This window comes from Caldicellulosiruptor kronotskyensis 2002 (assembly GCF_000166775.1).
Taxonomy (GTDB): Bacteria; Bacillota; Thermoanaerobacteria; order Caldicellulosiruptorales; family Caldicellulosiruptoraceae; genus Caldicellulosiruptor; species Caldicellulosiruptor kronotskyensis.
The window spans coordinates 1691545-1806887 of record NC_014720.1 but is presented as its reverse complement, the minus strand read 5'-3'; the positions used below and the strand labels follow the sequence as shown (position 1 = coordinate 1806887).

117 protein-coding genes, 3 pseudogenes and 2 riboswitches (1 of these 122 running past the window's edge) are annotated in these 115343 nt (G+C 35.0%); of the genes and pseudogenes, 104 read left to right on the top strand and 16 right to left on the bottom strand.

What is annotated here, in order from left to right; genetic code table 11:
- The 3 genes from CALKRO_RS08280 to CALKRO_RS08270 all read left to right on the top strand — a co-directional run.
- Positions 1 to 501: the 3' portion of a bifunctional riboflavin kinase/FAD synthetase gene (locus tag CALKRO_RS08280; RefSeq protein ID WP_013430585.1), read on the top strand. Its footprint begins 417 nt before the window's first position; only the last 501 of its 918 coding nucleotides appear in the window; its start codon lies beyond the left edge, outside the window; the stop codon is at positions 499 to 501.
- A 118-nt stretch (positions 502 to 619) separates the two neighbouring features.
- Positions 620 to 886: a 30S ribosomal protein S15 gene (rpsO, locus tag CALKRO_RS08275; protein WP_013430584.1), complete on the top strand. Its 267-nt coding sequence runs from the start codon at positions 620 to 622 to the stop codon at positions 884 to 886.
- 61 nt (positions 887 to 947) lie between these two features.
- On the top strand, positions 948 to 3053 hold the full coding sequence (locus CALKRO_RS08270) for a polyribonucleotide nucleotidyltransferase (protein ID WP_013430583.1): 2106 nt from the start codon (positions 948 to 950) through the stop codon (positions 3051 to 3053).
- 62 nt (positions 3054 to 3115) lie between these two features.
- Here the strand turns inward: CALKRO_RS08270 and CALKRO_RS08265 are convergent, their stop codons facing one another.
- Positions 3116 to 3559 (bottom strand): threonine/serine exporter family protein, encoded by a 444-nt coding sequence (locus CALKRO_RS08265; RefSeq protein WP_013430582.1) that lies wholly within the window; start codon positions 3557 to 3559, stop codon positions 3116 to 3118.
- 21 nt (positions 3560 to 3580) lie between these two features.
- Entirely contained in the window at positions 3581 to 4333 is a 753-nt protein-coding gene (locus tag CALKRO_RS08260; protein ID WP_013430581.1) for a threonine/serine exporter family protein, read from the bottom strand.
- Positions 4334 to 4554: 221 nt separating this feature from the next.
- On the opposite strand from CALKRO_RS08260, the gene CALKRO_RS08255 reads away from it, so the two are divergent.
- The 18 genes from CALKRO_RS08255 (at position 4555) to CALKRO_RS08170 (ending at position 21879) form a co-directional block, all read left to right on the top strand.
- On the top strand, positions 4555 to 5802 hold the full coding sequence (locus CALKRO_RS08255; RefSeq protein ID WP_013430580.1) for a serine hydroxymethyltransferase: 1248 nt from the start codon (positions 4555 to 4557) through the stop codon (positions 5800 to 5802).
- Between the two features lie 17 nt (positions 5803 to 5819).
- Positions 5820 to 7145, top strand: a complete 1326-nt coding sequence (locus CALKRO_RS08250; RefSeq protein ID WP_013430579.1) for a replication-associated recombination protein A — start codon at positions 5820 to 5822, stop codon at positions 7143 to 7145.
- Between the two features lie 51 nt (positions 7146 to 7196).
- On the top strand, positions 7197 to 8420 hold the full coding sequence (locus tag CALKRO_RS08245) for an NAD(P)-dependent malic enzyme (protein WP_013430578.1): 1224 nt from the start codon (positions 7197 to 7199) through the stop codon (positions 8418 to 8420).
- A gap of 248 nt (positions 8421 to 8668) precedes the next feature.
- The gene (gene rho / locus CALKRO_RS08240; RefSeq protein WP_013430577.1) at positions 8669 to 10342 is read left to right on the top strand and encodes a transcription termination factor Rho; all 1674 of its coding nucleotides are present in this window, start codon (positions 8669 to 8671) and stop codon (positions 10340 to 10342) included.
- Positions 10343 to 10535: 193 nt separating this feature from the next.
- Positions 10536 to 11108, top strand: a complete 573-nt coding sequence (locus tag CALKRO_RS08235; protein WP_013430576.1) for an N-acetylmuramoyl-L-alanine amidase family protein — start codon at positions 10536 to 10538, stop codon at positions 11106 to 11108.
- Between the two features lie 93 nt (positions 11109 to 11201).
- Positions 11202 to 12056 carry a DNA-3-methyladenine glycosylase family protein gene (locus tag CALKRO_RS08230; RefSeq protein ID WP_013430575.1) on the top strand — a complete coding sequence of 285 codons (855 nt, stop codon included), beginning with the start codon at positions 11202 to 11204 and terminating at the stop codon, positions 12054 to 12056.
- A 30-nt stretch (positions 12057 to 12086) separates the two neighbouring features.
- Positions 12087 to 12791 carry a PrsW family intramembrane metalloprotease gene (locus CALKRO_RS08225; protein ID WP_013430574.1) on the top strand — a complete coding sequence of 235 codons (705 nt, stop codon included), beginning with the start codon at positions 12087 to 12089 and terminating at the stop codon, positions 12789 to 12791.
- A 37-nt stretch (positions 12792 to 12828) separates the two neighbouring features.
- Positions 12829 to 14100 (top strand): MFS transporter, encoded by a 1272-nt coding sequence (locus CALKRO_RS08220; protein WP_013430573.1) that lies wholly within the window; start codon positions 12829 to 12831, stop codon positions 14098 to 14100.
- 142 nt (positions 14101 to 14242) lie between these two features.
- Positions 14243 to 14452 (top strand): 50S ribosomal protein L31, encoded by a 210-nt coding sequence (gene rpmE, locus CALKRO_RS08215; protein ID WP_013430572.1) that lies wholly within the window; start codon positions 14243 to 14245, stop codon positions 14450 to 14452.
- Positions 14453 to 14531: 79 nt separating this feature from the next.
- Positions 14532 to 15473 (top strand): DUF1385 domain-containing protein, encoded by a 942-nt coding sequence (locus CALKRO_RS08210; RefSeq protein ID WP_013430571.1) that lies wholly within the window; start codon positions 14532 to 14534, stop codon positions 15471 to 15473.
- Positions 15463 to 16329 (top strand): peptide chain release factor N(5)-glutamine methyltransferase, encoded by an 867-nt coding sequence (prmC, locus tag CALKRO_RS08205; protein WP_013430570.1) that lies wholly within the window; start codon positions 15463 to 15465, stop codon positions 16327 to 16329. The genes CALKRO_RS08210 and prmC overlap by 11 nt, the downstream gene beginning before the upstream one ends.
- 24 nt (positions 16330 to 16353) lie before the next feature.
- On the top strand, positions 16354 to 17421 hold the full coding sequence (gene prfA, locus CALKRO_RS08200) for a peptide chain release factor 1 (protein ID WP_013430569.1): 1068 nt from the start codon (positions 16354 to 16356) through the stop codon (positions 17419 to 17421).
- A gap of 64 nt (positions 17422 to 17485) precedes the next feature.
- Positions 17486 to 18283 (top strand): flagellar motor protein, encoded by a 798-nt coding sequence (locus tag CALKRO_RS08195; RefSeq protein ID WP_013430568.1) that lies wholly within the window; start codon positions 17486 to 17488, stop codon positions 18281 to 18283.
- Positions 18284 to 18290: 7 nt separating this feature from the next.
- Positions 18291 to 19064, top strand: a complete 774-nt coding sequence (locus CALKRO_RS08190; RefSeq protein ID WP_013430567.1) for an OmpA family protein — start codon at positions 18291 to 18293, stop codon at positions 19062 to 19064.
- Positions 19065 to 19140: 76 nt separating this feature from the next.
- On the top strand, positions 19141 to 19908 hold the full coding sequence (locus tag CALKRO_RS08185; RefSeq protein ID WP_013430566.1) for a ZIP family metal transporter: 768 nt from the start codon (positions 19141 to 19143) through the stop codon (positions 19906 to 19908).
- On the top strand, positions 19905 to 20951 hold the full coding sequence (locus CALKRO_RS08180; RefSeq protein WP_013430565.1) for an L-threonylcarbamoyladenylate synthase: 1047 nt from the start codon (positions 19905 to 19907) through the stop codon (positions 20949 to 20951). The genes CALKRO_RS08185 and CALKRO_RS08180 overlap by 4 nt, the downstream gene beginning before the upstream one ends.
- 2 nt (positions 20952 to 20953) lie before the next feature.
- The gene (locus CALKRO_RS08175; protein WP_013430564.1) at positions 20954 to 21418 is read left to right on the top strand and encodes a low molecular weight protein arginine phosphatase; all 465 of its coding nucleotides are present in this window, start codon (positions 20954 to 20956) and stop codon (positions 21416 to 21418) included.
- Positions 21415 to 21879, top strand: a complete 465-nt coding sequence (locus CALKRO_RS08170; RefSeq protein ID WP_013430563.1) for a 23S rRNA (pseudouridine(1915)-N(3))-methyltransferase RlmH — start codon at positions 21415 to 21417, stop codon at positions 21877 to 21879. The genes CALKRO_RS08175 and CALKRO_RS08170 overlap by 4 nt, the downstream gene beginning before the upstream one ends.
- Before the next feature lie 60 nt (positions 21880 to 21939).
- Here the strand turns inward: CALKRO_RS08170 and argB are convergent, their stop codons facing one another.
- Together argB and argC are read right to left on the bottom strand one after the other, a co-directional pair.
- Positions 21940 to 22821 carry an acetylglutamate kinase gene (gene argB / locus CALKRO_RS08165; RefSeq protein WP_013430562.1) on the bottom strand — a complete coding sequence of 294 codons (882 nt, stop codon included), beginning with the start codon at positions 22819 to 22821 and terminating at the stop codon, positions 21940 to 21942.
- A 28-nt stretch (positions 22822 to 22849) separates the two neighbouring features.
- Positions 22850 to 23881 (bottom strand): N-acetyl-gamma-glutamyl-phosphate reductase, encoded by a 1032-nt coding sequence (gene argC / locus CALKRO_RS08160; protein ID WP_013430561.1) that lies wholly within the window; start codon positions 23879 to 23881, stop codon positions 22850 to 22852.
- A 170-nt stretch (positions 23882 to 24051) separates the two neighbouring features.
- Here argC and CALKRO_RS08155 point away from each other — a divergent pair, with 170 nt between their 5' ends.
- Entirely contained in the window at positions 24052 to 26163 is a 2112-nt protein-coding gene (locus CALKRO_RS08155) for an N-acetylmuramoyl-L-alanine amidase (protein ID WP_013430560.1), read from the top strand.
- Positions 26164 to 26206: 43 nt separating this feature from the next.
- Here the strand turns inward: CALKRO_RS08155 and CALKRO_RS08150 are convergent, their stop codons facing one another.
- Positions 26207 to 27061 (bottom strand): Cof-type HAD-IIB family hydrolase, encoded by an 855-nt coding sequence (locus CALKRO_RS08150; RefSeq protein WP_013430559.1) that lies wholly within the window; start codon positions 27059 to 27061, stop codon positions 26207 to 26209.
- A 175-nt stretch (positions 27062 to 27236) separates the two neighbouring features.
- Between CALKRO_RS08150 and CALKRO_RS08145 the strand changes: the two genes are divergently transcribed.
- The 20 genes from CALKRO_RS08145 (at position 27237) to CALKRO_RS08050 (ending at position 43866) form a co-directional block, all read left to right on the top strand.
- Complete coding sequence (locus CALKRO_RS08145; RefSeq protein ID WP_013430558.1) at positions 27237 to 29147, top strand: NADH-quinone oxidoreductase subunit 5 family protein; 1911 nt, start codon at positions 27237 to 27239, stop codon at positions 29145 to 29147.
- Complete coding sequence (locus CALKRO_RS08140) at positions 29144 to 30004, top strand: respiratory chain complex I subunit 1 family protein (RefSeq protein ID WP_013430557.1); 861 nt, start codon at positions 29144 to 29146, stop codon at positions 30002 to 30004. The genes CALKRO_RS08145 and CALKRO_RS08140 overlap by 4 nt, the downstream gene beginning before the upstream one ends.
- 22 nt (positions 30005 to 30026) lie before the next feature.
- Entirely contained in the window at positions 30027 to 30491 is a 465-nt protein-coding gene (locus CALKRO_RS08135) for an NADH-quinone oxidoreductase subunit B family protein (protein ID WP_013411860.1), read from the top strand.
- Complete coding sequence (locus tag CALKRO_RS08130) at positions 30475 to 30846, top strand: NADH-quinone oxidoreductase subunit C (protein ID WP_013430556.1); 372 nt, start codon at positions 30475 to 30477, stop codon at positions 30844 to 30846. Before CALKRO_RS08135 ends, CALKRO_RS08130 begins: the two co-directional genes overlap by 17 nt.
- 7 nt (positions 30847 to 30853) lie before the next feature.
- Positions 30854 to 31933 carry a hydrogenase large subunit gene (locus tag CALKRO_RS08125; RefSeq protein ID WP_013430555.1) on the top strand — a complete coding sequence of 360 codons (1080 nt, stop codon included), beginning with the start codon at positions 30854 to 30856 and terminating at the stop codon, positions 31931 to 31933.
- Between the two features lie 27 nt (positions 31934 to 31960).
- On the top strand, positions 31961 to 32341 hold the full coding sequence (locus tag CALKRO_RS08120; RefSeq protein ID WP_013430554.1) for a 4Fe-4S binding protein: 381 nt from the start codon (positions 31961 to 31963) through the stop codon (positions 32339 to 32341).
- A 51-nt stretch (positions 32342 to 32392) separates the two neighbouring features.
- A complete protein-coding gene (gene hypA / locus CALKRO_RS08115; protein WP_013430553.1) occupies positions 32393 to 32734 on the top strand; it encodes a hydrogenase maturation nickel metallochaperone HypA in 342 nt (113 codons plus the stop codon).
- Position 32735: 1 nt separating this feature from the next.
- Positions 32736 to 33401: a hydrogenase nickel incorporation protein HypB gene (hypB, locus tag CALKRO_RS08110; RefSeq protein WP_013430552.1), complete on the top strand. Its 666-nt coding sequence runs from the start codon at positions 32736 to 32738 to the stop codon at positions 33399 to 33401.
- A 12-nt stretch (positions 33402 to 33413) separates the two neighbouring features.
- Positions 33414 to 35681, top strand: coding sequence for a carbamoyltransferase HypF (gene hypF, locus CALKRO_RS08105; protein ID WP_041741654.1), 2268 nt, complete (start codon positions 33414 to 33416; stop codon positions 35679 to 35681).
- Positions 35682 to 35696: 15 nt separating this feature from the next.
- Positions 35697 to 35924, top strand: a complete 228-nt coding sequence (locus tag CALKRO_RS08100) for a HypC/HybG/HupF family hydrogenase formation chaperone (RefSeq protein ID WP_013430550.1) — start codon at positions 35697 to 35699, stop codon at positions 35922 to 35924.
- On the top strand, positions 35911 to 36966 hold the full coding sequence (gene hypD, locus CALKRO_RS08095) for a hydrogenase formation protein HypD (RefSeq protein WP_013430549.1): 1056 nt from the start codon (positions 35911 to 35913) through the stop codon (positions 36964 to 36966). The genes CALKRO_RS08100 and hypD overlap by 14 nt, the downstream gene beginning before the upstream one ends.
- A complete protein-coding gene (hypE, locus tag CALKRO_RS08090; RefSeq protein ID WP_013430548.1) occupies positions 36963 to 37964 on the top strand; it encodes a hydrogenase expression/formation protein HypE in 1002 nt (333 codons plus the stop codon). The genes hypD and hypE overlap by 4 nt, the downstream gene beginning before the upstream one ends.
- Positions 37965 to 38003: 39 nt before the next feature.
- Complete coding sequence (locus CALKRO_RS08085; protein ID WP_237699050.1) at positions 38004 to 38687, top strand: hypothetical protein; 684 nt, start codon at positions 38004 to 38006, stop codon at positions 38685 to 38687.
- A gap of 24 nt (positions 38688 to 38711) precedes the next feature.
- Positions 38712 to 38915, top strand: coding sequence for a 4Fe-4S dicluster domain-containing protein (locus tag CALKRO_RS08080; protein WP_013430546.1), 204 nt, complete (start codon positions 38712 to 38714; stop codon positions 38913 to 38915).
- Positions 38916 to 38918: 3 nt separating this feature from the next.
- Entirely contained in the window at positions 38919 to 39971 is a 1053-nt protein-coding gene (locus CALKRO_RS08075) for a 3-methyl-2-oxobutanoate dehydrogenase subunit VorB (protein ID WP_013430545.1), read from the top strand.
- A gap of 39 nt (positions 39972 to 40010) precedes the next feature.
- Positions 40011 to 40751, top strand: coding sequence for a thiamine pyrophosphate-dependent enzyme (locus tag CALKRO_RS08070; RefSeq protein WP_013430544.1), 741 nt, complete (start codon positions 40011 to 40013; stop codon positions 40749 to 40751).
- A 2-nt stretch (positions 40752 to 40753) separates the two neighbouring features.
- On the top strand, positions 40754 to 41293 hold the full coding sequence (locus tag CALKRO_RS08065; protein ID WP_013430543.1) for a 2-oxoacid:acceptor oxidoreductase family protein: 540 nt from the start codon (positions 40754 to 40756) through the stop codon (positions 41291 to 41293).
- A gap of 8 nt (positions 41294 to 41301) precedes the next feature.
- Positions 41302 to 42678: a VanW family protein gene (locus tag CALKRO_RS08060; RefSeq protein WP_013430542.1), complete on the top strand. Its 1377-nt coding sequence runs from the start codon at positions 41302 to 41304 to the stop codon at positions 42676 to 42678.
- A 19-nt stretch (positions 42679 to 42697) separates the two neighbouring features.
- Positions 42698 to 43363, top strand: coding sequence for a DUF2225 domain-containing protein (locus CALKRO_RS08055; protein ID WP_013430541.1), 666 nt, complete (start codon positions 42698 to 42700; stop codon positions 43361 to 43363).
- Between the two features lie 71 nt (positions 43364 to 43434).
- Positions 43435 to 43866: a hypothetical protein gene (locus CALKRO_RS08050; RefSeq protein WP_013430540.1), complete on the top strand. Its 432-nt coding sequence runs from the start codon at positions 43435 to 43437 to the stop codon at positions 43864 to 43866.
- 62 nt (positions 43867 to 43928) lie between these two features.
- Here the strand turns inward: CALKRO_RS08050 and CALKRO_RS08045 are convergent, their stop codons facing one another.
- Entirely contained in the window at positions 43929 to 44843 is a 915-nt protein-coding gene (locus CALKRO_RS08045) for an ArsR/SmtB family transcription factor (protein WP_013430539.1), read from the bottom strand.
- Positions 44844 to 45115: 272 nt separating this feature from the next.
- Between CALKRO_RS08045 and arfA the strand changes: the two genes are divergently transcribed.
- Positions 45116 to 46633, top strand: coding sequence for an arabinosylfuranosidase ArfA (gene arfA / locus CALKRO_RS08040; protein ID WP_013430538.1), 1518 nt, complete (start codon positions 45116 to 45118; stop codon positions 46631 to 46633).
- Between the two features lie 164 nt (positions 46634 to 46797).
- Positions 46798 to 48114, top strand: coding sequence for an alpha-glucosidase/alpha-galactosidase (gene melA / locus CALKRO_RS08035; protein WP_013430537.1), 1317 nt, complete (start codon positions 46798 to 46800; stop codon positions 48112 to 48114).
- A gap of 91 nt (positions 48115 to 48205) precedes the next feature.
- Here the strand turns inward: melA and CALKRO_RS08030 are convergent, their stop codons facing one another.
- The gene (locus tag CALKRO_RS08030; protein ID WP_013430536.1) at positions 48206 to 48688 is read right to left on the bottom strand and encodes a GNAT family N-acetyltransferase; all 483 of its coding nucleotides are present in this window, start codon (positions 48686 to 48688) and stop codon (positions 48206 to 48208) included.
- Between the two features lie 158 nt (positions 48689 to 48846).
- Here CALKRO_RS08030 and ruvC point away from each other — a divergent pair, with 158 nt between their 5' ends.
- From ruvC to purB, 21 genes are all read left to right on the top strand, one after another.
- Entirely contained in the window at positions 48847 to 49347 is a 501-nt protein-coding gene (gene ruvC, locus CALKRO_RS08025; RefSeq protein ID WP_011917091.1) for a crossover junction endodeoxyribonuclease RuvC, read from the top strand.
- Positions 49344 to 49937, top strand: coding sequence for a Holliday junction branch migration protein RuvA (ruvA, locus tag CALKRO_RS08020; protein WP_013430535.1), 594 nt, complete (start codon positions 49344 to 49346; stop codon positions 49935 to 49937). Before ruvC ends, ruvA begins: the two co-directional genes overlap by 4 nt.
- Positions 49938 to 49970: 33 nt before the next feature.
- Entirely contained in the window at positions 49971 to 50987 is a 1017-nt protein-coding gene (ruvB, locus tag CALKRO_RS08015) for a Holliday junction branch migration DNA helicase RuvB (RefSeq protein WP_013430534.1), read from the top strand.
- Entirely contained in the window at positions 50984 to 51520 is a 537-nt protein-coding gene (locus CALKRO_RS08010; protein ID WP_013430533.1) for an epoxyqueuosine reductase QueH, read from the top strand. Before ruvB ends, CALKRO_RS08010 begins: the two co-directional genes overlap by 4 nt.
- Before the next feature lie 167 nt (positions 51521 to 51687).
- Positions 51688 to 51999 carry a 50S ribosomal protein L21 gene (gene rplU / locus CALKRO_RS08005; protein WP_013430532.1) on the top strand — a complete coding sequence of 104 codons (312 nt, stop codon included), beginning with the start codon at positions 51688 to 51690 and terminating at the stop codon, positions 51997 to 51999.
- 19 nt (positions 52000 to 52018) lie between these two features.
- Complete coding sequence (locus tag CALKRO_RS08000; RefSeq protein ID WP_013430531.1) at positions 52019 to 52360, top strand: ribosomal-processing cysteine protease Prp; 342 nt, start codon at positions 52019 to 52021, stop codon at positions 52358 to 52360.
- Positions 52344 to 52643 (top strand): 50S ribosomal protein L27, encoded by a 300-nt coding sequence (rpmA, locus tag CALKRO_RS07995; RefSeq protein WP_013411892.1) that lies wholly within the window; start codon positions 52344 to 52346, stop codon positions 52641 to 52643. The genes CALKRO_RS08000 and rpmA overlap by 17 nt, the downstream gene beginning before the upstream one ends.
- Positions 52644 to 52747: 104 nt before the next feature.
- Positions 52748 to 54031: a GTPase ObgE gene (gene obgE / locus CALKRO_RS07990; protein WP_041741962.1), complete on the top strand. Its 1284-nt coding sequence runs from the start codon at positions 52748 to 52750 to the stop codon at positions 54029 to 54031.
- 108 nt (positions 54032 to 54139) lie between these two features.
- Positions 54140 to 54325, top strand: coding sequence for a hypothetical protein (locus tag CALKRO_RS07985; RefSeq protein ID WP_011917100.1), 186 nt, complete (start codon positions 54140 to 54142; stop codon positions 54323 to 54325).
- Between the two features lie 1056 nt (positions 54326 to 55381).
- Positions 55382 to 55597, top strand: a complete 216-nt coding sequence (locus CALKRO_RS07980) for a hypothetical protein (RefSeq protein ID WP_013430529.1) — start codon at positions 55382 to 55384, stop codon at positions 55595 to 55597.
- A gap of 75 nt (positions 55598 to 55672) precedes the next feature.
- Positions 55673 to 56971 carry a hypothetical protein gene (locus CALKRO_RS07975; RefSeq protein ID WP_013430528.1) on the top strand — a complete coding sequence of 433 codons (1299 nt, stop codon included), beginning with the start codon at positions 55673 to 55675 and terminating at the stop codon, positions 56969 to 56971.
- Between the two features lie 458 nt (positions 56972 to 57429).
- Positions 57430 to 57630: a hypothetical protein gene (locus CALKRO_RS13115; protein WP_148222761.1), complete on the top strand. Its 201-nt coding sequence runs from the start codon at positions 57430 to 57432 to the stop codon at positions 57628 to 57630.
- A gap of 259 nt (positions 57631 to 57889) precedes the next feature.
- A complete protein-coding gene (locus CALKRO_RS13110; protein ID WP_013430527.1) occupies positions 57890 to 60412 on the top strand; it encodes a WG repeat-containing protein in 2523 nt (840 codons plus the stop codon).
- A gap of 380 nt (positions 60413 to 60792) precedes the next feature.
- Positions 60793 to 61158 carry a hypothetical protein gene (locus CALKRO_RS07960; RefSeq protein WP_013430526.1) on the top strand — a complete coding sequence of 122 codons (366 nt, stop codon included), beginning with the start codon at positions 60793 to 60795 and terminating at the stop codon, positions 61156 to 61158.
- A 558-nt stretch (positions 61159 to 61716) separates the two neighbouring features.
- Positions 61717 to 62004, top strand: a complete 288-nt coding sequence (locus CALKRO_RS07955; RefSeq protein WP_013430525.1) for a YhbY family RNA-binding protein — start codon at positions 61717 to 61719, stop codon at positions 62002 to 62004.
- Between the two features lie 72 nt (positions 62005 to 62076).
- Positions 62077 to 62197, top strand: a riboswitch (SAM riboswitch).
- A gap of 111 nt (positions 62198 to 62308) precedes the next feature.
- On the top strand, positions 62309 to 63586 hold the full coding sequence (locus tag CALKRO_RS07950) for an O-acetylhomoserine aminocarboxypropyltransferase/cysteine synthase family protein (protein WP_013430524.1): 1278 nt from the start codon (positions 62309 to 62311) through the stop codon (positions 63584 to 63586).
- Between the two features lie 122 nt (positions 63587 to 63708).
- Positions 63709 to 64854, top strand: coding sequence for a homoserine O-acetyltransferase MetX (metX, locus tag CALKRO_RS07945; protein ID WP_015907626.1), 1146 nt, complete (start codon positions 63709 to 63711; stop codon positions 64852 to 64854).
- Positions 64851 to 65573 carry an MBL fold metallo-hydrolase gene (locus CALKRO_RS07940; RefSeq protein ID WP_013430522.1) on the top strand — a complete coding sequence of 241 codons (723 nt, stop codon included), beginning with the start codon at positions 64851 to 64853 and terminating at the stop codon, positions 65571 to 65573. The genes metX and CALKRO_RS07940 overlap by 4 nt, the downstream gene beginning before the upstream one ends.
- A gap of 33 nt (positions 65574 to 65606) precedes the next feature.
- The gene (locus CALKRO_RS07935) at positions 65607 to 66500 is read left to right on the top strand and encodes a dipeptidase (protein ID WP_013430521.1); all 894 of its coding nucleotides are present in this window, start codon (positions 65607 to 65609) and stop codon (positions 66498 to 66500) included.
- A gap of 129 nt (positions 66501 to 66629) precedes the next feature.
- Positions 66630 to 67823 carry a pyridoxal phosphate-dependent aminotransferase gene (locus tag CALKRO_RS07930; protein ID WP_013430520.1) on the top strand — a complete coding sequence of 398 codons (1194 nt, stop codon included), beginning with the start codon at positions 66630 to 66632 and terminating at the stop codon, positions 67821 to 67823.
- 60 nt (positions 67824 to 67883) lie between these two features.
- On the top strand, positions 67884 to 69314 hold the full coding sequence (purB, locus tag CALKRO_RS07925; RefSeq protein ID WP_013430519.1) for an adenylosuccinate lyase: 1431 nt from the start codon (positions 67884 to 67886) through the stop codon (positions 69312 to 69314).
- Positions 69315 to 69360: 46 nt separating this feature from the next.
- On the opposite strand, the gene CALKRO_RS07920 is transcribed toward purB, so the two are convergent.
- The 6 genes from CALKRO_RS07920 to CALKRO_RS07895 form a co-directional block, all read right to left on the bottom strand.
- A complete protein-coding gene (locus tag CALKRO_RS07920; protein WP_013430518.1) occupies positions 69361 to 71076 on the bottom strand; it encodes a methyl-accepting chemotaxis protein in 1716 nt (571 codons plus the stop codon).
- 93 nt (positions 71077 to 71169) lie between these two features.
- A complete protein-coding gene (rgy, locus tag CALKRO_RS07915) occupies positions 71170 to 74538 on the bottom strand; it encodes a reverse gyrase (protein ID WP_013430517.1) in 3369 nt (1122 codons plus the stop codon).
- 136 nt (positions 74539 to 74674) lie between these two features.
- Entirely contained in the window at positions 74675 to 75142 is a 468-nt protein-coding gene (locus tag CALKRO_RS07910; protein ID WP_013430516.1) for an ACT domain-containing protein, read from the bottom strand.
- A gap of 12 nt (positions 75143 to 75154) precedes the next feature.
- On the bottom strand, positions 75155 to 75913 hold the full coding sequence (gene dapB, locus CALKRO_RS07905) for a 4-hydroxy-tetrahydrodipicolinate reductase (protein ID WP_013430515.1): 759 nt from the start codon (positions 75911 to 75913) through the stop codon (positions 75155 to 75157).
- A gap of 37 nt (positions 75914 to 75950) precedes the next feature.
- On the bottom strand, positions 75951 to 76838 hold the full coding sequence (gene dapA, locus CALKRO_RS07900) for a 4-hydroxy-tetrahydrodipicolinate synthase (protein ID WP_013430514.1): 888 nt from the start codon (positions 76836 to 76838) through the stop codon (positions 75951 to 75953).
- Positions 76839 to 76891: 53 nt separating this feature from the next.
- Positions 76892 to 77875 (bottom strand): aspartate-semialdehyde dehydrogenase, encoded by a 984-nt coding sequence (locus tag CALKRO_RS07895; RefSeq protein ID WP_041741958.1) that lies wholly within the window; start codon positions 77873 to 77875, stop codon positions 76892 to 76894.
- Positions 77876 to 78014: 139 nt separating this feature from the next.
- A riboswitch (Lysine riboswitch) is annotated at positions 78015 to 78198 on the bottom strand.
- A gap of 211 nt (positions 78199 to 78409) precedes the next feature.
- Here CALKRO_RS07895 and CALKRO_RS07890 point away from each other — a divergent pair.
- The 13 genes from CALKRO_RS07890 (at position 78410) to CALKRO_RS14065 (ending at position 88400) form a co-directional block, all read left to right on the top strand.
- Positions 78410 to 78619 (top strand): HI0074 family nucleotidyltransferase substrate-binding subunit, encoded by a 210-nt coding sequence (locus CALKRO_RS07890; RefSeq protein ID WP_272940834.1) that lies wholly within the window; start codon positions 78410 to 78412, stop codon positions 78617 to 78619.
- The gene (locus tag CALKRO_RS13875; protein ID WP_237699048.1) at positions 78616 to 78756 is read left to right on the top strand and encodes a nucleotidyltransferase domain-containing protein; all 141 of its coding nucleotides are present in this window, start codon (positions 78616 to 78618) and stop codon (positions 78754 to 78756) included. The genes CALKRO_RS07890 and CALKRO_RS13875 overlap by 4 nt, the downstream gene beginning before the upstream one ends.
- Positions 78756 to 78914: a hypothetical protein gene (locus CALKRO_RS13870; RefSeq protein WP_237699047.1), complete on the top strand. Its 159-nt coding sequence runs from the start codon at positions 78756 to 78758 to the stop codon at positions 78912 to 78914. Before CALKRO_RS13875 ends, CALKRO_RS13870 begins: the two co-directional genes overlap by 1 nt.
- A gap of 5 nt (positions 78915 to 78919) precedes the next feature.
- Positions 78920 to 79393, top strand: a complete 474-nt coding sequence (ispF, locus tag CALKRO_RS07880; protein ID WP_013430512.1) for a 2-C-methyl-D-erythritol 2,4-cyclodiphosphate synthase — start codon at positions 78920 to 78922, stop codon at positions 79391 to 79393.
- 64 nt (positions 79394 to 79457) lie between these two features.
- Positions 79458 to 80630, top strand: a complete 1173-nt coding sequence (locus CALKRO_RS07875; protein ID WP_013430511.1) for a DNA double-strand break repair nuclease NurA — start codon at positions 79458 to 79460, stop codon at positions 80628 to 80630.
- Between the two features lie 18 nt (positions 80631 to 80648).
- Positions 80649 to 81242 (top strand): hypothetical protein, encoded by a 594-nt coding sequence (locus CALKRO_RS07870; RefSeq protein ID WP_013430510.1) that lies wholly within the window; start codon positions 80649 to 80651, stop codon positions 81240 to 81242.
- A 7-nt stretch (positions 81243 to 81249) separates the two neighbouring features.
- Positions 81250 to 82914 (top strand): ATP-binding protein, encoded by a 1665-nt coding sequence (locus CALKRO_RS07865; RefSeq protein ID WP_013430509.1) that lies wholly within the window; start codon positions 81250 to 81252, stop codon positions 82912 to 82914.
- Between the two features lie 29 nt (positions 82915 to 82943).
- Entirely contained in the window at positions 82944 to 84206 is a 1263-nt protein-coding gene (locus CALKRO_RS07860) for a metallophosphoesterase family protein (RefSeq protein WP_013430508.1), read from the top strand.
- A 27-nt stretch (positions 84207 to 84233) separates the two neighbouring features.
- Positions 84234 to 86807 (top strand): AAA family ATPase, encoded by a 2574-nt coding sequence (locus tag CALKRO_RS07855; protein ID WP_013430507.1) that lies wholly within the window; start codon positions 84234 to 84236, stop codon positions 86805 to 86807.
- Between the two features lie 53 nt (positions 86808 to 86860).
- Positions 86861 to 87202, top strand: a complete 342-nt coding sequence (locus CALKRO_RS07850) for a YbaB/EbfC family nucleoid-associated protein (RefSeq protein ID WP_013430506.1) — start codon at positions 86861 to 86863, stop codon at positions 87200 to 87202.
- Positions 87203 to 87220: 18 nt separating this feature from the next.
- Positions 87221 to 87820, top strand: a complete 600-nt coding sequence (gene recR, locus CALKRO_RS07845) for a recombination mediator RecR (RefSeq protein ID WP_041741650.1) — start codon at positions 87221 to 87223, stop codon at positions 87818 to 87820.
- Between the two features lie 74 nt (positions 87821 to 87894).
- Positions 87895 to 88143: a hypothetical protein gene (locus CALKRO_RS07840; protein ID WP_013430504.1), complete on the top strand. Its 249-nt coding sequence runs from the start codon at positions 87895 to 87897 to the stop codon at positions 88141 to 88143.
- A gap of 74 nt (positions 88144 to 88217) precedes the next feature.
- Positions 88218 to 88400: a pro-sigmaK processing inhibitor BofA family protein gene (locus tag CALKRO_RS14065; protein ID WP_013430503.1), complete on the top strand. Its 183-nt coding sequence runs from the start codon at positions 88218 to 88220 to the stop codon at positions 88398 to 88400.
- Here the strand turns inward: CALKRO_RS14065 and CALKRO_RS07835 are convergent.
- Positions 88344 to 88934, bottom strand: coding sequence for a hypothetical protein (locus CALKRO_RS07835; RefSeq protein ID WP_013430502.1), 591 nt, complete (start codon positions 88932 to 88934; stop codon positions 88344 to 88346). The genes CALKRO_RS14065 and CALKRO_RS07835 overlap by 57 nt on opposite strands.
- Positions 88935 to 89060: 126 nt before the next feature.
- On the opposite strand from CALKRO_RS07835, the gene CALKRO_RS07830 reads away from it, so the two are divergent.
- The 18 genes and pseudogenes from CALKRO_RS07830 to CALKRO_RS07745 all read left to right on the top strand — a co-directional run.
- The gene (locus tag CALKRO_RS07830; RefSeq protein ID WP_013430501.1) at positions 89061 to 89978 is read left to right on the top strand and encodes an SDR family oxidoreductase; all 918 of its coding nucleotides are present in this window, start codon (positions 89061 to 89063) and stop codon (positions 89976 to 89978) included.
- A 78-nt stretch (positions 89979 to 90056) separates the two neighbouring features.
- On the top strand, positions 90057 to 90374 hold the full coding sequence (locus CALKRO_RS07825) for a hypothetical protein (protein WP_013430500.1): 318 nt from the start codon (positions 90057 to 90059) through the stop codon (positions 90372 to 90374).
- Between the two features lie 84 nt (positions 90375 to 90458).
- Positions 90459 to 90758 (top strand): DUF1292 domain-containing protein, encoded by a 300-nt coding sequence (locus tag CALKRO_RS07820; RefSeq protein WP_013430499.1) that lies wholly within the window; start codon positions 90459 to 90461, stop codon positions 90756 to 90758.
- A 110-nt stretch (positions 90759 to 90868) separates the two neighbouring features.
- Positions 90869 to 91777: a UTP--glucose-1-phosphate uridylyltransferase GalU gene (gene galU, locus CALKRO_RS07815; protein WP_013430498.1), complete on the top strand. Its 909-nt coding sequence runs from the start codon at positions 90869 to 90871 to the stop codon at positions 91775 to 91777.
- 130 nt (positions 91778 to 91907) lie between these two features.
- Entirely contained in the window at positions 91908 to 92486 is a 579-nt protein-coding gene (gene fapR / locus CALKRO_RS07810; protein WP_167316273.1) for a transcription factor FapR, read from the top strand.
- A gap of 21 nt (positions 92487 to 92507) precedes the next feature.
- A complete protein-coding gene (plsX, locus tag CALKRO_RS07805) occupies positions 92508 to 93512 on the top strand; it encodes a phosphate acyltransferase PlsX (RefSeq protein WP_013430496.1) in 1005 nt (334 codons plus the stop codon).
- Positions 93513 to 93515: 3 nt separating this feature from the next.
- On the top strand, positions 93516 to 94502 hold the full coding sequence (locus CALKRO_RS07800) for a beta-ketoacyl-ACP synthase III (RefSeq protein WP_013430495.1): 987 nt from the start codon (positions 93516 to 93518) through the stop codon (positions 94500 to 94502).
- Positions 94503 to 94519: 17 nt separating this feature from the next.
- Positions 94520 to 95431: an ACP S-malonyltransferase gene (fabD, locus tag CALKRO_RS07795; protein ID WP_013430494.1), complete on the top strand. Its 912-nt coding sequence runs from the start codon at positions 94520 to 94522 to the stop codon at positions 95429 to 95431.
- Positions 95432 to 95472: 41 nt separating this feature from the next.
- On the top strand, positions 95473 to 96219 hold the full coding sequence (gene fabG, locus CALKRO_RS07790) for a 3-oxoacyl-[acyl-carrier-protein] reductase (protein WP_013430493.1): 747 nt from the start codon (positions 95473 to 95475) through the stop codon (positions 96217 to 96219).
- Between the two features lie 56 nt (positions 96220 to 96275).
- Complete coding sequence (locus CALKRO_RS07785; protein WP_013290663.1) at positions 96276 to 96512, top strand: acyl carrier protein; 237 nt, start codon at positions 96276 to 96278, stop codon at positions 96510 to 96512.
- 81 nt (positions 96513 to 96593) lie between these two features.
- On the top strand, positions 96594 to 97832 hold the full coding sequence (gene fabF, locus CALKRO_RS07780; RefSeq protein WP_013430492.1) for a beta-ketoacyl-ACP synthase II: 1239 nt from the start codon (positions 96594 to 96596) through the stop codon (positions 97830 to 97832).
- A gap of 94 nt (positions 97833 to 97926) precedes the next feature.
- Complete coding sequence (gene rnc / locus CALKRO_RS07775; RefSeq protein ID WP_013430491.1) at positions 97927 to 98595, top strand: ribonuclease III; 669 nt, start codon at positions 97927 to 97929, stop codon at positions 98593 to 98595.
- The gene (locus CALKRO_RS07770) at positions 98592 to 99617 is read left to right on the top strand and encodes an elongator complex protein 3 (RefSeq protein ID WP_013430490.1); all 1026 of its coding nucleotides are present in this window, start codon (positions 98592 to 98594) and stop codon (positions 99615 to 99617) included. The genes rnc and CALKRO_RS07770 overlap by 4 nt, the downstream gene beginning before the upstream one ends.
- A gap of 125 nt (positions 99618 to 99742) precedes the next feature.
- The gene (locus tag CALKRO_RS07765; protein ID WP_013430489.1) at positions 99743 to 100561 is read left to right on the top strand and encodes a phosphate ABC transporter substrate-binding protein; all 819 of its coding nucleotides are present in this window, start codon (positions 99743 to 99745) and stop codon (positions 100559 to 100561) included.
- 31 nt (positions 100562 to 100592) lie between these two features.
- Positions 100593 to 101447, top strand: coding sequence for a phosphate ABC transporter permease subunit PstC (gene pstC / locus CALKRO_RS07760; protein ID WP_013430488.1), 855 nt, complete (start codon positions 100593 to 100595; stop codon positions 101445 to 101447).
- Positions 101444 to 102286 carry a phosphate ABC transporter permease PstA gene (gene pstA, locus CALKRO_RS07755; RefSeq protein WP_013430487.1) on the top strand — a complete coding sequence of 281 codons (843 nt, stop codon included), beginning with the start codon at positions 101444 to 101446 and terminating at the stop codon, positions 102284 to 102286. The genes pstC and pstA overlap by 4 nt, the downstream gene beginning before the upstream one ends.
- 105 nt (positions 102287 to 102391) lie before the next feature.
- Positions 102392 to 102652, top strand: a complete 261-nt coding sequence (locus CALKRO_RS07750; protein WP_013430486.1) for a stage V sporulation protein S — start codon at positions 102392 to 102394, stop codon at positions 102650 to 102652.
- Positions 102653 to 102805: 153 nt separating this feature from the next.
- Positions 102806 to 103369 (top strand): annotated as a pseudogene (locus CALKRO_RS07745) (PLP-dependent cysteine synthase family protein); the annotation flags it as partial.
- A 7-nt stretch (positions 103370 to 103376) separates the two neighbouring features.
- Here the strand turns inward: CALKRO_RS07745 and CALKRO_RS07740 are convergent.
- Positions 103377 to 104609: pseudogene (locus CALKRO_RS07740) on the bottom strand (IS256 family transposase).
- 140 nt (positions 104610 to 104749) lie between these two features.
- Here CALKRO_RS07740 and CALKRO_RS14215 point away from each other — a divergent pair.
- The 5 genes and pseudogenes from CALKRO_RS14215 to ftsY all read left to right on the top strand — a co-directional run.
- Positions 104750 to 104887, top strand: a pseudogene (locus CALKRO_RS14215) (ISNCY family transposase); the annotation flags it as partial.
- Positions 104888 to 105437: 550 nt separating this feature from the next.
- Entirely contained in the window at positions 105438 to 106040 is a 603-nt protein-coding gene (locus tag CALKRO_RS07735; protein WP_013430484.1) for an amidase domain-containing protein, read from the top strand.
- A 19-nt stretch (positions 106041 to 106059) separates the two neighbouring features.
- Positions 106060 to 106761 (top strand): hypothetical protein, encoded by a 702-nt coding sequence (locus tag CALKRO_RS07730; RefSeq protein ID WP_013430483.1) that lies wholly within the window; start codon positions 106060 to 106062, stop codon positions 106759 to 106761.
- A gap of 176 nt (positions 106762 to 106937) precedes the next feature.
- A complete protein-coding gene (gene smc / locus CALKRO_RS07725; RefSeq protein ID WP_013430482.1) occupies positions 106938 to 110471 on the top strand; it encodes a chromosome segregation protein SMC in 3534 nt (1177 codons plus the stop codon).
- Between the two features lie 6 nt (positions 110472 to 110477).
- Complete coding sequence (gene ftsY, locus CALKRO_RS07720; protein ID WP_013430481.1) at positions 110478 to 111383, top strand: signal recognition particle-docking protein FtsY; 906 nt, start codon at positions 110478 to 110480, stop codon at positions 111381 to 111383.
- Between the two features lie 39 nt (positions 111384 to 111422).
- Here ftsY and CALKRO_RS07715 read toward each other — a convergent pair whose 3' ends face one another.
- Positions 111423 to 112103 carry a Crp/Fnr family transcriptional regulator gene (locus tag CALKRO_RS07715; protein ID WP_013430480.1) on the bottom strand — a complete coding sequence of 227 codons (681 nt, stop codon included), beginning with the start codon at positions 112101 to 112103 and terminating at the stop codon, positions 111423 to 111425.
- A 110-nt stretch (positions 112104 to 112213) separates the two neighbouring features.
- Between CALKRO_RS07715 and CALKRO_RS07710 the strand changes: the two genes are divergently transcribed.
- The 3 genes from CALKRO_RS07710 (at position 112214) to CALKRO_RS07700 (ending at position 115251) form a co-directional block, all read left to right on the top strand.
- Positions 112214 to 112942 carry an ATP-binding protein gene (locus CALKRO_RS07710; RefSeq protein WP_013430479.1) on the top strand — a complete coding sequence of 243 codons (729 nt, stop codon included), beginning with the start codon at positions 112214 to 112216 and terminating at the stop codon, positions 112940 to 112942.
- A 49-nt stretch (positions 112943 to 112991) separates the two neighbouring features.
- Positions 112992 to 114641, top strand: coding sequence for a hydroxylamine reductase (gene hcp, locus CALKRO_RS07705; RefSeq protein WP_013430478.1), 1650 nt, complete (start codon positions 112992 to 112994; stop codon positions 114639 to 114641).
- Positions 114642 to 114888: 247 nt separating this feature from the next.
- On the top strand, positions 114889 to 115251 hold the full coding sequence (locus CALKRO_RS07700) for a DUF2294 domain-containing protein (protein WP_013430477.1): 363 nt from the start codon (positions 114889 to 114891) through the stop codon (positions 115249 to 115251).
- Positions 115252 to 115343: the final 92 nt, after the last annotated feature.

Genomic DNA, 115343 nt, shown 5'->3' with positions numbered 1-115343 from the left:
GGTCGAGAGTGTATAGTGATTGACCCGGTGATGTACCAAGAGCACATTGTGAGCAGCACGCTTATCCGAAGGTTAATACTTGAGGGGAATATAAAACTTGCGAATTGCATGCTTGGCTTTCACTTTTTCATTAGTGGTACTGTAAAAAGAGGTAACAGGTTAGGGAAAAAGATGGGTTTTCCAACCATTAACATAAAATTTGATAAAGAAAAGATAGTACCAAAGAAAGGTGTATATGTCACAAATACAATTATTGATGATAAGAGGTATTTGTCCATAACCAATGTAGGGACAAACCCCACTGTTTCAACCTCAGATAATATAAAGATAGAGACGCACGTATTGGGTGTTGATAAGGACATGTATGGGAAGCGAGTTAAAATAGAATTTATTGACTTTGTGCGTGAAGAGAAAAAATTTTCAAATATAGATGAACTTAAAAACCAAATAACGCAAGATGTTGAGTATGTAAAAGCTTTATTTTGCAAAGCAAGTATATAGACATAAGCGAAGATTTTTGCTACAATATGCTATGTGCTAACCTGAGTCATTGTCAGAGGATGCTCCCAGCCTTTGACAAAGATTCAGGCATTTTTAGAGGAAAGGGAGGTGTAAAGATATGCTCACAAAACAACAGAAGGAAGAAATTATTAAAAAGTATCAGCTCCATGAATCTGACACTGGTTCTCCAGAGGTACAAATTGCGCTTTTGACAGAAAGAATTAACAGGCTCAACGAACACCTTCAGGTTCACAAAAAGGATTTCCATTCAAGAAGAGGACTTTTGAAGATGGTAGGGCAGAGAAGAAAACTTCTCAATTACCTTAAAAATTATGACATCAACAGGTATCGTGAGCTTATAGAGAAATTAGGACTGAGAAAATAATTGGCAGAATAAGTGGAGCGGTATTATTCCGCTCCATTATTTTAGAAAGAGGTGGTAGGGATTGGAGAGTAAAATTTATAAAATGGAGCTTGCTGGAAGAGAGCTAAGCTTTGAGATTGGAAAATACGCTCTTTTAGCAAACGGGGCTGTGCTTGCAAGATATGGTGATACGGCTGTGCTTGTCACTGCATGTGCTTCTGAAAAGCCCAGAGAAGGTATAAACTTTTTCCCTCTTACAGTTGACTATGAAGAGAGGCTGTACTCTGTTGGTAAAATTCCAGGTGGATTTATAAAAAGAGAAGGTAAACCGTCCGAAAAAGCGATTCTTTCTGCAAGATTAATTGACAGACCTATAAGACCGCTTTTCCCAAAGGATTTTTATCATGATGTCTCTGTTATAGCCACAGTACTGTCAGTTGACCCTGACAATCCACCGGATGTCCTTGCAATGCTTGGCTCATCTGTTGCACTGTCAATCTCTGATATACCATTTGAAGGTCCGACTGGTTCAGTGCTTGTTGGGTATGTGGACGATAAAATTGTCATAAATCCGACCGCAAAAGAAAGAGAAGTGAGCAAACTTCATCTTGTTGTATCAGGAACAAAAGATAGGGTAATGATGATAGAAGCTGGTGCGAAAGAAGTTTCAGAAGATATAATGCTTGAGGCTATAATGAGGGCACAAGAAGAGATAAAGAAGATTGTTGAATTCATTGAGGGAATAGTAAGAGAAGTTGGCAAGCCGAAAATGGAATATCAAAAGAGGATTGTGCCAGAAGATATAAAACAAAAGGTACGTGAGATTGCATACGACAAGGTTTACCAGTATGTGCAGATACCTGACAAGATTGAGAGGGATAAAAAGCTTGATGAGCTCAAAGAGGAAGTATTCAAGGCTTTTGAAGGTGAGACAGAAGAAACTCTTTTACTTGTAGATGATGCTCTTTATAGCCTTGAAAAAGAGATTGTCAGAAAGATGATTGCAGAGGAAGGGAAACGCCCTGATGGCAGAAAATTTGACGAGATAAGACCTCTTTATGCTGAGGTTGGTATTCTGCCAAGAACACATGGTTCTGCGCTGTTCAAAAGAGGTTACACTCAGGTTTTGACAGTGGCAACTCTTGGTACAAAAGGTGAGATGCAATTTTTAGATGGTCTTGAAGAAGAAGAGGCAAAAAGGTATATGCATCATTATAACTTTCCGCCATTTTCTACAGGTGAATCAAAACCTGTAAGAGGTCCTGGAAGAAGAGAGATAGGACATGGCGCATTAGCTGAAAGGGCTCTTGAACCTGTTATTCCTTCAGAAGATGAATTTCCTTACACCATTCGACTTGTATCTGAGGTTTTGACATCTAACGGTTCAACGTCACAGGCAAGTGTATGTGGCAGTACTCTTGCACTTATGGATGCTGGTGTGCCAATTAAAGCTCCGGTTGCAGGAATTTCTATCGGCCTTATTACAAAAGACGACGGCAGTTTTATTTTACTTACTGACATTCAAGGTATAGAAGACTTCTTTGGAGATATGGACTTTAAAGTGGCAGGGACCCGAGAAGGTATTACTGCCATTCAGCTTGACATAAAAATCCATGGACTTACAAAAGAAATTATCGAAAAAGCACTCTACCAGGCAAGAGAAGCAAGGCTTAAAATTTTGGATTTTATGCAAACTGTAATTGACAAACCAAGAAGCGAGCTTTCACCTTATGCTCCAAAGATATTCAAAACTACAGTTGACCCTGAGAAAATTAGAGATATAATTGGACCAGGTGGAAAGATGATAAATAAAATCATCGCAGAGACAAATGTAAAGATTGATATAGAACCTGATGGAAGAATATTTGTTGCGGCACCTGATGATATCTCTGGTAACAGGGCAATTAGCATGATTGAAGGAATCGGTCGCGAGATTGAGGTTGGGCAATTTTTCCTTGGCAAGGTGACAAGAACTGCATCTTATGGAGCATTTGTTGAAATATATCCTGGCAAGGAAGGACTTGTGCATATATCTCAGTTAGACGAGAGAAGATTAAAATCTGTAGACGAAGTTGTAAAAGTTGGGGATTTGGTGCTTGTAAAGGTAATAGGGATTGACAAACTTGGCAGACTTTCGCTTTCACGAAAAGAAGCATTGAACGTAACATATTCAAGAAAAGCAAAATAAAAGAAAGCATAAACCATTTGCAAGTGGCTTATGCTTTCTTTTATTTTTATTTATAATTAAATTTATGATTTTCTCTGAAAGGCCTTGAACACCCAGTTAAAAGACGTTACAATCATTATCGCAACTGCAATTGAACCTGCAATCAAAAGGGTTTGCATACCTGTTTGAATGGCAATGTCAAACTGGCTTTTGAGAAGTGCTATCATTGTATTGTACATGCCAGCTCCTGGCACAAGTGGTATCAATCCCGGGATAAGAAAAATTGGTACAGGATTTTTGAGAAATCTTGCAAATATTTCTGACAGCACATTTATAAAGAGTGCTGCAAAAAAAACAGAAAGAATTTGAGAAAACCCGAATTGCAACAGAAGTAAATTGACAAGCCAGCCAAACATTCCATTTATTCCGCAGTACAACAGGCTTTTGCGTGGTGAGTTTGTAAGGATGGCAAAAGAAGAACTTACAATAAACGCTGAGATTAGCTGAAATACCAAACTTCTTTCCAACTCTTTTCCTCCTTTTGAGATTTATCTAAAAAGACTGAGTGCTATACCAGCTCCTGTTGCGATGAACACAGCTATTAAAAAAGCTTCAACTCCTCTTGCAACCCCAGATAAAAGATCACCTGCAATAGTATCTCTTATTGCATTAGTAATTGCAACACCTGGTGTCATTATCATTACAGAACCAATAATTATTTTATCTAAGTGAATACCTATATTGAGACTTATTGTGATAATAGCTATCAAAGCAGTGATAGCCCCTCCAATGATGTATGAAATAAAATAAGAAAAGTTTTTAGAGTTAGTATAGTTTAAAATGGTTTGAGTGATAAAACCTACAAAAAAAGCTGAAATTGCATCTCTCAGTTTCCCTCCAAACAAAATTGTGGAAAAACAACACACAAGTGCTGCTGCAAATGGTAGCAAATAGGAAGCATATCCTTTTTTATTTTTAATCTTATTCAAGATTTCAATTGCTTGATCATAAGTGAAGTCTTTGATTTGAAAATCGCGGGAAAACTGATTTACAAGTGAGATTTTATTAAGATCAATTGTTCTACTTTTAATTCTTTTTGAGACAGTAACCAGATTATTATTTTCATCTGCAATTGTTGCGACAATCACTGTAGGTATTACAAAACTTTCGGCAAGCTTTAATTTTCCTTTTGAGCATATTCTAACCATTGTATCTTCTACTCTGTACGTTTCAGCACCGTTTGTAAGCATTATCTCACCTGCTAAGAGCGCAATCTCTATAAGTTGTTTCGGGCTCATCATTTTTTTAAGAATAGCCTCCATCTTCTTGATTTTTCACAGTAAGATTATATAGTATTTGTGCCAATATGTGAACATTAAACTTTGTGCACAAATATGTTCAAATGGTTGACTTTTAAAATTGGACTAAAATATAATATACACAAAGAAGAAATTGATGTATAATCATAAGGTATGAACGTTCGAATACCTTTACAATAAAATATTCGGAAAGGGAGATGAAAATGTATTTTTACAATTTAGTAAAAAATACAGATCCAGAAATAGCTGAGGCAATAAAGAGCGAGCTTAAAAGACAGCAGAATAAAATTGAGCTTATTGCATCTGAGAACTTTGTTTCAATTGCAGTAATGGCAGCAATGGGTTCACCTTTGACAAATAAATATGCAGAAGGATATCCAGGAAAGAGATATTATGGTGGATGCGAATATATCGATGTTGTTGAATCTATAGCAATTGAGAGAGCTAAAAAACTGTTTGGAGCTGAACATGCTAATGTCCAGCCGCACTCAGGTGCACAGGCTAACATGGCTGTGTATTTTGCAGTATTAAATCCGGGCGATACCATCCTTGGAATGAATCTTTCGCATGGTGGACATCTGACTCATGGCAGCCCTGTGAACTTTTCAGGAAAGCTTTACAATATTGTTTCATATGGGGTTGACCCTGAAACAGAGACAATAAATTATGATGAAGTTTTAAAACTTGCAAAGGAGCACAGACCAAAACTTATCTTGGCAGGCGCATCGGCGTATCCGAGAGTCATCGATTTCAAAAAGTTCAGGGAAATAGCTGACGAGGTTGGAGCATATTTGATGGTAGATATGGCTCACATTGCTGGGCTTGTTGCTGCAGGGCTTCATCCATCACCTGTTGAATATGCTGATTTTGTTACAACCACAACACACAAAACGCTCAGAGGTCCACGCGGTGGTCTTATTCTTTGCAAAGAAAAGTATGCAAAATTAATTGACAAGACCATTTTCCCTGGAATACAAGGTGGCCCGCTTGAACATGTAATAGCTGCAAAAGCTGTTGCTCTCAAAGAAGCTATGACAGAAGAGTTCAAAAACTACCAGGTTCAAATATTGAAAAATGCAAAAGCTCTGAGTACAAGACTTATTGAAAGAGGATTCAGACTTGTGAGTGGTGGAACTGATAATCATTTAATGTTGGTAGATTTGAGAAACAAAGGTATTACAGGAAAAGATGCTGAAAAGATATTGGATGAGCACAATATAACATGTAACAAAAATGCGATTCCTTTTGATACTCAAAGTCCAATGATAACAAGCGGGATAAGACTTGGGACGCCGGCTGTCACAACCAGAGGGTTTAAAGAAGAGGATATGCTTGAGGTTGCAGATATTATCCATGATGCTTTAACAAATTCTGATACTAAAGAGAATATTTTGATCAGAGTGAAAGCTCTTTGCGAAAAACATCCTTTGTATAAAGAATTTGATGAATAAGCTTAAGGTGAATTAAAATGGACTTTTTCCAATATCTTAGCGGAAAGAGGTTAAAAAAGGAATCACCTCTTGCTTACAAGCTCAGACCCAAACGCCTTGAGGAAATTGTGGGACAGGAACACATATTAAGCCCGGGCAAACCTCTTTATAACTTAATTAAAAACGATAGACTTACTTCAATAATTCTCTATGGGCCACCTGGGACTGGGAAAACTACAATTGCACATGTGATTGCTAACGCTACAGGCAAGACTTTCAAAACCATAAATGCTACAATTGCAGGTGTAAACGATATTAAGAAGATTATAGAAGAAGCAAAGTTTGAGTTTACTCAAACAGGTAAAAAGACAATTCTCTTTATTGATGAGATACACAGGTTTAACAAACTTCAGCAGGATGCCCTTTTGCCTTCTGTAGAAGAAGGAGTAATAATCTTGATTGGGGCAACAACTGAAAATCCTTTTTATGAAGTCAATAAAGCACTTGTGTCAAGGTCCTTGGTATTTGAGCTTTTTCCACTTAAAGAGGAAGATATATTAAAGATTATTGAAAGAGCAATTTCGGATAAAGAAAATGGACTTGGTGAGCTGAATATCCAAATAGAAGAGGATGCTAAAAAGCTCATAGCAAGGCTCTCAGGTGGAGATGCAAGAGTTGCTTTGAACATCTTAGAAGCTGTGGTGTATTCTTCGCAAGCTCGCGATGACGGCAAGATTTATATTTCCCAGGAATTTGTCATTAATCTTTCAAATAGGAAAACAGCATTGTACGATGCTACAGGAGATATGCACTATGACACCATTTCTGCCTTTATAAAAAGTGTGAGAGGTTCTGACCCGGATGCAGCGCTGTTTTACTTGGCAAAGATGCTTGACAGTGGAGAGGATATAAAGTTTATAGCAAGAAGACTAATAATATTGGCAGCAGAAGATATTGGTTTGGCAGATCCGATGGCGCTCACAATTGCAGTTTCTGCAGCAATGGCATGTGAATTTGTGGGAATGCCAGAAGCAAGAATTATTTTGTCTGAGGCGACAATCTATCTTGCATGTGCTCCAAAAAGCAACTCTGCATATTTGGCAATTGAAAAAGCCTTGGAAGATGCTAAAAATGTGAGTATAAAAAGTATTCCCATGCATCTTAGAATGGCAACACATGGAGAGGAAAAACTTGGACATGGTATTGGGTACTTGTATCCTCATGATTTTGATAATAACTGGGTTTCTCAGCAATATCTACCTGATGAGCTTGTTGGTAGAAGATACTATTTTCCAACTGAAATGGGAAAAGAAAAGTTTATAGCTGAATATATTAAAAAGTTGAGAGAACAGCTTGACAGCTAAAAAGTCAAAAATTTGCATGCATAAAAAGAGCGTGAGAGGAGAAAATAAAAAATGGATGTAAAAACGCTTGCACTGCAACTTCATAGGCAACACAGAGGGAAGATTGCCCTCAAAAGCAAAGTTAGCGTAGATAATCAGCACGACCTTAGTATATACTATACACCCGGTGTTGCAGAACCTTGCAGAGAGATTGCAAAGAATAAGTCTCTTGTGTATGAGTATACATCTAAATCCAACTGGGTTGCAGTGGTAACAAATGGTACAGCTGTTTTGGGTTTGGGAGACATTGGTGTGCATGCCTCTTTGCCTGTTATGGAAGGCAAGGCAATTTTGTTTAAACAGTTTGGTGGTGTTGATGCATTCCCCATTTGTATAGACTCAAAAGATGTTGAAGAGATTGTAAAGACAGTAAAGCTTATTGAAACATCTTTTGGTGGAATAAATTTAGAAGATATAGCTGCACCAGCATGTTTTGAGATTGAACAAAAGCTAATTGAAAGTCTTGATATTCCTGTGTTTCATGACGACCAGCATGGAACTGCTGTAGTAGCCTTAGCTGCTTTGATAAATTCTCTTAAAATTGTAGGAAAAAGAATATCAGAGGTCAAAATAGTCATAAACGGTGCTGGTGCTGCTGGAATTGCCACTGCAAAGCTTTTGTTAAAGTATGGAGCAAAAAATATTGTTGTTTGCGATAAGCACGGTGCCATATACGAAGGAAGAGAAGAAGATATGAACAAGTATAAAGAAGAAATAGCAAAGATTACTAATAGAGAAGGAATAAATGGTTCTCTTAAAAAAGCAATTGAAGGTGCTGATGTGTTTATTGGTCTTTCTGTTGCAAATGTCCTGAGTGAAGATGATGTTAAGAAAATGTCAAGCAATGCAATTGTGATGGCAATGGCAAATCCGATACCAGAGATTATGCCAGATATTGCAAAAAAGGCAGGAGCAAGGATTGTTTGCACAGGAAGGTCTGATTTTAATAACCAAGTCAATAACGTGTTGGCATTTCCAGGTATTTTTAGAGGAGCACTTGATGTTATGGCAACAAGGATAACAGATGAGATGAAGATAGCAGCTGCTGAGGCTATAGCTAAGGTTGCAGAGGAGGAACTTTCAGAAGATTATGTAATTCCAAAGCCTTTTGACAAGAAAGTAGCCTTTGAGGTGGCTTTAGCAGTTGCAAAAAAGGCAGTGGAACAAAAGGTAGCGCGGCTGGATCTGAATGATGAAGAGCTCAGAACAAAGATTTTGTCTATGTTAAATATATAAAAGAGTCAAGAGCAGAGTTAGGTGAAGTTTTGATGCCTAACTCTGATTTTTTATTATCTCTAATCTTATCATTATAAATAGAAACATTATCTTTAACTCAACAATGTCACTATTGACAAAGTAATATTAGACTTTTAAAATAAAAGATGTCAGATTAAACGTCATCTCTTGCAATTAACTTCCCCAGACAGAAGTTAATAGAATATAAGTGCAAGAAATGAGAAGTAAGTAGACAAGGAGGGAAAAGAGTGCCTGGGTCACTTGATGAGTTTTTAAAAGGAAAGTCTATTATTGAACTTAGAGAAATAGCAAAAAGTCTGGGTATTCAAAAATATTCTCTGCTCAAAAAAGGTGAATTGATGGAAGCTATTAGAAATTTTCTGGGAAGTTCAGAAGAAGATGCCACAGTTCTTGAGGGCATAGGCAAAAAAGAAAAAGGAAGAAGAGGAAGAAAAAAGAAATCAGAAATTGCAGAAGTTCAGCAGACTTTTGAATTAAAGAGCGAGGAGCTACAATCAAAGGTTGGAGAGACCAATGAGAAGGAAGAGGAAAGACCAAGTGAAATGGAAAATAAAGAAGGAGAAGATAACATAAAAGAACAGACTTTGTCTGAGCACATACAAAAAGAAGAAGAAAAAACTGAAATGCCAACAGATGTTAGTTTGAATGAGGAGAAAAAAGAGGAGAGTAAAGTCATAGAGTTAAAACCTAAAAAAGAAGAAAAAAGAGAGGATAAAATGCAGATAGAAATTCCGCCAGAATTAAAAGAACTTGAAGGTAAAGTGGAGATAGGCGGCATAGGCGAAGGAGTTTTGGAGATAATTTATGAGCCTGGTGGCGGTGGCGGTTACGGATTTTTGCGCGATGATTCGTTCGTTCCTGGCCCAAACGACATATATGTTTCGCCATCTCAAATCAGAAAATTCAATCTCAAAACCGGAGATAAAATTAGAGGTCCCATTAGGCTTCCAAAAGAAAATGAGAAGTTTGCAGGGCTTTTGTATGTTCAGAGCGTCAACGATATGAAACCAGAAGAAGTTGCAAAACGCACTCCTTTTGAAGACCTTACCCCTATTTTCCCAAACAAAAGAATAATTTTGGAAAATAAAAATGAGCCTAAGGATTTAGCGGTGAGACTCATAGACCTTATTGCGCCAATTGGAAGAGGTCAGAGAGGATTAATTGTAGCACCACCAAAAGCAGGTAAAACTACACTATTAAAGAAGATAGCAAATAGTATTCTGACAAACTATGATGATTTGCATTTGATTGTACTGCTCATTGATGAAAGACCTGAAGAGGTCACTGATATGCAAGATTCAATAAAAGCAGAGATACATTACTCTACATTTGATGAAACTCCTGAACACCACATAAAAGTTGCTGAAATGGTTTTAGAGAGGGCTATGAGACTTGTTGAGTGTAAAAAAGATGTTGTCATTTTGTTAGATAGCTTGACAAGGCTTGCACGTGCTTATAACTTAGTTGAACCACCTTCTGGCAGAACACTTTCTGGCGGTCTTGACCCGAATGCTCTTCATAAACCTAAAAAGTTTTTTGGGGCTGCAAGAAACCTTAAAGAAGGTGGTAGTCTTACTATCCTTGCAACAGCATTGATTGAAACAGGATCGCGAATGGATGATGTTATATTTGAAGAGTTCAAGGGCACTGGCAACATGGAGTTGCACCTTGACAGAAAACTTTCTGAAAAACGAATATTCCCGGCTATTGATATAAACAAGTCAGGGACGCGAAGAGAGGAACTTTTGCTGTCTGAAGAGGAAAAAGCAGCTGTTGATGCTATCAGAAGAGCACTTTCTAACTTTGGAACAGCAGAAACCACAGAGAGAATTATTAGCATGCTTTCTCAAACAAAGTCAAATGAAGAATTTATAAGAAAAATATTACAAAATTTGAGATAAAAATTTAAAGTGGTTTTTAAAAAAATTGAGATTTGAACAAATCCAATTGATTTGAACAAATCCAATTGATATTTTTAAGAAAGTAGCTGCTATTTTGAGCAAAATAGCAGCTACTTTTTTATTTCTGAGCATTTTTTTGAATTTCACAAATATGAGGAATTTGGAATACACTGATTTTAAGGAGGTGAAAAGGATGAAAGTGTGTATAGACCCGGGGCATGGCGGAAAAGACCCTGGAGCAATAGGAAAAAACAACACCAGAGAAAAAGATATAACACTTGCAATTGCTAAAAAATTAAAATTCATATTGGAAGATGGGACAAACGCCAAAGTGATTTTGACAAGAGAATCTGATATTTTGCCGTGGGGAGAAAAAAGTGTAAAAGAAGACTTAAAAGCAAGGTGTGATATAGCAAACAAGAATTTGGTAGACATTTTTGTCAGCATTCATTGCAACAGCAGTAAAAATGAGTTTGCAAGGGGTGTAGAGACTTTTTATTACAAAACAAGCCAGAAAGGATTTTTGCTGGCCGTTGAGGTACAAAAAAGCATAGTTGAGTCAATAAAGACCATAAATCGCGGAGTTAAATTTGCAGACTTTTTTGTGTTGAGAGCTACCAAAATGCCTGCAATCTTAATAGAGTGCGGTTTTTTGAGCAATCCTGAAGAAGAAAAGATGCTAAATAATCAAAATTACCAGACTCAAATTGGTTTGGCAATTGCAAAGGGAATTGTGAATTATCAAAAAAATATTGATAAAGCATAAAAAATGCTGTATTCTTATATTTAAAAATAGAGCCAAGAATAAGTTGGCTCTTTTTGTTTTACAACATAAGTAGTTGGAAAGGAATGAATTTTTTTGAACATAAAAGAGTATACTGATTTTCTTCGCATAAGTGGAGTAGAGATTAATTTTGACGCAACATTTTTTAGCGGGCAGTGTTTTAGATGGAAAAAGGTAGAATATGGATACATAGGGGTTGTAAACAGAAAAATAGTTTTAGTATATCCGCAGGATAACAATACATTTGATATATACAACTGTTCACCTGACGAGTTTAAAAAATTTTTTTACTGGTATTTTGACTTGGACAAAGACTATGATTTGATTTTGAAAGAGCTTTCTGAGCATGATGAGATTTTGAAAAAAGCAGTTGAGAAGTACAGAGGGATGAGGCTTTTAAATCAAGAGCCTTTTGAATGTATGATTTCTTTTATTATATCTCAGAATAACAACATAAAAAGAATTCAAATTCTGGTGGAAAGACTTTGCCAGGCTTATGGGGAAAAAATAGAATACAGGGGATTTTCATCTTGGACATTTCCAGAAATCGAGGACTTAAAAAAGGTCTCAATAGAAGATTTAAAACGCTTAGGGTTAGGTTATAGATCAGAGTATATCAAAGATGCAGTTGCCAAATTAGATGAAGGTAAAATAGACTTTGAAAGTCTTGGGTCTTTGAATTCTGATGAAGCGAGGAAGATTTTAAAAACGGTGAAAGGAATAGGAGACAAGGTTGCTAATTGTATATTGCTTTACTCACTGCAAAAGTATGATGTATTTCCTGTGGATGTGTGGGTAAAGCGTGCCTTGAGAGAATATTATGGAATTGAAAATACAAAACAGCTGAGGCAGTTTATAAAGTCGTTTGGAGAACTTGCCGGGTATGCGCAACTTTTTTTATTTCACTACATTAGAAACAACAATAAATAAACTCAAGTGAACAAATGGAGGTAAATTGCTGTGACGCTTTACAAACTGATTATTTTGAGCATAGCTCCATCTTTGTTCATAGCTCTTTATATCTATTTTAGGGACAAATTCGAAAAAGAACCTCTTCATCTTCTTTTAAAGACCTTTATATGGGGGATACTTATTAGCTCTATTGTGGTGCCAATTGAATATTTTTTAATGGCATATGGAAGTATTTCTGCCTCAAGCAGACTCTCATTTATTGCATTTGAAGCATTTATTGTTGCAGGTCTTACAGAAGAGTATTTCAAAAGGCTTGTTGTGCTAAGAGTGGCTTTTGACACTCCTCATTTTAATCAACCATTTGATGGAATAGTTTACTGTGTATTCTCTGCAGTTGGATTTGCTGCAATTGAGAATGTAGGATATGTTTATCAAGCTTTTCAAGCCTCGTATGACGCTGCAATTTCAGTTCTTGTTCTAAGAGGTGTGATGGCAGTACCTGCACATGCTATGTTTGGAATTGTAATGGGATATTATTTGGGCTTTGCAAAATTTGCGCCCGAGAGTAGAAGTTATTGGTATTTCAAAGCTTCTTTAATTATCCCTATGCTTTTGCATGGGTTTTATGATTTTGTGCTCATGTTGAATGTCTATGGAGCGCTTGCCATTGTTGGCATTTATGAGATTATATTGTTTGCTTATTGCCTAAGATTAATTAAAAGAAGTCAAGAAATTTCAAGGTTATACTTTTAAACTTGTAGGAATTTTATTTAAGGAGATGAGATAAAAAGTGACATCTGAAGACCAAGAACGGGAATTTAAAAGACTTGAGGTTTTTGCCTATAAAAATTTAAAGAAAAATTCTATCATTTCGATTGCAGATGGAGCAATATTTGCAATAGGAAGCGGTATGCTTCCAGTTTCTACTGTGATAGTTTATTTTATTTCACATTATGTTCACTCAAATACACTGATTGGACTTTTAACCACCTTGAATGTACTTTTATCTAACTCTCCGCAGATTCTTGTTGCTAAAAAATTAGAGATGCTTGATAGCTACAAAGAGTATTTTATTAAAGTTGCCTTACTTATGAGACTTATGTGGTTTTTACTGGCAATTGATGTGTTTGTGTTTGCAACCACAAATGAGCTTTTATTTGTAATTCTCTTTTATCTCATTTTTAGCCTTCAAGGGTTTTTTGCTTCATTTGCCAATATAACGTGGTTCAATCTTATACTAAAGCTTGTTCCTGAAAGACAAAGGAGCAAGTTTTTTGGTATAAGGTCTTCGATAGGGGGACTGTGTGAGACATTTGGAGCCTTTTTGATGGGAAGAATATTGAGGCTTTTACACTTTCCTTATAACTATGGTCTTTTATTTTTAATTTCATTTTTGATAATGATGATCTCATTGTACATAGCTTCTATGATGATAGAGATGTCTATCAAAAAACCCAAAAAGGAAGTTGACAACAAACATTATTTTAGGAACATGTTTTTGATATTAAAGGAGGATAGGAATTTTACATATTATCTTCTCTCAGTTCTATTTATTGGCGCACTAGGTAAAATGCCATTTGGTTTTCAAACCATATTTGCAAAAAATAGCCTGAGTATTTCAACACAACATGTTGCAATTGCAACCACAATATTGCTTTTTTCTCAGACAATAGGATATATGCTATGGGGAATAATCGGTTCTAAGTATGGGTTTAAAAGTACTCTTTTGATTTCTGCTTTGATGTTTTTACCTGCAATATATTTTACATACCTTATGAGTTCTATAAGCGTTTATTATCTTTCTGTTGCTCTGTTTGGGATTGCTCAAAGTGCAAGGAACGTAAACGAAAGCAATATGGCTGCAAAACTTTGTAAGGACCCTTTAAAGCAGCCATCTTATATTGGTCTTAGAAATTTTTTGATGGGACCATTTTTTGCTTTTAATTCTATAATAGCTGGAGGTATAATTGATACTCTTGGTAAAAACATTCTCTTTTTAATTTCATTTAGCTGCATGGTGCTCGGATTTTTTATTCTGTGTTTTTTAGTCAGAGAGGACTAATCTTTCAATGCCGGTTTTTAAAAAACTCTTGTAAAAGGGAAATAACTGTTGTAAAATATTTTTGCACCTTTATGGGTATTAACAAGTTATTAATTTTAGGAAACAACAAAAATTTGTATAAATCTTGTAGGAGGTGAAAGCAATGAAAGAAGGAATCCATCCAACATATTACCATGATGCAGTTGTCAGATGTGCATGCGGTGAGACATTTATAACTGGTTCAACCAAAAAAGAAATTCATGTAGAAATTTGCTCAAAATGCCATCCATTCTTTACAGGTAAGCAAAAATTTGTTGATACAACAGGTAGAGTAGAAAGGTTCATGAAAAAATATGGACTTGACCAAAAATAATAAAGAGTGCACGCCAAAAGGGGATTAGCTTGTGCTAATCCTTTTTATTTTATAAATTAACAAAGATAGGAAGATGAGTATGAAAAAAACTACTATAGGCGGAATGGCACTTATAGAAGGCATAATGATGAAAGGTCCAAAAAAAATCTCCATTGTTATAAGAAAACCTAATGGAGAACTTTACAAAGAGGTAAAGGGTTTAGCCATAGACGACACTAACAAGCTGAAAAAGATTCCTTTTATAAGGGGAATATTTATTTTATTTGAGCAGATGGTTCTTGGGACAAAAGCTTTGATGAAATCTGCTGACATTGCATTAGAAGAGTTGCCAGATGAAGAAAAAGAAAAACAAAAGGATTTTGTTGATAAAATTTTTGAAAAAAAGTTTTTTCAAAAGCTTGGTATCACTGATATAGCAATTTATTTTTCTGTAATTGTATCCATACTTCTTGGGATACTTCTATTTATTTACATTCCTACCTGGTCTGTTGAGGCACTGAAAGGGTTTACTCTCAGTAGCTTTTGGAAAAACATGATAGAAGGAATGGTGAGAGTAGTAATTTTTATTCTTTATCTTTTATTTGCATCCCAAATGAAAGAGATAAAAAGAGTTTTTGAATATCACGGTGCAGAGCACAAAACAATTTTTGCTTATGAAAATGGAGAGGAATTAAGTGTTCAAAAAATAAAAAAATATTCTACACACCATCCACGGTGTGGCACAAGCTTTTTATTTATTGTTATAATTATCAGTATTATCATTTTTACATTATCTGGTTGGCAATCTGTTGTTATGAGAACTCTAATACGACTTTTACTTCTTCCTGTAATTGTTGGTATATCATATGAGATAATAAGATGGGCTGGGAAAAGTGAAAGCATTTTAGCGAGAGTAATCTCATATCCTGGTCTTTGGCTTCAGAATATTACCACAAAAGAGCCTGACGAAAAGCAGTTAGAGGTTGCAATTGAAGCTCTAAAAGAAGTAATTCCGGAGGATACTAAGCTTGATGAGTGGTAGAATAAAGACCATTGGTGAGGTTTTGAATGAAGCTGCTTTGATGTTAAGAGATTATTGTGAAAATAAGGAAGAAGACTATAAGAAGATTGCACTTATGATGCTTTCGCAGATACTTAATATGGAAAAAACAGAGGTTATTCTAAATAAAGGTTTACCTGTGGAACAAGACAAGTATGAAAAGATTGTAAATGCTATTTCCAAATATTTGCAAGACTATCCTCTTCAATATTGTACAAATAAAGCTTTCTTTATGGGGCTTGAGCTTTATGTTGATGAAAATGTTTTGATTCCGCGATTTGATACAGAGGTTTTGGTAGAGGTTGCTATAGAAATCTTTAAAGGTAGGAAGAATCTATACTTTTTAGATATTGGCACGGGTAGTGGATGTATTGCAGTAGCTCTTTGCAAATTTTTAGATTGCAAGGTTTTTGCTGTTGATATTTCAGAAAGAGCGCTTGAGGTTGCAAGGAAGAATGCAAAATTGAATGGTGTAGAAAATAGGATTTCATTTGTAAGGAGTAACTTATTTGAAGATATTCCTAAAAATCTTAGATTTGATGCCATAATTAGCAATCCACCTTATATCTCTGATGAGGAAATTTTTGAACTTGACCCACGGGTTTTAAAAGAACCACATATAGCTTTGTTTTCAAAAGAGGATGGGCTTTGGTTTTTCAGAGAGATTGCAAACAAAGCAAAGCTATATCTCAAAGATGGTGGTTATATTATTTTTGAAGTAGGATTTTCTCAAGCTGAAAAAGTCAAAGAGATTTTGAAGAAAAATGGATACAAAAATATAAGTTCAAGGAGAGATTTAAATAATGTTGAAAGATGCATCTTTGCAATAAATGGGTAAAAATATATTGAATGGGGTGATTAAATGATAGAAAAGCTTCAAGTAATTGAAGAAAAATATTTAGAGCTTGAGAAAAAGATTTCAGACCCTGAGATAATAAGCCAACCACAAGAGTGGCAAAAACTCATGAAAGAACATAGCAATCTTCAGCCAATTGTGGAAAAGTTCAGAGAATACAAAAGGATTTTAGACACTATCAAAGAGGCTGAAGAGCTTTTAGATACAGACCTTGACGAGGATTTTGAAAAACTTGTGAAAGAAGAGCTAAATCGGGCAAAAGAACAGAAAGAGATTGTTGAAACACAGCTCAAGATTTTACTTTTGCCCAAGGACCCCAACGACGAAAAGAATGTTATAATGGAGATAAGAGCGGGTGCAGGTGGCGAGGAAGCAGCACTTTTTGCAGCAGAGCTTTTCAGGATGTATTCACGATATGCAGAGAGGAAAAACTGGAAGGTTGAAGTAATGTCAACAAGTGAAAGTGATTTGGATGGGTTTAAAGAGGTAATTTTTATGATAAGCGGAAAAGGTGCGTATAGTAGGCTAAAATATGAAAGTGGTGTTCACAGAGTTCAGAGAGTACCTGTGACAGAGTCCGGCGGAAGAATTCATACATCGACAGCAACTGTTGCGGTTTTGCCAGAAGTTGAGGATGTTGAGGTGGAGATAAGAGAAGAGGACCTTGAGATAGATACGTTCAGGGCAGGTGGTGCAGGAGGTCAACATGTGAACAAGACAGAGTCGGCTGTCAGGATTGTTCACAAGCCCACGGGAATTGTTGTGACCTGCCAGGACGAAAGGTCGCAGCATGCAAACAGGGATAGGGCAATGAAGATACTCAGGGCAAGGCTTTATGATTACTATCAGAGCATTCAGCAAAAAGAGATAGAAAGTCAGAGAAGAAGCCAGGTTGGAACAGGTGATAGAAGCGAAAGGATAAGAACATATAACTTCCCTCAAGGGCGTGTGACAGACCATAGGATTGGTCTTACTTTGTACAAGCTTGAGCAAATTTTAGATGGTGAGCTTGACGAGATTATCGATGCACTGATTACTCATTTTCAGACAGAAAGATTAAAAGAAATAGGTTAAAATGCCGATAAAAATTATGGTTGAGTGCGCAAAATTATCACCAGAAAAGGGATGATGATAAAAGATGGATATTCTTTCAATTGGCGGGTTGATATTGGGGTTTGGTTCTCTTTTGACTGCGTTTATAATTGAGAAGGGTAATCCTGCAAAGCTTTTACAGATTTCAGCTGCCATGATTGTTTTTGGTGGGACAATTGCAGCAGTGCTTGTATCGTTTCCAATGTCACAGATAAAAACTGCTGTAAAACATTTTAAAATGGTCTTTATGGATAAGAAAATTGATTTTGCAAGTGTGGTTGAACAGCTTGTCCAGCTTTCTGACAGGGCGCGAAAAGAAGGTCTCTTGGCTTTAGAGCAAGAGATTCCTAACATTCAAAATCCGCTTTTGAAAAAGGGTTTGGGACTTGTTGTTGATGGTATTGAAGGAGAAGTTATAAGAGATATTTTAGACAGAGAAGTTTATCTTGCTGAAGATGAGCTTAAAGAGGCAGCTGAGGTATTTGAAGCAGCAGGTGGATATTCTCCTACAATGGGTATTATTGGTACTGTTATGGGACTTATTTCTGTGCTTTCAAACTTGACAAATCCAGATGAACTTGGCCCAGCTATAGCTGTTGCGTTTGTTGCAACTTTGTATGGTGTTTCATCTGCCAACCTTATTTGGCTCAACTTTGGTAAAAAGATAAAGACAAAAGCAAAACAAGAAAGAATGTTAAATGAGATAATTGTGGAAGGACTTTTGTCAATCCAAGCTGGGGAAAACCCAAGGATACTAAGAGAAAAAATTGGTGGAATGGTAAAAGAAACTGGTCAGAAACAAAGCCAAGCTCAAGAGCCAGCAGGCGCAACTGTTGGGGGGTAAAAAATAGATGGCAAGAAAGCGTATGGAAGAACCAGCCCATGAGAACCATGAACGATGGCTTATTACCTATGCAGATTTAATTACTCTCTTGCTCATATATTTTATTGTAATGTATTCCATGAGCAAGCTTGACATGGACAAATTTAAGAACTTCACAGAATCCCTAACGTCTGTTTTGAAAGGCACAGCCTATATTTTTGAAAATTCTGGTCCCTCTATATTGGAAGGATTATCTGGAAAAAATGTCAAAGGAACAAACACTGATGTTGGTGGGGCGACAAAAAATAAGCAGATGACTGAGGAAGAGCTTATTAACGATATACAAAAACAGGTTTTAGGGCTTATAAAGGAACATGGTATTGAAGGAAAGGTGCTCGTGATACAGGAAGAGAGAGGATTATCAATTTTACTTAAAGATGTATTATTTGATACAGGTTCAGCAAAACTTACACCACAGGCGAAAGAAGTTGTGCATGAGATTGCAAAGATTTTGGAAAAAGTCCCGAATAATAACATAAGAATTGAGGGACACACAGACAATGTCCCTATTCACAATAAATACTTTTATTCTAACTGGGAGCTTTCAACAGCAAGAGCAACATCTGTTTTGCAGGAAATTTTAAGAGTTTCAAAGGTAAGGCCAGAAAGATTTTCTGTTGTTGGCTATGGCGAGTACAGACCAATTGCTTCTAATAAGACACCAGAAGGAAGAGCGCTCAACAGAAGAGTTACAATTGTGATATTGAGAACGGTATACAGCAAAGCTGAACCTGTAAGATAATAGAATTCTAAAACATCTGTTTGAAGTGTTTGTAAAGAAGTGTTTATAAAAGAGATAAAATTCTCATAATATTTAAATGAAATTTGTTAAATTTGAAGCTACTTTGTTAAACATAGATTTTTTATTTTTCAATCTCTTTGCTTTTTTTTGTGGGATAGCTGGAGCATTTGTCGGTGCTCTACTGGGTTTGGTCTTGCATTTAAATGATGAGAAGTTCAAAGACTCCTTAATTGGTTTTACGTCGGGACTAATGCTTGGTTTAATTTGCTTTGGGCTTATCCCTGAAGCTGTGTGTATTTCAAACTTGCTTACGTGTATTTTAATATTAATTGCTTCGTATTTTTTGATTGGGATATTGGAAAGAGCATTAACAATGAAATTTTCAATTTCACAGGACAGATATCTAAAAAGTGGAATACTTATTTTAGTTGCTCTTTCACTTCACAACTTTCCTGAAGGGTTGGCAATAGGAAGCAGCTTTTCCGTAGAAAAAAGTTTTGGAATTTTAGTAGGGATTATGATAATAGTTCATGATATTCCAGAAGGATTTGCACTTTCGTTACCTTTGAAGATGGCTAAGCAGAGTAAAATAAAAATATTAAGATATGCAATATTGTCTGGAGTTCCAACAGGTATTGGGTGTTTGGTTGGAAGTGTGATAAGCTATATTAACAAGTATGTGGTAGCAGGCTGTCTTGCATGTGCAGCTGGTGCAATGCTTTATGTTGTAATGAATGAGCTTATTCCAGAGTATAGCCGAAAAGAAAATCTTAAAGTGGCTACAATGTCAAGTGTGATAGGTATCATAGTAGCATTACTACTTTTGGAGTGGTTGGAATTATGACAATTATTATTGACGCAAAAGAAGGAATAGATTATAAGAAGCTTGAAAAAGCGGCTTTGATATTGAGAGAAGGTGGGCTTGTTGCCTTTCCAACAGAAACTGTTTATGGTCTTGGAGCGAACGCACTTTTGAAAGATGCGGTGGATAAGATTTTTTTAGCTAAAGGGAGACCTCAGGACAATCCATTGATTGTTCATATATCTTCAAAAGATATGCTTGAGATGTGTGCTGAAATTACAGATGATAGGGTTTATATGTTAATAGAAATGTTTTGGCCAGGACCGCTTACGATTGTTCTACCTAAGAAAAATGTTATTGCTGAAAACGTCACAGCAGGTCTTTCAACGGTTGGTGTTAGGATGCCTGCAAACAAAATCGCACTTGAACTTATACGACTTTCAGGTGTTCCTGTGGCAGCACCATCAGCAAACGTCTCTGGAAAACCAAGTCCGACAGAAGCCAAGCATGTGATAGAAGACCTGATGGGTAAAATAGATATTATAATTGACGGTGGCAAATGTTCTTTTGGACTTGAATCAACTGTGGTAGACTTGAGTGGCGAAAGACCTCTAATTTTAAGACCTGGTGCTATTTCGTATTTTGCTTTGAAAGAAGTGCTTGGTGATATAGAGTATAGCAAAGCAGTGGTGGAAGGGCTAACTGGAACTGTTCCAAGGTCACCTGGCATGAAGTACAAGCACTATGCTCCTGATGCCAAGCTCATAATAGTAAAAGGAAGAATTGATAAAAGAATTGATAAAATAAATGAGATAAAAAAGAGGTTAGAGTTTAAAGGGCACAAGGTTGGGATTTTGTGCTTTTATGAGACAGCCCATAATTTTGAGTCTCAATACAAACTCATTTTAGGAAGCATGTTTGATGCAAAAGAGTGTGGGAGAAATCTATTTTCGATACTCAGAAAATTCAACCAACTTGGTGTTGATTATATCCTTTGTGAGTGGGGAAATTTTGACTTAGAATTTCTTGCTTTGGAAAACAGACTTTACAAAGCAGCGGCAAACAATATTGTTGAGGTGTTGTAGTATTGAAGAAAAAGATACTTTTTGTGTGCACAGGTAATACCTGCAGAAGTCCAATGGCAGAACATCTTTTAAAGGAAAAGCTAAGAAAGATGAATATTGATAACGTTGAAGTTGAATCAGCGGGACTTTCTGCATTTTTCCCGCAAAAGGCTTCCAAAAATGCTATATTGGTAATGAATGAAGTTGGTATAGATATCTCATCGCACGTTTCAAAACTTATAAATGAAGATATGATAAAAGAAAGCACTCTTATCTTGACAATGGAAAGGTATCATAAAGAGGTAATTACAAAGATGTATCCTGGTACTGCAGACAAGGTGTTTACTTTAAAGGAGTATGTTATGAATACCAAAGAAGATTTGGATGTTGTTGACCCATATGGTGGAGATATTGAAGAGTACAGAAGGTGCAGAGATGAACTGAGTTATCTTCTTGACAAACTTTTGTCGAAAGTGGATGATATATGATAAAAATAATCAGTGTTGGAACAATAAAAGAGAAGTATTTTTTGCAGGCATGTGAAGAGTACAAAAAAAGACTTTCGCGGTGGGTAAAAGTCGAAGAAATAGAGATAAAAGAAGAAGATGAAAATAAATATTTCAATATCGAAACGCTTTTAGAAAAAGAAGCTGATAAGATTTTAAAACATGTCAAGGAAGGCGAATTTATAATAGTGTGTGATATTAATGGAATAGAGCTCTCATCAGAAGAGTTTTCTGAAATTTTAAGAAAAAATATAAATAGCAGCAAGAATATTACTTTTATCATTGGCAGTTCTAATGGTCTTTCAAATAAGATAAAAAAAATAGCTAATTTGCTTCTTTCATTTTCAAAACTCACTTTTCCTCATCAGCTTTTTAGAGTATTACTTTATGAACAAATTTATAGGGGATTATCAATTATTTATGGCGCAAAGTATCATAAATAAACGGGGCTATGGTCAAAGGAGGATAAAGCCCCGTTTATTTATACTGACATATAAAAGATTTTACAGATGAATCATTGTTCCAATGCCTTTATCTGTGAATATCTCAAGTAAAATACAGTGAGGAATTCTTCCATCAAGTATGTGTGTACGATTGACACCGTGTTTTAGTGCGTCAATGCATCCTAAAACCTTTGGAATCATCCCGCCATCTATCTTTCCTTCCTCAATCATCTTCAAAACTTCGTTAGCGCTTATTGCTGAGATTATTTCTTTGCTATTTTTATCATATTTTAATCCTTCAACATCTGTCATAAACATTAGCTTTTCAGCCTTTATTGCCTTTGCAATCTCAGCCGCCACAGTATCTGCATTAATGTTGTAACTTGTGCCATCTTCCCCAACACCAATTGGTGCAACAACAGGTATATATTCGTCTTTGGCAAGCATTTCTAAAACCTTTGCATTTATTGACACAACCTCTCCAACATACCCCAAATCAACTTTCTGACCATTTACATATTCATAATGTTTTCGTGCTTGAATTAAATTTCCATCAATTCCGCAAATGCCTATTGCCTTTCCACCTTTTTGATTTAGCATTGATACAAGTTCTTTATTTGTCTTTCCTACCAGAACCATTTGGGCAACTTCCATGGTTTGCATATCTGTTACTCTGAGCCCGTTGATAAACTGGCTTTCAACATTGAGCTTCTTGAGGACTGAATTTATATCAGGTCCACCGCCATGAACAACTATTGGATTTACGCCAATGTATTTGAGCAAAGTTATATCTTCCATAACCCAGTTTTTAAGCTTTTCATTTATCATGGCATTCCCGCCATACTTTATTACAACAGTCTTTCCATAGAGTTTTTGTATGTAGGGAAGGGCTTCTATTAATATGCTTGCTTTTTCAATCAGAGAATCCATTTCTTCGTACATATAGACCGTCATCCCTTCATTTTATTTTTTAAAAATATTCTCCCACCATTATAAGTCCCATTTTTTCATTAAGAGAAAATCTTATATTCATATTCTGAATTGCCTGACCGGCAGCACCTTTTATGAGATTGTCAATGCATGAGATTATAATAACTCTATTTGTTTTCTTATCAATTTCAAAGCCAATGTCCACAAAGTTTGTTCCTCTTACATACTTTAGCTCAGGCAGATCATCTTCAAAAATTCGAACAAAGTATTCATCTTTATAAAATTCATTATAGATTTCGACAAGGTCTCCTTTGTTAATGTTCTTAACAAAAGTAGCATAAATAGTTGACAGTATTCCTCTTTTTACAGGCAAAAGATGGGGTGTAAATGACAAATTCAAATTTTCACCAAATAACAAACTGCATTTCTCTTCAATTTCACTTGTGTGTCTGTGTTTTGCAACCGAATATGCTTTGAAATTTTCATCAAGTTCGCAAAAACTATATGCAAAATCAGATTTTTTACCAGCTCCAGAAACGCCTGACTTTGAATCTATTATAATACTATTTTTGTCTATGAGTTTGTTTTTCAAAAGTGGAGCTATGCCAAGTATTGCACTTGTTGGATAACATCCAGGATTTCCAATAATCTGAGCATTTTTAATCTCTTCTCTGTTTATTTCACAAAGTCCATAAGCACTTTTGCTCAAAAGCTCAGGGTATTTGTGCTGACTATAATCTTTTGCATATCTTTGCAAATCTTTATATCTAAAATCAGCACTTAAATCAATTACAACCTTGCCAATGTCATATCCTATTTTGACATATTCCTGTGAAATACCGTGAGGCAGTGCACAAAACACTACATCTGCCTCTTGAATAGCTTCTATTTTAAATTCCTCAAATACAAGGTTTGAAACTTTTTTAAACTGTGGGTTTGTTTTATCAATAGAAAGCTGGTTGCTACTTGAAGATATAATGGATACAATTTCAACTTCAGGATGTCTTAACAAAAGCCGAATAAGCTCTACTCCCACATATCCTGATGCTCCTATAATACTTGCTTTTATCAATTTGGTCATCTCCTCTTTGTATTAATGAAATTTTGTTTTCAACTATGCAAATAATTATACAACACAGTGTATAAAAATACAATACATTGGCAAATATTTAAATTGATTTATTCGACAAAATGGGGTATTATATACCTATAAATTACATTTTTTGCGGGGTAGGTTCTGGGATGAAACGAATTAAAGTTCTGGTAGCTACGATAACAATATTTATGTTGATTTTTGTATCTGCTTTTGCTGCCGCCTCGTACAAGCTCTATGTCGAAGGAAAGCTTATCTCTTCAGTTAAAACCTTAGAAAGCAAAGGTAATGTTTACCTTGCACTTGCTGACTTTTTCAAGCTAAAAGGGTTTAGCATTTCTTATAATTCAAAATCTAAATCTATCTTAGCCAAAAAGTCTAAGGATACATATCAGTTCTATATTGATAAGGCATATTACTACTATAACAAAAACAAAAAAAGTCTTTCAGCTAAGATTTTCGTAAGTGGTGGAAAGTCGTACATTTTAGCAAAAGATATAGCTTCTATTTTTGGCTATACCTGTTATGTTGATAAAACAAAAAAACTTGTAAATTTGAACATTAACAAGCCAAAAACTGCTGTATTGCCTTTACAGCAGAGTCAACAGAAAAATTCTCTTGCTTCGAGAAATAGTTTTCAAAGGGTAGAGAAAGATTCAATTTATATCAATGATATAAGATATAATATAGAAAATGATAAGTTTACACTATATATTTTGGCAACAAAAAGTATTTCTTTCAAGGACTATAGGCTTTCCAATCCTGATAGGATAGTTTTGGATATTTTGGATAGTATTGATAATATACAAAACAACAAAATAGAAATAAATAAAAGTGGCATTTTCAGAATTAGACATGCTCAAAACAAGGATACAAATGGTGGTTTATTTACACGCATTGTAATAGATTATGATTCGACTTTAATAAAAGATTATAGGATAACTAACCTTAGCAATCAACTAAAGATTGAGATAGACCTGCCAAGAAACTTACCAGCTTACACAAATATTGACAGCAGTGAAGATTTTCAAAATCAAGATGTACAAAATTCAACTGAAACCCCTTCTCCAGTGTATGTAATTCAGAAGATAAATATTATACCTTCAGATGGTTTTACACTTGCAGAACTTGATATTCTTCCAACAGTTGTAAGTGATATTTATCGTGCAGACCAATCGTTTATAGTTTTGAATTTAAAAGGTGCTCAAATATCCACTCAGTTAAGTAATTTTTATCAGGTAAACGATGGAAGGGTGGATTATTATATAGCATCAAACGTTGACCAAAACAGTGTTCAGATTATATTTTCTTCTAAGGCAAAGATTTTTGTTTTAAACAAATTGGATGGGAAATTAGAAGTGGTGTTTGCTGACCAATATTCAAGCTTAAGAGTAAATCCGCCCTCAAGTCTTGTTTTGAGTTCGCCTTTTGTTTCTCAGATAAACTATTTTTACGACCAGGGCAGCAACACCATAAGACTTGAAAGCCAGTATCCTATAACAATTGCAGATGATGTGTATTCTTTGCAAGCTTCGGTTGTGACTACTGTATATTCTATTTATCAGCAGGATAAGTGCATTGTTTACATCCAAATTAATCCTAACTACATAGCAAACATAAGCAAAAGTGGAACTGATATTACAATAAGTTTTTCACAAAAATTACAAAAACCTCAGAAGAAATTGAAGATATTCATTGACCCTGGTCATGGGGGTTCTGATCCAGGTGCTATATACACCAAAGTGGTAAATGGCAAAAAGGTAACATATAATGAAAAAGATTTTAATTTGGATATTTCTTTAAGGCTTAGCGAAAAGCTCAAAAGCCTTGGTTATGAAGTTTATATGTCACGCGATAAAGATTTATATGTGGACCTTTATGATAGAACAAGGATGGCAAATAGTTTAAATGCGGACTTGTTTATTTCTATTCATAACAATGCACATGATAATTCATCTGCGCGCGGAACCATGGTTTTGTATAAAGAAAAACAACAAAATGGGCTTATTTCTGATAAGCAGTTTGCCCAGATAGTACTTGACAGCATAGTCAAACAGGTTGGTACACAGAACAAGGGTATTATGGAAAGACCCAACTTGGCTGTGCTGAGAACTTCATCAATGCCAGCTGTGTTGGTTGAGGTTGCATTTGGAACAAACCCTCAGGATTTGGACCTTCTTTTGAGCGATAGTTTTAAAGATGCAGTTGCAAAGGCTATAGCTGATGCTGTTGAGTATATAAATACAAATTACAACAAATGAAGGATTGTCCAATAATAAAAAGAGGGATGGGGAAGCAAAACTTTTACCCATCCCTTTTTATTATAAACATTTCAATAGCTTCAGCAACTGCACCTTCATTATTTGTTCTGGAGGTTACAAACTTTGCAGCTTTTTTTACTTCTTCGGGTGCATTTGCAACTGCCACGCTTATTCCAGAGATTTTGAACATTCCGACATCGTTGAAATTATCACCAATTGATATCAATTCTTCAGATGAGATATTTTTAAAATTCATAAATTGCAGAAGAGCTTTTTCTTTTGATGCATTATTGCTCAAGACTTCTAAAAAACCATATTCTTTGTTGTCTGATGCATAGTAGAGAATAGTATTACAATCCAACTCAAGTGTTTTAAGGATTTCTTTAATCTCTTTAAGTTTTTCATATTTGCCTACAATTCCAGTGTGACTGATAGGGTATTCTAAAAACTTTAAAAGCTTTTCTGCAGGGTATGTAGGTTTAAATTGTTTGCGACCATTTACAAAGCTTAGAAAATAGCTATCATAATTGGTTCTCTCTTTATAAATCATGTGAAAATCTTGTTCATATCCCAGTACGATATAGTAGTCTATTTCAAAATGATTGTTATCAAGAAACTCAATTAATACTTTCTTCTGACGTTCTGTAAGATAATTTTTTATAATAGGTGGAAAATCAGGATTTTCGAAGACATAAACACCATTTGCCGAGATTAATGAACATGGTAGCTGTAAATCTTTTGCAATTTTAAAGGCTGAAGCGCCTCTTCCTGTGCAAAGTATTATCACAATTTTGTACTTTTCAACAGCAATTTTTAAAAACTCTCTGTTTATTTGAGGGATGTAACCTCTATCGTCCAAAAGTGTTCCATCAATATCCAGTGCAATTAATTTTATCAAGACTTCTCACCTTCTTTTAAAATGTTGAACAAAAAATAGTAAGAATTTCACCTGTATGCTGGGGTTTGTTAACAAATTAACTTTTGCATACTGTATACAAGACAAAGATTATATGTTATAATCTTTAATAGCAATAGTTTATCATCATAAATAGAAAGGGGCAAGAAAGAAACAGATGGCGAGCATCTATCTACTCCTAATTTTTCTACCCATGATAGCAGCATTTTTCATTCTTCTTATTAACAATAGCAGTTTTAGAAAAGCTATTGTTTTTTTAATGTCTGCAATATTAATTGGTGTAGCTTTGTATTCTATTTCACAAGGTGATAAAGTGATAGTGCTTTCTCATTCATTAAATTCAGCACTTGAGTATCTAATAACCTTTGCTGATTATTTTCTATTAGCAATAATCTTTTTGATTGGTACAAAACTTAAAAACAAGCTCATTAGCCTTCTTGCTATTTTGCAGTTTGTTTTAATGTTTGTGTTTGAGTTTAAAGTAGGGAAACTAGATGTTGAAAATGTATTTTTCGTTGACCATTTGAGCTTTATTATGCTTCTTTTGATAAACATTATAGGTCCGCTTATTGCAATATTTGCACTTTCTTATATGGAAGAGCATGAGAAACACCTTCATCTTGAAAAAAGCAGACAAAACATATTTTTTACAGTAATTATGCTATTTTTGGGTGCAATGAACGGTCTTGTGATTTCGAACAATATACTGTGGGTATACTTTTTCTGGGAGATTACTACACTCTGTTCTTTCCTGCTAATTTCTCATGACCAGAATGAAGAGAGTATTAAAAATGCAACAAGAGCTCTTCTTTTAAATTCGATAGGTGGACTTAGCTTTGTTATAGGTATAATATTTATGTATTACAAATCTGGAACAGTTGCTTTGAATGAGATTATATCTTCACAAGACAGCAGTATTTTGATGATACCAATTGCCTTTTTAACTTTGGCAGCATTTACAAAGTCTGCTCAGATGCCATTCCAGAGCTGGCTACTTGGTGCTATGGTGGCACCAACACCTGTGTCTGCCTTGCTTCACTCAAGCACAATGGTAAAAGCAGGTGTTTATCTGGTTTTGAGATTATCACCGGTATTTATTGATACATGGCTGTCAAAAATAGTTGCGGTGGCAGGTGCTTTTACTTTTGTTTCAGCAGCGCTTTTAGCAATATTTCAGTCAAATGCAAAAAGAGTGTTGGCATACTCAACAATTTCTAATTTGGGTCTTATAATTGCATTGTCATCCATAGCACATAGATATGCTATATATGCAGCTGCACTTTTGATAGTTTTGCATGGTGTGTCTAAAGCGCTTTTGTTCTTGTGTATTGGTTCAATAGAACAGGGTATAGGTTCCCGAAACATAGAAGATATGGATGGAATCAAGTATAAAATGCCAATTGTTGCTTTCTTAACTCTTTTGGGAAGTGTGTCAATGCTACTTCCTCCATTTGGCGTTTTAATTACAAAATGGATTGCTATTGAAGTGTCAACTCAAAACATTGCGGCAATGCTTGAAATAATCTTGGGAAGTGCTTTTACAGTTGTTTTCTGGACAAAGTTTATAGGCAAGATTCTTTCTGATGGAAAGGATAGAAATAAGATAGAGAAATTTGAATTTATAAAGCATATTCCGTTGATGGCTATTTCAATATTAGTAGTTTTGGTAAGCATCTTTTTGATCCAGTTTACAAATATGTTTGTTGTGCCTTTTTTCAAGTCTTCTTTTGCAAGGTATTCAGGAGTTAGCAGCACCAATATAAAAGAATTGTATGTGAAAGATTTCTTTGGATTTAATCCGGTTGTATTTTTTGGTGTGCTGGTAGCAGCAGTCGTTCTGGGAGCTCTAATATATAGGTGGTTTAAGCCGAAAAGATATGTACCTGTGTATATGTCATGTGAAAATTCGGACAATTTTGGTTTCAGAGGCGAAAAAGATAAAGTTGTGTCGTTTGAATTCAAAAATTATTATTTTGAAACACTGGCAAATGAGAAAACAGTAACTCTTGTTGTAAATGTTCTTTCAATTGCATTAATCGCAATAATGTTTGGGGTGATTTTAAAGTGAAACAGGCTTTAATTGTACTTGCATCAGTAGTGCTTTCGCCCCTAATTGGCGGACTTTTGACCGGAATTGACCGCAAAATAACAGCAAGAATGCAAAACAGGTTTGGTCCACCTATTCTACAGCCTTTTTATGATATTTTTAAACTATTTTCAAAAGAAACTATCGTTGTTTCGAATACTCAGATATTATATGCGTTTTTATTCTTGGTATTTAACATTGTTGCAGTTGTGATGTTTTTGCTTAAGATGGACCTTCTTTTGATTTTATTTATTCTTGCATTTGCCACAACAGCGCTCATTCTTGGAGCAATGGCAACAAATTCGCCATATTCAAGGATAGGTGCTCACAGGGAATTGATATCTGTACTTGCATATGAGCCCGTTTTAATTGCTATGATAGTAGCAATTTACTTTGTAACTGGGAGTTTCAATATACAAGACATTTTAAAACACAATAGCTTTCTAATATTAGATTTACCGTTTATCTTCATAGCATTCAGTTATGTTTTAACAATTAAGCTTCGAAAATCTCCATTTGATTTATCTACTTCACACCATGGTCATCAAGAACTTGTAAAAGGTATTACAACAGAGTTTGCAGGACCAGTTCTTGGCTTGATTGAACTTGGTCACTGGTACGAACTTGTACTTTTGCTTCTTTTTGTATGGCTATTTTTTGCAAAAAATATCTTTGTGGCAATAGCAGCAATTTTGATTTGCTACTTTTTAGAGATTGTTATTGACAATATCTCAGCAAGGCTTACATGGAAGATAATGTTACAGCTTACTTGGTCAGTGGCATTTGGTTTTGCGCTTGTTAATCTCATTTGGGTATATATAAAGTATAGGTTATTATAAAAAACAGGGGTGAAAATAAAAAGTGTTATTTAGAAAGGCATTGAAAAAGTCTCCATGGATTGTTCACTATGATTGTAACAGCTGCAACGGCTGTGATATAGAAATACTGGCAACGTTAACACCTGTATATGACGTTGAGAGATTTGGAATTATAAATGTAGGTAATCCAAAACATGCTGATATATTGGTTGTGTCAGGTTCTGTTAACCACAGAAATGCAAGAGTTTTAAAGACAATATATGAACAGATGCCACATCCAAAAGCTGTTGTAGCAATTGGAGCATGTGCGTGCTCCGGTGGGATATTCAAAGAATGTTACAATACTCTTGGCGGGGCTGATACAGTTGTTCCTGTTGATGTATATGTTCCTGGCTGCGCGCCACGACCTGAGGCTATCATGGAAGGAATATTAAAAGCTGCACAGCTCTTAGAAGAGAAGAAAAAGAATATGAAAAAGGGTGAGATTTTGAATGTTGCAAAATCTTAAAGAGCTTCAAAAAGAGGATTTGAGGAAAGAAGTTTTAGCCTTAAAAGCAGATGGTTATAGATTTGTCACTGCAACGTGTGTTGATTTGGGTGATGGTAGGTTTGATATAATCTATCACTTTGATAAGGATTACCGACTGACAAATATAAGAATTACTACTCAAGCTGAGGAAAAAGTTCCTTCCATTTCAGATATATATTTTGCAGCTGTGTTTGTTGAAAATGAGATAAAAGATTTGTTTGGAATAGAATTTGAAAATCTTTTGATTGATTACGAAGGAAAGTTCATGATAACTGAAGAGTTAGAATCTCCTATGCGCAAAAAGCCAGTGGTAAAAGTAAAGAAAGGAGAGTAAGAAGGCTTTGGGGAAAAGAACGATAGTTCCGTTTGGTCCACAGCATCCTGTTTTGCCGGAACCTCTGCAGCTTAGGCTTGTTTTAGAGGACGAAAAAGTTGTTGAAGCGATACCTGCAATAGGTTATGTTCACAGAGGACTTGAAAAGCTTGCTGAGGAAAAGGATATAAACCAGAACATATATGTAGTCGAAAGAGTTTGTGGTATATGCAGTTTTCAACAGGCTTTGGCTTACTGTCAGGGAATTGAAGAGCTAATGGGCATTGAAGTGCCTGACAGAGCAAGGTATTTACGAGTTATTTGGGCAGAACTTCACAGACTTCACAGCCACCATTTGTGGCTTGGGTTATTGGCTGACGCTTTTGGTTTTGAAAGTCTTTTTATGCAATGCTGGAGAAATAGAGAGCTTGTGATGGACCTTATGGAAGCAACAGCAGGTTCAAGAGTCATAATTTCCACAAATATAATTGGTGGGGTTAGAAGAGATATAGATGCTGATAAACAAAAGTTCATTTTAGATAATCTTGCAAAACTGGAAGAGGAGCTAAAGAAGATAGAAGGTTCGTTTTTGAACGATTATACAGTCAAGAAAAGACTTGTAGGTGTAGGTGTTCTGAGCAAACAAGAAGCTTACGAGCTTGGATGCGTGGGACCTATGGCAAGGGCAAGTGGAATTAGTATGGATTTGCGAACCCTTGGATATGCAGCATATGGCGAACTTGACTTTGAACCTGTCGTGGAAAATGACGGGGACTGCTATGCAAGACTTAAAGTAAGACTTCGCGAGTGCTATCAGTCAATTGACCTTATTCGTCAAGCTATATCTAAAATGCCAGAAGGTGAGATTTCAACACCAGTCAAAGGATTTCCAAACGGTGAGGTTATTTCAAGGGTTGAACAACCACGAGGAGAAGATGTATATTATATAAAGGCAAACGGGACAAAGAATTTAGAAAGGCTTAGAATTAGAACACCAACATTTGCAAATATTCCTGCGCTTGTGAAGATGCTTCAGGGTGTGGATTTTGCAGATGTTCCAATGCTTGTTTTGACAATTGATCCATGTATCTCATGTACTGAAAGGTAAAAAGTTTTTGTAAAGAGGGATGGTAAAATGTTTGGAATGCTCAAAAATGTTCTTGACAACCTGTTTTCAAAGCCTGCAACAAGGCTTTATCCGAAGGAAAAGAGGCCGTTTTTTAAAGATACAAGAGGAAGTCTTGAGATAGAGATAGAAAAGTGTATCTTCTGTGGTATCTGCCAGAGAAAATGTCCTTCAAATGCGATAATAGTAGACAGAAACTCAAGGACATGGCAGCTAAATCAGTACAAGTGCGTGCTCTGCAATGTATGTGTTGAGTCCTGTCCTAAAAAGTGTTTAATTTCAAAAGAGCAATTTAACGTTCCAACCACTTATAAAGAGTTTTACATCAAAAAGCAGGAAGTAAAAGATGAGGTGCAGCCAAAGGCACAGGCTGCTGCAACTAATGGTTAAATATGAGACTTTAGCTAAAGCTTAAAGCAGAAGTGGAAGGAAAATGGTAAAATGCACGAGTATTTTGTTACACAGCAGCTTGTAAAGATTGCAGAAGATGAATTGAAAGATGTCAGCTTTAAAAGGGTTACAAGAATTAAAGTTGTAGTTGGGGAGCTTAGTGGAATTATTGACGAGTCACTAAAATTTTATTTTGACATCCTAACAAAAGGAACAATTTTAGAAGGTGCTCAGCTCAAAATAATTCCCAAAAAGGCTCTTTTGTACTGTCAAAAATGCAGTGAATATTTTGAGAGGACAAAAGATTTTACCTGTCCAAAATGTTCGTCCTTAGGCAAACTTACTGAACATGGTAAGGAATTTTATATTGAGTCTATAGAGGTAGATGATTGAGATGGAGATAAAGGTAATAAAAAATATTTTAGAGCGGAATCAAAACGCAGCCAACAATATAAGAAGGTTAGCAGATGAAAATAAATGGTATATTATGAATGTGATGGGGTCACCTGGTGCAGGTAAGACATCTTTCATTAAGTGCATGATAGAAAATCTTAAAGACACATTTAACATTGCAGTGATTGAAGGTGATGTTGCATCAACAATTGATGCCCAAGCTATTGCAAGTTATGGAGTTAAAGTTTTGCAGATAAACACAGGTGGTGCTTGCCATTTAGTTGCAGATAGTGTTGCAGAAGCAATAGATACTCTTAAGCCTATTCCCAAAACAGTAATCTTTGTTGAAAACATTGGCAATCTCATCTGTCCATCTTCGTTCGATTTGGGAGAAAACCTGAGAGTTGTTGTATCTTCTGCTGCAGAGGGTGATGACAAGCCATATAAGTATCCTATAATGTTTGAAAAAGCTGACGTTGTTGTTCTATCAAAGATTGATGTAATTGATGCCATTGGTTTTGATATGCAAAGATACAAAAAGGGTTTAGAAGCTATAAAAGAAAAAGATTTAAAACTGTTTGAGGTATCATTCAAGACAAAAGAAGGTATGGAAAGACTTACTAATTACTTTTATACTCTTTTAGATTCATATTTCAACAAAAAGTAGGGGAAAATGCTTATGAAAAGGTACAGATTTATATTTAAAGGGCTTGTGCAAGGGGTCGGTTTCCGACCCTTTATTTATAGTTTCGCAAAAAAATATGAACTTACAGGGTTTGTAAAAAATACTGGTGAAGGCGTTTTGGCAGAGTTTCAGGGAGATATAACTTCAGAGCAAATAACACATTATATTATAACTAACCTTCCCAAAAACGCTATTTTAGAGAAAATAGAGTTTTATGAGATTGAACTGGTTGTAGATGAAAAAGAATTTTGTATTGTTGAAAGTCAAAAAAATAGGATTTCAACAGTCCTGCCATATGACTTAGGGATGTGTGAAAATTGCAAAAGAGAATTTTATGACAAATCTCACAGACACTATCACAACGTATTTATTAGCTGCACAGACTGCGGACCAAGATACACAATTATTGAAGCATTGCCATATGATAGAGAAAATACATCTATGAAGCAATTTAAATTTTGCAGTGATTGCGAAAGGGAGTACTTTACTCCGGACAACAGAAGATTCAATGCGCAGTCAACAACCTGCCCAGTGTGTGGACCAAGACTTTTTCTTTTTTCGTTTGCTGAAAAAAAACATATCCATGGAGAGGCAATTGAACTTTTAGATTTTGTGTCTCAAAAAATTTTAGAGGGATATATAGTCGCAATAAAAGGAATAGGCGGCTTTCACTTAGTTTGCGACCCATACAATGAAACTGTAGTCAAAAGATTATTTGAAAGCAAAAGACGAGAAGGCAAGCCTTTAGCACTTGTTGCCCAGGACATTGAAGTAGTAAAAAAATACTGCTATGTAAATAAGATGGAAGAAGATATTTTTTCTTCTCAACGATGTCCTATAATTCTTTTCGAAAAAAAGACTGAGCATTTTTCACATGTAAATAGCAATCTTCACACCCTCGGTATAATGAGGGCGTACACCCCTATTTTGGACTATATCCTGAGCAAAACTGGCAGGGACTTTTTAATTGCAACCTCTGCCAACCTCTCAGGAATTCCAATGATTATTGATGAAAGCGATGCTATTCAAAAACTTGAGGGTATCTGTGACTATGTGCTCTATCACAACAGAAAAATAGTTCGAAGGTGTGATGATAGTGTTGGATTTGTTGTAAAAGGTAAGTTTGTACTGACAAGACCGGGAAGAGGTTTTGCTCCTCTGAGACTAAAACTATCTTTATCACAATTTGTAGAGAAAAATATCTTAGCGTTAGGAGGTCATGAAAAAGCTACAGTTGCTTTAAAAAAAGAGGATGAGGTTATTATAAGTCAATACTTAGGTGACCTTGACACAAAAGAGTATATAGACTTTTACAAGTCTGCACTAAGTGACCTTATTTTTCTATACAACTTAGAATATGATTATATTGCCTGTGATTTTCACAAAAACTATTTTACAACCTCCATTGCCGAGGATATTGCCATAAAAGATAACAAAAGAATTGTATATGTTCAGCATCATATAGCTCACGTGTTTTCATGTATGCTTGAAAATAATTTAGAGAGATGTATAGGCTTTGCATTTGACGGAACAGGCTTGGGGTTGGATGGGAACATATGGGGAAGTGAAGGATTTATAATTGATAAAAGCGATGTAAAAAGAGTATTTCATCTAAAGTACTATCCTTTAGTGGGCGGAGAAAAATCCATAAAAGAACCTGTGAGATTGGCATACTATTTTGCATATGAAATTGATAAAAGCTTTGCAGAAGAGTATTTTGCAAATTCTAATTTTCTTTCAAAAATTGTAAAGGCAGCAAGGTTACTGAATTATCCTCTTTGCTCAAGTTTTGGAAGGATATTTGATGTTGTGGGTGTACTTTTAAGATGTGGAGAGAAAAATAGTTTTGAAGCACAGATTCCAATGGTTTTAGAAAGTATTGCAGACAAGACCGAAGATGGGTTTTATGATTTTGTTATGAATTTTGAACATGAAATTGAAATAGATATTGTGTATATACTACAACAAATCATTAATGATATTAAAAGAAAGACTGACAGAAGCTTGATTTCTGCGAAATTTCACAACACCGTTGCAAAAATAGTTGTTGAAGTGGCAAAGAGGTTGAGAGAAAATTATAATAAAGACGTTGTAGCACTATCTGGCGGAGTATTCCAAAACAAGCTTTTGCTTGAAAAGACAGTGTCTATGCTTGAGAAAGAGCACTTTAAAGTGTATTTTAATTCTTTTTTCCCTATAAACGATGGGGGAATTTCAGCTGGACAAATATATTATACAATCCAATTATTAAAAAATTGTTAAAGGAGTTTTAAAAATATGTGTTTAGGGTATCCTGCAAAAGTGATTGAAATTTTAGAAGATGGTAAGAAAGCTATTGTTGACTATTTAGGTTTAAAGAAAACTGTAAATGTGTCTCTCATAAAAGAGCTTGCTGTTGGTGATTATTTGCTTATTCACTCAGGAGTTGCAATTGAAAAAATAGATGAAAAAGAAGCCGAGAAAATAGAAAAACTTTTTGGTGAGGTAAGAAATGCAAACTCTTGAAAAGGCAAATACTATTATTAACACAATAAAAAACAACATTGAAAAGATGGGCAGGCAGCTAAGAATAATTGAGGTGTGTGGCACCCATACTGTTTCAATTTACAGAAACGGTTTTCATACTCTTTTTAAAGGATATATAGATTTTATTTCAGGTCCTGGCTGCCCAGTTTGCGTAACTCATGAAGGGTATATAGATAATCTCATTGAGCTTGCAAAAATGAACTATACTATCTACACTTTTGGAGACCTTATGAAAGTTCCAGGCAAGAGTATGTCTTTAGCTGAGGCAAAATCAAATGGTGCCAAAATTAAAATTATGTACTCACCGGTTGATGCTGTTGAGAATATAGCCGAGGATGAAGAAGCAATAATTGCTGCAGTAGGGTTTGAGACCACAGTTCCAGCCTTTGCTCTGAGCCTGGAAAAGGTATTGGAAAAGGATTTGAAAAATGTCAAGTTTGCATGTGAGCTTAAAACCATTGACCAGCCGCTGAAAGTCCTCTTAAAAGATCACATAAAAGTGGATGGACTTATCCTGCCAGGACATGTTGCAACAATCTTGGGTGTTGATGGATTTAAGTTTGTTGAGGAGTTTGAGATTCCTTCTGTTATATCTGGATTTGAAAAGTATGATATTCTGCTTTCTTTGCTGAGTTTAACACAAAGTATCTTAGATAATGATTTTACTGTAAAAAATGAGTACAAAAGAGTTGTAAAAAAAGAGGGTAACACAGTTGCAAAAAGGTATATAGAGAGATTTTTTGAAAGAACTGATGCGTATTTTAGAGGACTTGGCTTGATTGAGGGTGGTGGGTTGAGACTTAAAAGTGAGTATTCTTCCTTTTCAGTCCAGCTTAAATATGACTATGAAAGTTTTTCTAATTCTGCATGCAGATGTGCAGATGTGCTCACAGGCAAATTAAAGCCTTTTGAATGTCCTCTTTTTGAAAAGGTATGCACACCTCAGACACCAAAAGGGGCGTGTATGGTATCACAAGAAGGTTCTTGCAATGCATATTTCAGATTTGGGAAGTGGAAATGATGAGGACTATTCGTAAGGAACATGGCAATGGCGGAAAACAGACATATGAGCTGATTGACAACCTTTTCAAGCCAATATTCGGTTCTGAAATATTGAAAAGCGGAGATGATTCAACAGTATTTTCTTTAAACGGTATGAAAGTGGGAATATCAACAGATTCATTTGTAGTAAAGCCATATTTTTTTAAAGGAGGAGATATTGGAAAGCTTTCAGTATGTGGTACGGTAAATGACTTAGCTGTTGCAGGACTTGAACCAAAGTATATTACCGTTTCTTTTATAATTGAAGAAGGATTTTCAATAGATGATTTAGAGAAGATCACAAGATCAATAAAGAGATATGCAGATTTAGCAAAGGTTGAAGTTGTTGCAGGGGATACAAAGGTTGTAGAAAAAGGTGCGGCAGATGGGATATTTATAAATACGACTGGATTGGGTGTTGCAAGAGATACCCAAAAAATGCCTTCGATTTCAAGAATAAAAGGTAATCAAGTTGTAATTGTCAGTGGGGATATAGGAAGACACGGAGCATGCATATATTCTCACAATGAAGACCTTGGGTTTGAAGACAGGATAGAATCCGATTGTGGGCTTTTGTTAGATGTAATTTCAGAGCTGATGCAAGAGGTAGATGTTGCGTATATGAAAGACCTTACAAGAGGTGGGCTTGCAACAGCTTTAAATGAGATTGTCCAAAAGTCTGGCTTTGATATAAAAGTTGAGGAAGAAAAAATACCTGTGGCAGATGAGGTAAAAGCTCTGTGCGATATTCTGGGGCTGGATAGTTATTATCTTGCTTGTGAAGGTAGGTTTGTTGCCATAGTAAATGGTGATGAAAAAGAGAAAGCTATTGAGATTTTGAAAAAGTACAACAGGTTTGCATGTGAGATTGGGAAAGTAGAAGAAAGTAGGGAAAAGAGAGTATATCTGTCAACCACCTTTGGCGGTACGAGAATTTTGGACATGCTTTATTATGAAATGTTACCAAGGATTTGCTAAGAAAAATTTGTGACTGAGATGAGGGTGAAAAGAATGTGCATGACGGTACCTTTGAGTTTTGTCAACAGGAAAACAAACATCTTTGTTGGGACGGCGGGAAGCGGCAAAAGTGAGATAGCTCTGAATGTTTCTTTAGAGCTTGGGGAGTTTTTCAAAGTGAATTTAATCGATGCAGATGTAATAAATTTTTATTATAACCTGAGAAGTATTAAGCATATTATTGAGAATAAAAATATAAATTTTATTTCAATACACTTTGAAGACAAAAGCATAGATCTTCCGGTTCTTTCTGGCAGGGTTTTTGAAGCGCTGAGCAGTTTAAACGGAGTCAACATAATAGATGTAGGTGGAGATGAGCTTGGCAGTAGAGTTGTTGGTCAGTTCAAAGAGTTGCTTGACAAAAAAGGGTACAGTGTTTTTTATGTTGCCAACATATACAGGCCGTTTAATTCAAATGAGGAAGAAATCTTGCAGAACATGCATGAAATTGAGAGCATTCTGGGGATGAACATTACAGCTATTATAAATAATTCTCATCTTCTTTCAGAAACAAAACCAGAAGATATTATAAGAAGCCTAAAAATTATCCAAAACGTAGCTGAAAAAAAAGATATTCCCTATATTCTTACTGTAGTTGAAGAGAATCTATTTGAAGAAGAGCTTTTAGAAGAAATAAAAAAATATTCTCTTGTATATGCCATTAAAAGGTATATAATAAGATAAGAAGCCATTATGGAGGTTGAAAAGTTGAAACTCAAAATCGAATATGATAAATGCAAAAGTTGTGGACTTTGTGTGGGAATCTGTCCCAAGAAAATCTTGTATATAGACAGGAGCAGAATAAACAAAAAAGGGTATAACCCTGTTGAAGTAAAAGACCAAACCTCATGTATTGGCTGTGGAAGCTGTTATAAGGTTTGTCCTGATATAGTGTTTGAGGTAGGTGAGTAAACTTTGAAAATTCTTATGAAAGGTAACGAAGCCATTGCTGAGGCAGCACTGAGGGCTGGCTGTGAATGTTTCTTTGGGTATCCAATCACACCTCAGACAGAACTTTTGCAGTATATGGCTAAAAAGCTTTTAAAAAGTGGCGGTGTTTTTATCCAGGCAGAGAGCGAAGTTGGAGCAATTAACATGGCTTACGGCGCATCAAGCTGTGGCAAGCGAGTTATGACATCGTCGTCTGGTCCAGGGATAAGCTTAAAACAAGAGGGTATATCATATTTAGCAGGTGCTCAGCTTCCTTGCGTGATTGTAAACATTATGAGAGGTGGACCTGGGCTTGGTAATATAAATGCTGCCCAATCTGATTATCTTCAGGCTACAAAAGGTGGCGGGCATGGAGATTATAAGGTGATTGTACTTGCTCCCTCTTCTGTACAAGAAGCTGTAGAGCTTACAATGAAGGCATTTGACCTTGCAGACAAGTACCGAAACCCTGTTATGATTTTAGGTGATGGAATGCTTGGACAGATGATGGAGGTTGTTGAGTTCGACGAAAACTATCAACCACAAAAGGTAGAAAAACCATGGGCGGTGACGGGTGACAGGAATAGAGAAAAAAGGGTAACAAATTCGCTTTATATTGTTCCAGAGGAACTTGAAAAGCATAATTTTATGTTAATGGAAAAATACAAAAAGATAAAAGAAAATGAAGTAATGGTTGAAGAGTATTTGACAGACGATGCAAGGGTTATTTTTGTCTCATTTGGAATGTGTGCAAGGATTGTAAAAAGTGCTGTAAACAGGTTAAGACAAGCAGGCGAGAAGGTTGGGCTTGTAAGACCAATTACGCTTTGGCCATTTCCAGAAAATGAGCTAAAAAGATATGCATCAAAAGAGGAAGTAGAATTTTTTATTGACATTGAGATGAATCTGGGACAAATGCTTGAAGATGTAAAACTATCGGTAGAAGGGAAAAAAGAAATACACTTTTATGGAAGAACAGGTGGCATAGTTCCTACAATTCAAGAAGTAGTTGATTTTTATTATTCTCTTAAAAAGTAGCAAGTCAGGTACACTAAATTTGAGAGGAAGATGATTAAGATGGTGTTCAAAAGACCAGAGTGTTTGACAAAAGAGAGTATGCATTATTGTCCAGGGTGCGGTCACGGAATCATTCACAGATTGATTGCTGAGGTTATTGACGAGGATTACAAAGAGAGTAAAATAATAGGTGTTGCGCCTGTTGGCTGTGCGGTTTTTATATATGACTATTTTAATTTTGACTTTGTGGCAGCAGCTCATGGGAGAGCCACCGCCGCTGCAACTGGTGTAAAAAGGTGTATTCCAGACGCTCTTGTATTTTCATATCAAGGCGACGGGGACATTGCAGCCATTGGAACATCTGAGGTTATACATGCAGCAACCAGAGGTGAAAACTTTACAGCTATATTTGTAAACAACGGAGTTTATGCTATGACAGGTGGTCAGATGGCACCGACAACAATTCCTGGACAGGTAACAGTTTCATCTCCATATGGACGTGACCCAAAAGTACAAGGTTATCATATAAAACTTTGTGAAATGCTTGTGCCACTTGATGGTGTTGCCTTTGTTGCAAGAACTTCAATACATAACTTAAAAAATATTGAGTTTACCAAAAAAGCGATAAAAAGAGCTTTTGAAGTTCAGATGAACAATGAAGGTTTTTCTATTATAGAAGTGCTCTCAAACTGCCCTACAAACTGGGGACTTCCACCTTGTGAGAGTATGAAGAGAATAGAAAATGAGGTACTAAAATACTACAGTATAGGAATTTTCAAAGATAAAGGCAGGGGAATTTGAAGATGACAGAGGAGATATTAATTGCAGGATTTGGTGGGCAGGGTATTCTTTTTTTAGGACAGGTATTTGCCCATCTTGGAATGAAAAGGGGGTTTAATGTGTCATGGCTTCCGTCGTACGGACCTGAAATGAGGGGTGGGACAGCGAACTGCAGTGTTATAATCTCAAGTGATATGATTGGTTCTCCTGTTGTGTTCAATCCCGATACATTATTTGTTTTAAATAAACCATCGCTTGAAAAATTTGAACCTGCGATAAAAAAAAGTGGGCTTTTACTTGTGAACAGTTCTCTTGTGGATATCTGTGCAAATAGAGATGATATAAATGTTCATTATATTCCGGCAACTGAGATTGCTTCAAGTGTAGGGAATGTTCGAGTTGCAAACATCGTAATGTTTGGTGCATATTTGGCAATAAAACAAAACTTTTCAGTTAACGAGGCAAAAGGTGTTTTAAGAGAGTTTTCAAAAACAGAAGAAATTTATAATTTAAACTGTTTGGCTCTTGAAAAGGGCTTTGAAGCAATTGCTGGACGGGGGTAAAATTTGAGGTGAAAAGGTTTATATTAATTGGGATTGTAGTGGTGCTTTTGATAACAAGCACAGTTCTGGGATATACTCTTTATACCAATGTTACGAAAGTTCTTGATACAGATAGGATTTATAAAGGTGTTTATGTTGAGGGTGTTCATTTGGGTGGACTTACCACAGAAGAGGCTCTTGAGCTTTTAAAAAAGACTTATTTTGAGCCACTGCAGAACAAAAAAATTGAAGTTATAGTTGAAGACAAAAGCTATTTTCTTGAGTATTCTTCTCTTGGAATAAAGATTGATATAGACAAGGCAGTAGAAAAGGCATATTCAATTGGCAGAAAGGGTAATTTTGCAACACGGTTCAAAGAAATAAAAAAGGTTTATGAAAATCCGGTGGTCATAAGACTTAATTTCGAATATGATGAAAACAAACTCAAAAAGTTTGTAGATGAACTTTTTAACACATACTATCAATCGCCTGTTAATGCAAGTATCAAAAAAGTAGGAGACCAGTTTGTTATAACTCCAGAGAGAATAGGTAAAAAACTTGATTATGGCTATCTTTTGAATAAATTAAAAGACATGATTAAAAACAAGCAAGAAGGCAAGGTTTATGCAAGATTTTTAAAAATAACTCCGCGAATCACAGCAAGTGAGCTATCAAAAGTAAAAGAAATAATAGGTTCATTTACCACAAAGTTTGATAGTTCAAATGTTGCAAGAAGCGAAAATATAAGGGTAGCTGCCAAAAAGATAAATGGTAGCTTAGTGATGCCGGGCGAAATATTTTCGCTGTCAAAGGTAATTGGACCTGTAACAGTCGAGAATGGTTTTAAAATTGCAAAAGTTATTGTCAATAATGAGTTTGTAGACGGTGTTGGTGGAGGGCTTTGTCAAATAGCAACCACTATGTACAATGCAGTTTTGATGGCCCAGCTGAAGGTTGTGGAAAGAGCACCACATTCAGCTCTAATTTCGTACGTGCCACCTGGCAGGGATGCAACAATTGCTTCAGGTTCAATAGATTTTAAATTCAAAAATACAACAAATGCGCCTATCTATGTTGAAAGTTATACTTCCAAAAATACTGTGACAGTCAACCTCTATGGCAAAAACAATCATAAGGCTGAAATTGTCAAATTCGAATCGGAAATAATTGAAAGGGTACCTTATAAAAAAGTCTACAAAAATGATCCAACACTTCCTCAAGGAGTAGAAAAGCTTTCCAATAAACCCCAGAATGGCTTAAAGGTAAAAACTTATATGCTTGTTTATAAAGATGGCAGGTTAATAGAAAGAAAGCTTCTGTCATATGACTATTATAAACCTGTAAATGCTGTGATCCTGGTTGGAACAAAAGCAAAAGAGACTGTCTCTTCATCTGTTTATGAGTAAAAGGGAGAGGATAAGAAAAATGGACATTTATGAAAAGACATTAGAGTGCCCTGTATGTGGTAGCATAATCAAAGCACCATTTGTAAAAAGTTCAGCAATTTATGTAGAGAGCCGGGATACTGACCTTTGTGTTTACTACAAGGGCGTCAACCCTCTTTTATATGATGTTATAGTCTGCGGGGAATGCGGTTATGCAGCGCTTAGCAAAAATTTTGGGAAACTTACAAAATGGGATGTAGAATCATTAAAAGAAAAGGTTGCTTCAAAGTGGGTAAAAAGAGAGATTCCATTTGAAAGAACAGTAGATGATGCTATTCTGCTATATAAGCTTGCTTTGATAACAGCAACGTCTAAGAAAAAAATCAACAAATATGAGGTTGCAGGAATTCTGCTGAGAATTTCATGGCTCTACAGACTAAGTCATGATAAAGAAAAAGAGCTTGAATTTCAAAGACTTGCTCTTCAAACATATAAGGATGCATTTGAACATGAAGAAGGGTCAGCTGATGAAATAGATTTGGCAACGGTCATGTATTTGATAGGTGAGCTTTCAAGACGAGTAGGTGACCTTGACGAGGCAAGAAAATGGTTTTCAAAGCTTATATCCAGCAAAGAAGCAAAAAACAATCCTCATATTCTCGAACTTGCAAGAGATCAAATTCAGCTTATGAAAGATATGGGATAAAATACAAGAAAAATTGGTAGAAGAAATATGATATAATCTTTATATAAAATTTGAAAACTCAGGAGGCAAAAATGCTAGAAAATGATATTTTGCAAGCTATAATTGCAAATCTTGAAAAGATTAATGGGCGACTTGATACTATTGAGAAAAGATTAGATAAGATTGAGCAAAGACTTGATATGGTTGAGCAGAGACTTGATATGGTTGAGCAAAGAGTTGCAAAGCTTGAGCAAGATGTTCAGGTTATTAAACAAGATATTGTTATATTAAAAGAAAGTAACAAAGAACTGACAAGAAGAATGAACGCTGTATATGATCAGGTTGCATTCTTGACTGAATTTCGAACAGAGATGATTATGTTCAGAGATGAGGTGTACAAGAGATTTGACAATTTAGAGCAGCAGACAGGAAGATTAAAAGAAGGGTTTGAGTATTTACGTGACATGACAGTTGAGCATGAAATTGATATTCGATTTTTAAAAAGAGTTGTGAGAGCTTCATAGTTTACATAGAAAGTAATTAAAAGCTTGAGAGCTCGAAAGAGGGGAACATTCCCCTCTTTTGTTTAAATTTCTTCATAAAATATTCGGAACTTTATATCCTGGTCATAGTTTCCAAAGTTTCTTCCAAAAAGAGTAACTCCTCCAATGTTCTTTGCGTGATCAGGCACAGCAACTCTAAACCTTATTTCATTTTTGGACTCGATATCAATATCTTTTATAGTGACATTAGAAATTTTAAATCCGTCTATATATGTCCCATCTTCTGAAACTGAAAGAAGTTTTAAAAGTCCATACTGGTTCCAGTTAGGGAACCACCAGTCAGGTGTAAAGATTCCTTTAGTTTCTCCTCCGAAATCCCCTGGACTTGTCCAGTAACCAAGTTCAACTCCATTTAAGTAAAAGTATATATCTGAAGGCCAGTTTTCACTGACACCTGGGGCTTCTGAAGAAATTTCAAATGAAATCTGAATTTCAACAGCCTTTTGATTTTGGCGCAGAAAATTGGGGATTATATATTCTACATAACCCTTTGTAAACCAGATAATATCACAGTTAACATGCTCAGGATGAGCAAAGTATTTGGGGTCATCTACCTCTCCGATTAACTTGTCTTTTGTAGCAAGTCCACAGGTTGGATAAACCTCAAAGATAGAATAATTACCAACTTTGATTTCGCATTCATATAATTTTTGAGGATGCTTTGTGACAATGTTAATAATTATTTTGTCTTCAACAAGACGGCAAATCTTTTGATTGCCATGTTTTCCTGCAGCCGCACTGATTGTAACAATCCCAGCAGCAATTAGCTTTTTCATGTGCTGAGTAACTGCGCCATTTGTAAGTCCAAGTTTTTGCGCAATTTCATTCATATTCATTTCACGATGTTTACTCAAAAGGCTTATAATTTCTAATCTTGCATCAGAAGCTAAAGCTTCAAAAAGTATTTTTGCTTCTTTGAGATTGTCTATTTGTTTCATGATTTTTATTCCACCCTTTTTTATAGATTTAAACATTTTTATTTTAGCTGGTTTTAAAATAATTTGCAAGAAACAAGTAAAAACTTACGAATTTAAACTGAGTTAACTTGTATGTATACAAGTTTTTATTAAAAGTTTTAATAAAGAACTTGACTTTTTTGAATGCTGTCTATATAATCTAACTAAAATATTTTAATTAAGATTAAATAAAAATGTGTATATAGAAAATTTGCCTAAAAAAGTTTTAAAAATAATATCAAAGGAGGAAATATATGAAAAAAGCAAAAGTCATCTACGATAAGGAGTTTGTAATCGGGCAAGTAGACAAGAAAATCTACGGTTCATTTTTGGAACACATGGGAAGAGCAATATACACAGGAATCTATGAACCAGACCATCCGCAGGCTGATGAAATGGGGTTTAGAAAAGATGTTTTAGAACTTGTTCGCAAGCTTAATGTTCCTATTGTAAGATATCCTGGCGGCAATTTTGTGTCGGGGTATAACTGGGAAGATGGTGTTGGCCCAAAAGAAAGAAGACCGAGAAGACTTGAGCTTGCGTGGAGAGCAATTGAGACAAATGAGGTTGGTGTGAACGAATTTATTGAATGGGCAAAAAGAGCAAACACCTCTGTTATGATGACAGTAAACCTTGGCACACGAGGAATTGACGCTGCAAGAAACTTAGTTGAGTATTGCAACTTCCCAGGCGGCACATACTATAGTGATTTGAGACGTCAGCATGGTTATCAGCAGCCACACAACATAAAAGTATGGTGTCTTGGGAACGAGATGGATGGTGACTGGCAGATAGGGCATAAAACAGCCCATGAGTATGGCAGAATTGCAAGAGAGACAGCAAAGGTTATGAAGTGGGTAGACCCGAGTATTGAGCTTGTTGCAGCGGGAAGCTCAGGGCCCAAAATGCCAACATTTCCTGAGTGGGAAGCAATTGTTTTGGACCACACATATGACCTTGTAGATTATGTTTCTCTACATGTGTATTATGGAAATCCTGAAAAGGACACAAAGAACTTTGTTGCAAAATCGCTTGAAATGGAAGAGTTTATCAAAACAGTTATATCAACAATTGACTATGTAAAGGCTAAAAAGAGAAGCAAAAAGGTTGTCAATATCTCATTTGACGAATGGAATGTATGGTACCATGCTCACCTTGAGGGGAAAGACCAGAAAGCAGAACCCTGGGTTCAAATTCGTGCTATTGCAGAAGAAGATTATGTGTTCGAAGATGCAATTTTGGTAGGATGCATGCTGATTGCGCTTTTGAAACACTGTGATAGAGTCAAGATAGCGTGCATGGCACAGCTTGTAAATGTAATTGCCCCAATTACCACTGTAAAGGGTGGAATTGCTTACAGACAGGTAATCTACTATCCTTTCATGCATGCTGCAAACTTTGGACATGGAGTAGCACTGCTTCCTAAGGTAAATTCTCCTAAGTATGACTCAAAAGACTTTACTGATGTTCCATACATTGAAACAGTTGCAACATACAATGAGGAAAAGAATGAGATAACAGTCTTTGCAGTCAACAGAGATTTAGAAGAGGAGATGCAAGTTGAATTTAAGCTTGATGGTTTTGAAGGCTTTGAGGTTGTGGAGCACATTGTATATGAAAGTGATGATATTTACAAAGGAAACACTCAAGATAAGCCTGACAATGTTGTGCCCCACAAAGGTGGAAATTCAAAGATAGAAGGCAATGTTTTAACATCCATATTGCCCAAATTCTCATGGAATGTTATCAGGTTAAAGAAGAAAGAAAATTAATTGCATTGCAAAGCTAAGCAAGACAGCTTCTTAAAGAGTATAAAATTTAAGAAGCTGTCTTGTTTGTTTTATAAAATCTGATAGAAGTTTCAAAATTATAAGAATTTAAATACAGCGGCCGAAAGGTTAAAATAAAAGATATATTCATGGAAGGAGATGAGGGTATGCTCAAAATAGCTATCATAGGGGCGGGAAGTGGAGTTTTCACAAGGAACTTAGTAAGAGACATTTTGTCATATCCAGAGCTAAGAGACTCTACAATAGCGCTTATGGACATTGACAGTATAAGGCTTGAATTTATGAGAAAAGCTCTGCAAAAGCTCATTGAACAGGAAAAGTATCCTACTAAACTTGAAGCTACAACTGATAGAAAAGAGGCTTTAAAAGGTGCAAAATATGTTATTGTCACAATACAGGTTGGAGGTTTAAAACCTTTCGAGTATGACATTTACATTCCTCTAAAATACGGTGTAAAACAGGCAGTTGGCGATACAATAGGTCCAGGTGGAGTTTTCAGAGCTCTTAGAACAATACCGGTTTTACTTGACATTGCAAAGGACATGGAAGAGCTGTGTCCTGACGCACTTTTGCTCAATTATGTAAATCCAATGGCAATGAATTGCTGGGCGTTAAATAAGGCTACGAATATAAAAAATGTAGGGCTTTGTCATAGTGTTCAAGGAACTGCTGAATTTTTAGCAAAGATTATTGGTGCAAAAATGGAAGAGGTTTCATACTTATGCGCAGGTATAAACCACATGGCGTGGTTTTTAAAATTTGAGTGGAGTGGGAAAGATGCGTATCCTCTTATAAGAGAAAAAGCAAATGACCCCGAGATTTATACCCAGGATGTTACCAAGTTCGAGATACTAAAACATTTTGGATATTATGTTTCAGAGTCAAGTTTTCACATGTCTGAATATGTTCCCTATTTTAGGAAGAGCGACGATTGGATAAATAAAATCCATAGAACACATTCATGGCACAAAGAACATTACAATGGTATGTATTTGCATTGCTGCTTAGATGCTGCGAAAACTTTGCTTGAGGACCTAAAAAAAATGGCAGAGGCAGACTACATCGACCCGAAAAGAAGTAACGAATATTGTGCAACTATCATCCATTCTATAGAGACAAATACTCCAAGTGTGATAAATGGTAATGTTGAGAACAAGGGTTTGATAAAAAATTTGCCTGAAGGATGCTGTGTTGAAGTGCCATGCTTGGTTGACAAAAATGGTATTCAGCCAACTTATGTGGGAGATCTACCACCACAGCTTGCAGCTTTGAATAGAACAAATATAAACGTTCAAGAGCTAACTGTTCTTGCTGCTTTGACAGGTGATAGGGAAGCAGTTTATCATGCAATTATGATGGACCCTCTCACAAGTGCAGTTTTAGATTTGGATGAAATACGACAGATGGTAGACGAGATGTTTGAAGCTGAAAAAGAATGGCTGCCAGAAAAGTTTTATAGGTAATTTTGATTAATATAGAAATTAAAGTCAAAAAGGGCTTTGCATGCACAAGAAGCTCAAAATTCCCATGTTACAATGAACTTTGCAAAGCCCTTTAGTTTTCTTCATCATACTCTTTACACAAAAGTGCTCTAATATACCCATTTTCATTTGAAGTTGACACAATATAAAAGCCTCTTGCATAATAGAATCGAACAAGGTCGCGAACCTTTGAAGCTGTGTGAAGATAAACCTTTTTGACCCCAAGCTCTTTTAGTCTTTCATCTACCACCTTCATAAGTGCTTTGCCGACGCCGTTGTTTTGATAGTTAAGTCTTACTCCAAACCTGCTTATATACGCTGTTTTGTCAGGAAATATCTCTACTCTAATAGTGCCCACAATTATTCCATCCATAAAAGCAACATAAACCTCTTTGGTATCAATATCCCTTTTTATATCCTCTTCAGTCTCACTCACAGCTGCATTTTTGGCAGGGTCAATACCTGCAAGCTCACAATACTTTGTAAACGCCTCTTTTGTTATTTCTTTTATAGCCTTTACATCATCATAAGTTGCTCTTCGAACAACAAATTCCATTATTCTTTCCTCCTTTACTGCATAATTATAAATTAAAAAGAATAAAAATGCAAGTAGATATTTTGTGGATAAAAAAATTAAATTGTGCTAAAATGAATAAAGAATCAATGTTTGTAGGGGTTAAAAATTCGAAATATAGAGAAAGGATTTGAGAAAAGTTGCGAGTGCTTGGTATTGACCCTGGGATTGCGCTGACTGGTTATGGAATTATAGAGTCTAAAAATGGCTCAGAGTTTAAAGTAATCGACTATGGCAGAATAGAAACTTCGAGCAGTCTCAAAAAGTCGATGAGACTTTTACATCTTTATACTGAGCTTTGTAGCATAATTTCGCTGTACCAGCCTGACGTTGTTGCAATTGAAGAACTTTTTTTCAGTAAAAACTCAAAAACTGCTATCACAATTGGTGAGGCAAGAGGTGTGATTATTCTCACATGTATTCAGAATAACCTGAGCATTTACGAATATACCCCCTTGCAAGTTAAACAATCCATAACTGGATATGGTAGAGCAGATAAAACTCAAATACAAAAAATGGTAAAAAGTCTACTTGGTCTTTCTGAAATTCCTAAGCCAGATGATGTTGCAGATGCTTTGGCTGTTGCGATGTGTCATATACTGTCAAGCTCTTCGGTACTTTATCAGGAGGATGAAGTATGATAGATTCTATTGTGGGAACCATCCAAGAGGTATTTAATAATTATGTTATCCTCAATTACAATAACATATACATAAAAATATTTTGTAATAGCACAAAATTCTCTGAATTTTTAGGCAAAGAAAAGAGAGTGTATGTTAGCCTGAAGTTTAACGAAAATTTATCAGAGCTTGAATGTTACGGTTTTTTGACAAGGGAAGAAAGAGAACTTTTTTTAAAGCTACAGAAGGTAACCGGTGTTGGCAGCAAATTAGCTCTACAGATTCTTTCTTCAATAGACTTTCAAGAGCTTATTGTTGAGATTGCAAAGGGAAATGTGGCAAGGCTTGAGAAGGTAAAAGGAATTGGGAAAAAAACTGCAAGCAGGATAATTCTTGAGCTCAAAGAGACACTCAAAAAAGAGTTCAAAGTAGCTACTACTGCAGGTAAAGGAGAAAATAATTACGAAAAACTTGAAGAAATATCTTTAGCACTTTTATCCTTGGGGTATGACATAGATGAAGTGTACCAGGTTCTTTCATCCGAAGATTTTTCTGAACTTTCTTTGGAAGATGGAATAAAACTTGCTTTGAAAAAATTATCAAAGATTTGAGAAAAAAATAAATCCAAAGAGGAATGAAATAAAATGGAAAGATTACTGGATAATAAATTTTCTGTTGAGGATGTTCATGAAGAATCATTGAGACCAAAGATGCTTGAAGAGTATATAGGCCAGCAAAAGGTGAAAGAAAAGATAAAAATCTTTATTGAAGCTGCTAAAAAAAGAAAAGAACCTCTTGATCATGTACTCTTGTATGGTCCGCCTGGTCTTGGAAAAACAACATTGGCAAACATCATTGCTAATGAAATGGGAGTTGATATAAAAGTAACATCTGGTCCTGCAATAGAAAGAGCAGGCGACCTTGTTGCCATTCTTACAAATATTGGTGAAAATAATATTTTGTTTATTGATGAAATTCATAGACTAAACAGAACAATCGAAGAGGTTTTATATCCTGCAATGGAAGACAAAAAGGTTGACATTGTGATTGGCAAAGGTCCGTCCGCAAAGACTATAAGATTGACTTTGCCACCTTTTACACTCATTGGAGCAACAACAAGGGCAGGTCTTTTATCATCACCGCTGAGAGACAGGTTTGGAATAATAGAAAGGCTTGACTATTACACAGTTGAAGAGCTGAGTCAGATTGTTATGAGGTCTGCCAGCATTTTAAAGTGCGATATAGAAAAAGAAGCATGCATAGAGATTGCAAAACGCTCAAGAGGAACTCCGAGGGTTGCAAACAGACTACTTAGAAGACTTAGAGATTATGCTATGGTAAAGCACACAGGAAGTATAACATATGAAGTTGCAAAAAGTGGTCTTGAGATGTTTGAGGTGGACGAATATGGACTTGACCTTGTTGACAGAAACATTTTAGAAGCGATAGTTTACAAGTTTGGCGGAGGACCTGTTGGACTTTCTACAATTGCAGCTGCTATTGGCGAAGATGAAGGAACAATTGAAGATATCTATGAACCTTATTTGATTCAGGAAGGTTTTTTGGTAAAGACTGCGCGAGGAAGAGTTGCAACTCAAAAAGCTATAAGTCATATAGCAAAGATAAAGTTTAAGCTCAAAGAAAGTGGTGATACCGAATGAAACTGCTTATGCACACATGCTGTGGACCATGTAGCGTGTATCCTTTAGAAAAGCTAAGTGGAGAGGGGCATGAAGTTTTTGGGCTTTTTTTCAATCCCAACATTCATCCTTATACAGAATTTAAAAACAGATTGGATTCTGCAAAACTTTTTTATGAAATGAAAGGTAAAAAACTTATTGTGATAGATGAATATCCCTTGGAAGAGTTTTTGCGAAACTGTGCTTTTAGAGAAAATGCAAGGTGTATTTATTGTTATTCTGTAAGATTAGAAAGAACTGCCTTGGTTGCAAAAAAAAGTGGGTTTGATGCCTTTACAACCTCTCTTTTGGTAAGTCCTTATCAAAAACATGAACTTATAAAAGAACTTGGAGAAGCCATTTCAAAAAAGTACGAGATTGAATTTTATTATAAAGATTTCAGGGAAGGATTTAGAGAAGGAAGGCAAAAAGCAAGAGAGATAGGACTTTATATGCAGAAATATTGCGGCTGTATTTACAGCGAAAAAGAGAGGTTTTACAAGGAAACAAAATAATAAAGACACAAAGGGTTTTGAGGAAAATTTGCTATTGTAATGGGCAATATTCAATGCTATAATATTGAATGTTGTTTTATGAGCGCTCGCAAAGGGTAAATTGCTCCCGTAGCGGCGTGCATGTGGATTTGAAAAATTTCTTAAAAGCAGGAGGTATGAAGAAGAGGATGTATGCAATAATTGAAACAGGTGGAAAGCAATATAAGGTGCAGGAAGGCGATGTTTTAAAGGTTGAAAAATTAAAAGCTGATGTTGATTCTGTGGTAAAGATTGACAAGGTGTTGGCTATTTCGTCCGACGATGGTTTTGTTGTTGGAAAGCCATATGTAGATGGTGCATTTGTTGAAGCGAAGGTTTTAGAGCATGCAAAAGATAAGAAAATCATAGTATTTACTTACAAATCAAAAACAGGTTATCACAGAAAGCTTGGACATCGCCAGTGGTATACAAAGATTCAGATAACAAAAATAGCAAAGTAAGTAAGTTAAACTGCCAACCATGATTGAAGCTACCTTTTTAAAATCACAAAAGAAGGGGTATTATAAAATAGTTATAAAAGGGCATAGCTATTTTGCTCCGAAAGGTAAAGACATAGTGTGCAGTGCAGTCTCTTCAATAGTACTTGCTAATGTAAATGGGTGCATTGAGATATTGAAAGCTGAGCACTTTTTAGAACAAAAAGAAGGCTATTTAGAATTTGAAGTGCTAAATAACAATGAAGAAGTAACAAAGGGCTGTTCGCTTCTTCTTCAAACAGCATATTTAGCGTTGAAAGAATTAGAGTCTCAATATCCAAAATATGTTAAAGTGGAGGTGAAAGAAGATGAAGCTAATATTTGACATTCAGCTTTTTGCACACAAGAAAGCTGGTGGTTCAACAAGAAACGGAAGAGACAGCGAGTCAAAAAGACTTGGTGTTAAAAGGTCAGATGGTCAGTTTGTTTTGGCAGGAAACATCTTGGTAAGACAGAGAGGGACTAAATTCCACCCAGGCAAAAATGTCGGTCGTGGTGGAGATGACACACTTTTTGCTTTAGTAACAGGGTATGTAAAGTTTGAAAACAAGAGAGGAAAAAAAGTGGTGTCTGTTATTCCAGCTGAAGAAATGGTTGCTGTTCAATAAAAATCTATTATGGTTTAACGCTTTTCAAAAAGAGGCAAACTGACAAAAGAGGTTTGTCTCTTTTTTTGTATCTTTTAGTTGTTCTTAAAAGAGGTGAGATTTTCATGTTTGTGGACATAGCAAAGATTTATGTCAAAGCAGGAGACGGTGGAGATGGCATAGTTGCATTCAGGCGCGAAAAGTATGTTCCAGCAGGAGGTCCTGCAGGTGGCGATGGTGGAAAAGGCGGAGATGTAATTTTTGTTGCAGACAGGGAGCTGAACACCCTGCTTGATTTTAAATACAAAAGACATTATAAGGCACAAAACGGTGAGCGCGGTGGACCTAACAATATGCACGGCAAAGACGGTGAGGATTTGATAATAAAGGTTCCTGTTGGAACTGTAATAAAAGATGCTGAAACTGGTGAGATAATTGCTGACCTGTCACGAGAAGGCGACAGAGCGATTGTTGCCCACGGTGGTAGAGGTGGCAGAGGAAATGCTCATTTTGCAACAGCAACAAGACAAACACCAAGGTTTGCTGAGGTTGGGGAAAAAGGTGATGAACTTTGGGTTATATTGGAGCTCAAAGTTTTAGCAGATGTTGGGCTCATCGGCTATCCCAATGTTGGGAAGTCAACCTTCTTGTCCGTTGCAACAAATGCAAGACCTGAGATAGCAAACTATCCATTTACAACAAAGTATCCAAACCTTGGGATTGTATATATTAGCGAGGGTGAAAGTTTTGTTCTTGCCGACATTCCGGGGCTTATTGAAGGAGCAAGCGAAGGAGCAGGCCTTGGGCATCAATTTTTGCGACATGTTGAAAGGACAAAGGTTTTGATTCATATTGTTGATGTGTCGGGAAGTGAAGGAAGGGAGCCTGTTGAGGATTTTATAAAAATCAATGAGGAGCTAAAAAAATACAGTCCAGATCTTGCACAAAAGCCTCAAATTGTTGCAGCAAACAAGATGGACCTTCCTGATGCTCAGGCGTATTTTGAACTTTTCAAAGAAGAGATTGAAAAGATGGGGTATGAAGTGTATCCCATCTCTGCTGCAACTGGCATGGGTGTAAGAGAGGTTTTAAAAAGAGCTTATGAACTTTTGAAGCAGCAAAAAACAGCTGAAAACGTCGAAGAGGATGCAAAGCCACGGACGTTTGTGTACTATAAGAAAAAGGATGTAAAACCGCTGACTATCAGAAAAGAAAATGGGGTTTATATTGTAGAAGGAACAGTTGTAGAGAAGGTTGCAAGAAACATAGTTTTAAATGACCATGACTCATTCAGGTATTTTCAAAATTTCTTAAACAAGCTTGGTGTCTTTGATAAGTTAAGAGAGATGGGAATCCAGGATGGCGACATTGTGAGAATACTTGATGTTGAGTTTGAATATTATGAATAAGTTTTAGATTTATCATAAAAATGGATATAGACAAAACAGTAAAAATGGGTTAAAATAATTGACAAGCAAAAAGAAATTCTTAAAAGGTTTGGAGGTTATCTTTTCTAAATGGAGTGCATCAATTGTGGGAACTGCAAGGTAGGTAATACCACATACTTTTGTTTTAAGGAAAACGGGTTTGTTGTGGATGTATCAAAACAAAAGGTGGTTGAGAAGGTAAGAAGCGGTTGGAAAAAGGGGGATCCAGAGTACGAGAAGCAGCGGCGCAGGTCTCGAAAAGAAGTAGAGGTTTGAAGACAATAAAAAAAACGCCGGCAGAAAGGCAAGTTCCTTTCTGCCGTTTTAGTTTTTATGGGGACTAATTGTTAGAGAAGATTTTAATTTTTATGAGTTATTAGGGGAGCAAATTTAAAAAAACTGAGATATTTAAAGAAAATGTCTATTTTTGTTGAGAAAATATATATAAAGATATCAAAAAAAAGATAGTTGACAAGTTTCAAAATAATGGGTATATTTAAAACAAAGAAATTTTTTAATTATAAATTTTTGAGTTTATTGAGTTTTTTTGATATTCTATTTAGGATAGTAAAATTAGATATTGTGAGCGAGAATAAGTGAGAGCGAAAGAGTAATGTCTAAAAGGTTTGTTGAACTTTTTGCAGGTAAGGACACCATCGTCATGAATAACCATATTATGGGCTAAAGTAGGTATAGTATTTTTAGAGGTTCTTGTATTTGGAGGAATAACAATTTTTACGACAATTATAGGAGGGTGGTCAGACTTTTTTGAATTTTTAAAAAAGTTTGATAACGCTCATCATGAGCGTTTTTGCAAAAGGCTAAAATAATTTAGTTCGGGAGAAGGGGGGGTTTATATGCAAAAGCAAGGTAGTAATTGAAAAAAGAAGTAGTAGAAAAATTTGAGTCAATCCATTGTTAATTTACTTTTTTATTACGATTTATTTACATTTGTATAAAATAGGATGAAGTTCAGTTTGTTTAATTTGTTTCTTTTATTCCTGTAGAAAAAAGTATTTCTATTCCATTAAGAAATGTTGCTGCTGTAACTGCTGAAACTAACACAATGATAACATTTCTGTCATTGAGTTTTTATACGTTGTTGTAAATTTGTTAAGCTTAAGATTTTTACTTTGATTATTAATAAATAATAGAAACCGTATTTATTGTTAAAAGTTTAAGATGTCAATTGATAGCCGGGATATAGGCGTAAGCAAAATTGATTATCCAGTAATTGTTTTTGAAAAGCAAAGGCACTGGGAGTTTATAAAATAGAGTTAAAAAGTTGTGAAGTGAAGTAAACATTTAGATGCGAGAAGGAGGTTTTAGAAAATGGCAGAGGTATTTTGTCCTTTTTATGGCGGCTATGTATATAGACAGGGTGATTATTATAAGTGTCATAATCCTAAGAATGTTAAATATGAAAATAACTCTAAGGTTGCATATTTATTAAAGGGACACATTGCAATGTGCACCACTGAGGAATACTTAAACTGTCCTTTTTATCAAGCTTATGTAGATTCACTAAATCAAGAAAAAAACAAATAGAATTTTATTTTGCAAATTAAGAGGTGAGAATTTAGCAATTTTCTCACCTCTTAGTTTTAAATGGAGGTGTTATTTATGAAGCTTAAGTCGAAGTTAATTATACATGCAATAGCAGCATTTATAATCTCTTTAATTATGTTTTTCCATCTTTGTATATCCAATGATGGTTTTACCTTACTAGCAGCTCAAAAATATGCTGTCGGTAAAAATATTACGATTAACAAAGTTATAAAAGGTAAAATTATTCATTCTAATTTAATTGACTTGAACGGAGATAAGAAGAATGAGCATGTTATTATAGTTATTGATAAAAGTAGTGAGTCATTGGATAATGATTTCATGAGTGAAACATGTCATTTGGCTATTTTAGATTCGAAAACAATTAGACTATTATTTTCTGTAGCTAATGTCTCAGATTATTACGAAGGATGTGGTGTTGAACCAGAGGTAAAATATGTTGACATAACAAATGATGGGATAACTGATATTATGATTCAAACTCCATCTGGGGGCTCAAATTGTGTGAATTACCTTCGTATTATTGCGTGGGACAAAAACAACTTCCAAGAGATATTAAAATATGAGGGTGATGATGCAACAAATAATAACATTGATCGTTCATTTCGTATTGAAGGAGATCTTATAAGGTTAAATGGTTATTATAAGGCAATTATGGCGGTGTTAAGAGATTCTAAATATGGTAAAATGTATCTACTTTACAAAGTGGGTGGAGAAGATGATACAAATGACTTTTTAAATGATTTGTCTGAAATATCATATGTTGGAACAGGACAAGGGCCTTTATGGGAAGTTCGAAAACTTGGGAATAAAAATGTGTTATATGCAATCAATGATATTGATGCTGGATGCCATGGTAATACTATTGCAGGACAGGAGATTTATTACGAGTGGGATAGTAAATTTAATAAATGGAAATTAATTAATTTTAGTATAAAAAGTATAAAATCTGATTTGCATCAAATTTTACTTAGCAGTTCAGCTGCAAAAATAAGAAAGCAGATGAAAGATATAACTGTATTAAAAAATATTATCAAAACTAAATTTGCTCAATACAATTTTGAAGATACGACTAACAAAACTTTAATAAACAAGGATATACCACTTAAAATAACTGCAAACCAATTGATTGGTAAGAAGGTAAAAAAAGTAAAAAAAATAGTCTTGAGAGATGTAACAAATGAAACAGAAAGAAGCAAACTTTTTGTTAGAACTAAAAATGTTTTCAAAGACAATGAAATTAAATACATTTTTTCGGATGCAGAGTTGGATGAAAAATATAGTTATAGATTTGAATTTTTGTATATAAGAGGTGAGTGGTTTTTTATAGGTGGTTGGTGTAATACAAAAAATTAGATAATTGAGGTTGTTGAATAAAAGATATAACCATTAAAGGCAAAATAGTTACAAAAGAAATAAAAAAATATTCCCCTTGAGATAAAACATTAATTTGCGAAAAATATCGCAACATAAGGGGGATATAAAACATGTACTTCCTGGTATTAAATCACAAAAGAGAAAATCTTTAAAGCTCCTTTTTGCTATTGAGAAAATAGCTCAGCTTGTAAAAGGCTTAAGAAAGCAAATTAAAAGAGGGAGACCAAGAAAATGCAGACTATTACAAATAATAGCATGCATGGTTACAAAATGAAAAGTAGTGTAAGCCTATATAAATATTTGTATTGTAGATTCAACACCATTGAAAAGTAGCAAAAAAGAAAAGTAGGCAGCAACAGGTATATGCGTGGCTTTAGGCTTTTATAAGTGATACAAACTACATCTGCTTGTCACAGGGAAAGAAAAGAATAATACCTTTGGCATGGGAATTTGCTTGTGCTAATGAGCATGATAACCAAAAGATAGAGCTTTTGTCCAGGGCATGGATTTATGGTGCTAAGGTTTTAATTGAGGATGCAGGAAATGACAGTGAGAAATGGTTTAAGTCAGTTCAAGAGCTTGAGATAAAATTTGTAGTAAAAATAGATAAAAGGAATATGAAAAAACAAAAAATGTAAAAGTGAGTTTAAGAAGCAAAGAATATGGATTTTTTGAAGACAGAGGAAGGCAGGAAGTTGTAAAAACTATAATCTCAAAAAAAGTATTTATTGTATAAATTATTAGGTGTTATAAAAGAAATATTGAAGCCATAGCTTCAAACGGTGTATGATGTTAGTTGAATAGTAAAAATCAAACACATGAGTTGAAGCTATGATCATAGGCTAAATCTTATAACAAAAAAATTTAAACCATTAAGCGAAGAGGAGGATTTCAATTATGAAGAGAAGAGTATTTATCTTTTTAGGTGTTATATTGATATCTTTACAAACATGTTTGCATTTTATGTATGCCAATGGAAGTAGTAAAAGTTCAAAAAATGCAGAAGAAACAATGCTTTTAGGAGGAGGAAAGTATTTGCTAATAATGCCTAAATATGAAGAAATTGAGAATATATCTGAGGATTTATTGGCAGTTAAATTAAATGGCAAATGGGGCTTTATAGATAAGAAAAGTGGCAAAGTAATAATAAAGCCACAGTTTGATGATGTAATAAGGTTTCTAAAGGTCTCTGCAGAAATTAAACAAGGAGGCGGATTGGGCGCTGTAGACAAGAGCGTGATGGTAGAGGCCATGCTAAAGGTCATGCCAAAGTTTAATGATATGAGCAACTTTTTAGATGACTTAGTAGCAATTAAACAAGGAGGCAGATGGGGTTTTATAGACAAAAGCGGAAAAGTAGTTATCAAGCCACAGTTTGATGGTGTGGGAAGCTTTTCAGAGGGCTTAGTAGAAATAAAACAAGGAAACAGATGGGGTTTTATAGACAAAAGCGGAAAAGTAGTTATCAAGCCACAGTTTGATGGTGTGGGAAGCTTTTCAGAGGGCTTAGCAGCAATTCTCCAAGAAGGCTTATGTGGTTTTGTAGACAAGAGCGGAAAGGTAGTTATCAAGCCACAGTTTGATGGGGTAAGAAATTTTAATGATGGTTTTGCAGCAGTTAAGCAAGGAGGTAAATGGGGTTTTGTAAACAAGAGTGGAAAGGTGATAGTGAAGCCGCAATTTGATGAGGTAGAAGATTTTTGTGAAGATTTTGCAGTAGTTAAAGAAGGAGGAAAAGTGGGCTATGTAGATAAAAGTGGAAGAATAGTAGCGAAACCACAATTTGACGTAATATTGAGATATAGAAACGTTTTATCTATGGTTAAACAAGGAAAGAAATGGGGGCTCTTAGATTTTAAAAGTGGGAGAATAGTAGTTAAGCCACAGTTTAATTCGATAATATATATCACAAAAGATTTAGCGTTAGTAACAAGAGAAGGAAAAAGTGGATTTGTTGATATAAAAAATGGGAAAGTAATAATAGAACCACAGTTTGATGAATGTCAAATTGAGGGAGTGAGAGGAATAGAGGCATTAGCATATTCTATTTCAATGTTATATTCAACGGAATCATTTGTACAAAGTGGATTTTTAGAACCTGTTAATATGACAGAACCAAATGAATTAAGACTTGATTTAGTAAAAGATATGTCTGTAAATAAAATGATAGTTACGAAACAAGGAAAATTAGGTATTGTAGATATTGTAAATAAAAAAATAATAATCGAGCCAAAATTTGATGATATAATACCTATTACAAAAGATTTTGCGGCAGTAAAACAAGGAGAAAAATGGGGTTTTATAAATTCTATTAATGGAAAAACATTAATAGAGCCACAGTTTGATTCAGTGTACAAATATAAAGATGTATTTATATGTCTTGAGCAAGGAAATTTTGATAAATATATGAATATTAAAAGTAAGATAATAGTAGATGAAGTAGGTGAGTATGGTGAAGGTTTGTTCCCAGTAAGACAAGGTGATAAATGGGGGTATATGGACAGAGATGGGAATATGGTTATAGCACCACAGTTTAGTATTGCAAAAAAGTTTAATGATGGTGTAGCATGGGTTGCTCGAGGAGGACAGTGGAAGGTTTCTGAAACTGGAGATAAATATTTGTTAGATGAAAAATGGGGATTTATAGATAAAAGTGGGAAAATGACAGAGGTACAGTTTGCAAATCAGAATGTAAATGTTTTTTCTGAAGGTTATGCAAAAGTCTTTGTAATGACAAAATGTGGCTTTATTGATAAGAGTGGCAAATTTGTTATATCACCACAGTTTGATAAGGCTCATGATTTTAAGGATGGTTTAGCTGTTGTAAAGATAGATGGTAAGTGGGGCATTATAGACAAGAAAGGTAATTTTGTAGTTGAACCTCAATTCGATTATGTTCGTGACTTTTCAGAGGGTTTAGCAGCCGTTAAACAAAACGGTAAATGGGGCTTTGTAGATAAGAGTGGGAAAATAGTAGTTAAACCGCAGTTTGATAGAGTATATGATTTTTCTGGGGGCATAGCACCAGTTGAGCAAGTTGGGAAAAAGGGCTGTGTTGACAAGAGTGGTAAAATAATAGTAAAGCCTTTATATGATTTTGTAGAAAAATATTCCAGTAATTTATTTAAAGTGCAATTAAATAACAAAATTGGTTTTATAGATAAATATGGTAAAATATTAGCAGAACCACAATTTGATATTGGTATAGTAGATGATTTTTCTGAAGGTTTAGTACTTGTAAAAATAGTGAAACAAGATGATGGGAAAAGGGATGAATCTGATAAATTCAAATACGGCTTTGTAGATATTATTGGGAATGTAATAGTAAAGCCCCAGTTTGATGAAGTGGACGATTTTGAAGGAGACTTAGCAAAAATTAGACAAGGAGAAGAATGGGGTTGTATAATTAAAAGAAAGTAATATAATATCTATTTATGCATTTAATAAATTTAAACCTAATGAATTTTCTGATGAATTTTCTTAGTTGTGATAAAGAAAAATTAGGCTATATAAAGACTACAAAAAGTGCAAAGTTAAAAAGATTTTGACTGTAAAGGCAAAGTATAAATTATTACTTAATATTACAAAAATTATATAAAATAAATACTAAAGATAACTATTTGCTTTTAAAAAGTTTTAAAACAGCCGTCGGGGAAATTATACCAATAAGCATACAAAAATTGGAGAAACAGAATTTGCCTGTTAGTTTTAGGAATTTCAAATATGCAATATATATGGAAATAAAAATAAGTTGAGTTCAAATTTATTCAATAAATAGAAGAAAGAGGAGGTATTTAAAAATGAAGACATATAAAGATATTGAAAAGTTGGAATATTTAAAAAACTTTGATGAACGTATTAGAAGATATTTACTAAAGGAATTTAAATATTTAGAGCTTGTTGGAAGAGGATTTGGAGTTGTTGATAATTTTCATATTTATAAAGATAAAAGTGGAGACATGAATGAAGACAATTTAATTTGCTATATGCAAATTGACGAACCTAATAAAATTAAGTTATATAAATATGGTAAAACATCTGGTTTTAAAGATGCAAAATATTTTAAGGATTTAGGGATTGAAGAGGGTAAAGAATATAATTTGGAAAACTACGACGATTTATTAGAATTTGATTCTCTAATAAACAAAATAGCTGAATTAAAATAAAAATTGCTAAAGGACTGGGCATTTAGTGTTCAGTCCTTTCTATTTAAGGAGTTCACGATTTATTATGCTAATAAATAATGTGTAATATCTCTGGTTTTTCTATTAACGATACCAGCTACCAAATATTGTTAACAAATAACAACTATTGAATCAAAGCTTTTTCTGTGGTAAACTTTATAATGTAAGATAATTCCTAAAGCAGGCAATGTTTGATACAACAAAAATTATAAGTTGATGTTAGCATATAATGTATTACGAAACTTTCAGAAAAAGCAAAAACTTAAAAGTTGAGTTAATTATTAATATATTGATATTCAAGAAGAAGAAAAGAAAGTAACAAAAATAAAGATATATTTGATAGCTTGACGAGAGTTTTAAACAAATATAAAATTTAGATTTAATTTCATTAGAACCAGATGCCTGGGAAGAAGCAGTGAGAGAGAAGTATGAAAAAGAAGAGGGTTTAAAAAATTGATTAATCAAAATAATTCTGAAAATTATGAAAGATAGATTTAAGATTCCATTAGAGAGTATTATCAAAAAGAGGTGAAAAATACCTTGTTAACATCTAAGCAAAGAGCAAAACTCAGGGGTATGGCAAATACAATGGATGCAATTATTCGAATTGGAAAGGAAGGGATTACAGAAGGGGTACTCAAACAAATAGATGAAGCACTCTCTGCAAGAGAGCTTATAAAAATTGCGCTTGAGAAGAACTGCGATAAGAATCCAAAAGAAGCGATAGTTTATATATGTGAAAAACTAAACGCAGAGCCTGTACAGGTGATTGGTAGAAAAATTGTTATTTACAGAATGGCTGAAGAAAATCCAAGAATTCAGATTTAAAAAGTAGGGTATTGACCAATAGAATTATTAATGGTATAATCAAAACAACAAAATTGAATATCAGAAAATTACTTCTTATCAAGAGTGGCGGAGGGACTGGCCCAATGAAGCCCGGCAACCGGAAAAAGGCTTGTTTCCTTTTTCTTGGTGCCAATTCCAGCAGGTATTTTTAAAAATACCTGGCAGATAAGAAGTAAGAAGATTTTGAAAAAAGTCTTCTTGTAGCTTATCTGCAGGAAGACTATTTTTTTATCTTTTTTGAAAACCAAGATATTATAAAATTAATGAAAGGGGAAAAGAGAAGATGGAAGAAAGAAAATATGGTTTTGATACTCTTCAACTTCATGCAGGGCAGTTTGTTGACAGAGAAACAAAATCAAGAGCTGTTCCAATTTACCAGACAACCTCTTACATTTTCGATACACCTGAAGAGGCAGCAGACCTGTTTGCACTCAAAAAAGCGGGAAATATTTATACAAGAATAGGAAATCCGACAACAGATGTATTAGAAAAAAGAATTGCAGCACTTGACGGTGGAGTTGGAGCTGTTGCCACTTCTTCAGGGCAGGCTGCTATCACTTATGCCATTTTAAATATCGCAAGAAGCGGTGATGAGGTTGTTGCAGCATCCACTTTATACGGCGGAACATACACCCTTTTTGCTCACACACTTAGAAAACTTGGTATCACAGTAAAATTTGTAAATCCTGATTATCCAGAAGAGTTCGAAAAGGCAATAACAGACAAGACAAAGGCTATATTTGTAGAAACTCTTGGAAATCCCAATATAAACATACCTGATTTTGAAGCAATAGCTGAGATTGCCCACAAGCATGGGATTCCATTTATTGTTGACAACACGTTTGCAACCCCGTATCTATTTCGACCTATTGAACACGGGGCAGACATTGTTGTGTATTCAATGACAAAGTTTTTGGGCGGGCATGGAACATCAATTGCAGGGATTGTTGTTGACTCTGGCAAGTTTGAGTGGAACGAAAAATTCCCAGATTTGATTCAGCCAGACCCAAGCTACCATGGACTTATTTACACAAAAGAGTTTGGGAATGCTTCATATATTGCAAAACTAAGACTTACGCTCTTGCGCGACATTGGTGCTTGCATTTCACCATTTAATTCGTTTTTAGTACTGCTTGGTGTTGAGACGCTCTCTTTGAGAATGCAAAAACATGTTGACAATGCAATGAAACTTGCCAAGTTTCTAAATGACCATCCAAAGGTTGAGTGGGTGAACTATCCAGCTTTAGAAGGTAACAAGTATTATGAGCTTTACAAGAAGTATCTTCCTAAAGGACCGGGTGCAATCTTCACATTTGGACCAAAAGGTGGTTACGATGCTGCAAAGAAGATTATAAACAATGTAAAGCTCTTTTCACACCTTGCGAATGTTGGCGATGCAAAGTCGCTCATCATCCATCCTGCATCAACAACCCATCAACAGCTAACAGAAGAAGAGCAGAGGGCAGCCGGAGTTTTGCCAGAGATGATTAGACTCTCTGTTGGTATTGAAGATATTGAAGATTTAATATATGATATTGAGAGTGCACTAAATAAAGTGTAAAATAGTTTTTAAGCTGACATTTCGAGTAGCAATGAAAGATTGCTCCAAAAATCAAGGTTTATTAATACAAAATGGGGCAATCTTTCATTTTAATTAATCTTTTTGGTGGGGGTAAAGGAAAATTGGAAAAATTTGAGTTCTGGGAAGAGGGCTACAAAAAATTTGTACGATTTGCTCACAACAAAGATTTTGTGTTAGAAAGTGGAAAAACGTTTGGACCAATCACAGTTGCTTATGAAGTCTATGGAGAGATAAATAAAGAAAAGAATAATATCATCCTTATAACCCACGCTCTGACAGGTGATTCTCACGTTGCTAAACATTCAGAAGATGACCCAAAACCAGGATGGTGGGACAAGTTTGTTGGACCTGGCAAGATGATTGACACAAATAAATATTTTGTAATATGTTCAAATGTGTTTGGAGGCTGTCAGGGGACAACAGGTCCTTCTTCTATTGACCCTGAAACAGGAAAACCTTACGGTGCAAGGTTTCCTATAATAACCATAAAAGACATGGTAAATGTCCAAAAAAAGCTTTTAGAAGCTCTAAAGATAGACCATATACTGTGTGTTGTTGGTGGATCCATGGGCGGAATGCAGGCTTTGGAGTGGGCTGTGAGCTACCCGGATTTTATGGACGGGGTTATAAACATTGCATCGCCGCTCAAACTCAATGCGCAGTCCATCGCTTTCAATGAAGTTATGAGAAGGGCTATCATGGCAGACCCAAACTGGCACGGTGGAGACTACTATGACAAGACAGGACCTTCTCAGGGACTTTCAATTGCCAGAATGCTTGGCATGATAACATACCAGTCTGACAAGCTTATGGATAAAAAGTTTAATCGACGAATGAAAGACCCTGTTGAGAGCTTTTTTGAGTCGTTTAACACCGAGTTTGAAGTCGAAAGTTATTTACACTATCAGGGTATGAAACTTGTTCAGAGGTTTGATGCAAACACGTATCTTTATCTCACACGTGCCATGGACCTTTATGATTTGGGAAGGACATATGGCAGTGAGGAAGAGGCTTTAAGACGAATAAAGGCAAAATTTTTGCTCATTGCTATAACCTCTGATATACTCTTTCCGCTGTCTCAGATGAGATATATGAGAGACAAGCTTTTAGAAGCTGGGGTTGACCTTGTTTACAAAGAGATTGAGTCTGATTATGGTCACGACTCTTTTTTGGTTGAAGAGGAAAAATACAGGAATATTATATCTGAATTTTTAGAATTACTTTATAATAAGGAGATGATAAGATGATATTAAATATCTTAGGGGCAAGAGGACCTTATCCGGCAAAAGGTGAGTCTACATCAGGGTATCTTTTGAGGACAAAAGAGACAAATATTCTACTTGAGTGTGGAAGTGGAGTTTTGACAAGGCTTTTGAACTTTATTTCTTTTGATGAGATTTCATTTATCATTTGCAGCCACCTTCATGCTGACCACACAAGCGATTTGGGAGTTTTGAGATACTATCTTGCATCAAGAGGGAAAGAAATAGACCTTTATATACCTTCTGAGCCAAAAGAGGAGTATGATCTGATAAGAAAAGGAGTGTACAGGGTTAAGGAAATTGAAAATAATATGGAAGCAAAAATAGGAAATCTTACAATCAAGTTTTTAGAAGGTCAGCATTCTTACAAAAGCTTTGCTGTAAGAATTGAAGTAGATGACAAGGTTTTTGGATTCTCAGGTGATACAGGATTTAAAGAAGATTTGATAGAATTTTTCAAGGATGCAGATGTGCTCTTGTTAAACGCAGCATACACAGACAAGGAAGTGGAGAAAATTGAACCTGAAAAGAGATTCCATTTGAGTCCAAAGCAGGCAGCTGAAATTGCAAAGAGAGCAAATACTAAACTTCTTGTTTTGACACATCTTAAGCCTGAATGCAACGAAAAAGAACATCTTCTGTCTGCAAAAGAGATTTTTGACAATGTGGTTCTTGCTACTGATATGGATAAAATAGAATTTTAATGTAGAATCTTAAAATATGTGAGAGGGTCTGATATGTTTGCTGATGCTCACAATGATACGTTAACTGCTGCTTTATTAAAGGGAGAGAGTCTTTATAAAAATTCTCTTCAGTTTGACCTTGAAAGGGCAGATAAGATTAATTTGAAGTTACAATATATGGCAATATGGCAAGACACACGTCAAGAAGGCATTGATTTTTTGAAAAATGCCTTTTATTTTTTGGACAGAATAAATGAGTACGAAATAAACAACGTAGCCAAAAGCCAAAAAATCGAAGATGACATGATAAACGTTTTACTTTCAATCGAGGATATATCTTTTATAAATGACACATATGAGATAGAGCTTTTAAAACAAAGAGGAGTAAAAAGTGCAACACTTTCATGGAATCATGAAAATAAACTTTGCGGCGGTGCATATTCAGATAAGGGTTTGACAAGTACAGGACAGAAGGTCTTAAAAAAATTACTTGAAGAAAACTTTATCATAGACCTTGCGCACTCATCAAAGAAGACTTTTTTTGATGTTGTAAAGCATCTAAATAAACCTTTTATAGTTAGCCATTCTAATTGTTTTAGATTATGCCCGCACCCACGAAACCTAACAGATGAGCAGATAAAAATTGTAAGAGATTTTGATGGAATAATAGGAATCAATTTTTATTCTCCATTTGTAAAAGATGAAGGTAAAGCTAATTTGAATGATGTTCTAAGACACATAGCATATATTGCAGAGCTAATTGGTGTACAGTACATTTCGTTTGGGTCTGATTTTGATGGAGCAGATGATTTCCCGGAAGGCTTGAGAGGAGTTGAAGATTTGCCAAACATACAAGAAGAACTTAAAAAATGGGGGTTTTCTGAAAGAGAGATTATGGACATTTGCTATTTTAATCTTACATGGTTTACTAAAAGATTTTTAAAATGAAATTTTTATAATATCATCTTGCGTTTTTAGTTAAAAAATTCTCAGTTTTCTGTACCAGTACTATTGAAAAATGCATATAAATATGATATAGTATTGCAAAAATAATTTAAAGGAGAGAATCGATAAAAAATGAAATATTCTCAAAGGGCACTTAACATTTCAGCATCACCGACACTTGCCATTGATAGTCTTGCAAAAAGATTAAAAGAAGCTGGTGAAAATGTAATTGGTTTTGGTGCGGGTGAACCTGATTTTGATACTCCTAATAATATTAAGTATGCTGCAGTTTCAGCTATTGTAAAAGGGTATACAAAATACACACCAGTTGCGGGGATTAGCTGTTTAAAAGAAGCTATTGCAAAGTATTACAAGGAGAATTATGCAGTAGATTATTCTCCAGATGAAGTTGTTGTTTCAAATGGTGCAAAGCATTCTCTTATGAATGTTTTCTTTTCACTTTTAAACGATGGTGATGAGGTACTTTTACCATCTCCATATTGGGTTACATATCCAGAGCTTATAAAACTTGCAGGTGGGAAGGTAGTAGTTGTCCCAACAACAAAAGAAAAGAATTACAAAATAACAGTATCTGACATTGAAAGGTATGCGACGTCAAAAACAAAAGCACTTGTGCTGAACTCACCTTCAAATCCCACCGGTATGGTCTATACATATGAGGAGCTCAAACAAATTGTTGAGTTTTGTGTTGAAAGAGAAATATTTATTGTTTCTGATGAAATATATGACAAGTTGATTTATGATGGCAAAAAGCACATATCGGCAGCATCGATAAATGAAAAGGCAAAAGAGTTTGTAGTTGTTGTAAACGGTGTTTCAAAATCGTATGCGATGACAGGATGGAGAATTGGTTATACCCTTTCAAACAAGGAACTTGCAAAGATTATGTCAAACCTTCAAAGCCACACAACCTCAAACCCAAATTCAATTGCCCAGTATGCTGCGTATGAAGCACTGGTAGGTCCGCAGGATAGCGTAAAAAAGATGATATGCGAATTTGAAAAGAGAAGAGACTTAATTTATAGCCTTGTAAATGATACCAAGTTTTTATCTGCACTGAAGCCCGAAGGTGCATTTTATATCTGGGTTGACATATCTGCTACTGTTGGAAAGAGTTTTGAAGGCAAATTAGTAGACTCGGCTAACACATTTGCAAAACTTCTTTTGGAAGTAGAAAAGGTAGCTGTAGTTCCAAGTGAAGGATTTGGAATGGAAAATCATATAAGACTTTCATATGCAACATCTGAGAAGAATATAAGAGAAGGGCTTGAGAGAATTAAGAGGTTTGTTGAAAAGCTAAGTTAGTAGTATAATATATGGTATCAAATACTAAATAATTGATAACTAATGAGGATGTGAAGTAAGGTGAACGATATTTATGAGACACCACTAAATTCAAGATATGCAAGTGATGAGATGAAAAGGCTCTTTTCAAACGATACACGTTTTAAGCTTTGGCGCAAGCTCTGGATTGCACTGGCAGAGGCACAAAAAGAACTTGGTCTTGATATTACAGATGAGCAGATTGAAGAGATGAAAAGATATGCAGAGGATATAAACTATGAAGTAGCAAGGCAAAAGGAGAAAGAATTAAGGCACGATGTGATGGCGCACATCCATGCGTTTGGCGAGCAGGCAAAAAAAGCAAGACCAATAATTCATCTTGGTGCAACAAGCTGTTTTGTTACAGACAACGCAGATATTATCATTATGTATGAAGCGTTAAAACTTATAAGAAAAAAACTTGTAAACTGTATTAAGGTGTTGTCCGACTTTGCTCTAAAGTATAAAGATTTGCCTACACTTGGATTTACGCATTTTCAGCCTGCACAGCTGACAACTGTGGGCAAAAGAGCTATGCTTTGGGTTCAGGATTTGGTTATGGATTTAGAGTTTCTGGAGTATGTTATGGAGCATACTTATCTGAGAGGAGTCAAAGGAACAACTGGTACTCAAGCAAGTTTTATGGCACTTTTTGACGGCGATGAAGAAAAGGTCAAGATGCTTGACAAGCTTGTATGCAAAAAGATGGGGTTTGAAAAAAGTTTTCCGTTGACATCACAGACATATCCACGAAAATATGATTTTTTGGTCTTATCAGTTTTAGCTTCAATTGCACAAAGTAGTTACAAGTTTGCAAATGATATAAGACTTTTGCAACACTTAAAGGAGATTGAAGAACCGTTTGAGAAAACTCAAGTTGGTTCATCTGCTATGGCATACAAGCGAAATCCTATGAGAAGTGAAAGAATCTGTGCCTTAGCAAGATATGTCATGGTGAATATTCAAAATCCGCTGTTTACAGCATCGGTTCAGTGGCTTGAAAGAACATTAGATGATTCGGCAAATAGAAGAATATCAATTCCAGAGGCGTTTTTGGCAACGGATAGTATTTTGAACCTTTATCACAACGTTGCAAGCGGGCTTGTTGTGTATGAAAAGATGATAGAAAGGCATATACAGCAAGAACTTCCGTTTATGGCAACTGAGAATATATTAATGGAAGCTGTAAAGCGTGGCGGTGACAGACAAGATTTGCATGAGAAAATAAGAAAGTATTCTATGGAAGCAGGAAGAAATGTCAAAGAGTTTGGAAAAGAAAATAATCTTATAGAGCTTATTTCAAATGATCCAAGTTTTAAACTTTCAAAAGAGGAAATTCAGGCTATTTTGGACCCCGAGAAATTTGTGGGAAGGGCACCTTCACAGGTGCAAGAGTATTATGATGAGTATGTAAAGCCAATACTTGAAAAGTATAAAGATGATCTTAATTTTGAATCACAGGTTAATATATGAAAGAGGGACTTTTACATTTGAAGGTAAAAGCCCCTCTTTTAAATTTTTATATCTTAAATATTTCAACTTTTTTGGCCATTTGCTGAGCAAGGTTTTCTAAGTTTTTCATTGTAGAGGCAATTGTTTGAGCTGTTGCAGTTTGTTCTTCTGTTGAAGCGGCAGTTTGCTGGGTTGCAGCAGCAGTTTCTTGAGCGATACTTGCAATGTTAGCAATTTCTTGAGATATTGCAGAGATACTACTGCTTGCTATTTCTGCACTTTTTGTCACGTTATTTATCATTTCAATTAAGTCTTTTGAGAACTGCGAAATTTGTAAGTAAACTTCTTTGGTCTGCTTTGTTATATTATCTTGGGTTTCTAATGTTTTGTTAAACACTTCAGATTGATTGGTAATTGTTTGAATATTCTCATAAATATCCTTTAAGAGCGTTCCTATTTGTTTTGCAGAAGTTGATGTTTGGTCAGAAAGCTTTCTTATCTCATTTGCAACCACCATAAAGCCTTTGCCAGCATCACCAGCTCTTGATGCCTCAATTGATGCATTCAGAGCAAGAAGGTTTATCTCTTTTGAAAGATTTGTTATAAAAGATGTTATTTTAACAATTTCATTACTCATCTCAGAGAATCTTGTCATAATATTTTGCACATCTTGCCATATGTCTTTTACGCTGTTCATATTTTGTTCTTGTGAAAAGATTAATTCCTGCCCATTGTTGATTATCTGATGTACAGCTTGAACGGAAGAATAAGCCTCTTTCATTTTTTCATAAATGTCCTGTACAGAATTTGAAAGAGCAGAAAGTCTCTGGCTTGACTTTTCAATCGAGTTTGCCTGTTCAGAGCTTCCCTTTGCAACATCTGAAATTGCAAGTGCTATTTGCTCTGACACATTTGCAATCTCACTTGATGCAGATGTAAGCTCCTTTGCAGCATCTAAAACTGAACCTGCAACATCTTTTATTTGTTTTATCATCTCCTTTATATTTTTACTCATCATGATAAAAGCACTCATTACTTTTCCAATCTCGTCTGAACTAATATTTTTAATCTCATCTGTCTTAGACAAGTCAAAATGCGAAAGTAAATCTGCCATCTTTTCAACCTGTGAAAGCCTTCGACCAAGTGACAATGTTATTGTAAAAATGAGAAGCACGGCTATTAAAAGTATTAAACCTGCAATTAACCTAATAGTTATTTTAATCTTATTTTGATATTCAACTAAGTCATCTATGTAGATACCTGTACCAAGTATCCAGCCCCATGGTTTGAACAGTGTTACATATGACATCTTCGGATAGAGCTTTTTTGTATTGGGTTTTTCCCACTGATACTTTACAAATCCTTCACCTTTTTTCTTAACAATATCAACCATTGCAACAAAAAGTTTGAATCCTGTTGGGTCTTTGTAATTGCTCAAATCTTGTCCTTCTAATTCTTTCTTGAAAGGATGCATAACCATTTTTGGTTGTAAATCATTTATCCATATATAGTCTGTAGTGTTGTACCTTAGGTTTCTAATTATCTCTTTTGCAGTATTTTGAGCTTGTTGCTGTGATATTTTACCTGCTTGCTGTAATTTGTACTCATTATCACAAATAGAAACTGCTACTTGAACAATATTCTTTAGTTTATTTTTTATCTGGTTTTCAATGGTTGTCATTACAGAGGGAATGATATAAGCTTCTAAAGTGATGATAAAAGCTAAAAAGATAAAAGAAAAAAGAAAAAAAAGCTTGGTTCTTATTTTAACATTTTTAAACAAAACCAATACCTCCTCTTTTAAGTAAACTGAGATTGCTTTTGTGTTTCTGATATATTTTTACCCAATATTAAACATGCAAAAAACACATTTTTTTTACTTGTTTAAAAGTACACTTATATCATTGTAAAGTTCTTGTAAAACCTCTTGATAATCTCTTTTTCCTTCTTCCACTATATCCATGAGTTTTTCAAGCTCGCGTGTGGTTTGCTCATTTACGTATTCACCATATTTTTGTGAAAGATAAGAATATACCTTCTTACCAAGCGATGTTGCCCTTATTCTTCTAAAGCTATCTTCGAACACATACCCTCTTTTGAAAAGTGTCTCTACCATCTTTGCATATGTTGAAGGCCTTCCTATGTTTTTCTGTTTCATTTCGTCAATAAGGCTTGCCTGAGTGTAAAGCTGAATGGTATGTTTTTTATAACTTCGCTTGTCAGTTATGCTATAATCCTTATTTTCAAATAAAGGGTAAATTTGCATGGGAATAAATTCCAGCCAGCCCTCTTCTTCCACTTTCACAGGGATGTCCTTGACAATTTCAATATCATTAATTCTAAAATGTACTTTTTGAACTAAAATCTTCGGATTTTTCATTTGGCTGCTCATAAACCTGTTGAAAATAAGCTGATAAACTTTTATGTGATTTTGTGAAATACCCTGTGCATATTTTTCATAGGCAAGCTCTTTTAGCTCCTCAGGTGATATAGGTTTTACAGGTCTTATTGCTTCGTGAGCACCTTCATCTCCAAAACTTCTTGGTAAAAAGAGTTCCTTTTTACCAACCTTTTCTAAAAACATTCTTGCAATGTTCTGGCCTGTTACAGAAATCCTTGTTGAGTCTGTTCTGTGATAAGTGATAAAACCGTGCTCAAACAAAAACTGCAAAATCTCCATTAATTGCTGCACACCCAAATTTAATTTCTGTGAAGCTAAGGATAACAAAGAAGAAGTTGTAAATGGGGCAGGTGCAGGTATTTCTTCAATTTTCTGTTCAACAACTTCTGCTTCTACTTTCTTGCACTCTTCTTCTCCTTCAATTTCAAGATTATATCCGTTTTCAAGTTTTAGCAGAGTAAATGTTTTTTCACTTTTTGCGTATTCTTTTTCTCTTTCAACAATCCAGCCAAGGATGGTTGATTGCACGCGACCAGCAGAAAGATTATAGTTTTTAAAGTTCTCTTGAAGCTTTGAAGATAGCTCAAATCCTACCCATCTATCTTCTATTCTTCGCACAATTTGAGATTTTACAAGGTTTGTATTGAACTGTCGCGGACTTTTCAAGGCACTGTCAAGACCATAACGTGTAATTTCATGCATTTCAATTCTTTTGATATTACTATTTGCAGGTTTTAAATACTGTGAAATGTCCCATGATATCTTTTCTCCTTCAACATCAGGGTCTGTTGCAATCAAAACTTCGTCAACCTCAAGTGCAAGCTCACGCAATGTTTTTAAGATATCTTTTTTATCATCAATTGTATTGGATGCGCATTTGGGACAGCTATCAAGCTCATCTGTAAATTGAGTGTTGCATTTCATGCAGCGTTTAATAGAGTTGTAATAGGGAATGAATTTTCCATCATGGTACTCAACACCGTGTAGACCCTTTTTTGTTTCAAGGTCGTACACATGCCCCTTTGATGCAGTGATAAGCAAAATTCCATCTTGTGTTATCGACTCATATACAGAAAGTTTACCATATCTTCTTGTTGAGGCTTTTTCCAAGAATTTTGATATTGTATCAGCTTTTGTTGGTGATTCAACTATCATAAGTCTTGATTTTGTGTCATTTTGATAAAAATCATCATTTTGTATTTTTCTGCTCTCTTTTACCTCTTCCATAAGACTTTCAAAATCTACTTCATTTTCCTCCATCCATTCCTCATCCAGCAAAAACATGAGTCGTGACTTTAAGCTATCAAAAATAGTATCATCTTCTTCAAAGAGAATTGAAACTCCTTTTGTCAGGCGCATCCCAAACATTCTCGAGGTTCTGCCAGACCCTTGGATATATGTTGGAACGTCAGGGATAACCAGTTTGCCATCGTCGGTTAATTTCAGGTGTGAGAATATTTTATTTACAATTTTACTGTAGTCCTCCTTAGATATATATTTTGAGACAAGTTGTCTGAGCTTTTCTGTTTGCAGAATTTCAACATTTTTAAAATACTCCTTGAGCTTAGGATGATTATCAAGGTATTCAACAAAGACTCTTTCAAGTACGAATCGAGGAGCTTTATCCATGTCAATCGAAAATTTAAAACAAGGTGTTTCCCAAAAAATACAGTATTTTATGCGTGAAGGTAAATCAATTCCTCTTATTAGTTTTCCATAGTAAGAAGAGACGCCACAGATGACATTCAACTTTCCTTCTTTAAAAAGTTCAAATTCCTTCTCAAAATCATTCCATGTAGCTCCAATTTTGATACTATTTTCTAAAAGAAATTTAACAATTTCTTTTCCTTCTTCCTCAGTGTTGACAAACAGAAGTATACCATCTTTTAAGATGTTGATTATTTCAAGCAATTTTTCTTTTGACTTCTTTTTGATTCTTATATTAGTGATATTTCGTATATTGAAGGTAAATCTGCCAATTTCAAAACCCAAAAGTTCTCTGAAAAGAAGAGGTTTTAATCCCTGCGGCTTTGCTGTTGCTGAGGATACTATGAGCATTCCCTTATTTTTAGAACCATTTGAAACTGTATCTTGCCCATTTTCTCTATTTTTGCTTCTCAATCTTTCGGTTGCTTTTTCAATCTCATCTTCTGAAAAGCCTATCATTTGAAGTAGTGTATCGATGTTCTTTGAAGATTTCAAAATAGCATCTACATCATCTACAAATACAAGGTCAAAAAACATTTTAGATAGAACATCTTTTCTTTTTGAAACAAACTGAGAAGTTACAATGAGTATTTCAAAATCTTGAGATAAAAACCTTTGCTCAAATTCTTCCTTTTCGCTTTTTTTCATCGAAGAGTTAAATAACAATATACGAATAACATCTGTGTTTTGTATTTTTGATTTAAATTGGTTGAGTCTTTCAAAAGACTGCTGTGCAAGCGATACTGTGGGGAATACAAGAGCTGACTTTTTGCCATTTAGCGCCAAAAAAAGGCTTGCTACAAGTCCAAAAGTGGTTTTACCAACTCCTGTTGGGGCAACAAGCGTGAAGCTTTTTGAGAGCAAAAAACGTCGTGCCCATGTTCTTTGGTATCCTGTCATGGGTTTGTGGAAAATAAGCTCAAAAAACTTTTCAAACATTTTATAGTTTTGGTGAAAGTTCCAGTATATTTGATAATCTTTCAATAACCCGCAACCTTTTAAGAGTTCAAATACATTTTCGGTAAGATGGTCATCTTTAAGACACTTCTCACATGGAAGCCCTTTTTCATTTCTTGTATCTGTATTTATTCCGCCGCAGTTTATGCATGAATGGTAGTATTTCGCACCTGTTGCCAACCAACACTCCTCCTGTTTTTTAAATTTTAATTAGCTCTTCTATTTTTCAATATACTAAGTAAAACAGTAAAATTCAATACTGCAAAAAATAAGCTGCCCCAGCTTAAAAGGCAGTTTTGGGCAGCATGCATACAACCTATTTTAAATCAAATCTTTCTTTTATAATCTGAACAGCTTTTTCCTCGTCTTTCTGGTCAATCAAATATGATATGTCAACCTCACTTGTTGTCACCATCTTAAGCTCAACACCTGCTTCAGCTAAAATGGTGAAGAGTGATGCTGCAACGCCGGGAATGTCTTTCATTGCTTCACCAAAGATAGAAAGCTTGCTCAAACCCGACACGATATCAATTCTCAGGTGAGGAATCTCTTTTTTGAACTTGCTGAGTGCTGAGATTGCCTTTGGTACATTTTCTTCGTCAAGGCTAAATGATAGGTTTATGTTTCCTTTATAAGGTGCTGTTTGGCTTATCATATCGATGTTTATTCCATGGTTTGCCACTTCATTGAAGATAGATGCTATTAAGTCAATTTTATTAGGGACATTGTCAAGAGTTATCATGGCAACGTTCTGAGTGACATTTAAATTTGTCACAGGCTTCAAATTTAAAACACCTCACATTGAATTAATCAAATCTTTCATATTATATATACCCGCGCCTTTGCCTATCATAAACATTGCAGCCTTGATTGCCCCGTTTGCAAAGATTTCTTTTGAAAGTGCTGTGTGTTTTATCTCAATAATCTCATCAGGGCCGGCAAAAATGACACTGTGTTCACCCACAATTGTTCCACCGCGCACAGATGATATTCCTATCTCGTTTTGCTGTCTTTTCTTTCTCCTTGTATGCCTGTCATAGATATACTCATAAGAATTATTTGCAACCTCGTTTATTGCATCAGCAAGCATCAGGGCTGTGCCAGAAGGTGAATCTATTTTCTGGTTATGATGTTTTTCGATGATTTCAATATCAAATGACGGACCAAGAGCCTTATAAGCCTTCTGAATAAGCTCTGCAACAAGATTTACTCCCAAAGACATATTGGCAGACCAGAAAATAGGAACTTGCTTTGAATATTCTAAAATTTTAGCTTTCTGTTCAGATGTAAAGCCTGTTGTTGCTATTACAACTGGCTTTTGTTTCTGCTTTGCAAACTCAAGTATTTTCATTGTTGCTTCAGGAAGAGAAAAGTCAATTATGACATCAACGTTTTCAGTAACTTCCTCAGGACTTTTGTAAACAGGATAGTCAAAGTTTTTAGTTGTATTTAAATCAATTCCTGCAACAATCTTGATATTGTCATAGTTTTTAGCAACTCTGCTCACAACCTGACCCATTTTGCCATTGCAGCCATTAAGTAAGATGCTAATCATTTGTGTCTCACATCCAATCCTTGTTATTATTTTATTCTCATTCTTTTACCGAAATGCCATAGTCAACAAGTGCTTTTTTGAGTATTTCCCTGTTCTTTTCTGTCATAGTGGTAAGTGGCAATCTTGGCTTTCCGACATTAAATCCCATCATGTTCATAGCTTCTTTTACAGGAATTGGGTTTACTTCAATAAAGAGTGCTTTGATTATAGGAAGAAGCTTTAGCTGAAGTTCTCTTGCTTTTTCAATTTCACCGTTTAAGAAATATTCAACAATGTCATGTGTTTCATCAGGCAGAATATTTGCCAGCACTGAGATAACGCCAATTCCACCAACAGAGAGAATGGGTACAATCTGGTCATCATTTCCAGAATAGATATCAATTTCAGGACAGAGCATAGCAATTTCAGCAACTTGTGTGATGTTGCCACTTGCTTCTTTTATTGCCTTTATATTTGGCAGTTTTGCAAGCTCTTTCATGGTTTCAGGCAGGACATTTAATCCTGTTCTTGATGGTACGTTGTAGACAATAATAGGAATTGATACAGCATCGTTTATTTCTTTAAAGTGCTCAATCAATCCTTTTTGAGTTGTTTTGTTGTAGTATGGTGTTACATGCAAAAGACCATCTGCACCAAGCTCCTGTGCTTTTTTGGAAAGATAAACGGCATGTTTTGTGTGATTGCTACCAACACCAGCAATAACAGGTTTTCTACCGGCTACTCTGTCAATTACAAATCTGATTACTTCTAAATGCTCATCATCTGGCATTGTTGAAGGTTCCCCAGTTGTACCACATACAATGATTGCATCTGTCTTGTGCTCTAAGTGAAAGTCAACAAGCCTTCCAAGAGTTTCAAAGTCTACACTTTCCTCATCTTTAAATGGTGTTATTAAGGCAACACCTGAACCTTTAAAAAGAGACATAGCAAATAAACCCTCCCAATTTATTCAAACTTTAAAGTTTATCCACTTTTCAATTAGCTAAAGAAATATTCTATTACCTTTTCAGCAATCTGGACAGCGTTTGTTGCTGCTCCTTTTCTTATATTGTCTGCAACAACCCACAGATTTACGCCACTTTCAACAGATTCATCTCTTCTAATTCTTCCAACGTAAACTTCATCTTTTCCAGAAACATAAATTGGCATTGGATATAAAAGATTTGCAGGGTCGTCCTGAACAACTACACCTTTAGCATTCTTGAGAATTTCTTTTAACTCTTCTAAATCAAACTGCTTTTCGAACTCCACATTTATTGATTCGCTGTGACCGTTGAAAACAGGAACTCTAACAGTTGTTGCAGTAATCTTTATAGAGTCATCATGTAAAATCTTTCTTGTCTCGTTTATCATCTTCATCTCTTCTTTTGTATATCCATTTTCTAAAAATACGTCAATATGGGGAATAACATTTCCTGCAATTGGATATGGAAACTTCTTTGGAGGAGCACCTTTTAATCCTTCTTCTAAATCCAAATATCCTTGATACCCTGCACCTGAAACTGCCTGGTATGTTGAGTACACAATTCTTTTTATTTTGTACCTGTCATGCAAAGGTTTTAAAACAACAACTGCCTGGATGGTTGAACAGTTAGGGTTTGCAATAATTCCCTTGTGCCATTTAATATCTTCAGGGTTAACCTCCGGTACAACAAGAGGAACATCCTTTTCCATACGCCATGCACTTGAGTTGTCAATTACAATACAGCCTTTTGATGCTGCAATTGGAGCAAAGTGAAGAGATGTTGAAGCACCAGCAGAGAACAAAGCAATGTCAATGCCCCTGTCGAATGAGTCTTCTTTTAACTCTTCAACTGTGTATTCTTTTCCCATAAACTCAACTTTTGTCCCTGCTGACCTGCTTGATGCAAAGAGGAAATATTCTTCAACCGGCAGATTTTTCTCTTCCAAGACCTTTAAAAATGTTCTTCCAACCATGCCTGTTGCGCCAACTATTGCCATTCTGATTTTCTTTGCCACTTTACTGTAAACCTCCTCTTCAAAAATTAAAGTTATGTTTCAATGTGTTTGTGCAAAACTAAAAAAAGCTGGTTTTTGAGCCAGCTTCTGTTAATATATTGTACATCAAGTATACAATATATTAACAGATAGCGCTCCACCAATTTTTCAATTGGTGACAGTTGCATGGATATTCTCCATGCACCCAGGGAAGTTTCCAAGAAGAAAGAAACTCCCTTCGGCGTCTTTTCCTTTCAACAGGTCTCATCTGTGTCTTCTTTCACATCCACCTGCCTACTCTTAAAAGACGCGCCTCTATCTATTAATATATTATGAGTTATTCACTTGTGGTGTTTATTTAATAATACCATTAAGATTCTTTACATGTCAAATTTTTTTGAAAGACTAAGAGCTCTTTTTTATGTGTGATATAATTTAAATATTGAGATGTTAAAAGGGACAAAAAGAAAATGGAGGATGAATGATATGGAAAAAATTAGAGAAAGATTTGCTAACTTTCAGAAAGCACTTTAAAATATTTCTTCACCCAGAGCAGTTTTCAAAGAAGCATTTTCAGTGGGCTTGATTGAAAATCAAGAAAAATGGCTAAGGATGATTGAAGATAGGAACTTGACGGTCCACACCTATGATGAATGTGTTGCCAAAATAATATTTGAGAGAATAATAAGTGACTACTTACCTTTGTTTGAGGAACTTGAGAAAAAAATTGAGGAGTTGATTAAATGAAATTTAGGATTGAAGATGTCATATTTGAGAAAATTATGGAGCTTATCAGAAATGAAAGGACAATAAAAAAGGCTATATTATTTGGTTCAAGAGCAAGAGGTGATTATAAAAAAATTCGGATATTGACATTGCAATAGTGGTAGATGGTGAAACAACAGCTGGTTTTAAATTAGATTTGGATGAAGCTGCAGGGCTTTATAAGGTTGACTTAGTTGAACTTGAGAAATTAGAAAACGAAACGTTCAGAAATAAAATCTTAAAAGAAGGAATTGTAATATTTGAAAGGAGAGTTTAAATCAAATGTTTAAAGTAGGAATTGGATATGATGTTCACAAATTTGTCGAGGGAAGAAAACTTGTATTGGGCGGAGTTGAAATACCATTTGAAAAAGGGCTTTTGGGACATTCAGATGCGGATGTTTTGGTTCATGCCATAATTGATGCCATTCTTGGTGCTATGGGGGAAAATGATATTGGAAGGCTTTTTCCAGACAGTAGCCCTAATTATAAAGACATTTCAAGCTTGGTCCTTTTAAAAGAAGTGGCAAACCTTTTGGAAGAAAAGAATATGAAAATAGTGAACATCGATTCAACAGTAGTTACCCAAAGACCCAAGATTTCTCCTTATACTAATGAGATGAAGAATAAAATTGCAGATTGTCTCAAGATAGAAAGTACGCAGATAAATATCAAGGGAAAAACAACAGAAGGATTGGGGTTTGAAGGAAGAGAAGAAGGAATCTCAGCATATGCAGTTGTTTTGATTTGCGAATAAATGTTTGATAAAATGAAGTACAAGAGATATAATTAAGTATAAGAATAATTTTGGAAGTGATAAGATGTTAGACCTTTATAGTTTATCTGAACAGATAAATGAGAAGAAAGAGATTTTAGCAAAACACGAAAAAGAACTAAAATCAAATATTGAAAATGTGCTTACATTTTTAAAATCGATAGATGGAAGAAAAATTCAAAGCATTCTTGCCAAAATTCCCAGCAAGGATGAGAAAAATGAGATTTTATTCTGCCTTCCATACTATAGCAATTACAATGAATTTTTGAAATCTCACAAATGCCATTTGAATACTGACTATGAGGTGTTTGCAGTAGATGGCAGTAATACAGAAATAGATAGGCATATTCTAACACCTTATTATGTGCTGAACATAGCGTGTGTCTTTATTGCCTATGGAGAAAAAGAAAGTAGATTTTGGTACAGAACTTTTCCCTACATTTACCTCGACCAGGAATTATATTCTGATAAAGACAACGTTACTTTTAAAAATACTTCTGAGATATCACAAGAGCGCCAGCAAAAAGAGTTTGAGGCAATTTTAGAGTATATAGAAAAGAGTACTCAAACAGATAAGCTAAAAATAGTGCTTTACGACGGCAATCTTGTTGACTGGTCGCAAGACAGGCAAGGTATGCGTTTTGGCAGAAAAGCAAATGCTATTCTTGAAAGGATATTCATCCTGGCAGAGCAAAAGAAAATAGCCGTATGCGGTTTTATTTCTATCCCTAAAAATTCAATTATTTCAAATATTTACAGAATACATATGTGTGAGAAACCAAGGATAAACTGTAGAGAGTGTCCAAAGAATCAAAAAAGAGAGTGCGAAAAGATAGGCAGAATGAAAGATGTGGTTTTATTTTCCAGTCTTAAAGAGGGAGAGTATTCAAATATCTTTTACACCTTAGGAAGAGCTTTTGATGAGTTTGAAAAGACCGATATAGGCTTTGTTTATTTGAACACAGGTTACGAGATAGCACGAGTTGAGTTTCCGCTCTATATAGCAAACGATAAAAACTGGTTTGAAAGTTGTCTGGGTGCTATTTATCATCAGTGTCAGCTTGGGTTTGGTTACCCTATATCTTTGACCCATGCCCATGAATTTTCTGTAATATCTAAAGACGACAAGGATTCGATAGAAAGCATGCTGCAAAGTTTTGAAGATAATCTTGTGCACTACTCTGCTAAAAAGAACAATAAGATAAAAAGAATAATATAAAAAGGAGTAGTTTTAGTGATGATAGTAGGTGAGATAATAGATATCTCTTTTACACAGCTTACTTGTGAGGCAAAGGATTTGAACAACATACCTACACCTGGAAGGTTTATAAAATTTAATTTGGATGATTACACAGTGGTCGGTTGTGTTACAAGATATGATATCGGCAGCATATCCGAGGGAGGATACCCGAGAGCTTTATGGAAATCACCAGAGGAGATTAAAAAGCAGTATCCACAAATTAGCCATATTTTGAAAGGTTATTTTAAATGTGTTGTTCTTGGATACATAGTAGATGGCAAGTTTGTTGGATGTCTTCCTGACAAAAGTATAAGACTTCACAGTTTGGTTGAGTTGGCAAACCAAAAAGAAATTCTTCTTGCTACTCAAAATGGTCTTTTTCTAAATTCTGTGCTGAAAGCAAAAGATATTGACATTATTGAAGTTATCCCGTGGATGCTCTTTTTTGCATATCTTGCAAGAGGAAAAGACTATTATTATATAGAACAGATGGGAAAAAGCTTGAATGCTTATCTTAAATATGACCTAAATTTACTTGAGCCTATAATTGAAAGGTTAGAGAATCTGATAATGACTGTACAAGAAGGGTGATTGAGATATGGCAAGTAGTATGTATGAAGTGAACAAGATTGGTAAAATCATAGGTGGTTCGTATTCAGAAGGTCTTGCAATAAAAGTAGAGGATGATTCTGTTGTGGAAAGTACAAGGATTGGAGCAATTCTTGTTAGCCAAACAGAAAAGAGGAAGTACTACTGTATGCTTACCGACATGATAATAGATGGCATGAACAAGCAATCTTTGTCAGAACTTCCGCGAGGGAACTCAAGCCTACTTTTGAACAGGATTACAAGAGGGACTTCTATTTACACCGTGTTCAAGGCACAGCCAGTTCTTTCATATGACCTTGAGGAAAAGAAAAATCAGCCTATAAGAAACATACCCGTTCATGCTTCAAGTGTTAGAAGAGCTACCTATGATGATATTTCAGATGTGTTTGGAAGTTTTGAAAAAGATCCAAAACGTTATTTTCCAGTTGGAAGTGTTCTGGACATGGACGAAAGCTCTACAGTTTGCATAGATATGGAAAGGTTTATTGAACGAAGCAGTGGCATTTACGGCAGGACTGGTACAGGAAAATCATTTATAGCAAGATTATTGATGGCAGGGATTATCCTTTGTGATAAGGCATCGCTTCTCATTTTTGATGCTCACTCAGACCATGGACCTGACAGCGTTGATGAGGAAAACCGACATGTCAGAGGACTTAAAAGTCTTTTTGGAAGCAAAGTCCAGATAATGACAATTGAAAACAATTCATCTTTATCAGGTGTTTTGCCGATTGAGATTGATGTTAGAGATGTTGAGATCGAGGATATTTTATCAATTGCAGAAGAGCTAAACCTCAATGAGACAGCACAACAGGTTATGATTGCACTGAAAAATAAATTGGAGACAGAGGGTAAACACTGGCTTGAAGAGATACTTATAAATGGTGAGGACTTAGCAGAGAGGTTTAAAGACAGTGAAGCTGTTGTCAATAGAAGCTCTCTTTTAGCACTTATCAGAAAACTTTCTGTGTTAAAAGAATTACCCTACCTTAGATATGATAGACGACCTGGTACAAATTCAATTGATATAATTTTGAATTATCTTCAAAAAGGTATCAGCGTTGATATAACATTTGGGAAAAATGATAAATTACTCAACTATCTTTTTGTTACTAATGTTCTTTCAAGACGCATTTATCAGAAATACATGCAAATGTATGAAAGATATATTTCGAATAGACAAAAATATTACCCTCCAAGGCCACTTGTGATTGCAATTGAAGAAGCACACAGATTTTTGTCACCTGATGTTGCAAAACAAACAATATTTGGAACAATAGCAAGAGAGATGAGAAAAGCTAAGGTAAGCCTTATGTGTATAGACCAGAGACCTTCTCAGATAGACAGCGAGATTGCATCGCAAATTGGAACAAGGGTTATTTTATCACTTTCTGATGAAGCTGACATTACAAGTGCACTTGCTGGTATGAAAAATAGTAAGCAGCTGAGGGCAATTATAGAGTCGCTTGATTCGAAACAGCAGGCTTTGTTAATAGGTCATGCAGTTCCTATGCCAATTGCGATAAAAACGAGGGGGTATGATAGTAGCTTTTATGATTTTGTTTCAATTTATTTCAAAAAAGATGAAGTGGATGAAAAGTATGAAAGAACTTTAGAGGCATCTAAGAAGTGGCTTGATGAGATGGACTATTAAATTAAAAATTTTTTAAGAGGGAGAATAAGATGGCAATTAGAGGAGTTCATACAGCTGACCTTCATTTCGGAGTGACAACTTATAGCCGCGAAACTCCAGACGGACTTGGCTCACGTGTACATGACTTTTTCAAAACATTTGACAGAATATTGCAGTTTATAAGAGATAACAGCATTGACTTTTTGCTTATAACAGGCGATATTTTTAAAGACAGGGAACCAAACTCTACGCTGAGGAATATGTTTTACAAGAGGATTGTGGATATTTCGAAAGAAGGTGTTTTGGTCATTATAATTCCAGGCAATCATGATATGCATCCATTTGAGACAAAAGACCATTCTGTAAAGGTCTTTGAGATATTTGAACAGCCAAACATTGTTGTAATGGACAAACCTTTTGAAGTCAAAGAATTTGAAATAAGAGATGAAAAGCTTCGCATTATAGCTGTGCCATACCTTTATCTTGAAAGGTTTGTGGATGAGACATTTCCTCAAAAGACAGAAGAGCTTGATATGATAGCAGCCAATTTTTTTGAGAAAAAACTAAGCCAGGTTTTAGACTCTTCAGAAGATAATATTCCAACAATACTTGCTGGGCACTTTACTGTAGTAGAGGCGCAGATTGGAAGCGAAAGATCAATTATGCTTGGCAAAGACATAAAAGTGCCTCTTTCATGCCTTTTAAATCCAAAGTTAAAATTTGTGGCCCTTGGACACATTCACAAGCCTCAGATTTTACATGCAGCAAACCCTACTGTGCTGTATTGTGGGTCGCCTGATAGAATAGATTTTTCTGAAGCAAACGACAGCAAGGGGTTTGTTGTGTTTGAATTAGATAAAGATAGCTTTAGGTTTGAGTTTCAACCTGTTAAGGTAAGACCTTTTTGCCAGTTGGAGATTGATGTGTTTGAAGACCAAGTAGAAAATCTCACCAAAAAGATTCTTGACAAAATAGAAGAGAAAATACAAATTTTTGAGCAAAATACTTCAAGTAGTATTCAGGTTTCGGTTGTAAAGCTCATAATAAAAACTCAGAGTTTGATAAAAGAGAAGATTGACATTGGGCTTGTTGAAAGGTTTTTGAGAGACAGATGTTTTGTTTTAGCGCCTATCGAAATTGAGGTAATTGACTCAAAGAAAGATTTTAGAATTGCTGAGGTTGATGAAAAGTCGGACCCTGTTGAGGCATTCGAAAAGTTTTTATCTGCAAGCCAGAAATACAGGGATGTAGAAAATAAAGATAAGATTGTATCAGAATTTAAAAAACTTCTACATGAAATCCAAGAAAAATAAGGGAAAAGTAAGAGGTGGGGATGTAATTTGAAACCTCTTTTTTTAAGGATTGAAAATTTCAAATCATACAAGGATAGTCAGAACGAGATTGATTTTAGTAATATAAAAGTTGCTTGTATCATAGGGAAGAATGGAAATGGAAAATCTTCTATTGCTGAAGCAATTGCCTGGGCACTTTTTGGTGAGTTTGAAAGACTTCAAACAGGAAAACGTGGAAAAGTTGCAGAAACAGAGTATATAAACTCACATAGTGATTATATGCAGGTTGAATTTGAATTTGAATTGAATAAGACCATATATAAAGTTGTGAGAAGACTTGATAGAAGAGGTAAAAAGTACCTTTCACTTTTTGTTAGAAAAGCAGACAGCCTCATACCTATAAATGAAGCAACTAACACCCAAACTCAAGAAAAGCTTCAGAATATTTTAGGAATAGATTTTAATGTCTTTTTGCATTCAACATATCTTTCTCAAAAGAGAACAGAAGATTTTTTGCTGTCTTCGCCAGAGGACAGACGTGAAGTGCTTGCAAAGATATTGAACCTGAGCATATATGACAGGATAAACGAACTTGCGAAAGAAAAACGAAGAGAAATAAAAGTTTTGCTGGATATAAAGAACAGAGAAATAGAGGAAGAAAATAAGATTTTGTCAGAGGAAGAGTCTATAAAATCTTTGGTGGCTGATTTGGAAAAGAAGAGAACAGCAATTGAAGCTGAATTAAATGGTTTGAGAAATGAACTAAATGCCCTTATTTCAAAAAAGTCTGAAATAGAACAAAAACTTAGTTTATTGAGTCAGAAAAAGAGTGAAATGATAGAACATCAGAGAAAAGCTGAGGAGATAAGGTATAGGATTGAAACTGCCAGAAAAGAGCTTTTAAAAATTGAAGAAAAGTTAAATGAAGAAGATAAAATAACTGCAATGGTTAAAGAGTATGAGATGGTAAAAGAAAAGGTTGAACTCAAGAGAAAAGATTATGAAACGTATCTTGAGCTCAAAAATAAAATAGTTCTGTGTGAGAGGGACATAAAAAACAAACTGGATCAGAAAAGAATATTTGAAAAGAGTATTGAAGAAAGTAATTTACAACTTAATAATGAAACTTCTGAGATTTCAAAGTATGAAGAAGAGATAAAAAAAGTAGAGATTGAAATTTCAAAGGTCGAAAATGAGCTGGAAAAAGTAAAACAGTATAAACATGAACAAGAGAAAAAAAGAGATGAGATTGTAAAACATGAAAAGTTGTTAGAAGTGGTGGAGAACAAATTAAAAGAGCTTGCTTCAAGTTACAGGCTCATAGAAGCAAATCAGGGAAGGTGCCCAGTATGCTTGCGTCAAATTAATGGCCAGGAAGAAAAAGAGCATATAAAGAGTGAAATTGCAGCCCAGGGTAGGGAATTTAAACAAAGAAGAGAAAGTTTGATAAAAAAACTTGAAATTTTGAAAAAAGAGTTTTCTGAGCTTGAAGAGAAGATAAAACTTGAAGAGGTTCTTCGGGCAAGAGAAAAAAAGCTTCACGGGATGTTTGAAAACTTGAAGGCTAAGGTGGGGCAGAAAACACAAAACATTGTTAATCTACAAAATTCAGTAATTCAGGTGACCCAAACTATAAAGCTTTGTGAAGATGAGATAGAAAGGTTAAAAGAAGAGATGACAAACCTAAAAAGAGAAATTTCCATTTTAAACTTTGATGAGAATTACTACATCCAGCTTTTGCAAAGAGAAAAAGAACTTGAAATATATCAAAGCCTATTTAATGAGCTTACTATAAACAAGGTCAAAGCTGAGAATTTAAAAAAGGAGATACTTGAGTATCAAGAACAGGAAAAAGAGATTTTGAAAAAGGTTGAGGATTTAAAGCAGGAGATAGCAAATATATCTACTATTGCACATACTGCAATGCTTGAAAAAGTAAAGTCAGATATTCTAAGCTGTGAAAGTAAAATAAGAAATCTTCAAGAAAGTCTTAATTCTGTTTTAAAGGAATTGGGAATCCTTGAGCAGAAACTAAATCAGATTGAAGAGGCAAAAAAGAAGTTATTGAGGCTTGAGAGTGAAATAGAGGAGATGAAAAAAAAGATTGAAATATACGACATAATAATAGATATCACAGGACCAGATGGAATAAAAAATGAGATTATTGCGAATACGCTGCCACAGATAAGAGATGAAGCAAATGGACTTTTAAAAATACTAACAAACGGAGCATTTTCAATAGATTTTAAAACCCAAAAAGAAACAGCATCTGGAAAAACAATAGAAACTCTCCAGATAGAAATTTCTGATGCAAACGGTACAAGAAACTATGAGCTTTTTTCTGGAGGAGAGCTTTTCAGGATAAATTTTGCTATCAGAATTGCTCTTTCAAAGGTACTTCTCAAAAGAGCAGGTGCTTCAATCAGAATGCTAATTTTAGACGAAGGTTTTGGTTCTCAAGATGAAGAGGGAAAAGACCACATTGTTGAATGTTTGAATAGAATTAAAGACCAATTTGACACTATACTTGTTATAACCCACATTGAGGACTTAATGGATGCATTTGACCAACGGATTATTGTTAAAAAAGATGTGGAAGGGTCTAAAATTTTTGTTGTATAATATTAAAGTATTTTTGAAAAGAAATTAATGTTGGATAAGGAGGTAAAACTTTAATGGCAAAAAATAAGTTTCCTGGGCTTGGTGGTGGCTTTAATATAAATCAGCTCCAAAAACAGGCAAAAAAGATGCAAGAGGAAATAGAAAAGTTGCAAGAGGAATTAAATCAAAGGGAGATTGAGGTAAGTAGTGGCGGTGGTGCTGTCAAGGTTGTTATTAATGGTAAAAAAGAAATAAAAAGCATTCAAATATTACCCGAGGTTGTTGACCCGGAAGATGTAGAAACTTTGCAGGATTTGATAGTTGCATGTGTAAATGAAGCTATAAGAAAAGTTGACAAGATGGTTGAAGAAGAGATGCAAAAAGTTACAGGGTTTGGTATCCCAGGTCTTTTTTAAAACGAGGTTGAGATGAAGATGCAGCAAAAAGAAAATGCTATATCGAAACTAATTCAGCAGCTTGAAAAGCTTCCGGGAATTGGGCAAAAAACTGCCCAGAGGCTTGCATTTCATATCATTAACATGAAAACCGAAGATGTCAAAGCACTTGCTGATGCTATCTTGAGTGCTAAAACCAGCACAAAACTGTGCAGAGTGTGCTGTAACTTTACAGAAGACGAGGTATGTCCTATCTGTAAAGACGAGAAAAGAGACAAAAGTATTATCTGTGTTGTGGAAGAACCACAGGATGTTGCAGCACTTGAAAGAGTAAAGGAATATAAAGGACTATATCATGTATTGCACGGGGCGATATCCCCGCTCAAAGGTAAATACCCTGAACAGCTTACCATTGATGTTTTGATGAAAAGACTTTCTGACCCACAAATCAAGGAGGTTATAATTGCCACAAATCCTGACGTTGACGGTGAGGCAACTGCCTCCTACTTAGCGAGGCTTATAAAACCAATGGGTATCAGGGTTACAAGAATTGCCAGAGGAATTCCAGTTGGTGGAGACATTGAGTATGCTGATGAGGTTACAATTCTTAAAGCAATAGAAGGAAGAAGAGAGATTTAGTAGTATATTAAATAAAATATTGGTGCATAATATATAAAAGAAGCTTTATAAATGAGGTTAAATGCTAATTTAAGATGAAAGTAGATATTTTAAATGTTGTCACAGACCAATTTGTAGATAAACTTAGCAAAGAAATGGATGATCAAAAAAGAAATGACTATGAATCATTACTTAATTATGTAAAAGGTTTACTTGCCTCGGCAAACACCATTTTTAATTTCGCTTCTGATCAAGACCTTATAGAGATTGCCATCTATCAACAAATTCTTGCTGAAAAGTGGTTAAACTACCTGTATAAAATCTTAAAGCAGAACCCTCACTGAAAAAGAGGGTTCTTTTTATTTTTGATTTGACATAAATTTATATTTAGAAAAGTTAAATCAGAGGGAATCAATATATGAAACTTTTTGATTTAATTGTAAGATTTATTCTTACTGCATCTTTTATCATCCTTTTTAATCTCATGTGCCAGCCGTATGGTCTTCATATTGGATTTAACATAATAAACCTTGCAATTGGAATTTTAATAGGATTTACCGGTTTTGCCCTGCTTTTTATTCTGGCTCTTCTTTTTAGGTAAAAAAGTATATTCAGGAAGCTTTATTAATTCTTTCTTTTCCAGTACACCAATTAAATAGCCTATCCAGGATGAAACAGGCAAGAATAATGTGGTTATCCAGTAAGTTGTTATTATAACATTGACTGAATGCTTAGATTTTGCAATCTCATCTGCGTATGAATATACTCCAATAAAAGGGGAGTTCCAAAGTCTATATGCTACATTTGCCCAATGAGTATTTAAAAAACCCTTATCATTCAGAGATACATAATTTGTTGCCAGTATAGCTAAAACAATTGTGGGAAGTGAAGCTATAGCTATAGCTACAGCACCTTCTAAAAGAGACAGTGCATCTCTTTTTTTTGCATGAAACCTGCCACTCGAAAAATTTCCATACAAATAAAGTAGACAGATAAATATGCCACTTATTAGCTGTGAAGTTACTCCCCTGAAAATCGAAAAATATAGGTACATAAAGGCTATAAATATGACAGTTGTTAGAAAGTGGTTTTTCAAAATGTGCAGACTATATAGAAATATCTTTTTGGTTTTCATTTCGTATTTTAAAAACCCCCTGATGTTTAATTTTATTTCCCCCTCTAATTATATCAAAGTTTGCAATCGAAATAAATTAGATATATACTTTTTCTATATACAAAATAAAAAGGAGTGCAAAGTCTGTTGGCAATTCTTGTGACAGGTGGTGCTGGCTTTATAGGGTCGCATATTGTCGACAAACTCATTGAAAGAGGGTATGATGTATGCGTTGTGGACAATCTTCTTTCCGGCAACGTTTGTAATATTAATCCAAAATCTAAATTCTATCAACTTGATATTCGTGACAATTTAGAAAAAGTATTTGAAGAAAATAAGATTGAATATTGCATACACCAGGCAGCTCAGGTGAGTGTTGCAAAGTCTATGGAAGATTCTTACCTTGATTGCAGTATAAATATCTTGGGCACGGTTAATCTTCTTGATTACTGCGTAAAATACAAAGTAAAAAAATTTATTTTTGCATCATCAGCAGCAGTTTATGGAGAGCCAAAGTATATTCCAATTGACGAAAATCATCCGTTAAGACCAGAATCTTTTTATGGTTTGTCTAAGCTTACTTCAGAAGAGTATATAAAGATGTTTGCACACAAGTTTCATTTTGAGTATATCATTTTTAGATATTCAAATGTCTATGGACCACGACAGGACCCGTTTGGAGAGGGCGGAGTTGTATCAATTTTTTGTGAGCGTATGCTGGGTAGCAAAGATGTAATTATATATGGAGATGGGACTCAGACAAGAGACTTTATATATGTTGAAGATGTTGCTGAAGCAAACTGTATTGCACTGGAAAGTTCTGTGTCGGGAACATTTAATCTGAGCACTGGTAAAAATATATCGGTAAATGAACTATTTGAGATTCTTTCTGGCTTGACAGGGTACAAAAAAAGTCCTGTTTATCAATCAAAACGGCCCGGCGATATTGCACACAGCTGTCTTTCAAATAATCTTTTAAAGAGTGTATTAGGATTTTCACCACAATTTTCACTTTTGGAAGGATTGAAAAAGACAGTTGAATGTTTTATATCTAAATCTGTTTAACAATTTTTATAAAGGGTATCATTATATCATAAGATTTAATATACTTATAAATGCTATTAAAAAGGGGTTGTTTGGAATATGATAAAAAGAGGTTTCAGATATCAAACAGGCGAAATCGATGAGGTTGCAAAGCTTTTAAAAGAAGGAAATATCCCTGAGATTGATATCGACTTTGAATATGAGATTAAAGAAGTCATAAGCGACCTTGAAGGTTTTGGGTTTGAAGTTGCCACTGATAATGCCTATGATTATGATGCAGTTGATAAAATAGAGCATCCGGATTTTATGTTTAGGTTGAAAATGGTTGAGAAATCTACAGGCAAGATTTGTTATTTGGACTTTTACGAAGGACCAAATGACCAAGAAGATGGTTATGATGAAATCTGGTGGGGATAATATATTTGTAGATGAATTTGAGTGTTGACATGTGCCAATTTTTGTATTACAATAATCTATATTTAGAAAAGAGGTGAATTTATTATGGATATGTTTGCAGACAATGTAGTAACATTGGTAGATGAGGAAGGAAGAGAGATATCTTTTGAGATGCTTGATAAAGTCAATTACAATGGCAATGACTATATAGTACTTCTTCCTTTAGAAGAGATGGAGAAAGAAGATGAAGAGGCTGAGGTTGTAATTCTCAGAATAGAAGATAGAGACGGTGAAGAGGTATATGTGGGTGTAGAAGACGAAGAAGAGCTTGAAAACGTATTTGAAATCTTCCAGTCCAGATTTGATGACGAAGACTTTGATATGTATGACGATGATGAAGAGTAAGTGAAAAATAAAGCACGGCCAATTTTTGAGGTCGTGCTTTATTTTTTTCTCTCAATTTGTGATATAATGGAATTAATTAAATAAAATCATAAAAAGAAGGTGATAAATAAGTGAAAAGAATTATTAAAAAAGCAATCATTCCTGCGGCAGGACTTGGAACAAGGTTTTTGCCGGCAACAAAGGCACAGCCAAAAGAGATGCTTCCCATTGTGGACAAGCCAACAATTCAATACATAGTTGAAGAAGCGTTAGAATCGGGGATAGAGAGTATTTTAATTGTTACAGGGCGTGGCAAAAGAGCAATTGAAGACCACTTTGACAAGTCTTTTGAACTTGAAGTTGCACTTGAAAACAAGAAGGATTATGATAATCTTCAGCTAATAAGAAAAATAGCAGACTACAATGTTCATTACATACGTCAAAAAGAGCCAAGAGGACTTGGTGATGCAGTATACTGTGCAAGACTTTTTATTGACAATGAACCTTTTGCAGTTTTGCTTGGTGATGATATCATCATTTCTGAAAAGCCATGTTTGAAACAGCTGATAGAGGTGTATGAAGAGTACAGGACAACCATCCTGGGTGTGCAAAAAGTATCAGATGATGATGTTAGCAAGTATGGAATTGTGGCAGGAAAACAAATAGAAGATAGAATCTATAAGGTAAAGGACCTTGTTGAAAAACCAAAAAAGGAAGAAGCACCTTCGAATATCGCTGTGCTTGGAAGATATATCATCACTCCTGAGATATTAAATATCTTGGAACACACAAAAGAAGGTGTTGGTGGAGAAGTACAGCTGACAGATGCCTTAAGAGAACTTTCAAAAAAAGAAGCTATGTATGCTTATGAGTTTGAAGGGAAAAGATATGATGTGGGCAATAAACTTGGATTTTTGCAAGCAACAGTTGAGATTGCTCTTTCAAGAAAAGACATTGGCAAAGATTTTTACAATTATCTTGTTACTCTTGTAAATGCCAAAAATTATAAAGAGAAATTACACGAATTAGAAGAAATTTAAGATTAGTTTTTTAGCCACTTTCAAAAAAGTGGCTTTTTTGTTATTGAAAATTAAGTCATATTTATATATAATATTGGCATAAGAATTTAATACCTGATATTAATATCAAATATTAAATCATGGTGATAAAATTATGGCAAAGCTATCAAGAAAAGAAAGACACAGACTTTTGCTTCAAAGAATAAAAGAAAATCCTTTTATAACTGATGAGGAGTTAGCAAGTGAATTTGGATGTTCTGTCCAGACAATAAGGCTTGACAGAGCGATTTTGGATATCAAAGAAGTTCGAGAAAGAATAAAAGAAATGGCAAAAGAGAGCATATCTAAACTTAAAACTATTTCACCGCGAGACGTAGTGGGAGAGATTATTGACATAGAGCTTGAGAATTTTGCCATTGCAATGTTTGAACCACAGCTTTGGATGACCTTTAGCAATAGTAATATGGTCAAGGGTCAGTACATCTATGCTTTTGCTGAATCTGTTGCTATGTCAGTTATTGATGCTAAAGCAGCTTTGATTGGGGTGGCGAATATAAAATATAAAACACCAGTTTTTGCAAATGATAGGCTTGTTGCAAGAGCTGAGCTGAAAAAGAAAAGGAACAATAAATATATAGTATGGGTATTTATCAAGAGGAATAATGAAGAGGTTTTCAGAGGCAAATTTATACTTGTCGCTTTGAGTGAAGAGACTAATTCAGCGCATTAGGAAATGGGAGTGTAGTAAAATATGAGGATTGGTATTGATGCAATGGGCGGTGACAACGCACCACATGCAGTTATAGAGGGCGTTGCACTCTATTTAAAGGAGAATAGAGATGACGAAATAGTAATTTTTGGCGATAAAAACATTATTGAAGAAGAGTGTGTTCAAAGAGTACAACCTCTCGATAAATTAGAAATAATAGATTGTAAAGAAAAGATAGAATTTGAAGATGAACCAGTAAAAGCAATAAGGCAAAAGAAAGACTCATCTATCGTAGTGGGTTTGCAGTACTTGAAAGAAGGTAAGATTGATGCTTTTGTATCAGCAGGAAGCACTGGTGCTTTGATGGCAGGCGGGCTTTTGATTGTTGGAAGAATCAAAGGGATAGATAGGCCTGCTTTGACAACTAAGCTTCCCTACAAAGATGGGCAGTACCTTTTAATTGATGTTGGGTCTAACACAGATTGCAGACCAATAAATATTTTGCAGTTTGCTCAGATGGCAACAGTGTATGTAAGTAAGGTGCTTGGTAAAAAAAACCCGACAGTCGGGCTTTTGAATATAGGCACAGAAGAAAATAAAGGCAATGACCTTTCAAAACAGTCGTATGAACTTTTAAAAAGTGCAAAAAACATAAACTTTGTGGGGAATGTTGAGGCAAGAAGTTTGCCATTTTCACCCCCTGATATAGTTGTGTGTGATGGATTTGTTGGCAATATAGTTTTAAAACTTACAGAGGGAATGGGACTTTTGTTTTTTGATATCCTAAAAGATATTGCAAAATCAAGTTTTAGAGCCAAAATTGGTGGACTTTTGTTAAAACCGTACCTCAAAAGATTAAAAGGTAAATACGATTACAAGGAAGTAGGAGGAGCTCCTCTTTTGGGAATAGATGGAATAATAGTAAAATGTCATGGTTCATCAGATGGGCAGGCAATTTTCAGCGGAATACATCAAGCAAAGGCTTTTTATGAAAATAATGTATTAGCATTACTTAAAGAAGAAATCACAGCCGAAAGCGAGGTCTAAAAAATGAAACACAATGTCAAGATTCTTTCAACAGGAAGATTTGTACCCGAGAGAATTCTTTCCAACCATGATTTAGAAAAGATGGTTGATACATCTGATGAATGGATAACCCAGCGAACAGGTATAAAAGAAAGAAGAATAGTTGATGGAAAACTTTCTACAACCGACTTAGCAGTCCAAGCAGCAAGAAATGCTATGCAAAAGGCAGGAATTTTACCGGATGAGATTGACCTTGTGGTTGTTGCAACAGTAACACCTGAGATGTTTTTTCCTTCAACAGCATGCCTTGTTCAAAAAGAGTTAAAACTTAAAAATGCATTTGCTTTTGACATATCCGCAGCATGTTCAGGTTTTATATATGGTATGGCAATTGCTACTCAATTTATTCAAAACGGGTTTTGCAAAACTGCTCTTGTTATAGGTGCCGAAGCACTTTCTAAGGTAACTAACTGGTCTGACAGGTCCACATGTGTGCTTTTTGGTGATGGGGCAGGTGCTTCCATTTTAACAGCTTCGAGCGAAGAAGGAATTTTAGGGTTTGAGCTTGGAAGTGATGGGGAAAACGGGCTTTTGCTTTACTGTCATGCGTTTGGGCTCAGTGATTTGAGCTATTCTCAATTTAAAGATATGCCAAACTTTAGAAAAATCTATATGGATGGAAATGAGGTTTACAAATTTGCTGTTAAAATAATGCCGTACGCAGTTGAAAAGGTTTTGGAAAAGGTTGGGCTTTCTTCTTCGGATATTGATGTTTTCATACCCCATCAAGCAAATATAAGGATAATTGAAAGTGCTGCAAAGAGGCTCAAAATTCCAATGGAAAAGGTGTTTGTTAACCTGCACAAATATGGTAATACATCTGCTGCATCAATCCCAATTGCACTTGATGAGGCAATAGAAGAAGGAAAGATAAAAAAAGGTGACAAGATTGTACTTGTTGGATTCGGAGGAGGCCTTACGTGGGCATCTTGTGCTGTTAAATGGATTTAGAAAGGAGAGGTTATACAGTGGGGAAGTTAGCAATAATGTTTCCTGGTCAGGGTGCACAATTTGTTGGTATGGGTTATGATTTTTATCAAAATTTTGAGCCTGCCAAAAGGATTTTTGATTTAGCAAATGAAGCTTTAGATTTTGATTTAAAGAACGTTATTTTCAATGGTCCCGAAGAGGAACTTAAACTTACAAAAATTACTCAACCTGCAATTCTTACAACCTCAATTGCAATATATGAAGTTGTGAAAGAAAAACTTGAACCTGAAGCTGTATTTGGTCAGAGTTTAGGAGAGTACTCTGCGCTTGTTGTATCTGGTTGTATTGATTTTAAAACTGCTGTGTGGCTTGTTTCAAAAAGAGGAGAATATATGCAAAATGAGGTGCCTGAAGGTGTAGGAGCAATGGCAGCGGTTTTGGGCTTGTCAGCAGAAGATGTAAAAGAAGTCTGTAGAATAGCAAAAGAGAAGGGAGTTGTTGAAATTTCAAACATCAATTCTCCTGAACAGACGGTGATTTCTGGAGAAAAACAAGCTGTGTATTTTGCAATGGAGATTGCAAAGCAAAAGGGAGCAAAAAGATGTGTGGAACTAAACGTCTCTGCACCATTTCACTGCAGCCTTATAAAAGGTGCAGGAGAGAAGCTGAAAAAACATTTATTAGAAATTGATATAAAAGAACCTCAAATCCCCGTTGTATCGAATGTTACAGCAGACTATATGAAAAAAGAGGATATAATAGACCTTTTAGAAAAACAGGTTTATACTACTGTTAACTTTCTTGGATGTGTAAATAGACTTTTGGAAGATGGATTTGATACATTTGTAGAGATAGGACCTGGAACCACTTTAAGTGGTCTTGTAAAGAAGATAAAAAAGGATATTAAAATTATAAACATTAACAAGGTTGAAGACATGAATAATCTTTAACATCGCATTCATAAGATTTTGTTGTAGGAGGATTTTAAATTATGGAACTATTAAAAGATAAAGTGGCGCTCATTACAGGCGCATCACGTGGAATTGGAAGAGCTATTGCTTTAAAGTTTGCTCAAAACGGAGCAAATGTAGTTATTAACTATTCGTCAAGTCAGTCCCAAGCAGAAAATTTGAAAGAAGAGATAGAGAAAATAGGAACAAAAACGATGATAATAAAATGTGATGTTTCAAATCCAGATGAGGTAAGTCATATGTTTTCACAAGTGGAAAAGGAGTTTGGAAGGCTTGATATACTTGTTAATAATGCCGGAATTACAAAAGATGGACTAATTCTTAGAATGAATGAGGAGGATTTTGATAAGGTTATTGCGATAAACCTAAAAGGAGCGTTTTTGTGCGCAAGAGCAGCTGCCAAAATGATGGTAAAACAGCGGTTTGGCAATATAATTAATATATCCTCTGTTGTAGGAATTGCAGGAAATGTTGGACAGGCAAATTATGCAGCGTCCAAAGCAGGAATAATAGGTCTTACTAAGTCTCTTGCAAAAGAACTTGCGTCCCGCAATATCAGGGTAAATGCAATAGCACCAGGATTTATTAAAACTGACATGACAGAAGTTTTAAGTGACAAGGTAAAAGAGGCCATGCTTTCTTCCATCCCACTTGGTCGATTTGGCGAGGCTGATGAGATTGCAAACGTGGCACTTTTTCTTGCCTCAAGCCTTTCATCCTATATTACTGGGCAAGTTATTGTTGTTGACGGTGGGATGATTATGTAATAATATTCTTAAGTAGGGCGATTATTAAAAATACAAAATTTTTGGAGGTGTTTTTTGTGAACAGCGAAATTTTTGAAAAGGTAAAAAAGATCATAGCAGACAAACTTGACATTGAAGAAGACAAGATAACACCTGAATCTTCTTTCTTGGACGACCTTGGTGCAGACTCACTAGACATTGTTGAGCTTATCATGGAGCTTGAAGAAGAGTTTGGCATTGAAATTCCAGATGAGGATGCAGAAAAGATTAGAACAGTTGCAGATGCGGTAAAATATATTGAAGAGCATCAATAAAAAATACTTGCCCCTGCTTTTAAGAATTTCAAAAGCAGGGGTAAAGTATTCAACTTTTAAACGTTTAGGAGGTAAACTTGAATGAAAAGAAGAGTTGTGATAACTGGGCTGGGAGTTATATCCTCTTTGGGATTTGATATAGATACATTTTGGAATTCTATCAAAAATGGGAAAAATGGTATCAAAGTTGTAGAGAAATTTGACATTTCAAACTTTCCTACAAAGGTTGCTGCAGAGATTGTAAACTTTGACCCCACAAATTACATAGACAAAAAAGAAGCACGAAGAATGGATAGGTTCACACACTTTGCTTTAGCAGCAACAAAACTTGCACTTGAAGATAGTAAACTCAATTTAGAAAACATTGACAAGACAAAAGTTGGTGTGGTAATAGGAAGTGGCATTGGGGGAATTGAGACATTAGAGGAACAGGCAAATATCTTGAGAGAGAAAGGACCATCAAGGGTAAGTCCTTTCTTTGTTCCAATGATGATAGCAAATATTGCAGCAGGACACATTGCAATAACATATGGATTCAAAGGTATAAATGAAACAATTGTTACAGCATGTGCCTCTTCCGCACATGCAATTGGAGAAGCATTTAGAATGATTCAGCAAGACTATGCTGATGTGATAGTCACTGGCGGGTCTGAGGCGGCAATCACTCCACTTTCATTTGCAGGTTTTTGTGCTATGAAGGCAATGTCAACAAACCCTGATCCAAATTCTGCCTGCAGACCGTTTGATAAAGACAGGGACGGTTTTGTAATGGGCGAAGGTGGAGCGATACTTATCTTAGAAGAACTTGAACATGCAAAAAAGCGAGGAGCTAAAATATATGCTGAGGTTGTGGGATATGGTGCGTCAGATGATGCATATCACATAACAGCACCTGACCCAGAAGGAGAAGGGCCTATGCTTGCAATGCAAAGGGCAATAAAGGATGCAGGAATTGATCCTGAAAAGATAGACTATATAAATGCTCATGGTACTTCTACACCTTATAATGATAAATACGAAACACTTGCAATTAAAAAATTGTTTGGTGAACATGCATATAAACTTTCAGTAAGTTCTACAAAGTCTATGACAGGTCATTGGCTTGGCGCTGCAGGAGCAGTGGAAACATTGATAACTGCATTGGCAATATATAACCAATTTGTTCCACCAACAATTAATTATGCTACCAAAGATGAAGAGTGCGATTTGGATTATACTGTTAATCAGGGCAGAGAAAGAAATATTGAGTATGCTATGACAAACTCTTTCGGTTTTGGAGGTCACAACGCAGTTCTTGTTCTTAAAAAATACGAAGAATAGAAAAATAAAGATGCCCCAATTTTAAAGTAGAAATTGGGGCATTTTGTATTTGTTAATGAAAGATTTTTGAGGAAAGGGGAAAACAGAAGTAAGGATGGAAGAAATAGAGAAAGCTTTGGGATACAAATTCAAGGATAAAAATCTGTTGAGGCTTGCGCTTACTCATAAATCGGCAACACATAGTAACAAAAACTGCTATGAAAGGCTCGAATTTCTTGGTGATGCAGCTTTAGAACTTGCTGTGAGCAAATATTTGTTTGTCCATTTTCCAGAGCTTTCTGAAGGTGAACTTACTAATATAAGAGCTGCAGTTGTGTGCAGTCAGACGTTATCTAAGATTGCAGAAAAGCTGAATCTTAAAAATCATATAATTTTTGGTAAACGTGAAAAAATGGAAAAATTTCATGAGAACAAATCTATTTTAGCAGATGTAGTTGAAGCTATTTTTGGAGCAATTTTTATTGAATCTGGCTTCGAAAAACTTGAGAAGATTATTGTTAATCTTCTTAAACCTTACATTCAAAAAGCTGTAGCAGGCAAGCTTTTTTACGATTACAAGACAAAGCTTCAAGAGTTTGTACAGAAGGAAGGGCAAAAAAAGATTGTGTACAAAGATTATGAAATAATTGAAAAGAAATATTTCAAGTCAGAACTTTTCATTGAAGGGAAAAAAGTCTCTGAAGGATACGGAACTTCAAAAAAAGAGGCTCAGCAGGATGCAGCGTATAAATTCTTGCTTGAAATGGGGGAGAAAGAGGAGTGAAACATAGGATTTTACCCATATTTATTCCCCAGTATGCCTGTCCTTTTAACTGTATATTTTGCAATCAAAAAACAATATCTGGAGAAAAAGAAGAGGTAAGCTTGGATAGGATAAAAAGGCAGATTGAACAAGGACTGAAAATTAATTTAGATGAGGAGGTTGAACTTGCATATTATGGTGGCAATTTTACTGCCATCGATATAGATTTTCAAAAAAAATTGCTTGAACTTGCTAATAGTTTCGAGAGAATAAAGAGTATTCGAATTTCCACAAGACCGGACTGTATTGATGAGGAGAGATTAATATTATTAAAATTTTACAATGTGAGAACAATAGAACTTGGAATCCAAAGTATGTTTGACCATGTTTTAAATGCGTGCGCAAGAGGACACACTGCTCAGCATAGCAAAAATGCAATGGAAATGATAAAAAAGTTTGGGTTTTTACTCGGGGTTCAGGTTATGGTAGGGCTTCCAAAATCAACACCTGAGATGGATATTGAAACAGCAAAGATATTGACCAGTTTTTCGCCTGACATTGCAAGGATTTATCCAACTCTTGTCATAGAGGGTACTTATCTTGCAAAGATGTACCAAAAAGGAGAATATGAGCCTCTTTCTTTAAATGAGACAGTAGAAAGATGTAGCCAGATAAAATCCATATTTATAGAAAAGGGCGTAAATGTTATTAGAGTTGGGCTTCAGCCAACAGAAGAGATAAATTACAATGCAAAAGTTTTAGCAGGACCTTTTCATCCTTCGTTTGGTGAGCTTGTAGACTCAGAGATAATATTCAGAAAGGTAGTAGAAAGATTACAAGACCAAAAGTTTACTAAAGTATTGTTTATAGTACATCCTAAGAACTACTCAAAATTTGTAGGACAGAAAAAAAGTAATATCAAAAGGTTTAAACAGCTTTTTTCTCATGCTGAAATTGAAGTGTTATGTAGCAATGAAGAGGTTGATAAGATAAGGATGATTACAGAATCTAATGAAACTGTAGTTGATATTAGCCGACTTTAAGGTTATTTAACATAGATTTAACATTCATTTTAATTTGATTTAACATTAGTTGTGTAAAATCGTAATATATCAGAAACATAAGGGTAAAAATAATATGTAAAAAATTAAAATGGGGAGTGGAATAAATGTACAAAAAATCTTTTGTTTTAGTAGTTGTATTATCTTTTTTGAGTTTACTTCTTTTTGGATGCAAAAATGTAGGAAATGAAGCTCAGAAATCTAAAAATTCGATTACAGTTGCGGGTTCAACTTCTGTTCAGCCATTGGCAGATGATTTAGCAAAGGCGTTTATGGAAAAACACCCAGACACCAAAATTGAGGTCCAAGGCGGAGGTTCAGGTGTTGGGATAAAATCAGCCAGAGACGGTGTTGCTGATATTGGCACATCTTCGAGAGAACTAAAACCAGAAGAAAAAGGTCTTCATGAATACAAGATAGCAGTTGATGGAATTGCAATTGTTGTGCATCCTTCAAATCCTATTGAAAATCTTACAATAAAACAGATAAAAGATATATATACAGGCAAAATAAAAAGTTGGAAAGATGTTGGTGGCAAAGATGCGCAGATTGTTGTTGTAACACGAGAAGAGGGGTCTGGAACACGTGGTGCATTTGAAGAACTTGTGATGGGTGGTAGTTCAATTTCTGATTCTGCAGTTGTTCAGCCATCACAAGGTGCTGTGAAACAGTCCGTTTCGCAAGACCCTAATGCAATAGGATATATCTCAATAGGTGTGCTGGATTCAAGTGTTAAAGCTGTAAAAATAGAAGGAGTGGAACCTACAGATGCTAATGTAAAAAATGGCAAGTATAAACTTCAGAGACCTTTTCTGTTTTTGACTAAGGATGAACCAAAAGGTCTTGTAAAAGAATTTATTGATTTTACTTTAAGCGAAGAAGGACAGGCCATTGTAGAAAAGCACCATTACATCAAAGTGAAGTAGTAATTTATTGTAATGGGGTGTAAGATTTATTATGCCTAAGAAGAAAAGTGCAATAGAAATGATTTTGTTTTTAGCTGCTGCTATTTCAGTAGTTTCTGTACTGCTTATCACCATTTTTATCTTTAAAGAAGGTTTTGCAATCATAAAAGAATATGGGCTTTGGAACTTTATTTTGGGTAAAAAATGGGCACCTTTAAGTGGCAAATTTGGGATATTCCCGATGATTTTGGGTTCGATTTATGTTACTTTGGGAGCAATTATTATAGGTGTACCAATTGGAATTGCAACAGCAATATTTTTGGGTGAACTTGTAAATGAAAAAATATCAAGGCTTATAAGACCATTTGTTGAGCTGTTGGCAGGAATCCCCTCTGTGATATATGGTTTTTATGGTCTTGTTGTTGTGGTTCCCTTGATAAGGAAATATTTAGGTGGGTCTGGTTTTTCTATTTTGGCGTCTTCTATAATTTTGGGAATTATGATTTTGCCAACAATTATTAACATCTCAGAAGTATCAATAAGGTCTGTGCCAAGAGAGTATAAAGAAGGGTCTTTAGCCCTTGGTGCAACTCACTGGCAAACAATTAAGGGGGTTATTTTGCCTGCTGCAAAGTCTGGAATCATTGCTTCAATAATTCTTGGTATGGGAAGGGCAATTGGCGAGACCATGGCTGTTATTATGGTAGCAGGCAATAGTCCAAAAATACCGAATAGTATTTTGGATCAGGTAAGGACCTTGACAGGAAATATAGCAATTGAGATGGGGTATGCGTCTGGTAAACATGCTCAGGCGCTTTTTGCAACTGGAATTGTTCTTTTTGTAATTATTATGATTTTAAACACCATTGCAAATGTAATTGCAAGAAAAGTTGGTGAAGAAAAATGATAAGAAAGAATAAAGTTGTACAGGGCATTGTATTTTCTATAATTGGACTTTTTACGTTAATTACCATGATAATATTAATTGTTATAGTATTTCACATTATTTCTAATGGGCTAAAAGGTATAAGTTTAAGCTTTATTCTACAGTACCCTGAAGAGATGGGCAAAAGCGGAGGAATATTCCCTGTTATTGTCGGAACTTTGTATGTAACCTTGCTTGCAGTCATAATTGCTTCGCCTGTAGGGGTATTAGCGGCAATCTATTTGACTGAATATGCAAAGAAAGGAAAAGCTGTTGAGCTTATAAGATTTGGCACAGAAACATTGGCAGGAATACCTTCTATAATTTATGGGCTTTTCGGATTTGCATTTTTTGTAATTGCACTTGGATTTAGATGGTCCATTTTATCAGGTGCACTTACGCTTTCGATAATGATTCTGCCTACCATTATACGAACTTCAGAAGAGGCTATAAAAACTGTTCCGATGTCTTTTAGGGAAGGGAGCCTTGCACTTGGTGCGACAAAGTGGCAGACAATAGCTAAGGTTGTAATCCCACCTGCAATGCCCGGGATATTGACAGGAGTTATCTTGGGAGTTGGAAGGGCAATAGGTGAGACTGCTGCAGTGCTTTTAACAGCTGGAAGTTCACTTAATTTCCCCACAAGCATATTCAGTCCAACGAGAACCATGTCCGTCCATCTTTATATTCTTTCTTCAGAAGGAATTTCAAAATTAAATTCATATGCTACTGCAACATTGCTTATTGTAATTGTGTTTATAATAAATATGTTTGCAAACATGATAATTCGAAGGTATAACAGAATTTTGGGCAGAGGATAAATTAAAGAAGGAATTTTTAAAATGATGTAGAATTATATATAGTATAAAATCGGTTTTATATTTAAATGAAATCACCACATCATATTCAGGAGGTATAATGTGAGTATGGAAGTTCTAAAAGTTGCTGCAAATTCAAAACCACAAAAAGTGGCAGGAGCTCTGACTGCAGTAATAAAGGAAAAAAGAGTTGCTGAGCTTCAGGCAGTTGGAGCAGGTGCTGTAAACCAAGCTGTTAAAGCTATTGCAATTGCAAGAGGAAAAGTAGCGCCAAATGGTATTGACTTAATTGTAATTCCAGCATTTTCTGAAATTGATATTGATGGTGAGGAAAGGACTGCAATAAAGTTTATTGTTCAGGCAAGGTAAGGAAAATAAATGTTTTACAAGTCATGGCAGGTAGAAACACTACCTGTTTTTTTTATTCTAAAATCTATTGACAAACATTTTTTAAGGTATTAAAACAAAGATAACCAAGTAATTATATAAAAATACTTGAAGTAAAAAATAGGAGGTAATACTATGTCAAGGATTGCAAAAAATCTTACTGATCTCATTGGTAATACACCTTTATTAGAGCTATCAAACTATAACAGGTTAAATAATTTAGAAGCAAGAATTATAGCAAAATTAGAATATTTTAATCTAGCATCAAGTGTAAAGGATAGAATTGGATACGCAATGATCAGGGATGCTGAGGAAAAAGGGTTGATAAATAAAGACACTGTTATTATTGAACCAACGAGTGGAAATACTGGGATTGCATTAGCTTTTGTGGCAGCTGCAAAAGGGTACAGGTTAATACTCACAATGCCAGATACAATGAGTATTGAAAGAAGGAAACTTTTAAAGGCTTTGGGAGCCGAGCTTGTATTAACTCCGGGTGCTGAAGGAATGAAGGGAACTGTAAAAAAAGCAGAGGAATTAGCAGCACAGATACCAAATTCATTTATACCACAACAATTCAAAAATTCAGCCAATCCTGAAATTCATAGAAGGACAACAGCAGAGGAGATATGGAGAGACACGGACGGGCAGGTAGATATATTTGTTGCAGGTGTTGGAACTGGTGGAACAATAACGGGGAGACTTGTCAAGAATTTTGTCTTTCCACATCAATAGCGCATATTGTAGAGCTGTAATATATTGTAACTGCATTTTTTAAGAATAGGTATTCCGTTTTTCCACTTGCCACGACGCAAGTTTTCTCTTTGTAAGTAAATGTTTATTTCTAAAATTTCTACAGATTGAAAATAACCGCCTGAGTTTATTCTTATTTTTCAATTATACTGTTCACACTTTCTACTGCACAGGTAAGTATAGATATGCTTTCTTAAATCTTCAGGATACTTCATATGTGCAAGATAAAATTCGGCTTTTTCGCAAATACCCTTTAAGAATCTGGGGTATTTTGAGGAATATTGATTACAAAGTTCTTTAAACTTTAAAACTGCTTCATCGAAGTCAGAAGAGGAAGTTCTTAATTTATCAAGTTCTTTGTTGAAAACAGAAGCATCATCTCAAGACTATTGTTTTCTAACGTTGCGTTGAAGGTGAACAAGCTTATGGTCGGCAAGGGGATAAGCGAGCCAAGCAGCATCGATTATACCTGGGAAATCATCGCTTACGACTATTAAGACTTTTTTAAGACCTCTTGTAATTAAGTCGTCAAAGACTCTCATCCAATCGGCTTTGTTTTCTTTGCCGAAGAAAGGGCAGAATACCGAAGATATCTTTTTTGCCTTCTAAATCAATACCGAGGACAACATAGCAAGTAGCTTGTTTAGCTTTTGAGTTATCTTTAATTTCGCTTTTGAATAACCGTCAATGATGAGAGCAAAAGTACAGCCATCGAAGTTCTCTTTGTTTAAAGAGTTGAAGCTCGTTTTTTAGATCGTTTTTGATTTTTTCGATTTCGTCTTCAGAATAAGGCAAATTCATGCTTTTAAGAGTTTGGACAAGAGAACGCTCAAGAGTAACCATTGAGGTACTTGCGACATAAGCAGGGAAGTAGATAAGCTATCAACTCTTTTGTAGCGGAAAGAAGAGAATAGAAGGTCGGAAATTCTAAGAGCGTGTACGAGGGACAGAGATTTCAAACTACATAGCAGGTGTTGCAAGTTTTCTATCGTAAAAACCATTGCCTTTGTCGTTTTCGTTTTTAGCAAGGTAAACAGTTCTTTCTGATAACATAAAGCAATCGAGCAAGTTTTACTTTTAGCTGTTTTAGAGCTGGGCGAGTAGGAACATCCTTGGAGCAATACATATTTAGCACTTGTTCGATAGCCATATTTTTAGCGGTTTCAAAAATTTCATTTTTCTCCATAATCGTGAACCCCCTTTTGTGATTATTTCAATACTCATTATACAGTGGACACAATTTTATTTTAACTCCCTAAAATTTTGAATGATTACTTACCAAGAAGGATGGCTTATCTTAAATACACAAAATTATTTACACACCCTCTTGAGAATGTGAGGCTCAAGGGATTTAGAAATTATAAAAGGTATATTGATTGGATACTAATTACTTTTTTGTTTGAGCAACTTCTTAGAAAGTTAGAAGGCAAGAAGTTTTCTTTTTCTTATGAATGGAATCAATAATTTGTGTTTATTTTATGTATTGTTGGTAATATTTTTTTATTCAACAACCTAATTTAATTGAAAAAAACATATCAACTAAGTCTATTCCATACTAAAAAATGAATTTTTAAGTATTTACATTTGCTATCTTATTAGTTTGTAAGACATACCAGTATCCTTTTTTTGAACCTCTCGAAATTCCTAAACCCGTTATGCTTTTCTCTTTAACACCTTTATTCTGTTGTTAAATTCAGAATATTTACATATCGCTTGAAAGCCAGTCGCAGAAATGGTAAAAGATAATAAAATATAACTCTGAATTTTGTGAAAAGTACACATTGATTTTTTTCTTTTTTTTTATATTATAAAGACAAATAAATTACCAAAGAGGTGATATTATTCCATTAAAACTTTTGTATACTAAAATAATATATTTCCGTTTTGTATAACTATTTATATTTCTGCTGAAATTATTAAGAAACATAAGAGTACAACATTAGCAAATTGAAAATGCAATACTTAAGAGCCTAAAATCAAACATGGTATTTTGTGTGGATGGAGGGGATAGACTATGAAAAGAAACATTGCGCTATCTTTAATGCTTATCTGTTTTGTTCTGATAAACTGTTTCAATTGCGTAAAAGTTGAAGCAGCTTACAATAGCTTTGGGGCTGCTTCATATGCAGATATTTGGGCACTAAGCAGAAATTCAAACTACCCTAGTTTTGACGCAGATTGCACAAATTTTGCATCTCAAGCAATGCATGAGGGAGGAACTTTGCCATTTGATAAACAAAATGGTTGGTATTGCGAGAAAGTTCTTTGGTGGTGGAATTGGGGAACAGCTTGGAGTGTAGCTGATGATTTGTACAGATATCTATCAAACTCAGCCAGGGGAACGATTTTAGGTAGATGGAAATATGAGGGGCAAATAGGCTTTAATGATTATAATGATGTACTTCAACCTGGTGATATTCTATTTTATGATTGGAATTCAGATGGAAGATTTGACCATGCTGGTGTTTCTGTAGGTTTAGGGTACGATTCTACTTATGGGAGAACTGGCAATGTTCAAGATCAACACACTTATGATAGATTTCATGCAATTTGGCATTTAAAACCATACAATGTCAGAGCTACTACTACCACAATAGTAGCAATTCGTCCAAAATGAGATGAGAGAGGTGTTGAGAATGAAGGATAGGAAAATTTTCTCTTTAATTATTTCTTTAATATCAATACTAATTTTGTGCAGCGCATTAATTATTGCTATTAATGTAAAAAGTAGTCAACAATTAGATAATGAACAGGAAATAAAGAAAACAGTAATAGGGGCTTTAAAATTAGCACATGGAATGCTTGACTATCCTGCAGAATATACAAAATCACCTGACATTCAGATTCCTCAAGAAGTTGTAAATAGAAAATTAAAGGAAATTACTCAAGCATGTGAAAAGTATTATAGTAATAAATACGGCTGGATGGCCAATAGATTGGAAATTTATAAGAATGCTGTACTTTTTGATGCATATCCCTCTTCATTTAAACCTGTTGAACATAAAATGACTGATATAAAATTTTTAGAAATAAAAATCAATGGAGACAAAGCAACAGTTGTTGTAGACGTATTTGGTGAATATAAATCTGTAGGTTTGGCTTTAGATACTGATACAATTCCGCCTTCTGAATTAAATGAAATAACCAATGCTAAAGGTTATAAAATGTCAGCTGAAGAACAGAAAAGGTTTATCGAAAAAGCTGAAAAGTTACCTAAGAAAGTACGTGAATATAAAGTAAAATTTGGTGAAAGGTATGGTTTCAACTTAGAAAAAGAAAATGGAGAGTGGAAAATAACTTCAGAAACATTCAATTTTCTCCCTGGGTATGAACCATAAAAATTACAAAAATATAATATCAATTCATAAAATTGAGAGAGGCTATCTAAAACCAAATGGATAGCCTCTTTTAGTTTATCTTTTTAAAAAATCATTTTGAAACACTGGTATAGAATTGTCCCTATATTTTTGCTAAAATAATTGTTGTTTTAATCTTTATGGGGGAAGAGCTAAAGATGTACATAAAATGGCTTGAAATCTATGGTTTTAAATCTTTTTGTGAAAAGACAAGGATAGAGTTTGAAAAAGGCATTACTGCAATAGTTGGACCAAACGGTTGTGGCAAGAGCAATATCACAGACGCAATTAGATGGGCTTTAGGTGAGCAGAGCCTTAAACTTTTGCGTGCAGCAAAACAAGAAGACCTTATTTTTGCCGGCACAGAGAAGAGAAAATCTCAGGGTTTTGCTGAGGTTTCTATATGTTTTGACAACTCAAGCGGGGTTCTTCCCATCGATTATCAAGAAGTGGTGATAACAAGAAGGCTTTTTAGAAGTGGTGAAAGTGAATTTTTTATAAACAAAATTCCTTGCAGATTGAAAGATGTGTATGAGCTTTTTCTTGACTCTGGCCTTGGAAAAGATGGATATTCTATTATCTCCCAAGGTAGAGTTGATGAGATAATAAATGCAAGGCCTGTAGAAAGGTATAGGATTTTTGAAGAAGCGTGTGGGATTACAAAGTATAAGTACAGAAAAGAAGAGACAGAGAGAAAGCTTAAGGCAACAGAGGAGAACATTCAAAGACTTCAGGATGTAATGTTTGAACTGAGAACACAGCTGGAGGAAATTAAGCCAGATGTAGAAAAAGCCAAGACATATCTACAAATAAATCAAAGACTCCAAAGTTTGAAAAAAGAAAAGTATGTTTATGAGTATAACTTGAAAGGCAAAAGATATCATGATTTTCTCATAAAAGAGAAGGAATTAAATGAGGAACTTGAAAAATTAATACACATGAGAAGAAAACTTGAAGAAAGTATAGATCAGAACAAATTGCAAATGGACCTGTTGACCCACCAGATAGAGGAAATAAAAATATCTTATGATAATATAAAAGGTGAACTCACAGAAGACACCGCACGATTAAAGTTTTTAAAAAAGCAGCTTGAAAGTAAGCAGCAACTTAAAGATCATTTGGCAGAGCAAATTTTACAGCTTGAGAAACAAAAAGAGGACTTAAAAAAGAACATAGAAGAATTACAAAAGAGTCTTTCTGAAAAAGAAGAAGAGCATAGAAACGTTTTAGAGGTTTATGCAAAGTTACAAAAACAAATTACAGCTTTAAAAGAAAGCATTACAAAAATAGATTCAGAAATCCAAAAGAAAGAAGCAGAGTTAATTGAATGCATATCCCAGATAGAAAAGTTTAACCAAAAATTAAATGGAATTTTGCATTTGTCAGGTACTTTAGAAAATAGAAAAGAGAAAATAATTGAGCAGACAAATGCTATTTTAAATGAACTTGAAAAACTGACCGTTGCACAAGATACAAAAAAGTCAAAACTTAAAGAATTAGATAATGAAAAGAAAAAGCTTATTATTTTACTGGAAGATTTAAACCAGCAGGTATCAGAAAAAGAGAGTCATCTTGCCAACATCAGAAGTTTAGTAGAAGATCTTTCAAAACAGCTGATAAAAAAGCAAGAAAAATTAAGCATTTTAAAAATGATGGAAGAGAGCTATGAAGGATACAGCAAGACAATCAAGGAAATTTTCAAACGTGTAAAAAATCTTCCTATTTGTCTGTATGGGACGGTGGGAAGTTTGATATCTGTCAAAAGAGAATATCTAAAAGCTATTGAAACAGCCCTGAGCAGTTCTTTGCAGCACCTTGTTGTGAAAAATGAAGATGATGCAAAAAGGATAATAGAGATAGCAAAGAATGAGAAACTTGGCAAGGTCACAATTATACCTATTGATACTGTTTCGGTTTTGAGTCAAAAAGAAGATATTAACGCAGATGGCTTTTTAGGATTTGCAGATGAGTTTATTGATATAAATGATGAATTGAGAAAGGTAGTAGAATTTTTGCTTGGTCGGACCTTAGTTTTTGATACTATCGACAGAGCTATAGAGTATCAAAGAAAGGTAGGGTATAAGGCAAGGTGTGTTACACTTTCGGGAGAGCTAATTTCACCAGGTGGGGTTTTTGTTGGTGGTGAGAAGAAAGCGGATTTTTCTCTTTTGGAAAGAAAAGTGGAAAAAGAAGAGCTGGAACTTGATGTTAAAAACCTTTCATCCAAGCTTGAGGAAATGGATAGATTGATTATAGAAAATAGTAAAGTATTGTATGATCTGAAAACTGCGAAGCAAGAAACGGAAGAAAACTTAAATGATTTATTGTCGAAAATGAATGAGCTTGAAAGAGAAATTGAGATGTATGACTACAAGATAAAACAGCTTGCCCAAAATAAAGATGCTTTAGAAAACGAAAAGAATTTGATAGGTCAGCAACTCATAACACTTGAATGCGACATAAAGTCTTCACAGGAAAACTTAGAAAATCTCAAAAAATCAAAAGAGGGATTGGAAAAAAAGATTTCAAATCTTAAAACTACTTTGAGCAAACTAAAAGAAGATTATAATTTTTTGGATGGTAAGTTCACAAAAGCGATAGAAGAAAAGAATAAGATTGAAGCAGAGATTTCTATATTAAAACACAAGCTTGAAAGTAAAAGTTACAACATGGTTGAGATAGAGAATCAAAAAATGTACAGGTCCAATGAGAAGGTAAAATGTGAAGAGAATATAAAAGAGATTGAGGGGCAAATTTTTCAAACTTCTGAGGAGATAGAGGAGAAAAAACAGAAAGCAGAAGAGTTTAAAAATAATTTGCAGCGGCTTGAGAAAGATTACTCTGAACTTTCTGACCGATACAATTCTGAGCAAAAAAAGTTAAATGAAGCTTTAAATAAAATTCAGGAGATAGAAAAAAAACTTGGGCAAATTGCTCTTGAAAAGCATGATGTTGAAAACTATATGAAGAATATAAAAGAAAAATATTTTGAAACATTTAATGAAGAAATCAATACTTCAAATAGAGAAGTTTTTTGGTCAAAAGAGAAAGAAGATGAACTTGAAAGATGTATTCAAGCGCTTTCTGAATTGGGGGAAGTAAAGTTATATTCAATTGATCAGGAGAAGAGGCTACAGGAAAGAATGCAATTTTTGCAAAAACAGATTGAAGATTTGCAGAAGACAACAGATGAGTTAAAAAGACTTATTAGTCATCTTGAAAAAAATATGAAAGAGATATTTTTAGAAAACTTTGAAAAGATAAAGAGTTTGTTTTCAGAGATATTCTTTGAGCTTTTTGGCGGAGGAAGTTGTGATTTGAAGCTCATAGGGCAGGATGGCGAGCTTGGTGTAGATATTGATGTTAAGCCTCCAGGCAAAAAGCTGCAAAATATAAATCTTCTTTCGGGTGGAGAAAAGGCTTTGGTAGCAATTGCACTTTTGTTCGCATTCTTAACATTTAAAGGTTCTCTTTTGTGCATATTAGACGAGATAGATTCCAGCTTGGATGAGGCAAATGTTCAAAGGTTTGCCCAGTATATAAAGAATTTAAATAACCAGAGCCAAATCATTATCGTTACCCATAGGAAACCCACAATGGAGATTGCCGACGTTCTATATGGTGTTACAATGGAAGAACGCGGTGTTTCAAAAGTTTTATCGCTAAACATTGAAAAAATACAGAAAGGATGATAGAAGATGGGATTTTTTGATAGACTTAAAGAAGGTCTTTCAAAGACTAAAAAGAATTTTACTGAGAAGGTGGAGAGTTTATTAAAATCATTCAGGCAAATAGATGATGATCTCTTTGAAGAACTTGAAGAGGTTTTGGTACTCTCAGACGTTGGTGTCAAAACATCTCAAAAAATAATAGAAAATCTCAAAGAGAGGGTTAAAAAAGAAAGAATTCTTGATCCTCAAATTGTAAAAGAACTTTTAAAAGAGGAGATGTTGAATATTATTAATCTTGAAAACAAGTTAAGTGAAAAGTATCCCCTCATAATTCTGATGGTTGGTGTAAACGGTGTTGGCAAGACAACATCCATAGGTAAAATTGCAAATCTTTTAAAATCAAATGGTAAAAAGGTTTTAGTTGCGGCAGCAGACACATTTAGAGCAGCAGCTGCAGAACAGCTTGAGATTTGGGCAAAAAGGGTTGGGTGTGACATTATAAAGCATGTGGAAGGAGCTGACCCGGCAGCTGTTGTGTTCGATGGTATCCAGGCGATGAGGGCAAGAAAGGCTGATGTTTTGATAGTAGACACGGCTGGCAGACTTCATACTAAGAAAAATTTGATTGAGGAGCTCAAAAAGATTAACAGGGTAATAAATCAGCAAATGCCAGAAGCTGCAAAAGAGACTTTGCTTGTAATTGATGCAACAACCGGTCAAAATGCTCTAAATCAAGCAAAAGAGTTTAATCAGGCAGTCAATATTTCTGGAATTGTACTTACAAAGCTTGATGGTACGGCAAAAGGTGGTATCGTAATTTCCATCTATGATGAGCTAAAGATTCCGGTAAAGTTTGTAGGTGTTGGAGAAAAGATAGATGATCTTCAGTATTTTAATGCAAAAGAATTTGTAGACGCTCTTTTTGAAAACTAATAAAATTTAACAGGGCTGGGGAGGAATAGCTCCAGCCTTTTATATATCTTCGTATAAATGCTCCTCTATTTTTTCCAGATCTTTTATCCAGATCTCTTTTCCCCAAAAATCAATTAGTCCTTCTTCTTTCATTTTTATAAGCTCTCTTGAAAGTGAAGGCCTTTGCACATTAAAAATTTTGGCAAGCTCTTGCTTTGTCAAATTTAGTCTTAATTTTGTAGTTTTTTGTTTTTTGTACTCTTCAATTAAAAAATTACAAATCTTTTGTCTCAAAGTAGAAAGCGTATTTTCTTTAAGTTTAGTGTTCAAGAGAAGGATTCTATCTGAAAGAAGGTTTAAAAAGTTGTGTAAAAACTTTTCGTTCTTTTTGCACATCTCAATTATGGCATGCTTTGGAATAAATATAACCTCTGTTTTGGTTTTTGAAACAATTGTCGCAGGAAAAGTGTTTGCCGAAGAAAATATGACAGCTTCACCAAACGTATCGCCTTGTGACAATGTAGTTATAGTATATTCTTTGCCTGAGACAGAGCTTTTCTTCACTTCAACCATTCCGCTGAGTATAAGTCCTACAAAGCTGCATTCGTCACCTTCAAGTACAATCACCTGGTCTTTTTCAAAATCCTTTTTAAGAATATGAAAGGTATCCAATATCTCTTTTATTTCGCTTTGATCCATCATCTTAAACAGCTTGCTTTGACGTACCCTTTCAAGATGCATCGGTTTTCACCTTCTTTAAAATGGATATAAAGCTGTAACATATGTTACCGCAAATATATTCTAAACCATATAAAATATAATTGCAAGTAAACAGAGAGGGATGGTTGAAAATGATAAGAAAGATTGTAAAGATCAACGAGGAAAAGTGCAATGGATGCGGACTGTGTGTGAATGCATGTATTGAGGGTGCGATTGAGCTTGTAAATGGCAAGGCAAAACTTGTCAGTGAAGAATATTGTGACGGACTTGGAAATTGTTTACCTGTTTGTCCAACAGGGGCAATTGAGATAATTGAAGCTGAAGCGAAACCATTCAATGAAAAGGCTGTGGAAGAAAGGCTCAATCAGAAAAAACAGCGTGGGCAGTTTTCATGTATGTGCCCTGGTTCTCAGGAAAAGATTATTGAAAGAAACAATATTGATACAACTTCAGAGGAAAAAAATCAAAAGGTAGAAGAGACCAAAAAAGAGTTTTCTGAACTTGTTAACTGGCCGGTACAGCTAAATCTTGTTAATCCTTATGCAAAGTTTTTTGATAACGCGCATATACTCATTGCTGCTGACTGTGTTGCCTATGCATATGCATCTTTCCACAGAGATTTTATGAAAGGAAAAGTGACAATAATAGGATGTCCAAAGCTTGACAATATTGAATATTACTATGAAAAAATCTTAGAAATTATTCAAAGTCATAATATAAAAAGCATCACAGTTGTCAAGATGGAAGTTCCTTGTTGCAATGGTATTGCAAGCATAGTTAAAAAGGCCATGCTTCAGGCACAGAAGATTTTGCCGTATCAAGAGGTAACAATTACCACCGATGGTGGTATAAAAGAATAATTTTTGGGTAAATAAAAATTGATAATATTTTGGGAGGTGTTATATTGTGATGATTCAAACTGATATGTTTTGTTTCCAATGCGAACAGACAGCAGGTGGGAAAGGCTGCACAAAGGTAGGTGTTTGTGGGAAAGACAGCAGAGTTGCTACACTTCAGGATTTGCTCTTATACCAGTTAAAAGGCATTGCATACTTGGGCAGCAAGATTTTAGCTGAAGGAAAAAAGATTGATGAAGGTACAACCAAATTCATGATGGATGCTCTATTTTCTACCCTTACAAATGTGAACTTTGATGAGAAAAGATTTGTAAGATATATTCTTGAAGCAGACAGCGTGAAAGAAAATCTAAAAAATCAAGTTTCTAACTTAGATAATCTACCCGCTGCCGTTTACTATCGGCCACCAGAAAATGTTGAAGAGATGATAACAGACGGGAAAAAGGTAGGAATTCTGGCAGATGACATTGATGAGGATGTCAGGTCTTTAAGAGAGCTCCTTATTTATGGCTTAAAAGGAATGGCTGCATATGCTCATCATGCATATAGGCTTGGCTACAAGGATGATGATGTGAACAATTTCTTCTTTACGGCACTTGCAAAAACGCTGGACAGCAACTTGTCAACAGATGAGCTTTATAACCTTTGTATGGAACTTGGAAAGAAGAATTTTAAATGTATGGAAATTTTGGACAAAGCTCACACTGAGACTTTTGGTCATCCACAGCCAACAGAAGTTTTGATTTCCAAGAAAAAAGGACCATTTATAATTGTCTCTGGTCATGATTTGAAAGACTTAAAAGAACTTTTAGAGCAAACAGAAGGAAAAGGAATAAATATCTATACACACGGTGAAATGCTTCCTGCGCATGGTTATCCAGAGCTAAAGAAGTACAAACATCTTGTTGGTAATTATGGTGGTGCATGGCAAGACCAGCAAAAGGAATTTGACGGTATTCCAGGTTGTATCTTGATGACCACAAACTGTCTGCAAAAACCACGCGACAGTTACAGAGACAGAATATTTACAACGGGTGTTGTTGGGTTTGATGGTGTTGCACACATTGAAGAAGTAAATGGCAAAAAGGATTTCACGCCAATTATTCAAAAGGCATTAGAACTTGGTGGTTGGCAGGAAGACGAAGAAGAAAAGAAAATCCTTGTTGGATTTGCTCACAATACTGTGCTTGGTGTTGCAAACAAGATAATTGAGGCTGTAAAAAGTGGTCAGATCAAGCATTTCTTCTTAATTGGTGGATGCGATGGTGCAAAGCCAGGTAGAAACTACTATACAGAGTTTGCTGAAAAAACTCCAAAAGACACGCTTATTTTGACGCTTGCATGTGGAAAGTATAGATTCAATAAGAAAGACTTTGGAATGGTTGCTGAATTTCCAAGACTTTTAGATGTTGGTCAGTGCAACGATGCATATTCTGCAATCATTATCGCAATTGAACTTGCAAAGGCTTTTGGAGTTAATGTAAATGATTTGCCACTTACACTTGTTCTTTCGTGGTTTGAACAAAAAGCAGTAGCGATACTTTTGACACTGTTGTCCCTTGGTATTAAAAACATCTACTTGGGTCCATCACTGCCAGCATTTGTTTCGCCAAATATTCTGCAGGTACTTGTTGAGAGATTCAATATAAAACCTATTTCAAACCCAGAGAATGATTTGAACGAAATTTTGTCAAAAAAATAAGTGAAATAGGATAAAAGGCGGGGTTGTGTGAGGAAAAAACACAGCCCTGCTTTTTTATTATCTCAAGGTGCATAATGAAAAATTCAAACTTGCAATTTACATAAAGTTAAGCTTTTAAAATTTAGAATAATCAATGATTTAGCAATATACAGAATAATTTAGTTGAAATATATTGACATACAAATTTCATTTTGCTATACTAAAAAAAGAAGTTGAACAAAGCAGGGATGGTTTTTAGAAAAGCGAAATGACAAAAGGGCAGATAGAAGCAAAAATCAGCGAGGCAGTAAGCAAGTTCGAAATAGAATACATGGGCAGAGGACCAAAGCAGATAAAAACTATAATTACAGAGGACATTATTGTTGTGAGACTAATTGGTTTTTTAAGCCCTACAGAGAAAAAGCTTGCACAAACTAAGGAAGGCATTGAACTTATCAAAAAGGTGAGAGCAACTTTGTTTGAGAATGCAAAAGAGGATTTGGCAAACTTAATAAAACAGGTAATTGATGTTGATATTGCTGGCATTTACTCAGATGTGAACACAGTAAATGGTGAAAAAGTAATTGTAATAACTCTAAATGAGAACTTAGAAAAAAAATTGAGTAAGTAAAATTTGGCAGACCGAGCAAGGGGCCAATAAATTGGCCAGTTGCAAGGTAGGCCAATATTTGCAGGGCAAAAAAGCTTTGCGAATATTGGCCT

What these genes read in the sequence shown, in the direction of transcription:
- CALKRO_RS07875 (WP_013430511.1), top strand. Translation starts at nt 79,458, where the DNA reads ATGTTAGACCTTTATAGTTTATCTGAACAGATAAATGAGAAGAAAGAG.
- CALKRO_RS08050 (WP_013430540.1), top strand. Translation starts at nt 43,435, where the DNA reads ATGCTAGAAAATGATATTTTGCAAGCTATAATTGCAAATCTTGAAAAG.
- CALKRO_RS08085 (WP_237699050.1), top strand. Translation starts at nt 38,004, where the DNA reads ATGACGGTACCTTTGAGTTTTGTCAACAGGAAAACAAACATCTTTGTT.
- prmC (WP_013430570.1), top strand. Translation starts at nt 15,463, where the DNA reads ATGAGTGGTAGAATAAAGACCATTGGTGAGGTTTTGAATGAAGCTGCT.
- CALKRO_RS08145 (WP_013430558.1), top strand. Translation starts at nt 27,237, where the DNA reads ATGGCGAGCATCTATCTACTCCTAATTTTTCTACCCATGATAGCAGCA.
- CALKRO_RS07935 (WP_013430521.1), top strand. Translation starts at nt 65,607, where the DNA reads ATGTTTGCTGATGCTCACAATGATACGTTAACTGCTGCTTTATTAAAG.
- CALKRO_RS08155 (WP_013430560.1), top strand. Translation starts at nt 24,052, where the DNA reads ATGAAACGAATTAAAGTTCTGGTAGCTACGATAACAATATTTATGTTG.
- hypD (WP_013430549.1), top strand. Translation starts at nt 35,911, where the DNA reads ATGCAAACTCTTGAAAAGGCAAATACTATTATTAACACAATAAAAAAC.
- CALKRO_RS07715 (WP_013430480.1), bottom strand. Translation starts at nt 112,103, where the DNA reads ATGCATCTTGAAAGGGTACGTCAAAGCAAGCTGTTTAAGATGATGGAT.
- dapA (WP_013430514.1), bottom strand. Translation starts at nt 76,838, where the DNA reads ATGTCTCTTTTTAAAGGTTCAGGTGTTGCCTTAATAACACCATTTAAA.
- CALKRO_RS08235 (WP_013430576.1), top strand. Translation starts at nt 10,536, where the DNA reads ATGAAAGTGTGTATAGACCCGGGGCATGGCGGAAAAGACCCTGGAGCA.
- CALKRO_RS07850 (WP_013430506.1), top strand. Translation starts at nt 86,861, where the DNA reads ATGGCAAAAAATAAGTTTCCTGGGCTTGGTGGTGGCTTTAATATAAAT.
- CALKRO_RS07930 (WP_013430520.1), top strand. Translation starts at nt 66,630, where the DNA reads ATGAAATATTCTCAAAGGGCACTTAACATTTCAGCATCACCGACACTT.
- fabG (WP_013430493.1), top strand. Translation starts at nt 95,473, where the DNA reads ATGGAACTATTAAAAGATAAAGTGGCGCTCATTACAGGCGCATCACGT.
- CALKRO_RS08100 (WP_013430550.1), top strand. Translation starts at nt 35,697, where the DNA reads ATGTGTTTAGGGTATCCTGCAAAAGTGATTGAAATTTTAGAAGATGGT.
- CALKRO_RS07980 (WP_013430529.1), top strand. Translation starts at nt 55,382, where the DNA reads ATGGCAGAGGTATTTTGTCCTTTTTATGGCGGCTATGTATATAGACAG.
- pstC (WP_013430488.1), top strand. Translation starts at nt 100,593, where the DNA reads ATGCCTAAGAAGAAAAGTGCAATAGAAATGATTTTGTTTTTAGCTGCT.
- melA (WP_013430537.1), top strand. Translation starts at nt 46,798, where the DNA reads ATGCTCAAAATAGCTATCATAGGGGCGGGAAGTGGAGTTTTCACAAGG.
- prfA (WP_013430569.1), top strand. Translation starts at nt 16,354, where the DNA reads ATGATAGAAAAGCTTCAAGTAATTGAAGAAAAATATTTAGAGCTTGAG.
- CALKRO_RS08170 (WP_013430563.1), top strand. Translation starts at nt 21,415, where the DNA reads ATGATAAAAATAATCAGTGTTGGAACAATAAAAGAGAAGTATTTTTTG.
- CALKRO_RS08250 (WP_013430579.1), top strand. Translation starts at nt 5,820, where the DNA reads ATGGACTTTTTCCAATATCTTAGCGGAAAGAGGTTAAAAAAGGAATCA.
- arfA (WP_013430538.1), top strand. Translation starts at nt 45,116, where the DNA reads ATGAAAAAAGCAAAAGTCATCTACGATAAGGAGTTTGTAATCGGGCAA.
- CALKRO_RS14065 (WP_013430503.1), top strand. Translation starts at nt 88,218, where the DNA reads ATGAAACTTTTTGATTTAATTGTAAGATTTATTCTTACTGCATCTTTT.
- hypA (WP_013430553.1), top strand. Translation starts at nt 32,393, where the DNA reads ATGCACGAGTATTTTGTTACACAGCAGCTTGTAAAGATTGCAGAAGAT.
- CALKRO_RS07865 (WP_013430509.1), top strand. Translation starts at nt 81,250, where the DNA reads ATGGCAAGTAGTATGTATGAAGTGAACAAGATTGGTAAAATCATAGGT.
- CALKRO_RS08045 (WP_013430539.1), bottom strand. Translation starts at nt 44,843, where the DNA reads ATGAAACAAATAGACAATCTCAAAGAAGCAAAAATACTTTTTGAAGCT.
- CALKRO_RS08180 (WP_013430565.1), top strand. Translation starts at nt 19,905, where the DNA reads ATGACAATTATTATTGACGCAAAAGAAGGAATAGATTATAAGAAGCTT.
- CALKRO_RS08210 (WP_013430571.1), top strand. Translation starts at nt 14,532, where the DNA reads ATGAAAAAAACTACTATAGGCGGAATGGCACTTATAGAAGGCATAATG.
- fabF (WP_013430492.1), top strand. Translation starts at nt 96,594, where the DNA reads ATGAAAAGAAGAGTTGTGATAACTGGGCTGGGAGTTATATCCTCTTTG.
- ruvB (WP_013430534.1), top strand. Translation starts at nt 49,971, where the DNA reads ATGGAAAGATTACTGGATAATAAATTTTCTGTTGAGGATGTTCATGAA.
- smc (WP_013430482.1), top strand. Translation starts at nt 106,938, where the DNA reads ATGTACATAAAATGGCTTGAAATCTATGGTTTTAAATCTTTTTGTGAA.
- CALKRO_RS08195 (WP_013430568.1), top strand. Translation starts at nt 17,486, where the DNA reads ATGGATATTCTTTCAATTGGCGGGTTGATATTGGGGTTTGGTTCTCTT.
- hypB (WP_013430552.1), top strand. Translation starts at nt 32,736, where the DNA reads ATGGAGATAAAGGTAATAAAAAATATTTTAGAGCGGAATCAAAACGCA.
- CALKRO_RS08030 (WP_013430536.1), bottom strand. Translation starts at nt 48,688, where the DNA reads ATGGAATTTGTTGTTCGAAGAGCAACTTATGATGATGTAAAGGCTATA.
- ispF (WP_013430512.1), top strand. Translation starts at nt 78,920, where the DNA reads ATGTTTAAAGTAGGAATTGGATATGATGTTCACAAATTTGTCGAGGGA.
- CALKRO_RS08065 (WP_013430543.1), top strand. Translation starts at nt 40,754, where the DNA reads ATGACAGAGGAGATATTAATTGCAGGATTTGGTGGGCAGGGTATTCTT.
- CALKRO_RS07840 (WP_013430504.1), top strand. Translation starts at nt 87,895, where the DNA reads ATGAAAGTAGATATTTTAAATGTTGTCACAGACCAATTTGTAGATAAA.
- hypE (WP_013430548.1), top strand. Translation starts at nt 36,963, where the DNA reads ATGATGAGGACTATTCGTAAGGAACATGGCAATGGCGGAAAACAGACA.
- obgE (WP_041741962.1), top strand. Translation starts at nt 52,748, where the DNA reads ATGTTTGTGGACATAGCAAAGATTTATGTCAAAGCAGGAGACGGTGGA.
- argB (WP_013430562.1), bottom strand. Translation starts at nt 22,821, where the DNA reads ATGTACGAAGAAATGGATTCTCTGATTGAAAAAGCAAGCATATTAATA.
- CALKRO_RS08010 (WP_013430533.1), top strand. Translation starts at nt 50,984, where the DNA reads ATGAAACTGCTTATGCACACATGCTGTGGACCATGTAGCGTGTATCCT.
- CALKRO_RS13110 (WP_013430527.1), top strand. Translation starts at nt 57,890, where the DNA reads ATGAAGAGAAGAGTATTTATCTTTTTAGGTGTTATATTGATATCTTTA.
- CALKRO_RS07750 (WP_013430486.1), top strand. Translation starts at nt 102,392, where the DNA reads ATGGAAGTTCTAAAAGTTGCTGCAAATTCAAAACCACAAAAAGTGGCA.
- rpmE (WP_013430572.1), top strand. Translation starts at nt 14,243, where the DNA reads ATGAAAGAAGGAATCCATCCAACATATTACCATGATGCAGTTGTCAGA.
- rpmA (WP_013411892.1), top strand. Translation starts at nt 52,344, where the DNA reads ATGAAGCTAATATTTGACATTCAGCTTTTTGCACACAAGAAAGCTGGT.
- ftsY (WP_013430481.1), top strand. Translation starts at nt 110,478, where the DNA reads ATGGGATTTTTTGATAGACTTAAAGAAGGTCTTTCAAAGACTAAAAAG.
- CALKRO_RS07825 (WP_013430500.1), top strand. Translation starts at nt 90,057, where the DNA reads ATGATAAAAAGAGGTTTCAGATATCAAACAGGCGAAATCGATGAGGTT.
- recR (WP_041741650.1), top strand. Translation starts at nt 87,221, where the DNA reads ATGCAGCAAAAAGAAAATGCTATATCGAAACTAATTCAGCAGCTTGAA.
- CALKRO_RS07735 (WP_013430484.1), top strand. Translation starts at nt 105,438, where the DNA reads ATGAAAAGAAACATTGCGCTATCTTTAATGCTTATCTGTTTTGTTCTG.
- CALKRO_RS07950 (WP_013430524.1), top strand. Translation starts at nt 62,309, where the DNA reads ATGGAAGAAAGAAAATATGGTTTTGATACTCTTCAACTTCATGCAGGG.
- hypF (WP_041741654.1), top strand. Translation starts at nt 33,414, where the DNA reads ATGAAAAGGTACAGATTTATATTTAAAGGGCTTGTGCAAGGGGTCGGT.
- CALKRO_RS08260 (WP_013430581.1), bottom strand. Translation starts at nt 4,333, where the DNA reads ATGATGAGCCCGAAACAACTTATAGAGATTGCGCTCTTAGCAGGTGAG.
- CALKRO_RS07870 (WP_013430510.1), top strand. Translation starts at nt 80,649, where the DNA reads ATGATAGTAGGTGAGATAATAGATATCTCTTTTACACAGCTTACTTGT.
- CALKRO_RS07765 (WP_013430489.1), top strand. Translation starts at nt 99,743, where the DNA reads ATGTACAAAAAATCTTTTGTTTTAGTAGTTGTATTATCTTTTTTGAGT.
- plsX (WP_013430496.1), top strand. Translation starts at nt 92,508, where the DNA reads ATGAGGATTGGTATTGATGCAATGGGCGGTGACAACGCACCACATGCA.
- ruvA (WP_013430535.1), top strand. Translation starts at nt 49,344, where the DNA reads ATGATAGATTCTATTGTGGGAACCATCCAAGAGGTATTTAATAATTAT.
- CALKRO_RS08190 (WP_013430567.1), top strand. Translation starts at nt 18,291, where the DNA reads ATGGCAAGAAAGCGTATGGAAGAACCAGCCCATGAGAACCATGAACGA.
- CALKRO_RS07700 (WP_013430477.1), top strand. Translation starts at nt 114,889, where the DNA reads ATGACAAAAGGGCAGATAGAAGCAAAAATCAGCGAGGCAGTAAGCAAG.
- CALKRO_RS07895 (WP_041741958.1), bottom strand. Translation starts at nt 77,875, where the DNA reads ATGGCAATAGTTGGCGCAACAGGCATGGTTGGAAGAACATTTTTAAAG.
- CALKRO_RS08120 (WP_013430554.1), top strand. Translation starts at nt 31,961, where the DNA reads ATGTTTGGAATGCTCAAAAATGTTCTTGACAACCTGTTTTCAAAGCCT.
- CALKRO_RS08185 (WP_013430566.1), top strand. Translation starts at nt 19,141, where the DNA reads ATGAAATTTGTTAAATTTGAAGCTACTTTGTTAAACATAGATTTTTTA.
- dapB (WP_013430515.1), bottom strand. Translation starts at nt 75,913, where the DNA reads ATGATTAGCATCTTACTTAATGGCTGCAATGGCAAAATGGGTCAGGTT.
- rpsO (WP_013430584.1), top strand. Translation starts at nt 620, where the DNA reads ATGCTCACAAAACAACAGAAGGAAGAAATTATTAAAAAGTATCAGCTC.
- CALKRO_RS07710 (WP_013430479.1), top strand. Translation starts at nt 112,214, where the DNA reads ATGATAAGAAAGATTGTAAAGATCAACGAGGAAAAGTGCAATGGATGC.
- CALKRO_RS07940 (WP_013430522.1), top strand. Translation starts at nt 64,851, where the DNA reads ATGATATTAAATATCTTAGGGGCAAGAGGACCTTATCCGGCAAAAGGT.
- CALKRO_RS08130 (WP_013430556.1), top strand. Translation starts at nt 30,475, where the DNA reads ATGTTGCAAAATCTTAAAGAGCTTCAAAAAGAGGATTTGAGGAAAGAA.
- CALKRO_RS07860 (WP_013430508.1), top strand. Translation starts at nt 82,944, where the DNA reads ATGGCAATTAGAGGAGTTCATACAGCTGACCTTCATTTCGGAGTGACA.
- CALKRO_RS07985 (WP_011917100.1), top strand. Translation starts at nt 54,140, where the DNA reads ATGGAGTGCATCAATTGTGGGAACTGCAAGGTAGGTAATACCACATAC.
- CALKRO_RS08070 (WP_013430544.1), top strand. Translation starts at nt 40,011, where the DNA reads ATGGTGTTCAAAAGACCAGAGTGTTTGACAAAAGAGAGTATGCATTAT.
- CALKRO_RS07960 (WP_013430526.1), top strand. Translation starts at nt 60,793, where the DNA reads ATGAAGACATATAAAGATATTGAAAAGTTGGAATATTTAAAAAACTTT.
- CALKRO_RS08000 (WP_013430531.1), top strand. Translation starts at nt 52,019, where the DNA reads ATGATTGAAGCTACCTTTTTAAAATCACAAAAGAAGGGGTATTATAAA.
- CALKRO_RS07800 (WP_013430495.1), top strand. Translation starts at nt 93,516, where the DNA reads ATGAAACACAATGTCAAGATTCTTTCAACAGGAAGATTTGTACCCGAG.
- CALKRO_RS07730 (WP_013430483.1), top strand. Translation starts at nt 106,060, where the DNA reads ATGAAGGATAGGAAAATTTTCTCTTTAATTATTTCTTTAATATCAATA.
- rnc (WP_013430491.1), top strand. Translation starts at nt 97,927, where the DNA reads ATGGAAGAAATAGAGAAAGCTTTGGGATACAAATTCAAGGATAAAAAT.
- CALKRO_RS07975 (WP_013430528.1), top strand. Translation starts at nt 55,673, where the DNA reads ATGAAGCTTAAGTCGAAGTTAATTATACATGCAATAGCAGCATTTATA.
- CALKRO_RS13875 (WP_237699048.1), top strand. Translation starts at nt 78,616, where the DNA reads ATGAAATTTAGGATTGAAGATGTCATATTTGAGAAAATTATGGAGCTT.
- CALKRO_RS07820 (WP_013430499.1), top strand. Translation starts at nt 90,459, where the DNA reads ATGGATATGTTTGCAGACAATGTAGTAACATTGGTAGATGAGGAAGGA.
- hcp (WP_013430478.1), top strand. Translation starts at nt 112,992, where the DNA reads ATGATTCAAACTGATATGTTTTGTTTCCAATGCGAACAGACAGCAGGT.
- CALKRO_RS08055 (WP_013430541.1), top strand. Translation starts at nt 42,698, where the DNA reads ATGGACATTTATGAAAAGACATTAGAGTGCCCTGTATGTGGTAGCATA.
- rplU (WP_013430532.1), top strand. Translation starts at nt 51,688, where the DNA reads ATGTATGCAATAATTGAAACAGGTGGAAAGCAATATAAGGTGCAGGAA.
- pstA (WP_013430487.1), top strand. Translation starts at nt 101,444, where the DNA reads ATGATAAGAAAGAATAAAGTTGTACAGGGCATTGTATTTTCTATAATT.
- CALKRO_RS08245 (WP_013430578.1), top strand. Translation starts at nt 7,197, where the DNA reads ATGGATGTAAAAACGCTTGCACTGCAACTTCATAGGCAACACAGAGGG.
- CALKRO_RS07835 (WP_013430502.1), bottom strand. Translation starts at nt 88,934, where the DNA reads ATGAAAACCAAAAAGATATTTCTATATAGTCTGCACATTTTGAAAAAC.
- CALKRO_RS08255 (WP_013430580.1), top strand. Translation starts at nt 4,555, where the DNA reads ATGTATTTTTACAATTTAGTAAAAAATACAGATCCAGAAATAGCTGAG.